Here is a 114,166-nt window from a genome sequence, read left to right on the forward strand (position 1 = left end):
TTCCCCGACCCCGGCTAATAGGTCCCTACCGTAACCGAACCGTGATCTCCGGGCAAACTCCGGTTTCGGCCCGAAGCATTGACAGCTAGTCCCAGGACCCGTAAACGGCGGTGGTGTTCGCTGCTATCGAGGAGCAGAAATCAGCCAGGTCCGCACCCCGGATTTCGGCCATGGCCCGCACCGTATAGGGAACCATGTAGCTTGCGTTGTTCCGTCCGCGGAAGGGGTGCGGGGTGAGGAACGGGGCGTCGGTTTCAACCAGTATCAAGGACGGATCCGCCACTGCCAGGGCGTCCCGGATCCCTTCTGCGTTGCGGAAGGTCACGGTTCCGGCAAAGGACATGTACCACCCGTGTTCGTTACAAATGCGGGCCAGGCCAGCGTCGCCGGAGAAGCAGTGGAAAACGACGGCCGGCGGAAGCTGTTCTTCCCCGAGGATGCGCACAACGTCCTCATGCGCGTCGCGGTCGTGGATCTGTACGGCAATCCCCGCCTGCCGCGCAATGCCGATGTGCCGGCGGAATGAATACTTCTGGGCATCCACGCCTTCGGGGCCGGTGCGGAAGTAGTCCAGCCCCGTCTCCCCCACCGCCCTAACCCGGGGACGGGCCGCGAGCGCTTCTATCTCTTCGAGGGCCGCGTCCAGAGTTCCGTCCCGGGCAAGCTCCGGCGCATCGTTGGGATGGATGGCAACGGCCGCCAGGAGCCGCGGGTCCTCTTCGGCAAGCCGGGCGGCTTCCCGGGACGATTCGAGGTCCGTTCCCACCTGGACGGCACCTTGCACGCCCGCGGCGGCTGCGGCGTCGAGCGCTGCGGAGGCCGTCCGGGCACCCGGAACGCCGAAATCCAGGTGTGTGTGGTTGTCCATGACCGGAACGGGCAGCGGCTCCGGCGCGGGGGCGAACGCCTTTTCGGCGCTGCGGCCTTCCTCTCGCTGGCTGTGTCCGCGGGCAAGGTAGGTCTGCGGTATTTCACCCGGAACGTATGCGCCGTCGATAGTCATGTCTTTAAGCCTAAGTGAGCTTGTACCCTGTACGTACTAAGTGCCCCGGCGGCTGCCGGGAACGGTGTTGGCGGTGCCGGTGCGGCCCCGCGCGCCGCAGGCCCGGCAGCCCATGGGGCACTCAACCGCCGGCCGGGACTGGGCTCTTCCCCGGCCCACGAGCCGAGCCCTGGAGGGTATCCATGGACACCCGCAACACATCTGCTGCCACCGCAGGATTCGATGCGCCGGGCGCCGTGGCGCCGTTCGCCGGGAGCGCGGCCGGGGAGGCGGATTCGTTCCTTTCCGTCAGCACGCGGATCCTCGATGCAATCAACACGGTGATTGACGGCAAGGACGAGGCAGCCCGCCTGGTGCTCACGGTCCTCCTGGCGGAGGGACATGTGCTGCTGGAGGACGTACCGGGTGTCGGGAAGACCATGCTGGCCAAGACCCTCGCGCGTGCTGTGGACTGTTCAGTAACGCGCATCCAGTTCACCCCGGACCTTCTCCCCTCGGATGTGACGGGGGTGTCGATCTACAACCAGGACGCCCACCGGTTCGAATTCAGGCAGGGCCCGGTCTTCGCCAACATCGTGATCGGCGACGAGATCAACCGCGCCTCGGCCAAGACGCAGTCCGCCCTCCTGGAGTGCATGGAGGAACGGCAGGTCACGGTCGACGGCGGCACTTACCGGCTCGCGGAGCCCTTTATGGTGGTCGCCACCCAGAATCCCCTGGAGATGGAAGGGACCTACGCACTTCCGGAGGCCCAGCGGGACCGGTTCATGGCACGTATTTCCCTGGGCTACCCGGACACCGCCTCAGAGATCGAAATGCTCGAAACCCACCAGTCCGTCTCTCCCCTGGAGTCGATAGTTCCGGTGGCTTCAGTGCGGGACATCGCTGCCATGACGGCTAAGGTGCGGGACGTCTACGTGTCCGCTGCGGTCAAGGAGTACACCGTAGCCATCGGAGCGGCGACGCGTGAGCACCCGTTCATCCGGCTCGGTGCCAGCCCCCGGGCGCTGCTGCAGCTGCTCCGCGCCTCCAAGGCCCGTGCCGCGCTGGAGGGCCGGGACTTCGTCCTGCCCGACGACGTCGCGCGCCTGGCCGGATCGGTGCTGCCGCACCGGCTGATCCTCGAGCGGCAGGCGCTGGGCGCCGGTGAAACCCCTGCCTCGCTGTTGGCGGCTGTTCTCTCCAAGGTGCCCGTTCCGCGGCCTCCGGGTGCCCGGGCCGGAATGACGCGGCCGTAGCCGGTGAGGAAACCCGGACAGCCCGTAGCCAGCAGGCCCATGCTCACCGGACGCGGCTGGGGACTGGTAGCAGCCGGAGTCGTGTCGCTGCTCGGCGCGCAGGTATTGGGCCGGCGTGACCTGCTGCTGCTGGGAGTGTTTCTGATCCTGACGCCGCTGGCCTCTGCACTGGCACTTCGGCTGCTGAAGCCGCAGTTCAGCGTGCAGCGGTCCTTTCGTCCGTCCACCGCAGAGACCGGGATACCGGTAAGCGTGGGACTAACGGTGCGGCCGGTGAAACCCTTCGGCGGAACGGCCCGCATGACGGAGGAACTGCCGGCCCGTTTCGGCACCAGCCCCGAGTTCCTGTTCCCTGCCGCGCGGGCGGACGGCCTGGCCAGCCGGTACGAGTACCGGCTGGTCTCCTCCCGGCGGGGCCTCTACCGCATTGGCCCGGTCAGCGCAGGTTTCCTGGATCCCTTCGGACTCGCACTGGCACGGCACACCATTGGCGGCACGGATGACCTCATTGTGAAGCCAGTGCCGGTGGAACTCCCTGCCGCGGTGCTGGACGGACTGCGCGGCGGCGACGGATCGGTTGCCACGAGGGTCCAGGGAGTCCCCAGCCAGGATGATGTGACAACCCGCGAATACCGGCACGGAGATCCGATGCGCAGGGTGCATTGGTCCGCCACGGCCCGCCACGGCGAGCTGATGGTCCGCCAGGAGGAAACGGTGGCAACGCCCCGCGCAACCCTCGTGCTGGACCAGCGGGAATCCAGTTATGATCAGGGATTTCTTTCACCCTTTTGGGCCGAAACCGCAGACGACGCCGCTCCTGCCAGCTCAGAATCGTTCGAATGGGCGGTCGCTGCCGTCATGTCCATCGGCGCTGATCTTTTGGAGCGCGGGTTCGCCGTGCGGCTCCTGGACGCCCAGGCCCGTCCCGGCCTGCAGCGTTCACCCTCCAGCGCCGATCCGCGGGCAGCGGTCTTCAGCGGAGCGGCCGCTGCCGGAGACCTCGGCGAGGGGCTGGCCGCCCTCGGGCTGGAAGAGGCAGCGGCAGCATCCGGGCCCCGCCCCCGGCACGGTTCCCGTACACGGCGAACCCTCCGCAGGCCCGGCAGGCCGGCTCCATCCGGCGCCAGCCCGCGCCCGGATCGGAGCACACACCCCGGACAGCACCAGCCCTTCGGCGACGCCCTGCTCGAAGCCCTGCTGGACGCCCGCCATCGGGGACCGCTTGTGGTCATCACCGGCGCGCTCAGCGAAGAAGATGCCCGCAGGCTCGCACCGGCCGCAGACGCGGTGCCGTCCGCCCTTGTCCTGCTGGTTACCGAACGGCCGGCAGCCGCCACAGCGCAGCTGGCGCTCCTCCGGTCAGCGGGCTGGACTGCCGAAGCCGCAGCGCCCTCCCAGCCGGTGGCCGCCGCGTGGTCCGGTGCAGCGGAACACGCGGCAGCACTCGCGCAGCAGGGGCTTAGGCCATGACGGCGACGCTCGCTCCGCCGGAGCCCCGGCAGTCGGAGCCACGCCCGCGCCGGCGCCGGACGGGAGATGCCCAGTGGGTGGGCGGAGCGGTTTGCGCTGCGGCCGTGCTGCTGTGCGCGCTGAGTATCCACGGGGTGCTCGACGGGTTCGCCTGGGTGTGGCCGCTTGGGACTGCGCTCGCCGCGGTCGCAGCAGGAACGGCGCTCGCCCGGTGGTTCAGGCTGCCCACTGCGCTGGTACCGGCAGCAGGGATGGCTGCACTGGCCCTCATCCTCACGGTGATGTTCTCAGCTGACGCCGCGTTCCTGGGGATCCTTCCCACGGGTGCCACGCTCGGCCGGGCACAGGCACTGCTCTCGGCCGCCCAAACCACGGTGATCACCCAGGTCATCCCCGTCAACCCGGACGCCGGCGTGGTGTTCGTTGCCTGTCTTGCGGTGGGACTGATCGCCGTCCTGGTGGATACGCTGGCAGTCACCCTTCGGATGCCCGCAGCCAGCGGATTTGGCCTGTTCACCGTCCTGCTGGTTCCCGCGATCATCAAGCCGCAGAGCGTGGGAGTGGCAGGCTTCACGGCGGCAGCGGCCGGATACCTCCTGATCCTGGCTGCCGGAACCTGGCAGGAGCGGCGAGAACGGTCTGCGGCGCATGCGGCACCGGACGTCCCGGCCCGCCCCAGCGGCGCCCAGGCCGCAGGTGCCGCAGGAATCGGTGCGGCGGCCGTGGTGGCAGCCCTGCTGGTTTCCCTCGCCATTCCGGGTTTCAATGCAGGCGCCTTTCCCCAGGGCGCACGGTTCAACTTCCTGAACGGTTCCACCGGACTGAACCCCGTGGTGTCCCTGGGCAATGACCTGCGCCAGCCAACCGCAACCGGACGGATCACCTACGCCACGGACTCAACCCGGCCGGTCTACCTCCGTTCAACCACCCTGGAAGACTTCTCCGGCACCCGCTGGGCTCCGGATACCCGGGAAAACGAGCGGAAGTCGCTGGCAGGAGAAATGGCCCCGGCAGGTTCCGCGGATCCCGCCATCCCCACGGAGACCGTGCGCACCCTGATCAGCTCTCCGAGTTACGCCAGCCCCTGGCTGCTGGCTCCCTACGCGCCATCCTCCGTGTCCGGGCTGGACGGCGCCTGGACCTGGGATCCCACCACCATGACCATCCTGTCCGGCAGCGGCAGTTCGGAACCGCGTTCCGGTTATGAAGTCGTCAGTGAGTCTCCCGTGGTGACCAGCGAGGCCCTCTCCGGGCTCCGGGCTGCTCCCGCGGATGCGGTGGAACCCAGGTTCACGGACCTCCCGGGCGACCTCCCGCAAATCATCCGGGACACGGCCCGGGAAGCAGTGGCGGGCGCCGACGGCCCCTATGCCCAGGCGCTGGCCCTTCAGTCCTACCTCCGTGGTCCGCAGTTCGACTACTCGCTCGAGGCCCCCGTCGAGGGCGGTTATGACGGCAACGGTATTGGCGTGCTGTCCAGGTTCCTCGAACAGAAGTCCGGCTACTGCATCCATTTCGCCTCCGCCATGGCCGTCATGGCCCGCGAGGTTGGCATCCCCAGCCGGATGGGCCTGGGCTACGCTCCCGGACGGGCGACGGGCAATACCCTCCCCGGTCCGGACGGCACGGAGCTGGATGAGTATGCGGTTGACGCGCGCGATGCGCATGCCTGGCCCGAACTCTACTTCGAAGGTGCCGGATGGGTGCGTTTCGAGCCCACGCCGTCCCGCGGCGTCGTGCCCTCCTACGCCGTCCAGCGGCAGCAGAACGCCGCGTCCGCCGCGCAGGCCGACGCCGATCCGCGGGATATGCGGAACCCGGCACCGCCGGTGCTTCCCTCGGCCGCTCCCGAGCCCGATGCCCAGTCCCAGCCCCTCGAGCCGGGGGAAACTGCCGCGGCTCCGTGGGCCGGCGTTGGAATAGGCCTGTTGGTGGCCGGGGCAGCGGTACTCACGCCGTGGGCCCTGCGCCGGAGAAGGACCGGGCTGCGCAGGAGCGAACATGCCGGGTCAGGCCGTGCGGCTCCGGCCTGGTCCGAGGCCACGGACCTGGCACAGGATTTCGGCTACCGTGCCCGGACCGCTGACAGTCCGCGGTCCTACGCGGAGCGCCTTAGCTCGCAGGCGGGGCTGCCGCAGCCGGCGGCGAACGCGCTGGCCCGGCTGCGCGCCGCTTACGAAGCCGAGGCCTACGCCGACCCGGCGGGGCCTGGCCCCGCCGGGAAGCCGCCCGCGGACTGGCAGGACGTGGAGACCCTTCGCACCGCGCTGCGCGCGTCCGTGACCGTTCCGGCGCGGCTCCGGGCTGCCTTCGTTCCGGCGTCGTTGTTTCCGGCCCAACGCACCGGGCCCACGCCGGCCGCGTCCCGGGAACCGGCGAAACCGTCTTCCCGGCGTTAACGCCGCAGGCCCCGCACCGGGGGTTCTCCGGTGCGGGGCCTGCGAACGCCGCTCAGCGGCCGGGAACTATGCCGTGGGGTCAGCGATTCCGATGTACTGCGTGTACAGGTATTCCTCAATGCCTTCGTCGCCGCCTTCGCGGCCCAGGCCGGACTGCTTGACGCCGCCGAAGGGGGCGGCGGCGTTGGACACGACGCCGGCGTTGAGGCCGAGCATGCCGGTCTCCAGCTTCTCGCCGATCCGCAGGCCGCGGTTCAGGTCCTCGGTGAAGACGTAGGCGATCAGGCCGTACTCGGAGGCGTTGGCCAGCTTCACGGCTTCGGCTTCGGTGGAGAAGGTGATCACCGGAGCCACCGGGCCGAAGATCTCCTCCTGCAGGATCCGGGCGCCGGCGGGAACGTTCTTCAGCACGGTTGGTGCGTAGAAGTAGCCCGGTCCGTCCACGGGCGCACCGCCGACTACCGCAGTGGCGCCGCCGTCGATCGCGTCTTCCACCAGGGAGTGGACCTTGTCGCGGGACTTTGCATCGATCAGCGGGCCAACCTTGGACTCGTCCTCGGTTCCGCGGGCGGTGGTCATGGCGCCGACCTTGGCCGCGAACTTCTCGGAGAACTCGTCGGCAATGTCCTCGTGCACAATGAACCGGTTGGCGGCGGTGCAGGCTTCGCCCATGTTCCGCAGCTTGGCCGCCATGGCGCCTTCAACTGCCTTGTCGATATCGGCATCCTCGAACACCACGAACGGCGCGTTGCCGCCCAGTTCCATGGAGGTGCGCAGCACCTTGTCCGCGGCATCGCGGATCAGGCCCTGGCCCACCGGGGTGGAGCCGGTGAAGGACACCTTGCGGAGCCGGTCATCCTTCATGATCGGACCGGTAACTTCCCCGGCCTTCGTGGTGGAGACCACGTTCAGGACGCCGGCGGGCAGGCCGGCTTCCATCATCACGGCGGCGAACAGCTGGGAGGTCAGCGGGGTGAGCTTGGCAGGCTTGAGCACCATGGTGCAGCCGGCAGCAACCGCAGGAGCGATCTTGCGGGTGGCCATCGCCAGCGGGAAGTTCCACGGCGTGATCAGCAGGCAGGGCCCAACCGGCTTCTTGGTGACCATGATGCGGGACTTGCCGTCCGGTGCGGTGCCGTAGCGGCCGGTGACGCGGACTGCCTCTTCGGAGAACCAGCGCAGGAACTCGGCGCCGTAGGCAACTTCACCGCGTGCTTCGGCCAGGGGCTTGCCCATTTCGAGCGTCATGAGCAGCGCGAAGTCCTCCGCGCGGGCAGTAACGAGTTCAAAGGCGCGGCGAAGGATTTCGCCGCGGACCCGGGGAGCGGTTGCGGCCCAGGATTCCTGCGCGGCTGCGGCTGCGTCCATGGCTGCGGCGCCGTCTTCGGTGCTCGCATCTGCGATGTTCAGCAGCACCTTTCCGGTTGCCGGGTCCTCGACTTCGAAGGTCTTTCCGCCGGTGGCTTCGCGCCACTCTCCGTCAATCAGCAGGCCGGTGGGAACCTGGGCCAGCAGTGCGGCCTCGCGTTCAGCGGTTACAGCCATGAGTGAGCCTCCAAAGTATGCGGGTTTTCCGGATCACAATCTGCCCGGTGCTGTTTTCACCGTAGAGCCCGCCGCCGACCAGTGTAAATGCACCCCTGCACAAGGAAATTCCAGCGACCCTGTGCAGTTGGCCAGAGGAGAGTTAGGAGCTGGTTCCCCGCGCCGCCAGCACCGCCGAGTAGAGTTCGCGCTTGCTGATCCGGGCGTCGGAGGCCACGGTGGCAACGGCGTCCTTCAACCGGGATCCCTGGGCGATCAGGTCATTCACGGCCCCCACGTGGTCTTCCGGTGCCTCCGGCTCGGCGTCGGGCGCTCCCCCGACGACGACGGCAATCTCGCCGCGGACTTCGCTGGACTCAGCCCACTCCAAAAGCTGACGCAGCGGACCGCGCAGTACCTGCTCATGCAGCTTCGTCAGTTCCCGGGCCACTGCGGCGGGACGTTCGGGACCGAATGCTGTGTCCAGTGCCCGCAGCATGGGCTCGAGGCGGTGCGGAGCTTCGAAAAAAACCATGGTGCGTTCCTCGCGGGCCAGCTCGGAGAGCCGGGCAGCACGCTCACCGGGCTTCCGCGGAAGGAAACCCTCGAAGCAGAACCTGTCGGTGGGCAGGCCGGAGAGCGCCAGTGCGGTCAGGACAGCAGACGGCCCGGGCGCCGCGGTAACGGCAATTCCTTCCGCCGCGGCGGCTTCCACGAGCCGGTACCCGGGGTCGGAGACCGAAGGCATGCCGGCGTCGGTCACCATCAGCAGGGTGGCTCCGCCGCGCACCAGTTCGAGCAGTTCGGGGGTTCGCGACTGCTCGTTGTGCTCGTGGTAGCTCATGATGCGGCCGCTGGTGCTGATATCCAGGGCGCTGACCAGGCGGTGCAGCCGGCGGGTATCCTCTGCCGCAATGACGTCAGCGTGCTGCAGCAGGTCGATCAGGCGGACCGTCGCGTCGCCCATATTTCCGATGGGCGTGGCTGCCAGCACGATCTGGCCGGCGCCTGCGGCCTCACGCTTCTCTGCGCGTTCAACGCTCTTGGGCTGCTGGGTCTCGCTGCTGCTGGAGTTCACCCTTCAACCCTACGCGACAGGCTATAGAGTTGAGCCCGTGACCCTGCCCCTGCCCACCGCCCCGGCCCGGGACACCGCACCCCTGGTGCAGCCGGCGGAGCGGGCCTTTACGGAGCAGTCGCTGCGCCAGAGGCTGCTGGGAGCCGCGCTTCCCTACCGCTCCTGGGCATGGGCGGCTGCCCTGGTTACCGCAGTTCTTGCCGGACTGCTTCGCTTCATCCGGCTGGATGAGCCCGGGTCCCTGGTCTTCGACGAAACGTATTACGTCAAGGACGCCTACTCCTATCTTGTCTCCGGCTACGAACGCGCCTGGCCGGAAGATGCCAACGATTCTTTCGCAGCCGGCCAGCCGGATGGCCTGCTGGAGGGCGCGGAGTATGTGGTCCACCCGCCGGTGGGCAAATGGATGATTGCCTCCGGCATGGCACTGTTCGGGCCCGGTTCAAGCTTCGGCTGGCGCTTCTCCGCCGCCGCAGCCGGCACACTGACCGTGCTGCTCCTGGCACTGATCGCGTGGCGCCTGTTCAGGTCTCCCCTCCTGGGCGGAGTTGCGGGCCTGCTGCTGGCCGTCGACGGACATCACCTGGTCCTGTCCCGGACCTCACTGCTGGATATCTTCCTCACCTTCTGGATTGTTGCGGCCTTTGGCGCGCTGCTGCTGGACCGCGACGACGGACGGCGGCGGCTGGCACGGAAGCTGCACCGGCCCGCGGGAAGCCTGCCGGATCCCGCTGCCCTACAGACCGGGCCATGGGTACTGTGGCGTCCGTGGCGGCTTGCGGCCGCCGTGTGCCTTGGCCTGGCCGTGGGCACCAAGTGGTCGGCACTGGCCTTCGTTGCCGTCTTCGGCATCATGACCGTCCTGTGGGATGTCAGCGCACGGCGGGTGGCAGGAATCCGCGCCTGGCCGGCGGGCCTGCTCAAGGACGGCATTCCGGCTTTCCTCACCATCATTCCGGCAGCGGCCGTTACATACCTGGCCACATGGACCGGCTGGTTCCTCTCCAACGGGGCGTACGGGCGCCAGTGGGCACAGACCAATCCCGCCCCTGCGGGACTCGAATGGGTTCCCGGTCCACTGCGGTCCCTCGCCGAATACCACCGAAGTGCCTACAGCTTCCATAACGGCCTGTCCTCTGAGCATTCCTATGAAGCCAGCGCCTGGACCTGGCTTTTCCTGGGCCGCCCCACCTCGTTCTTCTACGAGAGCCTGGATCCGCAGCAGGCAGCATGCGGGGCGGATTCATGCACCTCCGCCATCACATCCGTGGGCAACCCGCTGATCTGGTGGGCTGCACTGCTGAGCCTGGTCGCCGTCCTCGCCTTCTGGCTCGGACGCCGGGACTGGCGGGCCGGAGCAGTGCTCTCCGGCATCGCCGCCGGCTACCTGCCCTGGTTCGCTTTTCCGGACCGGACCATGTTCTACTTCTATGCCGTCTCCTTTGTGCCGTTCCTGGTGCTGGCCTTGACCTACGTACTGGGACTCGTCCTGGGGCGGGCAGCAGATCCGCCGTTGCGCAGACGCCGCGGAGCAACCGTCACAGCGTGCTTCCTGATCGCTGTTGTCCTGGTCTCCGCCTTCTTCTATCCGGTCTGGACGGCTGAAATCATTCCCTACTCTGATTGGCGGCTCCGCATCTGGATGCCGAGCTGGATCTAGGTCTCAACGCTATGAACTCGCACAGAAAGGGAGGTCCCGTGCGCGAATCCTCCACCGGATTGTTCGTGGAACTCCCGGAAGACTCCAACATCACCGATCTCCTGCTGGCTACCGCAGAACGGTCTCCTGAGAAGCCCCTGTACTCACGCCGGACTGGTACCGGCTGGACGGATGTGAGTGCCGCCGGGTTCCTTGCCGAGGTCCGGGCGGCAGCCAAGGGCCTGTTGGCGCAGGGGGTCCGTCCAGGCGATACGGTCGCTGTCATGTCCGGAACGCGGTACGAATGGACCGTCGTAGACCTTGCCATCTGGTTTGCCGGCGCGGTCACTGTTCCTATTTATGAGACCTCCTCCCCCAGCCAGGTCCAGTGGATCCTCACCGATTCCGGTGCGCGGCTCGTCTTCGCCGGTGACGACGCCAAGGCCAGGGTCATCGAAGCCGGGGCTGCTGCGGCCGAATCCCCGGTCCGGATCTGGAAACTGAGTGGCAGCGAGGGGCCGGACACGCTGGCCGCGCTCGCCGCCTCCGGAACGGAGGTGGCGGACGAGGAACTTGAGTCCGCCCGTTCCTCCGCGGCGCTCTCCGATGCGGCGTCCCTGGTGTACACCTCCGGAACCACGGGACGGCCCAAGGGATGCACTATCAGCCACGGCAATTTTGCCCTGTTCGCCGTGAACGTGATTGAGCTCCTCCCCGAGATGCTGAAGCGCCCGGGCGCCAGGACACTGATGTTCCTGCCACTGGCCCATGTCCTGGCCCGCGCTGTGCAGGTTGGCTGCCTGGCCGCCGGGGTCACGGTGGGCCATAGTTCCAGCGCCGCTGTCCTGGTTGAGGACCTGCGGACGTTCCGTCCCACCTTCCTCCTGGCCGTGCCCCGGATTTTCGAGAAGATCTACGCCGGTGCCGAGGAGAAGGCTGCTGCCGCCGGCAAAGGCAAGCTGTTCGACGCCGCTGCCTCCACCGCCGTCGCCTACTCTGAAGCGCGGGACAGCGAGGCTCGCGGCGGGTCCGGCCCGTCCCTGGCACTGCGGCTGCGCCATGCTGCCTTCGACCGGCTGCTGTATCCGAAGGTCCGGGCCGCGTTTGGCGGCGAGATGGACATTGCCATCTCCGGCGCGAGTCCGCTGAGCCCGCAGCTCGCACATTTCTTCCGGGGCGCCGGAATTGCGGTCCAGGAAGGCTACGGTCTCACGGAAACCACCGCTCCGGCGTCGGTGAACACCATTCCGCTCACCCGGGTGGGATCGGTCGGGCTGCCGATGCCGGGCAACTCCATCCGGATTGCCGAGGACGGCGAGGTGCTGGTGAGCGGTGTCGGTGTCTTCTCCGGCTACCACCGCAACCCCGAGGCAACGGCGGAAGCGTTCACCGGCGAATGGTTCCATACCGGCGATCTCGGAGCGCTGGATGAGGACGGTTTCCTGCGGATCACCGGCCGCAAGAAGGACCTGCTGGTCACCGCCGGCGGTAAGAACGTCGCCCCGGGTCCGCTGGAGGAAAAGGTCCGGGAACACCGCCTGGTCTCCCAGGTGGTGGTGGTCGGCGAAGGCCGCCCCTTCGTGGGTGCCCTGGTAACGCTCGACGACGAGGCATTGGCTGCGTGGGCCCGCGAGAACGGCATCGACGCGGGCAGTCAGACGCTTCCTGAGCATCCCCGGGTCCTCGCCCAGGTGCAGGAAGCAGTGGATGCTGCGAACGCCTCAGTGTCCCGGGCCGAGCAGATCCGCCGGTTCACGGTGCTCCCGAAGGACTTTTCCCTGGACGGCGGCCATGTGACGGCGACGCTGAAGCTCCGCCGCCAGGCCGTGATCGCGGACTTCACCGCTGAGGTGGAGAAGCTGTACGCGAACTAGTCCTGCCGCATCTGCCGGACAAGACACAAGCCGGGGCCCGATTCACGGGCCCCGGCTTGTGTCTTCTTCAGCCTGCTCGGCTAGAGCGCTTCGAGCGACTCGAGGTAGCGGCGGCGGCTCTCCTCGCGGGCGAGGCGGGAGCGTTCGCGGCGCTTCTTCGTTGGCCAGGTGAACACCATGACCAGCACGCAGACGATCAGGACGATGGCCGCAATGGCTCCGCCGGCGTCCATCCAGAACTGGGCGGGGAACAGGCGGATCAGGGTGTCGTCAAGGCGGAACGTCCAATTGCCCTGGGCGAAGAAGATGGTGTGCACCATGGTGAAGAACTCTTCCCAGGCCAGGACGGCGGCTACCAGCAGTCCGGCAATAAGTGCCAGGGTTGCTACGGCACCGGCAAACAGCGCGCGCCGGATCCCGCCCGGGCAGCGCCGGGCGAGGTAGATCCCGCCGGCGATGCTGAGCAGTGCCATGCCCAGCGCCGTTACGAATGCGAGGCTTAGGACCATCTTGACGTCGGCCATGTGCGACACCTCGGTGGCCAGGTACAGGGAATCGCCGTCCGGCGTCACCAGGTCTCCCAGATACCGCGGAGAAGCAAAGTTCAGCAGGTAGTCCACGGCGTAGGAACCGTAGGTCATGCGGTCATCTGTGCTGAAACCGAAGCTGTCCGCCGGGAAGCCGGGCCGGTTGTACTCGATCCACAGGAACAGCGGCGTTGCCACCGCGCGGATCGCGGCGGCCAGCAGCATGACGGGGAAGAACACCGCGATGGCAACCTGGATGACCCGGCCGAGGACGGGCTTGGCGCTGGCGGCGCGTTCCCGCTCCGCGTTCCGCCGCTCAGCTTCCTCTGCCGGGACGGCGGGATCGGCGGCCGGCATGGCTGCGGTTTCCGGCACGGCAGCGTTCGCGGCGCTGTCCTCGCCGGACACCTGCCGCTCTCCCGTGCCCGGCGGCCCGTACCACGGACCGCCTTCGGCGGTAGTGGGATGCGGTTCGGACACCGCTGGATCCTGCCCGGATGCCTGTTTGTCCGCAGTGCCGGTAACTGCTGAAGCAGTCTCGTCCGTGGCGGCCGTGCCCTTTGTTCCGGTGGAGTCTCCAGTTCCGGTGGAGTCTCCTGTTCCAGCGGAGACGTCATTTCCGGCGGAGTCGTCGGAGCCGTACCGGCTCAGGTCGGGCATCGTGCTGGCAGCGCGCATGGGCAGTGTGCTCCGCTGGGCCAGGGACGGGTGTCCTCCCGGCACTTCCTCACGGGTCCGCGCAGGTGCTGCCGCGCCGCCCGCATCGTCCGGAGCCGCAGCGCCGGAACGGGAGGTTTCGTTAACGTCAGCGGACGGCGCATCCGCCACAGGCGCGGGGGCGTCTCCGGTCTCGGAAGCCGTTCCAGCGGAAGCCTCCTTGCGCTCATGGGCGGTTCCGGCGTCGGGCCCCGTTCCGGCCAGCCCGGCGAACTCCGCATCCCAGGCATCGTGTTCAGCCGGAGCAGCGTTGTCCCGGGCCTTGCCCGTAGCGGCCGCGTGGGTTCCGCTGACTATGGTCTCGCTTGCGTCGGACGGGTTCTCGCCGTGCCCGTCCGGCGTCTTGCCTGAGGGGACGCCTTCCGTAGTGGGGTCTTGGTCCTGGCTTGCCACTGCTTCGTCTCTCATCCCAATCCTGTTTGAAGTCACCGGGGTGGTGGGGGGTCCGGTTTCGTCCTTCATAGACACTACCGGCCACAGGTCCCTGAACCGAAGGGGCTCACGGCGAGTCCGGACAGCGTTTCCGTCGGAGGTTCCGGGCCCTAGGCCGAGCGGACCACGGCCTCGCCCGCATCACGTGCCAGCAGGTCACCGCGGAATCCGGCCTCGTAGGCACGCTTGCCCAGGATTAGGGTGTACGCCCAGTAGGCGGCGAGCACGAGCGCACCGATGGTAATGCGCAGCCAGGCCGGAAGCCCGCTGGGGGTGACGAAACCTTCCACCAGCCCGGAGATGAACAGGACCACCACGAGCCCCAGCGCCACCGTCATCAGGGATCGACCTTCCTGAGCCAGCGCGGCTACCCTGGGACGCGGTCCGGGCGCAACGAGGGTCCAGAAGATCTGGAGTCCGGCCGCCGCCGCGATGAAGATTGCCGTGAGTTCCATGAGCCCGTGGGGAAGGATGTACGTGAAGAAGGTGTCAAGCTCGCCGAAGGACGCCATGGTGCCTGCCGCCGTGCCCACACCGATTGCGTTCTGGTACAGGATGTAGGGCACCCATATCCCGGTGACGCCGAAAGCCACTGCCTGCAGCGCGATCCAGGCGTTGTTCGTCCAGACCATGCCGGCGAAGGACGCCGCGGGATTCTCCGAATAGTAGGCAGCGAAATCCGACTCCACGTAGCGGCGGAGCTCGGCATCCGTTCCCATGGCTGCGAGGACACCTGGCGTGTTCACCACCCAGTAGGCGGTCAGCGCCGAGACCAGGACAAAGAGTGCTCCGATGACCACGGTCAGTATCCGGACCCGATAGAACGCCGCGGGCAGGGAGTACACGAAGAAACCGGCCAGGTCCTCGAAGAAATTCGACCGGGCGCCGGTAAACCGGGTTCTGGCGCGGGAGAGCCGCATTGACAGGGCTGCGGACAGCGCGCCTTCAGGCGCCACCGAACGGATCACGGAGAGGTGCGTGGAGGCGCGCTGGTACAGCTGCAGCAGTTCGTCCGCCTCAGCCCCGCTCAGGCGGCGGCGGGCGATCAGTTCATCAAGCCGCTTCCAGTCCGGGCTGTGTACGGCGGCGAAGGCATCCAGGTCCACGCCTCCACCCTAGCGGGCGCGGCCGCGTGGACCGCCCATCTCCACGGCACGGATGGGTAAAGTGGGAACCCTGACGTTGAAAGCTGAAGCAGGGGGCTGGCATGAGCACGGTGGTCACGGGTGAAGCCGTTGTCCTTGAACTGCGCCCGGCCTCTTTCGCGGCCCGGGGGCTCAGCGTCCTGATCGACGTCGTCTCGCAGCTGCTCCTGCTGCTCCTGCTGTTTTTCCTGATCGGCAATACTCTGGACGGGGCACTCGATCCGGCACTGACCCGGGCCCTGCTGCTGGCCTGTGTTGTCCTGGTGATCGTGGTGATTCCGGTGGCAGTCGAAACGCTGACCCGCGGCAAGTCGCTGGGACGGCTGGTCATGGGCCTGCGCATCGTGCGTGACGACGGCGGTGCGGTGCGTTTCCGCCAGGCGTTCACCCGCGGACTCCTGGCCGTCCTGGAGATCTACATGCTGGCCGGTTCGCTGGCTTTCGTCACCGCGGTCTTCAACGAGAAGTCCAAGCGCCTCGGGGACATGCTTGCCGGGACGTACTCGATGCGGGAGCGGGTCAAGGCTCCCCCGCCGGCCGCCGTGGCCATGCCTCAGGAACTCGCACCCTGGGCGGAGCTGGCGGACATTGGCCGGCTGCCGGACCCCCTTTCCCGGCGCGTGTCCCGGTTCCTGGCCCAGTCGGAGCGGATGGCGCCTCCGGCCCGCGCCTCCATGGCCGCTTCGCTGGCAACAGAGGTGTCCGCCTTCGTCTCTCCGCCGCCGCCCGCAGGCACCTATCCGGAGTCCTACCTCCGCGCCGTCGTTGCCCAGCGCCGGGAGCGTGATTTCGCCCGTTTGAGCGCACAACACGACCGGTCCGAACAGCTGGGCCGCCGGCTGCACCGCCTCCCGTTTACGGACCCCTAGACCGCGCACCAGCAATCCCGCAACAAAGCCGCGCCGCTCCGTTGGGAGCGGCGCGGCTTTGGATTCCGCCGTGAGGGCCTAGTACCGGTAGTGGTCCGGCTTGTAGGGACCGGCCACGTCCACGCCCAGGTATTCGGCCTGCGGCTTGGTCAGTTCGCTGAGCTCTACGCCAAGGGCGTCGAGGTGCAGCCGGGCGACCTTCTCATCGAGAATCTTGGGCAGCACGTACACCTGGTTGGCGTATTCGGGGGTGCCGTCTTCCTTGTCCTGTCCGTACTTGGTGAACAGTTCAATCTGGGCAATCGTCTGGTTCGCGAAGGAGTTGGACATGACGAAGGACGGGTGTCCGGTGGCGTTGCCCAGGTTCAGCAGGCGGCCTTCGGAGAGCACGATGATGCTGCGCTGGTCCTCGGTGCCTTCGTCGAAGATCCATTCGTGGACCTGCGGCTTGATCTCCACCTTGCGGATTCCGGGGACGCGGGCCAGTCCGGCCATGTCGATTTCGTTGTCGAAGTGGCCAACGTTGCCCACGATCGCCTGGTGCTTCATCTGGGCCATGTGGGAGGCCATGATGATGTCCTTGTTTCCGGTGGTGGTGATGAAAATGTCGCCCTGGCCCACCACGGATTCCAGGCGTGCCACCTGGTAGCCGTCCATGGCCGCCTGCAGCGCGCAGATCGGGTCAATTTCCGTAACAATCACCCGGGCGCCCTGGCCGCGCAGTGCTTCCGCGGCGCCCTTGCCGACGTCGCCGTAGCCGCAGACAACGGCGACCTTGCCGCCGATCAGGGTGTCCGTGGCACGGTTCAGGCCGTCCGGCAGCGAGTGGCGGATGCCGTACTTGTTGTCGAACTTGGACTTGGTGACCGAGTCGTTCACGTTGATCGCGGGGAACAGCAGCTGTCCGTCTGCTGCCAGCTGGTAGAGCCGGAGGACGCCGGTGGTGGTCTCTTCGGTGACGCCGCGGATGCCCTTGGCGACTTCGGTCCACTTAGCCGGTGCCTCGGCCAGCGAACGGCGCAGGGTGTCCAGGATGACCGTGTACTCGTAGGAGTAGTCCGGATCATCTTCGCCCGGGTTGGCCGGGACGGAGCCTGCGGCTTCGAACTCAACACCCTTGTGCAGCAGGAGCGTGGCGTCTCCGCCGTCGTCCAGGATCATGTTCGGGCCGCCGGAGCCCTCGGGCCAGGTGAGGATCTGCTCGGCCGTCCACCAGTATTCCTCGAGGGTTTCGTTCTTCCAGGCGAAGACCGGGACGCCCTGGGGATCCTCCGGTGTTCCGGTGCCCACCACCACTGCGGCGGCGGCTTCGTCCTGGGTGGAGAAGATGTTGCAGGAGGCCCACCGGACCTCGGCACCCAGTGCGGTCAGGGTTTCGATCAGCACGGCGGTCTGGACGGTCATGTGCAGCGACCCGGCAATCCGGGCGCCCGCCAGGGGCTGGCTTGGGCCGTACTCGCGCCGCAGTGCCATGAGGCCGGGCATTTCATGCTCGGCCAGGCGGATCTGGTGGCGGCCGGCTTCGGCCAGGGAGAGGTCAGCTACTTTGAAATCGATGCTCACAGGTTCAGGATCCTCAGTTCTCGGAGTCGTCGGCCGGCGCGGCGGATGCCGGGAGCAGCACCGGAATGCCTTCCGCGATGGCGTAGCGCAGCGGCTTGCCGTCCGGTCCGGGCGCGGTGGAAACGAGTTCGTCCCCCTCCTGCACCAGGCGTGAGTGGGTCTGCGGGCAACGCAGGACATCCAGGAGATCAGCGGTCAGGTTAGCCATGCTGCGGCACTTCCTTGCGAAACGGTTGACTGGTCACGGCCGCGGTTCATCCCCGGCTGATTCCCCCAGCCTATAGCGTGCGAAGCCCCACGGCTCAGCTCAGCTTGGTTCGCTGACTTCTTCGCGCAGCACACGCAGGTGCGAACGGCGGGTAGCGGGGAGATCCGCCGGCGGTTCCAGGGCATGCTTGCCGCTGCGGCGGACGGGCTCTTCCGCGGCGGGAGCTTCCTCCGGCTCACGCACAGCATCCACCAGGGCAGAAAGTTCATCCGGACCCGGTGTCCGCGGCAGTGCGCCGAGATCCAGGCGGAGAACCTGCCAGCCGCGGGGAGCGGTGAGGCGCTCGGCGTGGAGCTCGCACAGGTCATAGCAGTGCGGCTCGGCGTAGGTGGCCAGGGGACCAAGCACTGCGGTTGAATCTGCGTACACGTACGTCAAAGTTGCGACGGCGGCCTGCCGGCACGCTGAACGTGAACAAAGACGTAAGGATCCCACGGGTCATAACTGTACCCCCAGGCGCCTCTTGCCCTGGGCAGCCACGCCGGAGCCCGGGAGGCCCCGGACATGGTCTCCCCGGCGGGCAGTGTGCGGGCTAGAGTAGGTGCCATGGTTCCAGGATCTTCCCCCAGCACCAACGGCGGATCCGGCGGAGGTGAGCCGGGTCCCGCCGCACGCCCGTTCCGCCGCCGTCGCCGGAACAGGCACGGACGGGGCCTGCGCGGGGAGCTGCTCCCGGCACACCTGGCCGGGTCCAGGACCCGCGCCGAACGCTTCGATGACTGGGTGATGGAATCCGCCCAGCGGCTGGAGCGGCTCTGGGGCGAAGACATCCAGACCTACCAGTTCATCGTCCAGGAAATTCCGGACGGATTGGAGGAACTGGTACGCCGCGGAGGCGCCGTGCCACTGGCTTCCTCCAGCGCGGGGAGTGGCCCCCGGCCGCCGGTAATCACCATCTACCGCCGTCCCGTGGAGTCGACAGCCCGCGGACTGGTACCTGTCAACGAACTGATCCACGACGTCGTGGTGGAACAGCTGGCGTCCTTGAAGGGGATGGATCCGGAGTCGATCGATCCAACATACGGCCGCTTTCGGCCGCTCTAACGGCCCGCGGGTATCGGCCGTGAGTCAGTAGCCGATTCCCACCTGAATGGACTGGCTTCCCGAGGTTCCCTCCGGCAGCGGCAGCACCGATATCCCGGGGCCCTCCCCCGTCACGAGCTGCGCTCCGTAGACGGCGTCGCCGAGTGCGCTGACCAGGACGGCGGCCAGTTCGCCGCTTCCGAGATCTCCGGGTTTCAGTGACAGTGTCCTGCCGCCGGGAACCTGGATTACCTTCTCCTCCTGCAGGGTTCCGTCTGCTCCCACAGCCCGGACCCGTACCTCGGCGTCGCCGTCAGGCGCGGTGAGCACCAGGGTGGAACTGCCGCCCGGCGCTGCCACGGCGAGGTGTTCACTGCCCAGCCTCGTGTCCGCAGGGGCTATTGCCAGCTCCACCGGTTCTTCGGGCTTGGTACCGCGGCTGAACACAGCTGAAGCGGCCACGGCGACGTCCGAAGACAAATCCAGGGAGTAGGTCCCGGCTGGCAGTTCCGACAGCGGAATCTTTCCCACCGTGCCGGCAGGAACGCTGAAAACACCGCCGCCGGGAATCTCCACTTCGCCCCGCTCGCCGAAAACGCGGAGGTGGACGGATGCGTCCGTTGTCCCCGGAACGGCGACGTTAAGGACGGGCTGGACTGAATCGTAGCCTTCCTGCTCCATCAGTTCGCGGGTGTCCTGCGGGGACTGCAGCGCAACCCCCGTGACCACCTGGCGCGGCGCAGGAGCCGCAGTGGGCTCTATGATTTCAACCCCGCCTGCGGTGAGTCCGCGCAGGATGCTCTGTTCGATGAAGGCGCTGACCGGTCCCCCGGAACTGCGCACCCGCACCGCTGCCGATTCCTGCCCCGATGCCAGGCCGGCAAGGACGATTGAACGGGTCTGGCCCGGTGCCACCACGATCCCGCGGCTGCCTCCGGCCTCTACCCGCCCCTCCGAGCCGATGATCTCCAGGTCAACCGTGGCGGCCGTCGCGGAGGGGTTGTTCAGCTTGAGCACGGCCGTGGCCCCGACCGTCGTCCGGGCACCCAGGAGCCACATGTCATTCGAAGGCGTCTGGCAGTTCGCCGCGGCGAGTCCGGCAAGGTCTCCGTCCGTGGCGGTGTAGCCCATGACCGCATTGGCCGTAGCCGGCTGGTCCCCGCTGGGTTCAGCTTCGAAGGCGGTAACAGACGTGACCTGCTGTTTCGCCAGGACACCGGCCAGCCTGGTGCCGGCCAGGGGGACCTCCGGGTTGTCCTTGAGGGAGGCCACGGCGTCTCCGCTGTCCAGTGCTGAGAGCTGGGCCGGAGGCAGGGAAGCACCCGCTGCAGAGATAACGGCAGTGGTCACCGCGGTGGCCGCGGACTCGGAAACCGGGCTGAACTCCGCGTCGGTCGAGGCGGCGTTGCCGGCAAGCAGCCGGAGCGGCTCAGGGCACACACCCGTGAGTATTCCGGCGGGAACGCTGGTGGCCGGAGGCGGCACGTCCAGCTCGGAGCGCGGCGGCGCCGCGATGGCCGATGCCGTGATGAGCGCGCCTGCGGTCACTACCAGGACGGTCCCTGAGACTGCCGCGTACGCCGTCCTCCGGCCCGCAGCGCGGCGCTCCCGGGTTTGAGCACGCGATGCCCCCGCGTCGGTTGACCCGGTCAACTCGGCCATCAGTGCACTCCTTCAGACGAACTCTTGGCGGCCGGCGCTCCTGCGTCGGACGCACGCTGGCGGGCTGCGCCGCTTCCGCGGCTCCGGCCGGGCGCCTTCCCTCCGGCAGGCTTGCCCCGTCGGGCACGCCCGGCCTTGCGATCCCGGGCCAGCGCCGGTTCCTTGGCCGGCTCCCGGGGACCAGGCTCCCCACCCGCCGCGTCGGCGTCGGCCTCCTCCTTGGGAGCCGCGGCAGCGGAACGCACGGGCCCCTGCTTGCCGGGCAGCCGGATGGCACCGGAGCGGGAGGGTGTGGGCACCGCGAGCAGCACGGTCAAACCGAAGACGATGACCTGCACAATCGAGGTCCACGGTTCCCAGGGACTTGAATACCTGAGGCTGAAGTCGCCTCCCTCTTCCGGCAGGTCAAAGGCCTGGGCCCAGCCGTCCGTGGAGGGTTCGAGCGCTTCGCCGTTCAGCGTTGCCTGCCAGCCGGTGTCGGCTCGTTCAGCCAGGACCAGGCGGCGCCCTTCCGGACCCGCCGGGATTGCTGCATCTGCCGTGACCCTGCCGGATGGCACCAGGGAGAGGGTCTGGCCCTGGGCATCAATAATGCGGAGCCGTGCGGTCTGCCCTGCGAGCGTCTCAGTGCCCTGTTCATCCAGCGCTCCGGTTACGCGCCAGAGCCAGCCGGATCCGGTCTGGCCCACGGATGCCAGGCCTGGCACGGCGTCCAAACGGTCGGCCAGCAGTTCGGCGGCGGTATCGGATGCCTGCAGCACCACATAGCCCACTCCCAGCCGGCTGAGCTCCTCGCGCGGGTCCACGCCCGTTCCGGCCGTGATGACGGCGACAGTGCTGCGAAGGGCGGCGCTTGCGCCGTCGTCTTCACCGAGCGTTTCACTGCCCGGCATGCCTTCGACGGCGCGTGCGGCGTAGCCCGCACTGAGTCCGTCCAGGGTGCTTCCGCCCGAGCGCATCAGCGTGGCGGTGACGTCGTCGCCGGGTCCCAGGGACAGCACCAGGGACCGGGTCTGGTCGGCACTGTTCCCGCGGTCCGCCGCGGTTGCGGGCAGCACCCGCGTCCCGGTCTCCCGGAGGTCCAGCCGGGTGCCGGGCTGGACTCCACCGGCTCCGGCCGGGGTTGTCTCGCCGGCGGCCTGGGGCACGGTCCACGCAGCCAGGCTGGCGGCCGGACCGGCTCCCAGGAGGACGGTAAGGAGAACTACTGCGGCGGCAGCGGGACGGCGGGTTTGGCCGGTTTCCGTCCTGCGGGCGGCCAGCAGTCTGTCCAGTGCCGGCAGCGCGGCGCACAGCAGGGCAAACACCGCGGCGGATACCAGCGGACCGGGGTAGGGAGTCACCAGCGCTGCGGCCGCACTTCCGGTGACGAGATAGGCCGCGGCACCGGACAGCGCAAGGGCGAGGACCGCCATGACCCACCCGAGCCGGGCGGTCGCGGCGCGGCCGGGAAGGAAGAGCGCCGCGGCGGACAGTGCCACCAGCGGTCCGCCCACCATCAGGGCGAGCACCAGGGCCCAGGGACCCTCGGGCAGGAAGCCGAGTCCGGCCAGCGGATCAGAGATGCCGAACGCTTCCGGATAGCCGAGCAGCTGCTGCCACAGCGCGGCCGGTGCAAAGGCCAGCGGAACTCCCGGGTCTGCCGCGGCCGCCCGGAGATTATCCGAAAGGGAGAGGACTACGGGCAGCAGGAGCGCTGCCGGTGCAAGCAGGGACCACCAGAGGGTCCGTGCGCGGGAACGAAGCCGCAGTGAGAGCACCAGGACCAGCAGGACGCCGAGGACGAACAGCAGCGGGGCGCTGGCGGTCAGGATTGACAGCAGGAGACCTGCAGCGGCCGCGGCCGTCCAGCTGGGTACCCCATGGATGCCGGGCTTCCGGGGAGCCGCGGAATCGGCATCGGCGGCACCGCGCGTATCCGGGGCGGCGGTTCCGGCACCGACGGCGCGCGCCATCGCCAGGACGGTCAGCGGCAGAACAATGTGGGCCACGAGGGCACCAAGCCGGCCTTCGCTGAGTGATGCCTGCAGCGCAGGCAGCGAACCCCACACCATGGCGGCCCAGAAGCGTGCGCCGGGGCGCCGGGTAAGGGCCCCGGACGCGATCCAGGCCGCGAGCCCGGACAGGGGCATGGCCAGCAGGACAAGGACTACGACGGCGGCGCTGGCGTTCCCCAGCCCTGCCACCCCGAGCAGCCACAGCACGTAATCGAAGGGATCTCCGTGCCCCTGGTATCCCGCTCCCACTTCACTCCACCAGCCGCTGGCGTTGGCCCAGATGACGGCGAGGGAATCGGATACAGGCAGCAGGGCGCCGCCGGTCAGTGCAGGGGCACCAACCAGGCGGTGCAGGCCGGCCAGCGACGCGGCGGCCAGGAGCAGGACGGCGGCCAGCGCACCCGCCCCGGACCAGGCCCGCCCACGGGTGGCCAGGGCCGCAAAGTCGTCGTGTGAGTCGCCGCTGGGTTCATAGGCGTGCGGCGCAGGCGCTGCGCCGGTCTCCTCGGACCGGTAGGCGTTCGCGGCGGCCTCGGATTCGTGGACGGACCGCCGGTGCTCGCGCACTTCCCGCGGTGTCGTGACCAGGGCCCGCACGGCGCTCCGGGGGCGTCTGCGGGTAGCGGCTGCCTTGCGCCGGGACCGGTAGAGATCCACCGGCCGCAGCACGGCGGCGATGCTCGAGACCAGGGAGCCGGCGGCATAACCGGGGTCCTTGGCAAGCATGCCCAGGAAGAACCGGCCGAAACCGCCCAGGACGGCGCCCAGTGCCAGGAAGGGAACCTGCCAGCCGGGAGCGTGTTTCAGGCGGAGGAAGACCTCAGCCTTGCGGGCAGCCCTCGCGGACGCTGCCGGGTTTGGCCGGCTGCCGGCGTGCCGGACACGCGCGGAAGGAACCACCACCACGCGGTTGCCGGCGAGCCGGTTCCGCCAGCAGAGGTCAATGTCGTCACCGGTGCCCGGCAGTGCCGGGTCGAATCCGCCCAGGGCGTCCCAGGCGTCGCGGCGGATCAGCATTCCTGCGGAGTTCACCGCAAAGACGTCGCTGCGGGAGTCGTACTGCCCCTGGTCCAGTTCATCGACGTCGATCATGGTCAGGCGTTCAGCCCAGCGGCTGATCGAGACGCCGACGTCGAGGAGCTTGCGGGGGTTTTCCCATTCAACCTGCTTGGTGCCGGCAATGGTCACCGAGGGGGCCAGTTCAACGGCACGCAGCAGCTGGGCCAGCGCACCGGGATCGGGCGCCGAATCGTCGTGGAGAAGCCACAGCCATTCCTGGGTGGGGTCCCCTGCCTCGGTACGCCGGGGCAGCTGCTCGAGCCCGGCCTTGACGGCTGCGCCAAAACCGGACCGTGCGGGGGCGCCAATCACGGGGCTTCCTACCGGCAGTCCCAGCTGCAGCTGGGACGCGGAGGCATCAGTCGATCCGGCGTCAACGCCGATGCAGAAATCTGCCGGCCGGGTCTGGGCCGCCAGTGCGGAGAGTGTTTCGGGGAGGTACTCGGCACCGTTGTGGGCAACTACAACGGCACATACGCGGACGTGCGAAAGAATTAGACTGCCTGCTTTCGTAGCCGGCGGCGTTCCCGCTCGGAGAGACCGCCCCAAATGCCGAAGCGTTCATCGTTGGCCAGAGCGTACTCAAGGCACTGTGAGCGCACCGTGCAGGCAGCGCAGACCTTTTTCGCATCCCGTGTTGAGCCGCCCTTTTCCGGGAAGAATGCTTCGGGATCGGTCTGGGCACAGAGCGCGTCGGCCTGCCATCCCAGTTCACTCTCGTCGGCGTAGCCGTCGCCGATTCCGGGCAGCCCAATCCATACCGGGCGCTGCTCGGTCTCTGCCGGAGCGGAGAAGAGGGATACCGGCGGATCCAGAAGATCCTCCGCACCCTTCGTCTCGCCCCCGTCGAGGGCCTCATGCGCGGCCAGGAAGGCGGTGGCCGCATCTTCCAGGCTGGCGCCTGCTCCCTCGCGGTAGCGGTCGGCAGCTTCGGGATCAGCGGGATCGACGTACCAGTCGCCGGGCACGCCGCGTGAGCCGTAACTCGTGGAAGCCTGCGCCTCGATGTCCGGCCGGCCCTGAATCTTCTCTGCTTGCCCCATGGAGTCCTCCCGGTGTAAATGCTCCAGCAGCGGATATCTGGATTCACACAGGCGACAATCAGCCTGCTGTGAACGCATGTAGTTCATGGTTTGCTGGAACAAATCCGTTCCCTAATTACACGCGTGTAATACGGTCACGTCAAGCTGTTTCGGCATCCTATAGAGTCGGAACCCTCTGACGGCGGCGCGCCACGCCGAGAATTTGCCCGGCGGGGCTCCCGCAGCCCGGCGCCACTCGAAGCGAAAGCGAAAAGCATATGACAACCAACCCAGTCCCCCGCATCCTGAACACGCTCAGGTCAGAGCAGGCAACCTCCCCCGCCCTGGTCTGGTACGGACCGGATTCGGAACGGGTGGAGCTTTCCGGCAGGGTCCTGGACAACTGGGCCGCCAAGACCTCCAACTACCTCGCGGAAGAACTTGATGCCGAACCCGGATCGACCGTGGAGCTGGATCTGCCAGCCCACTGGAAAACCCTGGTCTGGGCCCTGGGAGCCTGGCAGGCCGGCTGCCAACTAGCCTTATCGGCAGACTCGGGTGCGCCGGTAAGGGCCACCGCGGATCATCCTGAGCCACGCAGCTCCGGAGAAATCGTCGCGGCGGTTGCCCTTCCCGCACTCGCCATGTCCTGGCCGGGAGCGCTTCCGGCCGGAACCAGCGACTACGCGGCCGAGGTCCGTTCCTTTGCCGACACCTGGGCGGGGCCTGAATACGGCGACGAGCCTGGGGCGGCGCTTGCCGGCGGTCCGGGCGCGGAGGCAACCCCTTTCACTGCCCTGCCCGGGCTCGAAGACCGGGAAGCAGCGGGGGCGGTGACCCTGCTGGCCCCCGCCGAAGCCGGACTGGCCAGGATCCTGGGCACGGCACTGGCCGTTTGGTCCGCAGGAGGAACACTCGTGCTCACCGGAGCCGGCGTCGAGGCCACCGAGCGGATGCTGGCGGCGGAGAAGGTTACTGCTCGGCTTGGGGCCTGAGCGGCTTGGCCGTCTCTGCCGCAGGCTCCTGCGGCACCGAGTGGGCCGGGTCCACGGTCAGTTCCATGGCCAGCTCGTCGGCCTCAGCATCGCTGGCTGAGCTGTTGAAAACCCAGTACCGGTAGGCGAAGAAGCGCACCACAGTGGCAACGCCGATTCCTATGACCCCTGCCATGAACAGGGTGCCGTTATCCGTGATGCCCATCGGGTAGCGGGCTATCCAGGTGAATCCGGTGGAAATGAAGATCCCGACGCCGTTGATGAGGATGAACTGACCGAATTCGCGGGCGACGTTGGACTGGCGGCGGTGGCGGAAGGTCCACCAGCGGTTGGCCACCCAGGAGAAGATGGTGGCGATGGTGGCACCGGCGAAGCGTGCCTTAGCCGGGCTGCCTTCCATCACCGAGTGCATGAAGATCCAGGTCAGCCCGTTGTCCACCACGAAGGCGACCGCGCCAACGGTCCCGAACTTTGCCACTTCGCGCCAAAAGGCAGACGCCAGTGACCTGAGCCAGGAAATAAATGATCGAATCATGACCCTCCGCGGCCAATCGTGTACGCACGGGGATCCCCGCCGGACGAAGGAACTGCCGCGCTATGGCACGGCAGTAAGAAACCCACTTTACCTTCAGTTCTTGGGAATTGGCCCTGAAGGAAGGCGTCCGGGCGATGACACACGGCAGGAAGTACCTGCAGCTTCGGTAACCTGTACACGTGAGATTTCCTATTATCGGCGTTGTCGGCGGCGGCCAGCTGGCCCGGATGATGGCCCCGGCGGCCACAGAACTCGGGTTTGAACTGCGCGTCCTGGCAGAAGGCCCAGATGTATCCGCTGTTCCCGCTGTGGCAAACGCCGTCGTCGGCGACTACACGGACTATGACACCCTGCTCTCCTTCGCCCGCGGCGTCGACGTCCTGACGTTCGACCACGAGCACGTTCCCGGAGACCATCTGCGTGCCCTGGCCGGGGAGGGCATCAACGTCCAGCCCGGGCCCGATGCCCTGGTACACGCCCAGGACAAGCTGGTGATGCGCGCAGCCGTGGACCGCCTCGGTCTGCCGAATCCCGCCTGGGCCGCTGTCTCCTCGGTTGCTGACCTCATTGATTTCGGCAAGGCCACGGGGTGGCCGGTAGTGCTGAAAACTCCCCGCGGAGGCTACGACGGCAAGGGCGTACGGATTATCGACGACGCCGCAGCGGCCGAGGCCGCGGCGGACTGGTTCACCGGAACCGCACTGCTGGCCGAGGAAAAGGTCCCCTTCACCCGCGAGCTCTCGGCGCTGGTGGCGAGGACGCCGGACGGCGAGTCCGTTGCCTGGCCCGTGGTCCACTCAATCCAGGTCAACGGTGTCTGTGATGAAGTCATCGCGCCGGCACAGGACCTCGCTCCGGAGACGGCTGCCGCCGCGTCCGAAGCTGCACTGCGAATCGCTGCCGAACTTGGTGTTACCGGAGTCATGGCCGCCGAGCTCTTCGAAACGCCCGGCCGCGGACCGGGCTTCCTGGTCAACGAATTGGCCATGCGGCCGCATAATTCCGGACACTGGACCATGGACGGGTCGGTCACAGGCCAGTTCGAGCAGCACCTGCGTGCCGTGCTGGGACTGCCGCTGGGCAGCACCGAACTGCTGGGCGGCGTGGCCGTAATGAAGAACTTCCTCGGTGCCGGGAACCCGGACCTGTACCTTGGTACCCGGCTGGCCCTCGCGGCCGAACCCGCTGCCAAGGTCCACAATTACGGCAAGGCCGTGCGTCCCGGGCGCAAGGTCGGCCACGTTAATGTAGTCGGAGCGTCCGCTGCGGACCTGCCGGCCGTCCGGCGCAGCGCCGAGAGGGCCGCCGCAATCATCCGCGACGGCCGCGAACCGAATGAGGAGAAGGCATGAGCACCGCCAACAAGCCGCTGGCCGGCCTGGTCATGGGGTCCGATTCGGACTGGCCCGTCATGGAGGCAGCCGCAGCAGCACTGGCCGAATTCGGGATTCCCTACGAAGCCGACGTCGTTTCCGCCCACCGTATGCCGGCAGAAATGATCGCTTACGGCCAGGAAGCACACCGCCGCGGGCTGCGCGTCATCATCGCCGGTGCCGGGGGCGCAGCCCACCTACCGGGAATGCTCGCCTCCGTGACGCCGCTGCCGGTCATTGGTGTCCCCGTTCCGCTGAAGTACCTGGACGGCATGGACTCCCTGCTGTCCATCGTCCAGATGCCTGCCGGCGTTCCCGTGGCAACGGTATCCATCGGCGGCGCCCGCAACGCCGGCCTCCTGGCAGTGCGCATGCTGGCTGCAGGAACTGACCCGCTCGCCGCCAGTCTGCAGGAGAAGCTGGTCGATTTCGCCGGGGAGCTGCGCCAGACCGCCATGGCCAAGGGCGCCCGGCTGCGCGCTTCCGTTTCGGAAAGCGCCTAGGCCAGGCGCATGGCCAGTACAGCGCCAGGTTCATCCGGAGCCGTCTACACTGACCCGGTCCGCTATCCCCAGTCGGCGTCGCCGCGCCTGCGCAGCAAACGGGCCTTCCTGCTCCTGTTCCTGACCCTTGTGCTGCCCGGTTCGGCGCAGATCGTCGCGGGAGACCGCAGGCTGGGCCGCATGGCCCTTCGCATCACGTTCCTTGCCTGGGCAGCCCTGATCGCGGTTGCCGTGGTAGCGCTCACCAACCGGGTCCTGCTGGTGAACATCTTCACCAACAGCTGGGCGTCTTTCCTCATCATGGCGCTGCTGGCCGCACTGGCCGTGGGCTGGGCACTGCTGTTCATCAACACTTTCCGCATCATCCGTCCGCCGCTGCTGAAGCGGAACGTACGCCCTGCCGTTGCCGGAGCCATGGTCCTGCTCATGGTCCTCACGAGCGGCTCGCTGGCTTACGGCGCCTGGCTGCTCAATGTCAGCCGGCAGACCTTCGACAACATCTTCGCCTCCGGGCCCGCTTTCGACCCGGTGGACGGACGCTACAACTTCCTGCTCCTGGGCGGAGACGCAGGGGCGGACCGCACGGGCCTGCGGCCGGACAGCATGTCCGTCTTCAGCGTGGATGCGGACACCGGCCAAATCGTCACCCTCAGCCTCCCCCGCAACTTCCAGAACGCCCAGTTCAGTGCGGACTCCCCGCTGTGGCAGGTCTTCCCCGAGGGCTACAGCTGCGGTGACGAGTGCATTCTGAACAGCCTGTACCCCGTTGTCACCGAGCAGTATCCCGAGCTCTACCCGGAGTCCGAAGACCCGGGGGCAGAGGCAATGATGGACGCTGCCAGCGGAATCCTGGGCCTGGAAATCCAGTCCTACGTCATCGTTGACATGGAGGGCTTCTCCAGCCTGATCGACGCCATGGGCGGCGTGAAGATCGACGTCGGAGGCTGGGTTCCCATCACCGCCGGAGAGATCCCCGGCACCAACCGCCACTACCCGCCGGACGGCTGGATCGCTCCCGGAGTCCAGACCATGGACGGTTATACCGCCCTCTGGTACGCCCGTTCACGCGAATTCGTGACCGACTTCCACCGCATTGCCCGCCAGCAGTGCGTCCAGCAGGCAATGGTGGCCCAGCTTGATCCGGCGACCCTGCTGACCCGCTTCCAGGCAATTGCCTCAGCCGGTGAAGAAGTGGTCCATACGGACATTCCGCAGGACCAGCTGGGCAGCTTCGTGGACCTCGCCCTGAAATCCAAGAACCACGAGGTCCAGCGGATGACCATCGGCCCGCCGGACTTCGGCACGGCAGCGGATAACTTCGCAACCTACCCGGACTTTGACCTCATCCATTCCCGAGTGCAGGAGAAGCTGGCCACATCCGCTGCTGCCGCGGCGGGGACCGCTGAAGAGCCCGCCCCGGAACCGGTGGAAGACGGCGCGATCGGCTCGTCGGATCCTGCCGAGCCCAAGTTGCCGGCGGCACCGGCGCCAGTGGAAGCCCCCGCTCCCGCCCAGCCTTCGGGACCGGAAATCACCGAAGCGTATCTCCAGGAACTGGCGCAGATCGGGGACACCGATACGCTGGCCATGCTGCTGGACAACAACGGGTCCTGCAGCGTCGGCTAATCCGCCGGCCAGGCTCCCCCGCCGTGTGCCCGTCCTTTCCGGTCCGCGGCCACCACTAACCGAAGAGAGAGACATGTATCTGCTTTCAGGCACCCTCCGCCCCTACGCCTGGGGCTCCCTGACGGCCATGGCTGAGCTCTTCGGCCGTGACCCGAGCGGGGACCCCGAAGCCGAACTGTGGTTCGGCGCCCATCCCGGAGCGCCTTCCCGCGTCCTGGGCGGGGAACCTGCCACGCTGGACGAACTCATTTCCCGGGACCCGGAACAGCTTCTGGGCCGGGAGACCGTTGCCGTGCACGGACCGGCCCTGCCGTTCCTTGCGAAGGTGCTTGCTGCCGGATCACCGCTTTCGCTGCAGGTCCATCCCACCCGGGAACAGGCGCAGGCGGGTTTCGCCGCCGAAGAAGCCGCCGGGGTTGACCGCGCAGCGGCTGACCGGAACTACAAGGACGCCAACCACAAGCCGGAGATGATCTTCGCGCTGACGGATTTTGAGGCCCTCTGCGGCTTCCGCCGGCCTCAAGACGCCGGCACGCTGTTCCGCTCGGTCTCCAGGCTGGTCGAGGCAACGGGCATCCCGGCACCGGAACTGCTGGTCCAGACCGCGTCGGACCTCGAGTCCGGACGGCCGGAAACCGAACGGCTCGAAAGCGTCTTCCGCCGCCTCATCACCGGCGGCGAAGAAGTCCGTGAGGCTGTTGCCGCCGCGGCTGGTGCCGTCCGGTCCCTGGACGACGCTGAACGGGCCGAACTTGATCCGGCCGTCGCTGAACTTGGGTCATTGGACGGCTACTACCCCGGAGATCCGGGCGTCCTGATATCCCTGCTCCTGAACCGGGTCTCGCTCTCCCCCGGCGAAGCAATCTATCTGCCGGCGGGTAACGTCCATGCGTACCTGCGCGGCCTTGGAGTGGAGGTGATGGCGTCCTCGGACAACGTTCTCCGCGGCGGCCTCACGCCCAAGCATGTGGACCTGCAGGAACTGCTGAAGACCATCGATTTCCAGGCACTGGGCATTCCCCGCGTCGAAGCGGAACACACCGGACTGGGCCAGGAACTCTACCGGCCCCCGTTCTCTGAATTCTCCCTGCAGCGGCTTGAACTGGCGCAGAGCGCGGGTGAGGGCAGCATGTCCGCGGCGGACGTTCCGCTGCTGCAGAACGGTCCCACGCTGGTCATCGCACTGCGCGGCTCCCTGGTCCTGGATTCGCCGAAGCAGGACCTCATCCTCAACCCGGGCGACTGCGCTTTTATCGGCGCCGATGAAGCACCGGTGATCGCGAAGCTTGCATCCCATTCAGCACAGCACGACGACGGCGCGCTGGCTTTCGCGGTGACCACCGGGTCCGCGGCACCTGCCGCAGACCCGGACGCCCCCACCCTGCGGATCTAACCCGGACCGCCGTCCCGTCCTACCGGCCCAGGCGGCTCCGGACCGCGCCAACCCCGCCGCGGAGCTTCCGCAGCGCCGTCTTGGCCAGCGGCAGGGCACCGGTGAAGACCGGGTAGAGCGGGGAAAGAGGCTTGTCCCAGGTTCCGGCCAGCATGTTTTCGTGCTTCGCCCAGCCCATCTTGAACTTGGAGACGCCGTCGTTCAGCAGCCCGTTGAAGTCGTAGCGGGTGATGCCGCGGGCTTTCATTTCCTGGATTGCAAGCCACTTCAGGGCGTAGTTGGCCCGCAGCCGTTCCCCTTCGTCGCTCATGCCGCCGTAGAGTTCGAAAGCGGTGTAACCGCTCGCTGACAGCCAGAGGAAAGCCACCACGTCGCCGCCCTTGAACGCGGCGTACACCGGCGAGTCGTCCCCGAGATTGTCGAAGATGTCGAAGTAGTAGGAGTCTTCGTGGATGCCGAAGCCCGCACGCTCGGCAGTCTGCTTGTACACGTCCAGGCACTGCTGGAGTTCGTCGCGCTTTACGGCACGGTAGTCCAGCTCTTCCCTGCCGGACTTGCGGATGTACTGCCGGTGCTTCTTGCCCATGGCGGCCAGCAGGTCCTCTTCGTCCTTCCTGAGGTCCAGGATCAGTGTGCGCGGAATCAGGATGGTGTTGGTGCTGGGGCGGAAACCGGCACCCGGCAGCGCCGCAGCCGCCGGCGAGTCCGCGTCCCAGTCAGGTTCGATGGTCAGCGCCACGGCGTGGTGCTTCTGCCTGGCATAACCGGCGACGGCGGCAAGCAGTTCCGTTTCCCGGCCGGGGACACCCTGCGGGCCACGGGGAATGTAGGCAAGGGCGCGGAAGGGAAACGGCAGCCTGCGCAGCAGCAGCTGGGCAGTGCCCACCACGCCGGTGCCGTCCGAAAGCAGGAGCCGTTCGGCCTGCCATCCGTGCTCTGCCTTGGTCTTCCCCCACCCCCACAATTGCTGCGGGTGTCCGTCGTACTGGTTGACGAGGCTGTTCCAGCGGGACGGATCGGTGCAGGGAGTAACGCTCAATGTCATGCCAACTAGCCTACTTCGCTGCCGGCACCGGCCTCGAACGCGCTGTTGTTATGGAGCTGAAACCGAGGGCGCTCCCAAAACTCCGGAAAATCATAAGCATGCTTTGTTAGGCTCGAATATGGCTACCTCGACCCCCAGAACATCCAGTCCATCCGAACCACCAGGTGCGGCAGGTATGGGATCGCAGGGCTACTCGGGCAGGGACCTGGCCCGGCAGCTCACGGTCACCGCATCCTTCATCATCTGTATCGCCGGGTCAGTCATCGGCGTGGGAGTCTTCGGCGGCACCCCCATCGCGGAAGCCGCGGGCGGGGCCCTGAGCGCAGACGCCACCTATCTTGCCCCGGCAAGCCCGGCCTTCTCCATCTGGTCCGTCATCTACACCGGCCTCGGCGCCTACACCATCTACCAGTGGCTGCCTTCGCAGCGCGCTTCCAGCCGTCAGCGCCGGCTCGGCTGGCTGGTGTCCGCCTCACTGGTTTTGAACGCCGCCTGGATCCTCAGCGTGCAGGCCGGTTCCGTACCGCTCTCCGCCGTCGTCATTGCCGCCCTGCTGGTGGTACTGGCACTGATCTTCGCCCGCTACGCCCGCAGCCGGCCGGACAGCCTGCTCGGCGCCGTCGTCGTGGACGGAACGCTTGGCCTGTATCTGGGCTGGGTCTGCGTGGCCATCTGCGCCAACATCGCCTCAGCCCTGACCGACGGCGGATTTGACGGCTTTGGGCTGGATCCCGTGGTGTGGGCGGGCATCGTGCTGGCCGCTGCTGCCGCCGTCGGCGTGGGTTTGGCGTTGTATGGCCGGGGCCGCCTGGCTCCCGCTGCTGCACTGGCCTGGGGGCTGTCCTGGATTGCGGTGTCACGGGTGAACGGAGAGCTGCTCTCGACGCCAACCGCGGTTATGGCTGCTGCTGCCGCCGCCGTGATCGTGGTTGCGACGGTTGGCGCCCGGGTGGCGGAGATCCGCCGGCATCAGCCCGCGTAGCAAAGACCACCCCATGGCAAAGGGGAGGGCCCGGACATTGTCCGAGCCCTCCCCTTTGCGGTTTCGCGGGCGCCTAGCGCAGGCGGGCGTAGGACTCCCACTTGTGGGACTGGTGCTCGCCGTCCACCACACGGATGGTCCCGGACTTTGAGCGCATCACGATTGACTGGGTGAGGACCCGGTCCTTCTTGTAGCGCACGCCGCGCACCAGGTCGCCGTCAGTGATGCCGGTCGCCGCGAAGTAGCAGTTGTCGCTGGTGACCAGGTCGTTGGTGGAGAGCACACGGTCCAGGTCGTGGCCGGCGTCGATGGCCTTCTGCTTTTCCTCGTCCGAGGTGGGCCACAGGCGGCCCTGGATGACCCCGCCGAGGGTCTTCACGGCACAGGCGGTGATGATGCCTTCCGGGGTGCCGCCAATACCCATCAGCGCATCTACGTCGGTCCCTTCACGGGCTGCCGCAATGCCGCCGGCGACGTCGCCGTCCATCAGCATGCGGGTGCGTGCACCGGCGTCGCGGATTTCCTGGACCAGCGGCTTGTGCCGGTCCCGCTCGAGGATCATCACGTTGAGCTGGTTGATCTTCTTGCCCTTGGCTTTGGCGATCAGGTGCAGGTTCTGCTTGACCGGCAGGCGCAGGTCCACCATGTCCGCAGCTTCGGGACCGGTGACCAGCTTCTCCATGTAGAACACGGCAGAGGGGTCGAACATGGTTCCGCGCTCGGCAACTGCCAGCACGGCCAGGGCGTTGTTGATGCCCAGGGCGGTCAGCCGGGTGCCGTCGATCGGATCCACGGCAACATCGCAGAGGGCCCCCGTGCCGTCGCCCACGTGCTCACCGTTGTAGAGCATGGGGGCTTCGTCCTTCTCGCCTTCACCGATGACCACGACGCCGTTGAAGTGGACGGTGGAGATCAGGGAGCGCATGGCATCGACGGCAGCGCCGTCGGCCGCGTTTTTGTCGCCGAACCCGACCCAGTGGCCGCCTGCGATGGCCGCGGCTTCCGTGACGCGGACCAGTTCGAGCGCGAGGTTCCTGTCCGGCTCGTCGTCGCCGACTGCCAGCGCGGGTGAAAGAGTTGAGTACTGGGCACCTTGGGACACGTCTAACCTCATCTTTGAAATTCGGGCCGCACTGTCCGGAATCAGTCCCCAACAGCGGGCCCGCCTGCTGTTCCTTGCTCCGATCATAGTCGCCAAGTGGTCCGTACCACCGCTGGCACCCGGCATTTGACGCCGCCGGAGCACCGGAAGCCACCCAGCGCGGCGGCGCAGGAATAGGACTTGCCGCCCCGGATAGGGGATCATGGAGGTGTGAGTGAGCAGCAGCAGCCCGAAGAGCCCGTAACCCCCACCCTGACCGCCAAGCAGGCCAAGCGTGCCAACGCAACGGTCATTGGAATGCTCATCGCTACCGGAATCACGCTGGCGATCGTGCTGGTTCCGGTGCTGCTGAATCCGTACCAGAAGGCCCAGCCGCGCAATGTGGACGTCCAGGCGATCGCTGCCGAAGCAGCGGACGACGCCGGGTACGATCCGCTCGCCCCGGACCTGCCCGAAGGCTGGACCGCAAACTACGCGCGCTGGGATTCGGGCGTCAACTCCGGTGTCCCGGCCTGGGAAGTGGGATATCTCACTCCGGATACCGAGTTCATCCGGCTCACCCAGACCAACGCGGGCAACCCCACCTGGGTTTCCCAGACCACCCGCGACTCCCTGGTTGCCGGTGAACGAAACGCAGGGGGCGCCACCTGGCAGCTGCGGGACAGCGCCAACGGTGAAGCGCACCTTGTCACCGAGGTGGATGGAATGACCGTAGTGCTCAGCTCCGAAGGCGATCTGTCCTCGGTAGACGTCCTGGCCGAAGCAGTGCTTGCGGACCTCGCAGCTTCCGACCAGTAGCACCTCAGCGCCCGCGCTGTCCGTAGCGCGCGACTTCCCGCGGTAACAGATCAGCGAAGCGGTCCCGAAGCGCCGTATTCTTGTACGGTGACCGAATTCAACAGCCCCCTTACTGCTCCCACCACTCCCGCCCAGGCCTGGCAGCGCCTGCGCGAAGGCAACGAGCGATTTGTTGCCGGCACCTCACGCCATCCCAACCAGGATGCGCCGCGGCGCAGCTCCCTGGTCAACGAGCAGAATCCGTTCGCGGTGATCTTCGGCTGCTCGGACTCCCGGCTCGCCGCCGAAATCATCTTCGACCTTGGCCTGGGCGACGTTTTCGTCGTCCGCACGGCCGGACAGGTCACCGACGACGCCGTTCTCGGCTCACTCGAGTACAGCGTGGGTGTACTGGGCGTCCCGCTGATCGTCGTCCTGGGCCATGACAGCTGCGGCGCCGTCACCGCTGCCAAGCACACTGTTGACACCGGCTCCATGCCCGCCGGCTACGTCCGGAACCTGGTCGAACGCATCACCCCCTCGGTGCTGGCCGCACGCCGGAATGGCCTGGAGGACGTCAATGACATGGTCGTCGAGCACACCCGGCAGACCGCTGAGCGGCTGGTTGAAAGCTCCCGCCTGATTTCCGACGCCGTTGCTTCCGGGGAAACCGCCGTCGTCGGCCTTTCCTACCGGCTGGCTGAAGGCCGCGCGGACCTGGTGTCCAGCATTGGCAGCCTTGAGCCTGAAACCACTGATCTAGCGGCCGGCTAGCGGGCAGAAATCCTGCCCCATTCCGACACGCGTTTCAGCGCCGGCGGGCGCGCCGACTAGGCTGGTAGCCATGACTTCCAACTCCGCTGAATACCGCATTGAACATGACACGATGGGTGAGGTCCGGGTCCCGGTAAACGCCCTCTACCGGGCCCAGACCCAGCGTGCCGTGGAGAACTTCCCCATTTCCGGGAAGCCGCTGGACGACGCCCACATTGAGGCACTTGCCCGCATCAAGAAGGCTGCCGCCACCGCCAACGCCGAACTGGGGGTGCTCGACGACGAGCGCGCCAACGCAATTGCCGCTGCGGCTGACGAAGTTGCTGCCGGCCAGCACTACGGGCAGTTCCCGATCGACGTGTTCCAGACCGGATCCGGCACGTCCTCGAACATGAACACCAACGAGGTCCTGGCCGAGATCGCCACCCGCGCCCTCAAGGCTGCCGGCAGCGAGACCACGGTCCACCCGAACGACCACGTCAACGCATCCCAGTCCTCGAACGACGTCTTCCCGACCTCCGTCCACGTTGCCGCCACTTCCGCCCTGATCAACAACCTGATCCCCGCGCTGGAACACCTGGCAGTTTCGCTGGAGCGCAAAGCCGAGGAGTTTAAGGACGTCGTCAAGTCCGGCCGCACGCACCTCATGGATGCCACCCCGGTGACCCTGGGCCAGGAATTCGGCGGCTACGCCGCACAGGTCCGCTACGGCATCGAGCGCGTCCAGGCTTCCCTGCCCCGCGTCGCCGAGGTTCCGCTGGGCGGCACCGCTGTTGGAACCGGCATCAACACCCCGGCCGGCTTCCCGCAGCGCGTGATCGAGCTGCTCGCCGCGGATACCGGCCTGCCGCTGACCGAAGCCCGGGACCACTTCGAGTCCCAGGCCAACCGCGACGCCCTCGTTGAGGTATCCGGCATGCTGCGCACCATCGCAGTATCCTTCTCGAAGATCGCCAACGACCTGCGCTGGATGGGTTCCGGCCCCAACACCGGTCTGGGCGAAATCGCCATCCCCGACCTGCAGCCGGGCTCCTCGATCATGCCGGGCAAGGTCAACCCGGTGATCTCCGAGGCCGTAATGCAGGTTGCCGCCCAGGTTGTGGGCAATGACGCCGCGATCGCGTGGGCAGGCACGTTCGGTTACTTCGAGCTGAACGTCGGCATCCCCGTCATCGCGTCGAACCTCCTGGAGTCCATCCGCCTGCTGGCCAACTCCTCCGTCATCATGGCGGACAAGATGATTGACGGCATCGAAGCCAACGTGGAGCGTGCACGCTACCTCGCCGAGGCCTCCCCCTCGATCGTCACGCCGCTGAACAAGTACATCGGCTATGAGAACGCCGCCAAGATCGCTAAGTTCGCGGTCAAGGAAGGCAAGACCATCCGCCAGGCCGTCACCGAGCTCGGCTTCGTCGAGCGCGGCGAAGTCACCGAAGAGCAGCTCGACGCCGCACTGGACGTTCTCTCCATGACCAAGCCGCCGCAGGCCTAGTCTTCCGCTGCATTCAGGGGGCTGCCCGGCGGGCGGCCCCCTTTTGCATGCCCGGGGCATCTCCGGTGTCAGGAGATCCGGTCTGGAAAGGCCCTTAACGTCCGGCTCAGAGGCCGAGGCCGCCGTTTCCGCCGTGGGTCCGTGGCCGCCGGCATGACCCCACCGGCAACACGAGCACCAGCCGTAGGTCCGTGGCCGCCGTTTCCCAGTCACTGTTACACGCGTGCACTCCTGGGGTCACACTAATTGCCAGCAGTATCGACAAGCGGGAATGCCGGATGCACCAAGGAACACCAGCAACAGGAGCACCAAGGCGTGGGAGCCCCGGTTCCAGCCAGACCCCACCAGCAACACGGGCATCAAAGCGTGGGAACGCCGGGTCCGGCCAGACTTCGCTGGCAACACGGGCGCCAGGTTGAGCGAACGCCGGTTCCAGCGGAGGCCCCAACGACAGGGATCGCCTACGCGTGCGAAAAGCCGGGCAACCCGCCGTTCCCAGTCCCTGTTACACGCGTGGACGTCTGGGGTCACACTAATTGCCAGCAGTATCGACGAGTGGGAATGCCGAATGTAAAGAGGCACACCAGCATCAGGAGCAACGATGGGTGGGAACGCGGGTTCCACCAGCACCCCACCAGCAACATGAGCGGCAAGACCTGGGAATACCGGGTCCGGCCAGACCCCGCCGGCAACACGGGCCCCAGATTGAGCGAACGTCGATACCAGCGGAGGCCCCAATGACAGGGGTCGCCTACGCGTGAGAAAGCCGGGCAACCCGCCGTTCCCAGTCCCTGTTACACGCGTGCACATCTGAGGTCCCACTAATTGCCAGCAGTAACGACGAGTGAGAATGCCGGATGCAAGGAGGAACACCAGCAACAGGAGCAACGATGAGCGGGAACGCCGGATGCAACAAGGAACACCAGTAACAGGAGCACCAAGGTGTGGGAGCCCCGGTTCCACCAGCACGCCACCAGCAACATGAGCACCAAGACCTGGGAACGCCCGCTCCCGCCGGACCATACCGGCAACAGGAGCACCAAGGCGTGGGAGGGCCCGTTCCGGCAGCACCCCACCAGCAACGGGTGAGCACACAAACAGGCGCTGAAACCCAACTGTTTGCACTTATGTGCTAATCGTGCAAAAGTTTACTTCGTGACAAATAGTGCAAGTTCAGACGGTGGCCTCCGTGAGCGCAAGCGGGCAGCAACGCACAGCGCCATCACCAGCGCGGCGCGGGCCCTCACCGCCGAACACGGCTTGGCAGGGTTCACGGTGGAGGAACTCTGTGAGCAGGTGGGCATTTCGCGGCGCACCTTCTTCAACTACTTCCCTGCCAAGGAAGACGCCGTCCTCGGCGCCCCCGCTGCCCTGCCGGAGGAGCTCACCGAACCGTTCATCGCGGCGGGCTCAGCCGGGCCGGGGCTTTCGCCAACACTGCTCAGGGACCTGGTGGACCTCGCCGTGGCCCACATGGAGTCGATGGCGGTTTCCCGCGCAGAGCTCGCCCAGTTCAAGGATGCCCTGAACACGGAACCCCGGCTGGTCTTCAAACTGATGCAGGGGAACCGGGAAGCGGACGAACGCCTATGCCGCCTCATCGCCCTGCGGGAACACCGTGACCCCACGGACCCGGAGGTAACGGCCGTTGCCACGGTCTTCTCGGCCCTGCTCCAGCGGGCCGTCCCCGAATTCTTCGATCCCGGCAACTCCCGCAGTTACCGCACAGTCCTCACCTCCGCCGTCGAACCGGCCCGGGCCGCTTTTTCTTCCTTTACTCCCCTCACTTCCAGCAAGGACCTGCCATGACCACCACTGCCGCGCGATCCTCCGGACCGCTGCTGCTGACCCAGAAACGGATCTGGATCATCTTCTCCGCCCTTATTGCGGGCATGCTCCTTTCCTCCCTGGACCAGACGATTGTCTCCACTGCCATGCCCACAATCGTGGGCGAGCTAGGCGGCGTGGAGCACCAGACCTGGATTACCACCGCCTACCTGCTGGCCACCACCATCGTGATGCCGATCTATGGCAAGTTCGGCGACGTCCTGGGCCGGCGCAACCTGTTCCTCTTTGCCATTGCCCTGTTCACCCTGGCATCCGTGGGCGCTGCCTTCGCCACGGACTTCTGGATGTTCGTCCTGTTCCGCGCCATCCAGGGCCTGGGCGGCGGCGGCCTGATGATCCTCTCCCAGGCGATCATTGCGGACATTGTTCCGGCCAACGAACGCGGCAAGTACATGGGTCCCCTGGGCGGCATCTTCGGCCTTTCCGCCGTTGCCGGCCCCCTGCTGGGCGGCTTCTTTGTTGACCACATGACCTGGCAGTGGGCGTTCTACATCAACATTCCCATTGGCATCGCCGCGTTCCTGATCGCGTTCTTCGCCCTCACCCTGCCCAGCAAGAAGGCCCAGAAACGCATCGACCTCCCCGGGGTAGTCCTGCTGTCCATCGCCACGGCCTGCCTGATCTTCTTCACCGACTTCGGCGGCGACGCAGACCGTGGCTGGACCGATCCGCTGACGCTCGCCTTCGGCGCCGGACTGCTGGCGGCAGCCTTCGCCTTTGTGATGGCCGAGCGCCGGGCCGAGGATCCGATCATTCCGCTGAGCCTGTTCAAGAACCCGATCTTCGTGAACAGCACCGCGATCGGTTTCACCCTGGGCATGGGCATGTTCGCGGCGCTGGCCTTCGTCCCGACCTTCCTGCAGATGTCCACCGGCACCTCCGCCGCGGCATCCGGCCTGCTCATGCTGCCCATGATGGTGGGCATGATGGGTACCTCCATCTGGTCCGGCCTGGCCATCACCAAGACCGGCCGGTACAAGAAGTACCCGATCTCCGGCGCCGTCCTGGTCCTGGCAGCCCTTCTGTGGATGACCATGCTGACCGCGCAGACGCCCGTCTGGGTGATCTGCACCCAGCTGTTCGTGTTCGGTGCCGGACTCGGCCTGATCATGCAGGTGGTGGTCCTGGTCGTGCAGAACTCCGTACCGGTGGACCAGATCGGCACCGCGACGTCCTCCAACAACTACTTCCGCGAGGTTGGCGCCTCCCTCGGCGTGGCCATCTTCGGTGCAATGTTCACCACCCGTCTCTCGGAAAACCTCATGGGTGTCTTCGAGGGCGCCGGGTTCGACGCCGCTGCCGCCGGCGAGGCGACGGCAACCCTCCAGCCGGCTGCAATGGCTGCCCTGCCCGAACCCATCCGGGACGGAATCGTCAACGCCTATGCTGAGTCCCTCGCCCCGGTCTTCTGGTACCTTGTGCCGTTCCTGGCACTGGCACTCATCCTCGCCTTCTTCCTGAAGGAGATTCCGCTCTCAGATGTCGCGGGCATGGTGGCGCGTGGTGAAGCCGTGGGCGGAGCCGAAGCGGACCGGCTCGAGGCTGAGCGGCTCGCCGCCGCGTCAGGTACGGGCGCGGAGTCAGGTGCGGGCACGGCATCAGGCGCGGCAGGCACGGGCGCGGCAGGCGCGGCAGGCGCGGGCGCGGCGTCAGGCACGGGCTCGTCCCCGGCCACTCCCCCTGCACCGGACACGGAACCGGCTGACAGTCCCTCGGAGCAGGCACCACACCAGCGCTAGCCCCAGCATCAGGGAAAGACCCCCGCATTTGGAAAAGATCCCAGCATCAGGGAAAGGCCCCGGGAATTATCCCGGGGCCTTTCCCTGTCGTGGCTGGGTTTGCGGGTTCCTAGACCTCGAAGACCGGCACCCCGGTGGAGCTTCGCGCCAAGTCAACAAGCATCCGGTGCCGGGGGTTGAGGTCCGGGAGCTCGTCGACGGCGAACCAGCCCACGTCGGTGGACTCGTCGTCGTTCACCCGGGCGCTTCCCGCAACCCAGGCGCACCGGAACACCAGGTTCAGGAACTGGCAGCGGTCCTGGTTGGGGAACATGATCGGGTCCGTGGTGCCAACGTGGATGAGGTGCTCGAGCCGGGCCTGCACGCCGGTCTCTTCTTCCACTTCCCGCAGGAGCCCGGGGCCGGGTTCTTCGCCGGGCTCCAGGATGCCAGTGATGAGGGTCCAGCGGCCGTTGTCCGTCCGGCGGCAAAGAAGCACTTCTCCTGCCGGATTGAAGACGACGGCGGCCACCCCGGGAAGCCACAGCAGGTCATGGCCCACTTTTTCGCGCAGGGAAAGGATGAAGTCCGGTGTGGGCATGGTTCTACTGTAGGCCAGGCACTGCGAGCGCCAGCAAAGCACCGGCGAGCATAAACGGGCCAAACGCAATCCGGGATTTGCCCGTACCGCGGCGGGAGAGCACCAGTCCCAGGCCCCACAGGCCGCCGAGCACGAACCCTGCCGCGGCTCCCGCGAGCAGCGCGCCCCACCCGGCAAACCCCAGGTACAGTCCCAGCACGCCCGCCAGCTTCACATCGCCCAGTCCCAGGCCGGACGGCGAAGCTATCCGCAGCAGGAAATACCCGCCCAGCAGCAGCACCCCGCCGAGTGCCATGCCCACCAGTCGCCCCGGATCTCCGGCGACCAACGCAGCCGCACCCAGGAACAGCGCGGAAACCGGATAGGCCGGCAACACCAGCCGGTCCGGCAGGCGGCGTGTCCGAAGGTCCGCGACCGTCAGCTTCCATGCCAGTGCCAGCAGATAGCCGAGCGCCACCGCCAGCAGCAGCCAGGACAGCCGCGGACCGCTCCAGTACTCCCCCAGGATCCCCCACATGCGCCCTACGGTACGCGACGGCGCCGGCCGGCGTACCGGAGGGCGGTGCACCTGTGGACAGGCTAGCCGATCGCTCCCTCTTCCAGCAGGTCCGTCACGAGGGCGGCGATTGGCGACCTTTCTGAGCGGGTGAGCGTCATGTGGCCAAAGAGCGGGTGGCCCTTGAGCGTTTCCACTACTGCGGCGACGCCGTCGTGGCGGCCCACCCGGAGGTTGTCCCGCTGCGCGACGTCGTGAGTCAGGACTACCTTCGAGTTCTGGCCAATACGCGACAGCACGGTCAGCAGCACGTTCTTCTCCAGCGACTGTGCCTCATCAACGATCACGAAGCTGTCATGCAGCGAGCGCCCGCGGATGTGGGTTAGCGGCAGGACTTCCAGCATGCCCCGATCCAGGATCTCTTCCACTACTTCCCGGGAGACCAGAGCTTCCAGGGTGTCGAAGACCGCCTGGCCCCAGGGGCCCATCTTGTCCGCTTCGCTTCCGGGCAGGTACCCGAGCTCCTGGCCCCCAACGGCGTACAGCGGCCGGAAGACCACCACTTTGCGGTGTTCCCGGCGTTCCAGGACGGCCTCCAGCCCGGCGCACAGTGCCAGCGCGGATTTACCGGTGCCGGCCCGTCCGCCCAGCGAAACGATGCCGACTTCCGGGTCCATGAGCATGTCGATGGCCAGCCGCTGTTCGGCTGACCGGCCGTGCAGGCCAAAGACGTCCCTGTCTCCGCGGACCAGCCTCACCTGCTTGTCCGCGCCCAGCCGGCCAAGCGCGGATGACCTGCCGGAAAGCAGCACCAGCCCGGTATTGACCGGCAGGTCCGCTGCTTCGGGGATGAACACGGACTGCTGGTCGTAGAGGGCGCTGACCTCAGAGTCGCCGGTTTCGATTTCTGCCATACCCGTCCAGCCGGTGTCCCGGACCAGTTCGTTGCGGTACTCGTCAGCTGTCAGCCCCACGGCAGCGGCTTTCACACGCAGCGGCAGGTCCTTTGAAACCACCGTGATGGTGCGGCCTTCGTCGGCGAGGTTCCGGGCCACGGCGAGGATCCGGTTGTCATTCTCCGATCCCCGGATGCCCAGGGGCAGTACTTCCAGGGAAACGTGGTTCAGTTCCACCCGCAGGGTTCCACCGGCGTCGCCGATCGGCACCGGCTTGTCCAGCCCGCCGTGCCGTACCCGCAGGTCATCAAGCAGGCGCAGGGCGGTCCGGGCAAAATAGCCGAGTTCGGGATCGTTGCGTTTACCCTCCAGTTCGCTGATGACCACCAGCGGCAGGATGACCTCGTGTTCGGCAAAGCGCAGGATTGCCTTCGGGTCTGACAGCAGGACAGATGTGTCAAGCACGAATCCCTGGGGACCGCCGGCAGCGGCTGCTTCGTGCAGGGATGTTCTGTTTACGGCCACGTAGAACTCCAGTCAGGGACCGCAGGCCCCGGATCGCTAGAAGTGTCTTCTCCGCAGGCCGGCACGGGACGCCGGGCTGCGGCCTCCTGTGCGAACACACAGCGTGTGAGCATCCGGCCTCCGGTTCCATCAGCATGGGGCTGATCGATACGTACAAGCTACGCCCGCACGCGTGCCACGCGGCACAGGGACACGAAGGAGTTCGAGTTGTTCACTGCCTGTTTACGGTCCTGACTCTTCTGCCGTCCGGGCTAGCCGTGGAGGTGCCCGGGATGTCCCCACGACGCCGCTGCTGCCGCAGTGAGGGCCACGATTGCCGGCCCGAGGGCGGTGAGTCCCAGCAGCAGGTATCCGGCACCTCCGCAGAGTGAACCAAGCGTCAGCGCGGACCAGAGCAGCAGGTAACGGTGCCAGCCGTTTCCGCGTTCCCCGAAGAGCACAGCCGTTACCTTTTGTCCCAGCTTGACCAGGGTGCCCGTCATGTAGGTAATGCCGATCGAGACTTCTCCGCCCCGCTCGAAAACCGCATTGAGCAGTCCCATTGAACCTGCCAGCGCCGGTGCCAGCATCCATTCCGCCCCCGGCACTACCGTGCTGGCCCACGCGGCTCCGAGGACAGCGGCGGACACGCTGCAGATGGCCGGACGGCGGTGCCGGTGCAGGATCCGGCGCAGGGAGGAAGCCGCTACTACGCCAAGAAAGAATGCGGCAATGAGGCCGAAGGCCTGCAGGAACCCGCTGAGCGACAGGTCAGCCACGGAAGCGCCTGCCCGCGTTGAATTGCCGGTCATGAAGGAGACGAAGTATCCGCCCAGATGGAGGAAGCCGACGGCGTCGACGTAACCGGCGGTCCAGGCCAGGCCGGAGGCCAGGGCAATTTCCGAGCGGGTGTGCGTCAGCATCGCGGGTTGTACCGGTTAGGACCCGAAACGTCGCTGGCGGCTGGCGTAGTCCCGCAGGGCGCGCAGGAAGTCGACCCGGCGGAAATCCGGCCAGAGGGCCTCGCAGAAGTAGAACTCGCTGTAGGCGCTCTGCCACATCAGGAAGCCGGAGAGGCGCTGTTCGCCGGAGGTGCGGATCACCAGTTCCGGATCCGGCTGGCCGCGGGTGTACAGGTATTCGGAGATCTGTGCGTCGCTCAGCTCGGCGGTGATTTCCTCGATCGGTTTGCCCCGGGCCTGTGCGTCCCGCAGCAGTTCCTTGACCGCGTCCACGATTTCCCGCCGGCCGCCGTAGCCGATCGCGACGTTTACGTGCAGACCGGATGCCGCCGCCGTCGACTCGCCGAGACGCTCGAGCTGGCATGTGAGTTCATGGGGAAGGATATCCAGGGCGCCCACGGGCTGGACGCGGAGGTCGCCCTTCTCCCCCAGCCGGTCCAGGGTGTTGGCGATAATCCCCAGCAGCGGCTCCAACTCATCCGGATCACGGTTAAGGTTGTCCGTGGAGAGCATGTACAGGGTCACGACCCGCACACCGAGTTCCTCGCACCAGCCCAGGAACTCCAGGATCTTGTCTGCCCCGGCCTGGTGGCCGTCCGACGTCGGAGCCCCGGCAAGCTTCGCCCAGCGGCGGTTGCCGTCAACCATGACGCCGATGTGTTCGGGGATGCGGTCCTTGACCAGGCTGCGGCGCAGGCGCCGCTCATAATAGGCGTAAACCACACCGGGAAAGCGCACGGGTGACTCACCTGCCTATCAGTCTGATCGGGGTTCCGCGGAGCGCGGGGGCCTCTGTGCTTAAGGCTACCGCGCACCGGCTCCCCTGCCGTGCAGGCAGCAGCCGAGCCGCGGCTACCGTCAGGTAACCTACCGGATCGTAAGTTAGGATTGGCGCATGAGTTCATTCCCGGAACGAGTACCCGTGCAGCAGGATCCGGAGTCCCGCCAAGCGCCGGGGCCGCTGGAATCGGCAGTGGAAACCGTGGCTGATGCCCTCGAGATCAAACCGCGCCTGCGAGGCTGGCTGCACGCCGGCGCAGCGCCCCTCGCCCTCTCCGCGGGCATAGTCCTGATTGCGCTTGCCCCGACCCCCGGTACGCGGATCGCCTCCGCGGTGTACGCCCTCACCGGCATCCTGCTCTTCGGCGTCTCGGCCGTCTACCACCGCGGCAACTGGAGCCCGAAGGTGAAGACGGTCCTGAAGCGGCTGGACCACACGAACATCATGCTGGTGATTGCCGGGTCCTACACGCCCCTGGCCTGGTCACTTCTGCCGCGGGACACAGCCGTGGTGCTGCTCATCGTCATCTGGAGCGGCGCCTTGGCGGGGATCGCGTTCCGGCTGCTGTGGCTGCATGCTCCGCGGTGGCTGTACACACCGGTCTACATTGCCCTGGGCTGCGCTGCCGTCTTCTACATTCCTGATTTCTGGGCCGTTAATACGCCTGCCGCCATCCTGGTAATCGCCGGCGGGGTTGCCTACATTGCCGGCGCCGTGATCTACGCGATGAAGCGCCCCAATCCATCCATCAACTGGTTCGGCTTCCACGAGATCTTCCATGCGTTCACTCTGGCCGGCTTCTCCTGCCATTTCATTGCCATTCTGATGGCCGTGACGTCCGTCCAGGGATAAGCAGCGTCAGTTCGCGGATCAGCGGCCTGCGGCCAGCTCTGCCTCGAGTTCCGGAACCGTGTCCACCGGGCGGCGGCACACCATCCCACGGCAGACGTAAGCCAGGGCCGGGGCCTGTGTTTCCCGTCCCTGCAGGAGCCCGACGCCGTCCGCTTTCCCGTGCGCGATAACCAGTCCCGGACCGCCCGCGCCGCGGCCTGCGGCAAGCAGCCGCCCAACGGCGTCGGGATCCGTGCCCGTGACCGCCAGTTCCTTCGGGCCATCCAGGATGAACCGCTGCACGGCCATGGACCATCCCACGGCCTGCGGAATGGCCGGACCTGCCCTCCGCACGTGGGCCGTTAGTCCTTCCGCAAGTTCACGGTGCCGCCCCGGCCCGCCGTAGGAGGAAGAGCTCAGCAGCACTCCGGCCAGCAGGGCGGTTCCGCTGGGAACCGCGTCGTCGAGCGGGTTGGCGGCGGTGTATCCGCCCTGTGCCTGCCGGATCTGCTCCGGCTCCTGCGCGGTGTCTGAGAGTCCTTCGGGTCCCAGGAAACGTTCGACGGCGGCGGCCGCCAGGTCCTGCGCAGCATTGTGCCAGCGGGTGTTGCCCGTCGCGGCATACAGCGCGAACAGGCCTTCCGCCGCCCCGGCATAGTCCTCCAGCAGGCCTTCAATGCCCTGCGCCTGCCCGTCGCTTGAAACCCGGCGCAGTGTCCTGCCGTCCCAGTGCACATCCAGGAGGTATCCGGCGGCGGCCTCGGCCGCCGGCAGCATCCAGTCTTCAGCCAGGCCGGCGTCGGCCAGTGCCAGTGCCGCGTCTGCCAGCCCGGCGATGGCCAGGCCGTTCCATCCCGCCACCACCTTTCCGTCGCGTTCGGGCTGCGGGCGCAGGGAGCGTACCTCCGCCAGCGCCGTCCGCGCGTCGTCCCAGATCCGGGCTTGGGCCTCATCGGGTACAGCCCTGAGCCTGAGTGTGCTGCCCGGAAGGCGGTGCGACGCGCCGTCGTCGGCGTCGAGCTCCAGCAGGTCCAGCGCTGCGGACCCGGCTCCCAGGACTGCCTCGAGCTGCGCCCGGGTGAAGACGTAGGTTGCGCCCTCCACCCGGTGTCCGTCCACCAGGGTGTCAGCGTCAAGGGAGGACGCGAAGGCTCCTCCGGCCACTCCCAGCTCTGCTGCCATCCAGCGGGCGGTCCCGCTGGTCACCCGCAGCGCCAGCGACTTCAGGTCAGCCTTAGCGGCCTGGCGGGAGTAGTGCGCGTAGATCCGGAGCAGCTGGGCGTTGTCGTAGAGCATCTTTTCGAAATGCGGAACCTGCCACCGGCGGTCGACTGCATACCGGGCAAACCCGCCGCCTACGTGGTCATAGATGCCGCCAAGCGCCATGGCCGTGAGGGTGCGTTCGGCAAGCGCTGCAGCGGTGCCGGCCGTTAGGGAGCCACTGGAGGCGTGGGCAAGCAGAAACCGGAGCAGCGGTGATGGCGGGAATTTTGGTGCTCCGCCGAATCCGCCGTACTCGGAGTCCTCCGCGGCCGCCAGTGCCTCGACGGCGGCGTCCAGTGCCTCGGCAGAGCCAGCACCCGCGTCCGCAGGCGGCACCGCGGCAGTGAGGTTTCCCAGCAGGTTACGGTTGGCTGCCTGGTTTGAGGCGAGATGAGCCGCTATCTGTTCCGCACTTCGTTCAACCTCACTGCGGCGGTCCTGCCAGGCCCCGGACACTGCCTCGAGCACCTGGCTGAATGAGGGCGTGCCCTGCAGCTGCTGGGGAGGGAAATAGGTCCCGGCATAATAGGTCCTCCCGTCCGGGAGGGTGAAAACACTCATCGGCCAGCCGCCCTGGCCGGTCAGTGCCTGCGTGGCCGCCATGTAGGCGGAGTCGACGTCTGGGCGTTCTTCCCGGTCCACCTTGATGCTGACGAAGTCCCGGTTCAGGATCCGCGCGATCCCAGGGTCCTCGAAGGATTCGTGCGCCATCACGTGGCACCAGTGGCAGGCAGCGTATCCGATGGAGATGAAGACCGGCACGTCCCTCCGGCGGGCCTCCTCGAAGGCTTCGTCGCCGAACGGCCACCAGTCAACCGGGTTTCCGGCATGCTGGCGCAGGTAGGCGGAGGCCTGGTTCTTCAGCCGCTCCGCCATGGGGATTATCCTGCCGGGTTGGAGCTCGGTCGCCGCGGCTCAGTTCCGTCGGCCGGAACCGTGTCCGGGGCCGTTTCGGGCGCACCGTCCACAGGACCGCCGTCGGCCGCCTCCTCGCCTTCACCGGTGACCTGGGCACGGTACCGGACCCGGCGGATCCGCTTGACCATGTCCCGGATCAGGAACACTACGCACAGGGCCAGGAACAGCGTCGCCAGGAAACCCAGCAGGCCGGGCGTGATGTCCCCCTCCTCAAGGCCGGGTTTCAGGTCTCCCTCGATCGGGGAGGTGACGGTGAGGGTGAGGCTGTACAGCAGGTTCACGGGGTTTCTCTCTCTTGGCAGAAGGCGGCGCACCGGGCGCCGGATCTACCCTCTATCGTATGCCAGCGAAGAGGTCGGTTTCAGGCACCTGTGACGGGACCCGGGATTCGATCAGCGAATAGTCTTCCCACGGCCACACCTGCCGCTGCAGGTCAGTGCTCACGGCGAAGAAGAATCCCTCCGGGTCAACCTGGGTACGGTGTGCCTTCAGCGCCTCGTCACGCACGGGGAAGTACTCTCCGCAGTCAATCTGCGTGGTGGTGGGATGCAGCGGTGCCGGAGGCTGGTGACCCTCGCTGTCGGCTTCGAGCCAGGCGGCAAGCCGTTCCGCGTAGGGAGATTCAAGGCCGGCCTTCGTCAGCGCATCATGGAGGGCACGGAAGCGTTCCGGATTGAAGCCGCGGTCGTAGTAAAGCTTCAGCGGTTCCCACGGGGCACCGGTGCCGGGGTACTTCGCGGCGTCGCCGGCAGCGTGAAAGGCTTCCACCGCAACCTTGTGCGCCATGATGTGGTCCGGATGGGGGTAACCCCCATTTTCGTCGTAGCTGATGATCACATGGGGGCGGAACTCACGGACCAGCTTCACCAGCGGAGCAGCCGCCGTTTCGAGCGGTCGCAGCGCGAAGCAGCCGGCGGGAAGCTCGGGCAGCGGGTCCCCTTCCGGGAGCCCCGAGTCCATGAAGCCCAGCCAGCGGTGTTCAATGCCCAGGGCAGCCTGGGATGCTGCCATTTCGGTGCGCCGCAGTCCGGCGAGGTCCCGCTTGGCAGCGGGGACGTCTGCGGCGGCAGGATTGAGCACGTCGCCGCGCTCCCCGCCCGTGCAGGTGGCAACCATGACGCGCGCACCCTGGGCCGCGTAGGACGCCATGGTGGCCGCGCCCTTGCTGGCCTCGTCATCGGGGTGGGCGTGAACCGCCAGCAGGCGCAGTTCTCCGGGCAGTGAATTGGTTTCGCTGGACAACGCGGTTACTCCTGACAGCCGGCGGATCGCGCCGACAAGAATGTTCGATAAAATGAAACAGTGAGCACTAAGGACAGCATTCCGGATCATACTGGGGATAGCACTGCCGGTGTACCGGCTTCCGAGCGCCCAGCGGACGGTCTGTCGTCCGAATCAAGATTAGCCAATCGGTATGGCGCACCCAAGCCGGGGCTGAGTGCCCGCACCAAGATTGTCCTGGGCTCGCTGGCAGGCGCTGCGGCCGTCGGTGCCGTGGTTTTCATGGCCATTCCTTCCGGAGCGGGAACCCTGACCTCCAAGGATGTCGGTTTCACCATCCCGGATGCGACGTCCGCCGTCGTCGACTTCAATGTCACCAAGCCCGCGGAGGCCACGGTGGACTGCGCTGTCCAGGTTCTGAGCGACAGCTATGCGGTGGTCGGATGGAAGACTGTGCGTATCCCGCCGTCGGAAGACCCCACGGTGTCCCTGAGCACCTCGGTCAGGACTGATTCCCTGGGCGTCACCGGCGGAGTCAACGCGTGCTGGATCGTGGAGCAGGATTCCTAGCCGTTTTCCGCAGCCGGTTACGCGCCAGGGAGAATGCCGGTCCGCATGTCTTGGGTTTATGCCTCCTGCTGACTAGTATGGAGGCTACGTTATGCCCCGCCCAGGTGATCGCCGGATGAAATCCGAGCAAACCGGTCACCGTCCGGCGGGGTCTTTGCTTGTAAGGCCATCCAGCCTTCGCGCAATTTCAGCCAAGCCGAACCCTCTTCCCGGGTTCGGATGTCATATAAGGAGAGACCCGTGTCTACCAACAGCGCATCTGTCGCCTGGCTCACCCAAGAGTCTTACGACCGCCTGAAGGCGGAGCTGGACCACCTTTCCGGCCCGGGCCGGACTGAGATCGTAGCCCGCATCGAGCAGGCGCGATCTGAAGGCGACCTGAAGGAGAACGGCGGCTACCATGCAGCCAAGGAGGAGCAGGGCAAGGCTGAAGCCCGCATCCGCCAGCTGACGCAGCTGCTCGAGAATGCGCACGTCGGCGAGGCTCCGGCAGACGACGGCGTGGTGGAACCCGGCATGCTGGTGGAAGCCAGGATCGCCGGAGACGTTGAGCGGTTCCTGCTTGGCAGCCGTGAAATCGCCGGTGACAGTGACATCGATGTCTACAGCGAGAAGTCACCCCTGGGCGCCGCCATCAACGGCCTGCGCGCCGGCGAATCAACGTCCTACACTGCACCCAACGGCAAGAGCATCTCCGTGGAGATCGTGTCCGCCACTCCGTACACCGGCTAAGCCAGACGACGGTTTCTCAGGAACGGGTCCGCCAGCCGGCGGGCCCGTTCCTGTTTTCCGGGCCGGTTTGCGGTCCCGTCCTTGGCCGCCGCAGAAGGATTGCGGCTACCACTCCCCCGGCCGCGCCGAAAAGGTGGGACTGCCAGGACACTCCGGCGGCCGTCGGCAGCACGCCCCACAGCAGCGAGCCGTAGATCAGGAAGAGCGCCCCGCCCAGCAGGATCTGCATGAGGTCCCGGTTGTAGAAGCCGCGGACCATCAGATAGGCGAACAGGCCGAACACGACGCCGGAGACGCCGATGGTCAGTCCCCCGCCAAAGAGCCACACCCCGATCCCGGACGCCAGCCAGCAGATCGCCAGCACCGCCCCGAAACGGCGCAGGCCTTCCAGCAGCACGAGGAAAGCGAACGCCAGCAGCGGCAGGGAATTGCTGATGAGGTGCCCGGTCCCGGCGTGCAGCAGCGGGGCAAACAGGATCCCGTCCAGCCCCTGGAGCTGCCGGGGCAGGATTCCCAGGCCGGGCAGCAGCGTGGACTGGAAGGGCAGGGTCAGGAAATAGATGATCCACAGGCCCGCGGTAAGGCAGGAGGCAAGGACCAGTGCGCTCTTCGCCCGCTGCTTCATGGCTATCCGTGGAGGACTACGGGGTGGAAGCCTTCGGCCCGCAGGTTCTGCAGAACCTTCTCACAGTGCTCATGGCCCTTGGTTTCCATGTTGATGGTGATTGCCACGTCGCCCATGCTGATCGATCCTCCAACCCTGGTGTGGTCCACTCCGGTGACGTTGGCGTCCGATTCCGCGATGATCCGTGAAATCGTGGCCAGCGAGCCCGGACGGTCATCCAGCAGCATCCGCACAACCAGGTAGCGGCCAGCGGCCGCGAGGCCGCGCTGGATCACTTTCAGCATAAGCATCGGATCGATGTTTCCGCCCGAGAGGATCACTGCAGTGTTGCCGGGGTTCTGGATTTTTCCGTCGAGCAGCGCTGCGACGCCAACCGCACCGGCGGGTTCGACCACCAGCTTGGCGCGTTCCAGCAGGAAGATCAGGGCACGTGCCAGCGAATCCTCGCTGACCGTAACGACGTCGTCGACCAGTTCCTTGATGATCGAGAAGGGGAGCTGTCCCGGCCGGCCCACGGCGATGCCGTCGGCGATGGTGGAGACCTTACTCAGCGGCACCAGGGCATCCGCCGCGAGGGAGGGCGGGTAGGCTGCGGCGTTCTCCGCCTGGACGCCGATGATCCGCACTTCGCGGCCCAGCTCCCTGGCACGTTCCTTGATGGCGACGGCGACGCCGGCCAGCAGGCCGCCGCCGCCGACACCCATCAGCACGGTGTCCAGGTTGGGGATCTGCTCCAGCAGTTCCAGGCCGAGGGTTCCCTGTCCCGCCACGATGTCCACGTTGTCGAAGGGGTGGACAAACACGGCACCGGTTTCGTCGGCGTAGCGCTGGGCCTCAGCGAGTGCTTCGTCCACGTTGTGGCCGTGCAGCACCACCTCGGCGCCGTGGCCCTGCGTGGCCGCGAGCTTGGGAAGGGCAACTCCCAGGGGCATGAATATCCGGGCCTTGATGCCCAGCCGTGCTGCGGCGACGGCGACGCCCTGGGCGTGGTTGCCTGCCGAAGCGGCCACGACCCCGCGCGCCTTCTGTTCCTCGCTGAGCTTTGCCATCCGTACGTAGGCACCGCGCACCTTGAAGGACCCGGCCCGCTGGAGGTTCTCGCACTTGAGGTAGACCTCGGACCCGGTGAGCCGTCCCAGCGCCCGGGACTGCTCAATGGGAGTGTGGGCAATAACCCCGTCCAGCAGCTTTGCGGCCGCGTGGATGTCGTCAAGGGTTACTGGCAGCTGGGGTGAATCGGTCAACGTGGGTTCTCTTCTGTGGTTGCGGTTGGTTCTTTGTCCTGGTCTGAGCCGGGACGGAGGAGGGCAAGGTCCTCCTCTTCCTCTTCTCCCCCGGGCTCCGGAGGTGCCGAGCCCGGCGGCCCGAACTCGGCGTCCCGCTGGAGCAGCGGGTCCTGTTCCCAGTGCCGGCCGGCGATGTAGCGCACGGTGGCGTTCAGGATAGCCATCAGGGGAACGGCGAAGAGTGCGCCGGGGATGCCTGCAACGAGGCTGCCGCCGGTAACGGCAAGGATAACTGCCAGGGGATGCAGGGAGACTGCCTTGCCCATGATCAGCGGCTGGAGGATGTGGGATTCGATCTGCTGGACCACCAGCACGATGATCAGCATTACGACGGCGTTGGGCCAGCCGTTGGCGACCAGCGCCAGGAGCACGGCAATACCGCCGGTGACGAATGCACCGATGAGCGGGATGAAGGAGCCCAGGAATACCAGGACCGCCAGGGGAAGCGCCAGCGGCACGCCGATCAGCGCCGCACCTCCGCCAATGCCGACGGCGTCGATGAACGCCACCACCAGCTGGACGCGGACGTAGTTGGTCATGGATTCCCAGCCGCGCATTCCTGCGCCGAACGCTGCAGGCCGGGCCCGCCGCGGCATCAGTCCTACGGTGAACCGCCAGATCTTGCGCCCGTCGAGCAGGAAGAAGACCAGTGCGAACAGTGTCAGGAGGATTCCGGCCGCAAAGTGCCCGGCACTGGCGCCAACGCTCACGGCCCCGGAGAGGATGCTGCCGGTGTTGTCCTGCAGGGCGGAAGTCGCCTCGTTGATCAGCTCGTCGATTTGGGTTGAGGTGACCCTGAGCGGGCCGTCTGCCAGCCAGCCCTGGACCTGGTCGAAACCTGCGCTCACCTCGTCCCAGAGATTACGGAAACCCAGGGCGAGCTGCCGGCCCACCAGGGTCAACGCCGCAACAATGAGGCCGAGGAAAGAGACGATCGTGACGGCAACGGCAAGGCCCGAGGGAACCTTGTTCCGGCGCAGCCATGAGCTGATCGGAGCAAGCAGCCCGGCAAGGAGGGCTGCGATCATCAGCGGGATAATCAGCAGGGAGAAGTGTCCGAGCAGCCACACCAGCCCGGCACTGACGATCAGTACTACACCAAGCCGCCAGGCCCAGGATGCACTGACGCGCAGTGCGTAGGGGACGTCGTCGCCTGCACGGTTGGCGCGCACCGCGGCGGCCTGAACGGCCTTGGGCGCGGCAACCCTGCGCGCATGTGGTCTCATGGGCTCATCTTTCCATAGTCAACTGGTCATTCCCTGACCTTTACGGCACCCCTGGATCAGAGGTCAGCCTGGATTCCCCACTCGGCACTGAACCCTGCCCCGGGTTCCAGCCAGCGCAGTCCTTCGCCGGAATTGAAACAGTTGGCCGGGGCCGTCATGGGTTCCAGGGCAACCGCGCAGTCCCGCCCCGGGAACTTGTCCGTGACGAAAACGTGGACATAGCCAAACTCCGGATCCGCCCAGAGCTGGACGCTGCGTCCGTCGGGAGCGCTGAGGCGGTGGCGGTAGAGCCCGTCGCGCAGCGTGAGGTCCGCGAACGCGGCATCCAGGTCAAGATCGCCTACCCGTTTGCCGGAGCGCAGGTCGTCGATGCCTTCCGCAGGCACCTGCCCGTTGGGAATCAGGGCGGCATCCGTGCTGAGCCGGGTACCGGCGTCGACCTTCAGCACGAGGTCCTCGCTGGGTACCTCGCCCAGCCGGAGGAAGGGATGGGCGCCAAGCCCGAACGGGGCGCTGCGCGTGCCCAGGTTCCGCAGCCCCTGGCGGACCCTCAGTCCGCCGTCGGCGTCGAGCCCGTAGCGGACCTCGTGGATGAGGTGGAAGGGATAGCCGTGCTGGGGGAAGATTTCGGCGCTGAGCAGCACCGAGTCCGCTGTGCTCTCCGTGAGGCTGTATCCGGTGTTCCGCAGGAGGCCGTGGATGGCGTTCTGCAGCTTGGGTTCCGTGATGTCCAGCTGCTGTTCTTCCCCGTCCAGCTGCCAGCGCGCTCCGGCGATGCGGTTCGCCCACGGTGCCAGGAGAATGCCTGCGGCCGACGGCGGAATGCTCCCGTCCGCGTAGGTTTCAACCAGCTGCGTCCCCGCTACGGTATAGCTGCGCAACCCCCCGCCCAGGGAAGCGACGACGGCGGCCGCGTCCCCGCGTTCAAGGCGGTACTGAGTTCCCGTAGCCGGCAATGCTGCATCCGTGGTCCCAAAAGTCATCTTCTAAGCCTAGACCCGGCACCGCCCGGCACCGCCAGCGTGCACCTCATTCCTCGAAGTGTGTCCGAACCCGGTCCGTCACGGCTGCCACCACCGATGCAGCGACGTTGCGGATCTTGATGTTGCGGGTGTTGGAGACGCTGCGCAGGATCTCCACGGCAGTTTCCTGGCTGCAGCTGTTCTGGGCCATGATGATGCCCACGGCTATATCCACGACTGTCCGGGACTCCAGAGCAGCCTGGAGGTTTCTTGCCCGGTTCAGGTGGCCGTCGATCCGCAGCGCGAGCCGCAGGCTCCGGGATGCCTCGGCGGCCGTGCGTTCCACCGCCCTCAGCGTTCGGGGCTGGAAGAGGTGAGGCCGGGGAGAAAACGCGCACAGGACACCGCGCGCACTGCCTTCGAGCGCCAGGGGAACCGCGGCGAGGCTGCGTACGCCTTCCTCCGCGCTGCTGCCGGGGAATCCGCGCCACCGGCGTTCGGTCCAGGCATCCGTCACCACAACAGGCATACCGGTGACGGCGGCCTCTGCCACCGGTCCTGGTTCGGCACAGGCCGGCACTGACATCCGGGCCGTGCGGTCGTCGCTGTGTCCTTCGGCCCGCGTCCGCCGCGGACGGTCGATCAGCAGTGAGCATCCCAGCACCTGGCTTCCGAGTATCGCCAGGGACAGTACCGCTGCCTCGGACATGTAGGCCTGCAGTTCCTCGGCCCCCAGCAGCAGCTCCTGGAAGGCGGCAGCCGGCACAGGATTCACCTCAGTCACGATTCCCCCTCGATCACTGACTCCAGATGGTACGTACCCAGCAGGGCCCGCAGAAGGGAAACGGGGGTTAAACAGCGGCGGGACCGCAGCTTGCGTGCTGCGGTCCCGCCAGTGTTCACGTTGCCGGTGGCGTTGCCCGGCCCGTCAGCGCGCTAGTCGTCGCCGCGCAGGATCGCCAGGATGCGGATGATTTCCACGTACAGCCAAACCAGGGTTACGGTCAGGCCGAAGGCGGCGGTCCAGGAGTAGCGCTGCGGCGCACCGGCCTTGACGCCCTGTTCAATGGAGGTGAAATCCATGATGAGGGAGAAAGCAGCCAGGCCCACGGCAAGCAGGCCAATGATGATGCCCAGCGGAATGCCCGCAATCTCCACGCCGCGGACGCCCCACGGATCATCGACGACGCCGAAGATCATCAGGCCGACGTTCACCAGTGAGAAGACTGCGTAGCCGATGATCGCAATCATGAAGAAGCGCACGGCCTTAGGGGTTGCCCGCACCTTGCCGCTCTTGAACAGGAACAGGGTCACGGCGAAGACTGCCAGGGTCCCGACGACTGCCTGCAGGCCGATTCCCGGGTACATTGCGTCCAGCACCGCGGTCAGGGCACCGAGGAACATGCCTTCGAGAAGCGCGTAGCCGAGGATCAGCGCGGGAACCGGCTCACGCTTGAAGGCGTTGACCAGGCCGAGGACGAAACCGCCCAGCGCACCGACGATCATCAGCAGGCCGGCAGCACCGGGCAGCACGAAGACCGGGATCGCAGCACCCAGCAGGACAACCGCCAGGCAGCCGAGGGTCTTCATGATGACGTCGTCGTACGTCATCCGCCCTGTCTCCCGCGGACCGGCCGCAGGTGCTGAGTAAAGGTTCTGCAGGTCCTGTGAGCTCATAGGATCCTGGCCCGCGAAGGGGCCGCCTGCAGGAACGGTGGGCGCTCCGCCGCGGGTTTGGGAACGGAAATTCTTTCCGTTGAAAACCGGGTTGCCGCCTAATGCCATGAAAGTGTCCTCCGTCTTGGGGGGCTTGGTTAACGTTCAGCCTACCAATGGGAACGAACGGGCGGGGAGGATGATTCCGGCCCCGGCCGGTGCGTTTGGTAACGGTTTGGTACGCGGCGGGTTCAAAACCTTCCCGGGACTTCCATAATGAATCACCCCCGGCGCAGTCGTTACCTGATCGCGACACAAGGTCGCCCAATCGGTCACCCGACCGAAACAATCGCCGGGTAGCATGATCACCACTCGTGACACACATCACAAGGTCACATATAAATTGCGCCGACAAACGGCGCATATATACCCCCGGCGGAGGTAATTCACTTTGGGAAGAATATCGGCACTCGCCCGGTATATGGGGATGCTAGCAGCGGTGGTCGGCGTATTTGCCGGCCTGCTGCTTGCCGCCCCAGCCGTGCATGCAACGACAGCTCCACCCCCGGCATCTGAATCAACGGCGCCGGAGAGCAGTACCGAAGCAACAGCGCAGGACTCCGAAGACTCCGGAGGGGACGAAACATCCAATGGCGCCGAGTACCAGGACCGCATCAGCGGCGTCCTGCGGAACGCCGGCGCACCGGTTGCCGGGGTGACCATCAAGGCGAGCGGCAACGGCTATGAAGCTGAAACCGAAACCGCGGAGAATGGCTCCTGGTCTATCGGAGTACCCGAGCAGGGTGCATATGAAGTGGAGCTCGATGAATCCACCCTCCCCGAGGGCGTAGCGCTGGCCGAGGGCCAGCAGAACCCGCGCACCGTCACTTTCGCCGGAACATCGAACATCACCACACTCTTCCTGCTGGGCGAAGGGATCGTCCTCCAGGGCGACACCTTCGGCACCAAGCTCATCGAGCGGGCGGTCGCCGGGCTCAGCTTCGGACTGCTGCTGGCGCTGAGCGCCGTCGGCTTGTCCCTCATCTTCGGCACCACCGGGCTCACGAACTTCGCCCACGGCGAGATGGTCACCTTTGGCGCAGTCCTGGCCTTCGGCTTCTCAGCACTCGGCCTGCCGCTCTGGCTGGCCCTGGTCCTGGCGGTGGTCGGCGGCGCCGGGCTGGGCTACGTGCAGGACGCCGGGCTGTGGAGGCCGCTGCGCAGGCGCGGCACCGGCCTCGTCCCCATGATGATCGTGAGCATCGGGCTGGCTCTGGCCCTGCGCTACACCATCCTCTTCTTCTTCGGCGGAGCAACCCAGCAGCTTCCGGACTCCCAGAGCCCGATGCTGGAACTGGGACCGGTCTCCATCTCACGGAACAACCTTGTCTCGCTCGTGGTCTCGCTGGTCGTGATCCTGATCGTTGCTGCCCTGCTGCTGCGCACCCGGATCGGCAAGGCCACCCGCGCCGTCGCCGATAACCCGCCGCTGGCCGCCGCCTCGGGCATCGACGTCGACCGCGTTATCCGCATTGTCTGGATGGCAGGCGGCGCACTGGCCGCACTCGGCGGCATCCTCTGGGCCTATTACCGCCCCGGTGTCTCCTTCAACATGGGCCAGCAGATCCTCCTGTTGATCTTCGCGTCCGTGACGCTCGGCGGCCTGGGCACCGTTTTCGGTGCCCTGATCGGCTCGATCATCGTGGGTCTCTTCGTGGAGATCTCCACCCTCTGGCTCGAGGCGGACCTGAAGTACGTCGGCGCGCTGCTCATCATGATTCTCGTCCTCCTGGTTCGGCCGCAGGGTATCCTCGGCCGCCGAGAGCGCATAGGTTAGGGGCCTCGACATGGACTTTGGAAACATCCTGCTGGGTGCAGTCAACGAATTCTTCACACCCACCACCGCGGCCTATGCGCTGGCAGCCCTCGGGCTGGCCGTGCACTTCGGCTACACCGGCCTGCTGAACTTCGGCCAGGCCGGCTTCATGGCAATCGGAGCCTACGGGTTCGCCATCCCCACCCTGAGCTTCAATGCTCCCCTCCCGGTGGCCCTGCTGATCGCGATGCTTGCCTCCGTCGCGTTCGCGGTGCTGCTCGGCCTGCCAACGCTGCGCCTCCGGGCGGACTACCTGGCAATTGTGACGATCGCCGCCGCGGAAATCATCCGCTATGTGGTGACCACCAACGGCCTCACGGAAGTTACCGGTTCTGCCAACGGACTGGCCGCTTTCGAGGGCGGCTTCTACTCGCTCAACCCCTTCGCCCCCGGGCAATACAACCTGGGTCCGTTCAGCCTGAACGAACGTGACCTTTGGATCCGCGTGGTTGCCTGGACCGTCGTCGCGCTGGCCTGCCTGGTGATCTGGCTGCTGGTGCGCAGCCCCTGGGGCCGTGTGGTCAAGGGCATCCGCGAGGATGAGAACGCCGTCCGCTCGCTGGGCAAGAACGTTTACGCCTACAAGATGCAGGCCCTGATCATCGGCGGCATGCTCGGTTCGCTCGCAGGCATCATCTTCACGCTTCCCCGCGGAGCCGTGCAGCCGGCGAACTACGGCACAGAGCTGACGTTCTTCCTGTACACGGCGCTGCTGCTCGGAGGCATGTCCACCGTGCTCGGTCCGGTGATCGGCGCCATGATTTTCTGGGCAGTGCTGTCCCTGACCCAAGGCCTGCTCTACGGGGCAATCGAGTCCGGGGCCATCACCTTCCTGAACACTACCCAGGCCGGCCAGCTGCGTTACATCCTTGTAGGTGTAGCCCTCATGCTGCTGATGATCTTCCGGCCGCAGGGCGTGCTGGGCAACAAGAAGGAGCTGTCATTCGCATGAGCCATCAAGCAGAAAGTCCGCAGCCGCCGCGCCGTTCGGGCGCCCACGCTGCCGAGCCCGCGGCGGAAACCGTCCCTGCCGGGGCAGCACCGGCAGAGGCAGCCCCGCTGGACACGGCGCCGGCTGAGCCTGACCAGCACCCCGGGTGGGCCGGCAACAAGTACATGAACGATGACCGTCCGATTGCGGCCGGTGAAGTAGGCCCGGGGTGCCGCAAGCGGGACCCCATTCTGGTGGCCTCCAACGTGACACGGACCTACGGCGGCATCAACGCCGTCGACGTTGAACACGTTGAGGTGCCGCGGAACAAGATCACCGCCCTGATTGGCCCGAACGGCGCCGGCAAGACCACCCTGTTCAACCTGCTCACCGGCTTCGACACCCCGCAGTCCGGGGAATGGAAGTTCGAAGACCGGGACCTGGCAGGCGTCTCCGCCTACAAGGTGGCCAGGCTGGGCATGGTCCGCACCTTCCAGCTGACCAAGGTCATGGGCAAGCTGACGGTGCTGGAGAACATGCGCCTGGGCGCGAGCGAACAGCCCGGCGAAGCCCTGCGGCGGGCATTGTTCCGTCCGCTGTGGAAGAAGCGGGAGAACGAAATCACGGAGCAGGCGGACGCCCTGCTGGCGAAGTTCAAGCTGGACACCAAGCGCAGCGACTATGCCGCTTCGCTTTCCGGCGGCCAGCGCAAGCTGCTCGAAATGGCACGCGCGCTCATGGTCAATCCCAAGCTGGTGATGCTGGATGAACCCATGGCAGGTGTGAACCCGGCACTGACGCAGTCGCTGCTGGACCATATCAAAAACCTGAAGGCCGAAGGCATGAGCGTTCTCTTCGTGGAACACGACATGCATATGGTCCGGCACATTGCGGACTGGGTGATCGTGATGGCCGAGGGCAAGGTAGTAGCCGAAGGGCCGCCGTCGGAGGTCATGAAGGACCAGGCTGTGATCGACGCCTACCTTGGTGCGCACCACGACGTGGACCTTGGCGACTCTGAAGGCTTCGAGAAGCTGGAAGCGGTCCTCGAGAAGGACCCCGGTTCAGACATACAGGGCGGTGAGGGACTGGCCCCCGTGACCATCCAGGAACGTAAGGACATGGCATGAGCGCTGAGAATTTCGAGGGCGACTCGGTCGTCAAGGTCACCGACCTGGTGGCCGGCTACCTTCCCGGAGTGAACATCCTCAACGGGTGCTCCATCGAAGCCCGCCGCGGCGAGCTGATCGGGATCATCGGGCCAAACGGCGCCGGCAAGTCCACTCTCCTCAAGGCCATGTTCGGCCTGGTGAAGGTCCATTCCGGCACCGTCATGGTGCGCGGCCAGGACCTGACCGGGCTGAAGGCCAACAAGCTGGTCAGCCGGGGAGTGGGGTTCGTTCCGCAGAACAACAATGTGTTCGCCTCACTCACCATCGAGGAGAACCTGCAGATGGGCCTGTACCAGCAGCCGAAGAACTTCAAGGAACGCTTCGAATTCGTGGCTGAGCTGTTCCCGGAGCTGAAGAAGCGGCGCAGCCAGCGGGCGGGTTCCCTCTCCGGCGGCGAGCGGCAGATGGTTGCCATGGGTCGGGCACTCATGATGGAACCGGCCGTGCTGCTGCTGGATGAGCCGTCGGCAGGCCTCTCCCCCGTCAAGCAGGATGAAACCTTCCTGCGGGTTCATGAGATCAACCGTGCCGGCGTCTCCGTGATCATGGTGGAGCAGAACGCCCGTCGCTGCCTGCAGATCTGCGACCGCGCCTACGTGCTGGACCAGGGCAGGGACGCGTACACCGGTACCGGCCGTGAGCTGATGAAGGATCCCAAGGTTATCCAGCTGTACCTGGGGACCCTCGCCGACACGGCGTAGTCAGGATCTGGAAAGGGCCCGTCCGGAGCTTCGGCTCCGGGCGGGTCCTTTCGTTTAAGCGTTCACTTCACGGGCGGTGGCGGCGGGCCGGCGTCCCGCAGGCGAACGGCAAAGGGCCCCTGCCGGAGCAGGGGCCCTTTGAGTGGTGCGGTAGTGATAGTGGTGTAGTCGCCCTGCCTAGAGCTTGCCAACCTCGGAGCGGCTCGGAACCGGCTTGTTGTCGGCGTCGAACTGGTAGATGCCGATGTACGCCTCGGTCGGGTCACCGTTCTCGTCGAAGCTGATGGGTCCGGAGTAGCCGTCGTAGTCGATATCTCCGCCGCCCCGCAGGATGGTGACGCAGCCTGCGAAGTCGAAGCACTTCTCACCTTCGGAGGAGACGCCCTGCAGTTCAGCGGCGATTGCCTGTCCGTCGGTGCTTCCGGCTGCTTCTGAGGCCAGGGCCAGGAGGGTCACGGCGTCGTAGCTTTCACCGGCGTATGCCCAGTCCTTCAGGGCAGGGTCGACTTCCAGCAGGGCGTCCTTGAAGTTGTCTGACGCGAACGGGCCCGGGATGGTGCCCTGGGCGCCTTCCAGCGTTCCTGCTTCGAGGTCCGCACTGTAGTCGGAGGTGTTGCCGTCAACGAAGAAGATCTGCGACGGGTCAACGCCCTTGCCCGTGAGCAGCGGTGCAATGCTCTTGGCCTGGTCGAAGCTGATGACCACGATTGCGTCCGGGTTCGCTGCGGTGACGGTGTCCACCTGGCTGCTGAACTGCGAGTCGCCTTCGTTGAACATCGACTCTGCAACCACCTGGCCGCCTGCGGCCTCGACCGAGCCCTTGATGTTGGACTGCAGGCCGGTGCCGTACGCGTCGTTCAGGACGATCATGCCCACGGTCTGGGCGCCGCACTCCATGATGTAGTTGCCCAGGGTGCGGCCCTGGAGAACGTCCGAGGGAGCGGTGCGCCAGTACAGGCCGTTGTCGTCCCAGTCAGTGAAGTCCGGGGAAGTGTTGGCCGGCGAGAACTGGATGACGCCGGCCCCGGTGATCTGGTTGATGACAGTCTTGGAAACACCGGAGGAAGCGGCACCGATGATGGCGCTGACATCCTGCCCCAGCAGGTCTGTCACGGACTGGGTGGCGATGTCCGTGGTGGTGTCGCCGGAATCGCGGTGGACTACCTCAACCGGCTTGCCCAGGACGCCGCCGGCGGCATTTATTTCTTTAACGGCGAGGTCCACGCCGGCGATTTCCGGCGGGCCGAGGAAGGCGAGGGCGCCTGTCGTGGGCAGCAGGGTCCCGAGTTTGAGCGGGGTATCCGTGGTTCCCGTGGAGGCGGGGACGGCTGAGGGGTCGCCCTTCTCTCCGGGATCCTCGCCGGTTCCCCCCTGGCTCTCCGGGCAGGAAAGGACCGAACTGTTTGCTGCTGACGAAGAATCCTCGGACGGTGAGGAGTCGGTTCCGGAGTCGCCGCCGCTGCCGCAGGCTGAAGCGAACAGGGCTACGCCCAAGCCCAGTGCTGCCATCTTTGCTGCGCGGCCGTACCCATCCCCGAGGCCAAGCGGCCCGGTCTTGCGAAGTGCAGTCATGTAGTTTTTCTCCCCGATCGAAAGGCGGGTGCCTTTGATGCTGTCATCAGGTGTTCCTGATAAGAGAAAAAGCTAATGGAATAATGTGACGAAGATAAGAGCTTCCGGTTACAGCCTTGTAACACTCATCACACTCGTGGCCGGCATGTTGCACGATGCTCAAACGCGTGGTTTAAGATAGTTCACTTTGTACCCCAGGTGGGACTCGAACCCACAACACAAGGATTTTAAGTCCTCTGCCTCTGCCATTGGGCTACTGGGGCGCCCGCACGCCAGGTTCCCGGCAGCGTGCCGGGCCCAGGCGCATAAACCAGCCTACTTTAGCCCCGCTGGAGCACAGAAACCGTCCCCTTCCAAGCGGTTGCACTCTGCTTAACCGCCAGCGGCGGCCGCCCGGATCGCTCCGGTCGGCCGCCGCTGTATGGCAGTTTCGCTGGTGTTACTTGGCGGCGGGCTTCTTGGCCGGCGTCGCCGCCTCCACGAATGCCTTGCGAGGGTTCTTCAGGTTCAGCAGCTGGGTGAAGTCGCGGCCCCAGACGAAGTTGGATACCCATCCGGAGACAACGCGGAACTTCCGCTCGAACATCGGCATGGCCATGCCGTGGTAGCCGCGGTGCGCCAGCCAGGCCGGGAGGCCCTTCATGCCGAAGCCCATGATGTTGGCGACGCCCTTGTACTGGCCCATGCCTGCGACTGCGCCGAGGTTCTTGTGGCGGTATTCAACAACCTGGCCCTCGCCGTAGCGGTCGGCAAGCAGGTTCTTGGCCAGGCGCTTCGCCTGGCGAACTGCATGCTGCGCGTTCGGAACGCAGAAGCCGCCTACACCGCCGCCGGTGAGGTCCGGAACAGCGGAAACGTCGCCGGCTGCCCAGGCGCCTTCCAGGGGTCCGTCGTCTCCGGTGATCCGCAGTTCGGCGTTGGCGCGGACGCGGCCGCGGTCATCGATCGGGAAATCGGTGGCGCGGACCATCGGGTTGGCCTGTACACCGGCCGTCCAAATGAGGGTGTCTGCTTCGAATTCACCGGCCGGGGACTTGTCCGCCATGTTGATGAGCTTCAGCAGGCCGCCTTCGGCACTGGCCAGCGAGGTGTTGAGCAGTACTTCGATGCCTCGCTCACGCATCGAGGAGACAACCCATTCGGCCTGGTCCGGCTTGACCTCGGGCATGACCCGGCCCATGGCCTCGATCATGACGAAGCGCAGGTCTTCACGCTTGAGGCGGTTGTTCTCGCGAACGGCTCCGCGTGCCATGTCTTCGATTTCGGTGATGGTCTCGATGCCTGCGAAGCCACCGCCGACGACGACGAAGGTCAGTGCGCGGGCGCGGGCCGCCTGGTCGGTCATTAGGGAAGCGGTTTCGATGCGTTCGAGCACCTTGTTCCGCATTTCGACGGCTTCTTCGATGGTCTTCATGCCGATGCCGGCCTCGGCGAGGCCCGGGATCGGGAAGGTGCGCGTCACGGAACCGGCAGCCATGACGACGTCGCGGTAGCTGAGTTCGAACGGCGCGCCGCCGTCGGCGGGCTCAACCGTTGCGGTGTGCGTGGCGTGGTTGATGGCCACGACCTTGCCGGAGATCAGCTCGGTGTCCTTGAGGTGCATGCGGTGGGAAACAACCGCGTTGCGCGCATTGATGGTGCCCGCAGCAACCTCGGGAAGGAAGGGCTGGTAGGTCATGTACGGCAGCGGATCCACTACCGTGACGATCCCGCCGTTGGCCTTGACCTTCTTTTGGAGGTTCTTGGCTACGTACAGACCGACGTAGCCACCGCCAACCACCAGAACGCGGGGACGATCAGAAAATTGTGTTTGCGATGCCATGGGCAACATCCTACCCGACTTGTGAAAGTCTTCACTAAGTCGCACGAATAGATTTCCTTACCTTTCAACGCAGCCGTTTACGGCCTTCACTGACGCGGCGCCGGGAGCGCCGCCGTGCCGCTAGCGCTGCGAAGCAGGGGTCGCCGGGTGGTCAAGGTCATCTTCCCGGACCTCGTTCTCCGCCGCGGGTTCAGCGTCCGGTGTCCCGGCGCGCCCGGAGCGTTTCACCCGGAGGACGGCGACCGCGCCACCGGCACCCACCAGAAGAATCAGGCCGCCGAAACCGAGGACCAGGCCTGCGGGCAGCGGGTCGTTCCCCGCACGGGGGTCCGCTGCCTCGGGGACCTTTGGTTCCGGAATATCCGGCAGGCTCTGGCCCGGCGCCGGCGCAGGGGCTTCCGCGGCCGGTGCTTCGCCGCGTCGGTGGATGCGGATCCACTCTTCGATCGTCCCCAGCGGGTTGCCCGCCACAGCCGGTACGTCCGCGTTGAGCGCGGCGGCTGCGTCTACGATTCCGTACCCGTACAGCGTGTCCCGGCCGGGAGCCCCGCTGTCCTTGGCGGTAGTAATGATGCGGTTGATTACCTGCGCGGCGGTGAGCTCCGGGTAGGCGGAGCGGATCAGGGCGGCAACACCGGATACCAGCGGTGCAGCGGCTGAGGTGCCGGACCACTCGGCATACCGTGAAGGCCCGCCGGGCAGTCCGCCCACAAGATTCTCCGCCGGTGCGGCTACGCCAATGCTGATGCCTTCGGAGGACGAATCCCAGCTGGCCCGTCCCTGCCGGTCAAGTCCGGCAACCGTGAGGACACCCGGGATGGTTGCGGGCGCGCCGACCTGGGTCATGCCGATGCCGCGGTTTCCGGCAGCCGCCACAATGACGACGTCGTTTTGCTCGGCGTAAAGGAAGGCCTCGTCCCAGCTCTCCGGCCATGAGGTCGACGACGACCCCAGGGACATGTTGATGACCTTCGCGCCGCTGTCCACGGCCCAGCGGACGGCGTTCGGCAGCTGATCGTCAATCGGAATGCCGCCGGGGTTGGAACCGCCAATCCAGGCGGACACGGAGAGGACTTCCGCTTTGGGAGCCACTCCCATGATGCCGTCCGGCCCATTTCCGGGACCTGAATATTCCTCGGCCTCTTTGTCCTTGTCCTTTTCCTTGTCTTCTTCCTTGTCGCCGCCTTTGTCGGCCTCCGCGGTGTGCCCGCGGCCGGCCAGGAGGGTGGCAACCAGGGTGCCGTGCTCGGGATTGACTCCCAGGCCCCGCGCGCCGGCAGGATCACCGGCACCGGAGACGTCCGCTCCCCCGGTGACCGCGCCGGCGAGGTCGGGATGGCTGGTGTCGATTCCGGTGTCGATGACCGCTACCTTGACGCCTTCGCCCTGCGACGTCTTCCAGGCTTCGGTGATTCCATAATCGGCGAGCCAATACTGCTTGTCCCGCCACTCGTCCGCATGTGCGGCCTGCGGAAGGGCGAGCTGGAAGAGGATCACCGCGGTAAGGGAGAAGGCCCCTGCAGCGGCAGCACGCTTGAATGCGGCGCCCGGAGTCCGGCGCCGTCCTGTTTTCCCGCTCACCGCAGCGCGCTCAGGGCTATGCCGTCAAGGATGTCGTGCTCCGAGGTGATCGCGGAGTCCACGCGGCCGTCAGTCAGTTCTTCCATCCGGTCCACGATCGTCTGCCAGATCAGCGCGCCGGCACCGATAACATCCACCCGCCCCGGGTGCATGTACGGCAGGGCTTCGCGTTCGGCACGGCTGAGGTGCAGCAGTGAGGAGGCTGCCTGGTCCACGGCCTGGCTGCTGAGCTCCGTGCCGTGGATTGCTTCCGGGGAATACTCCGGCAGCCTCAGGGCATGCGCGGTCACCGTGGTGACGGTTCCCGCTACGCCGATGAGCCGGTCTGCCGTGGCCAGGGGCACGGTTTGGAGGACCTGGGCGATCATGTCCAGGACGTCGCCGCGCGCCAGGGCGATCTCCGCTTCGGTGGGCGGGTCGGACACGAGGTGGCGTTCGGTGAACCGGACGCAGCCCATGTCCGTGCTCTTGGCGGCGAGCACCTTCCCGTTCACGCCCAGCACAAATTCGGTGGAGCCGCCGCCCAGATCGACGACGACGGTGCGGACTCCTGATTCTCCGGCCAGCACGCTTGCGGCTCCGGCGAAGGACAGGGCTGCTTCTTCGTCACCTGAGATGACTTCGGGTTCAACGCCCAGCCGGGCGCGGATGCCGTCGGTGAATTCAGTCCGGTTCTCGGCGTCGCGGGTGGCCGAAGTAGCTACGAAGCGGACTTTCTGCGCACCGTGCTCGCGGATCAGCGCGGCGTATTCGTCTGCGGCTGCGAAGGTGCGTTCAAGTGCGGCGTCGGAGAGGCGTCCGGTGGCGTCAACGCCTTCCCCGAGGCGGACAATGCGCATCAGGCGCACGACGTCGGTGAGCCGGGTAACACCGTTCTCTGTCCGTGCGTCGGCGATCAGGAGGCGGATCGAGTTGGTGCCGCAGTCCACGGCCGCTACCCGGGTGGCGCCGCTTGGCGAACCTGCTTCTTCCGGGTTTTCCATGCTGTCCTCCTGTTCACCCGCGGCTTCCCGTTCAGCCTGCAGGGCGGCACGCCGGGCTGCCCGCTTCCGGTCAAGTTCCTGGGCGGAGAGGCCCTGGGTCTTGGTGTGGCGGCTCAGGTCCCGCGACGGTGCAGGGCTGCTGGTGTCCCAGGCGCCAACGCAATAGCAGCGGTCCCGGGTCCACCATTCGGAGATGGCGTTGAGTGCCTCATCACCCAGCGGGTTGACTCCCGGCCCTGCGGCCAGCGAGTGTCCCACGAGAACGTGCAGGCACTTCACGCGTGTGGGCATGCCGCCGGCGGAGACGCCGTCGATCTCCGGGACCGGCCCCGTTCCGGTCCGTTCGCCGATCTCGCTGCGGACTTCCAGGTAAGCCTCGTGTGCCTGGCGGTACCGTTCGGCAAGTTCCGGGTCCTGTTCAAGCCGCTCGGTCATTTCCGTCATGAGGCCTGCGGCCTCGAGCCGGGAAACCGCCGCGGTGATGACCGGATGGGTCAGGTAGTACGTGGTGGGGAAGGGAATTCCGTTGCTCAGGCGCGGGGCGGTGGTAGCCACCAGCGGGTTCCCGCAGACGCAGCGGGCCCCGATTTCGACGACGTCACGGACCGGACGTCCAAGCTGACGGCTCAGGGTCTCCAGGTCTTCCCGGGTCGGTGTGAGCTGCTCTGGGGTCATGCCGGAAGGTCCTTCCTGGGGGTCCGCACCGGACCCAAAATGATGATGTTCCAATGCACCAGCCTACTGTGCCCGGCGGACGGGTCAGGGCGCGGTGGCGGAGCGGACCACCGAATCCCAGAGGGCGTCAACCCACTGAAGGTCCTGCGGAGCCTGCGCTGCCGCCTCTTCAACGTCCTCCACGCTGTGCTCGCCCTTGACGAGGTAGCGCGTCTCCCCTGGCATCACCAGGAAGATGCGTTCCCGGGCCTGTGCCTTAATGAAGGCGGGGTCTTCCCAGCGGGACAGCGCTTCCTGCAGTTCCTCTCCGGTCTCCTGCTCGCGGGCGATTTCAGCCTCCAGCGCCGCGATCTCCGAACGCTGCTGCAGGAAGGTACGGACCGACGGCGCCAGCAGCACGGTGATGACGACCATGACGATGCCCAGCGCCAGCAGCCGCCCGGAAAAGGACTTCGCGGGGACCGGCTTCAGGGTAGGTTCGTCCCGGGTCAACGCGGGTGTGGTGTCGGCGGCGGGCACGTCCCGGCGGATTTCCGCAGCCAGTTCCTGGCGTGCGGCAGCGCGGGCCTCCGATGGATTCGCGGGCTTGGTCTTTGCCGCTTTTGCCGGTTTGCCGGGCCGGGAGGGCTTGGGCTGGGAGGGCTTGGGCTGGGAAGGTTTGCGTCCGGAAGCGCCGGCGGCTTCGGCCCGGTTGCCGGCTGTGCCGGTCTTCAGCGGGCGTGCCGCGGAGGGTGCAGTTCCCTGGACCTCTTCTGTCCGGTTCTCCTTTGCCTGCGCGGGTTTCGGGGAACCGGCGGCGCGCTGGCCTCCCAAGGAACCGGAGCGCCGCGGAGCTGCGCCGGACTGGCCGGCGGGCCTGGGTACCTTCGGGCGTCGGGTGGACATGCTGCTCCTGTCGTGTGCGGGCTTTTCCGAATTCCTGCCTGCCGGCGGGGCCCTCAGTCCCGGTAAAGATCAGTCCCGGCAAGGGCCTGTCCCGGCAAGGACCAGTGCAGCGAAGGACCATACAGGCCCGAAAACAGCACCGGTGGGCACCCCCACTATCGAGGGTACCCACCGGAGGCGGTGTTGCTAGGCCGTGAAACGCGGGAACGCGCTGCGTCCTGCGTAGCGGGCGGCGTCGTCGAGCTCTTCTTCGATGCGCAGCAGCTGGTTGTACTTCGCTACGCGCTCGGAGCGGGCCGGGGCGCCCGTCTTGATCTGGCCTGCGTTGGTGGCAACGCAGATGTCCGCAATCGTGGTGTCTTCCGTCTCGCCGGAGCGGTGCGAGGTAATGGTGGTGTAACCGGCGCGCTGGGCCATGGTGATGGCGTCCAGGGTCTCGGACAGGGTGCCGATCTGGTTGACCTTCACCAGCAGCGAGTTGGCAGCGTTTTCCTTGATGCCGGTCTCCAGGCGGGCCGGGTTGGTGACGAACAGGTCGTCGCCAACCAGCTGCACCTTGTCCCCGATGCTGGCCGTGAGGGCCTTCCAGCCGTCCCAGTCGTTCTCATCCAGCGGGTCTTCGATGGAGACGAGCGGGTAGTCCCGGACCAGTTCCTCGTAGTACGCGGACATTTCGGCGGCGGTGCGGTTCTGGCCTTCGAAGACGTAGGATCCGTCCTTGAAGAATTCGGAGGAGGCAACGTCCAGGGCCAGGGCAATGTCACGGCCGGGCTCGTAGCCGGCGCGCTTGATGGCTTCCAGGATCAGGTCCAGGGCTGCGCGGTTGGACGGCAGGTTCGGCGCAAAGCCGCCCTCGTCGCCCAGGCCGGTGGAGAGGCCCTGCTCCTTCAGCACGGACTTGAGGTTGTGGTAGACCTCTACGCCCCAGCGGAGTCCCTCGGAGTAGGTGTCGGCGCCCAGCGGAACGATCATGAATTCCTGGATGTCGACGTCGGAATCCGCATGGGATCCGCCGTTGAGGATGTTCATCAGCGGCACGGGCAGGATGTGCGCGTTGGGGCCGCCCAGGTAGCGGTAGAGCGGCAGCGCAGCGGACTCGGCTGCTGCACGCGCGACGGCGAGGGAGACACCAAGGATGGCGTTGGCACCCAGGCCGGACTTGTTCTCGGTTCCGTCCAGGTCGATCATGGCCTGGTCGATGGCCCGCTGGTCTGCAGCGTCAAAGCCCAGCAGTGCCGGCTGGATCTGGTCGATCACGGCTTCGACGGCCTGGAGCACGCCCTTGCCCTGGTAGCGGTCCTTCTCCCCGTCACGGCGCTCGTTCGCTTCAAAGGCACCGGTGGAAGCACCGGAGGGCACTGCTGCGCGGCCGAAGGTGTCGTCGTCGAGCAGCACCTCGACCTCTACGGTCGGGTTTCCGCGGGAATCAAGGATCTCGCGTGCGTGAATGGCATCAATGATGGCCATGGGAATGCTCCTGTTCATTGGAACTTGGGTTGGTATTACAGCCAGGCCTATGACGGGGACCACGCTGTCTGGTCCAAGCCTAGTTGAATCCGGCTTGGGAGTAAGGGTTCGGGGGCTCAATCGGCGGTGCCGGGGCCTTGAGCCGTAAAACGGCGCACGGCCCGGCGCAGGGCGGCTTCGGGATCGAGGCCATGTTCGGCGGCGCGGCGGACAGTTTCGAACAGGATCTCACCCAGCTCTTCTTCGCCCTCGAAGTCCGGTACCCCGGAGGCTTTTTCCGGCACCCGGAGCCCCGCACGGCGTGCGCGTTCCTGGGTCTTGGCTGCCAGTGCCAGGGCAGGAAGGGCCGCAGGAATTCCTTCGAACGGGCTGCTCCGGTGCTTTTCGGTTTTCTTTACGGCGTCCCAGGCCCGCTCGATTTCCGCCGTGTCTTCCGTGGTGGAGTCCTGGAGGGATCCGTCGGCGCGGAAAACATGCGGGTTGCGGCGGATCATTTTGTCCGTCAGCCCGGTGACGACGTCGGAAATCGAGAAGTTGCCCGCCTCCTCCTGGAGGCGGGCGTGCAGCAGCACCTGGAAGAGGAGGTCCCCCAGTTCCCCGCTGAGTTCGTGCGCGTCCTCGGCCCGGGTATGCCCGGCCTCCACTGCTTCGATGACCTCGTAGCTCTCTTCGAGCAGGTACTCGAGGAGGGATTCGTGGGTCAGGGCACCGGTCCAGGGACAGCGTTCGCGCAGCTGGGACACAACCTGGGCCAGGCGGGAAAACTCCCGGCCCAGGTTGTTGCCGCCGGTCGGGGAATCAGTCACGTGCGTTGCTGAAGCCCTCGGTGATGTACTCGGCCAGCACCGCGCGCTCTTCCAGCGGGAGGAACGCGGCGTTGGCTGCGTTCAGGGTCAGCTCCAGCAGATCGTCCAGGTCGTAGCCGAAGGTGGTTGCCAGCAGTTCGAACTCGTCGGTCAGGCTGACTCCGCTCATGAGCCGGTTGTCCGTGTTGACGGTGACAACGAAGCCGGTCTGGAACAGCAGGTCGATCGGGTGGGATTCGATGTCCGGTCCGAAGGACTCGACGGCGCCGGTCTGCAGGTTGGAGGACGGGCAGATCTCCAGGGGGATCCCCCGGTCACGGACCCAGGCGGCCACGTCCCCCAGGGTGACCATGCCCACCGAAGTATCCTCGCCGGCGTCGGGCGCTTCCTCGTCTTCGAAGTCCACTTCGATGTCCTCAGCGATCCGCACGCCGTGGCCCAGGCGCAGCGCGCGTCCGTGGACCAGGGCGTCGGTGATGCTTTCGACGCCGGCGGCCTCGCCGGCGTGCACGGTGACCGGGAACATCTGCTCGGCCAGGTAGGTGAAGGCGTCCTTGAAACGGGAGGGCGGGAAGCCGTCTTCGGCCCCTGCAATGTCGAAGCCCACGGCTCCGCGGTCCCGGTGGCGGACGGCCAGTTCGGCGATCTCCATGCCGCGGTCGCCATGGCGCATGGCGGTGATCAGCTGGCCTACCTGGATCAGGCTGCCGGCGGCCTCCGCGGCTTCCACTCCGGCTTCGAGGCCTTCCTGCACGGCTTCAACGGCCTCATCCAGGCTCAGGCCGCCGGCAAGGTGCTGCTCCGGAGCCCAGCGGACTTCGGCGTACACCACGCCGTCTTCGACGAGGTCCTCAACGAACTCGCGGGCAACACGGGCCAGGCCTTCACGGGTCTGCATGACCGCGATGGTGTGGTCAAAGGTCTCGAGGTAGCGCACCAGCGAACCGGAGTTGGCGGATTCGCGGAACCACTCCCCCAGGGCAACGGGGTCTGTGGACGGCAGCGTGTGTCCAACGGCTTCGGCCAGCTCCACGATGGTGGCCGGGCGCAGCCCGCCGTCGAGGTGGTCGTGCAGCGAAACCTTGGGCAGGACACGGATGTCGAAGCTGGAAAGGGCAGCGGGATTCGTAATGGGCTCAGTCACATGCCAACTCTACGTGAGGGGCACCCGGAGCGCTTAAGGCTCGGAGTTGACGCCCTCTTCCAGCGGCTGGCTGGTACGGATGGGGGTTGGTCCGCGCAGCTTGGCGATGATCCGGTCGATGATGAGGCCAAGTACCAGGGCGACGGCAATGGCAACGACGACGGCGAGCAGGTGGTTTTCCTTGAACCAGGCCCCGGCGAGGGCGCCGATGGCTACGGAGTACGCCGCCCAGAGGACTGCGGACATTCCCGTCAGGGCCACGAACATGCGCCGGGGGTAGCGGGTGGCACCTGCGGTCAGGTTGACCACCACCCGGCCTACCGGGATGAACCGTGCGATCAGGATCAGGGAGACGGCACGCTTTTCCAGCTCGCGGCCGGCCCAGACAAACCCGCGCTGCATCCGTGGTCCCCGCATCCACCTGTATCTGTCAGTCCGGAGGGTGCGGCCCAGGGCGTAGGCGATGTTGTCACCGACGAAGGCACCTGCCGCGGCCGAGAGGGCGATCAGCCAGGCGTTGGGGCCGTCGGCCAGGAAAACCAGTGCGGACAGCCCCACGACGAGCGACTCACTCGGGATCGGGGGAAAGAAACCGTCCAGCAGGCAGCAGGCGAAAAGCACCAGGTAAACCCAGGGGGCGCCTGAGTACGTCAGGACGAAGTCGTTGATGGTGTCCATTACGGCGTTTAGCACGTCCAATGGGCGGCACTCCTTGAGTCGGTATCAGTATCTACAACGATGCCACTTCCGAATCAGTGCCCGTCACCGGGCATGTCCCCCAAAACACCCTGAGCATCCCTGCCTCAACCCTGAGTCCGGCGCTTGCCCCGGTGGGTATTCCCTTCCCATCGAGATGACAGAAACTGCCCGTATGAACGCTCATACGGGCAGTTTCTGTCATCTCGATGGAGGCGGGGTGAGGGTGCTAGCTGATCCGATCGATGATCAGGGGCTGGACGCCGGAAGCCTCCGGGGCAATCACTGCTGCTCCCTCAACGGCTTCCTTTGCCCGCTCGAACTTCTCCGGGGTATCCGTCAGCAGCGTCATGAGCGGCTGGCCGGCCCGGACCGTGTCTCCGGGCTTGGCGTGGAGGCGCACGCCTGCTCCGGCCTGCACAGCGTCTTCCTTCCGCGCGCGTCCGGCCCCGAGGCGCCAGGCCGCAACACCCACGGAGAGGGCGTCCAGCTCGGTGAGCACGCCGTCAGCTGAGGCCGTAATGGTTTCCGATTCCTTCGCGACGGGCAGTTCAGCGTCCGGATCCCCGCCCTGGGCCGAGATCATGCGGCGCCACACGTCCATGGCGCGGCCGTCCTTCAGCGCTGCTGCGGGATCGGCATCGGGCTGGCCTGCCGCTGCGAGCATCTCCTTCGCCAGTGCCACTGTCAGCTCCACGACGTCGGACGGGCCGCCGCCGGCGAGCACCTCCACGGACTCCTGGACCTCGATCGCGTTGCCCGCGGTCAGGCCGAGGGGCGTGGACATATTCGTGAGCAACGCCACAGTGTTTACTCCGGCGTCTTTACCCAGTGTGACCATGGTCTGGGCAAGCTCTCGGGCGTCGTCGGCATTCTTCATGAACGCACCCGATCCCACCTTGACGTCCAGGACCAGCGAACCGGTTCCCTCGGCGATCTTCTTGCTCATGATCGAGGAGGCAATCAGCGGAATGGCTTCCACCGTGGCCGTGACGTCGCGCAGGGCATAGAGCTTCTTGTCTGCAGGAGCCAGTCCTGCACCGGCAGCGCAGATGACAGCCCCTACGTCGGCGAGCTGGGCCATCATCTCGTCATTGCTGAGCGCTGCACGCCAGCCGGGAATGGCTTCAAGCTTGTCCAGCGTTCCGCCGGTGTGTCCCAGGCCCCGGCCGGAGAGCTGCGGCACGGCGACGCCGAAGACTGCCACCAGCGGGGCCAGCGGCAGGGTGATCTTGTCCCCCACGCCGCCTGTCGAGTGCTTGTCCGACGTCGGCTTTCCCAGCGAGGAGAAGTCCATCCGCTCGCCCGAGGCGATCATCGCTGCGGTCCAGCGGGAAATCTCCTCCCGGTTCATGCCGTTGAGGAGGATCGCCATGTTCAGGGCGGCCATCTGCTCGTCGGCGATCACGCCGCGGGTGTACGCGTCGATCGTCCAGTCGATCTGTTCCGGGCTCAGCGTGCCCCGGTCCCGCTTCACGCGGATGATGTCAACGGTGTCAAAACGCTCGCTCATTTGCCTGCCTGCCCTTCAAGGTGCTGCGGCCCGAAAGCATCGGGCAGCACTTCGTCCATGGTCCGGATGCCGCTGACGGTCAGCAGCTTCATGCCCGGTGCCCTGAATTCGTACAGCAGCTGGCGGCAGCGTCCGCACGGCATGAGGATTTCACCCTCGCCGTCTACGCAGGTGAAGGCAACCAGGCGTCCGCCGCCGGTCATGTTCAGCTGGCTGATCATGGAGCATTCGGCGCACAGGGTCAGGCCGTAGCTGGCGTTTTCGATATTGCAGCCGGAAACAATCCGGCCGTCATCCGTCAGCGCCGCTGCCCCCACTGGATAGCGGGAGTAGGGAACGTAAGCGTGGGACATGGCCTTGCGGGCCGCGTCCTGCAGGACGTCCCAGTCGATTTTAGGCGCAGGGGTAACTGCGTTCATCTATGTGTCCTCTTGTCCTTGTGGGGTGGGGATCAGCTCTTGATGTAGGGAATGCCGCTGGCTGCCGGCGCCCTGGACTTACCGACCACGCCGGCGACGGCGAAGATGGTCACCACGTAGGGCAGCATGGCCAGGAACTGGTTCGGCACTGGGGTGCCGAGCAGGCTGAGCACTGACTGCAGGTTGGAGGCGAACCCGAACAGCAGCGCGGCGAACAGCGCACCAATGGGGTTCCAGCGGCCGAGGATCAGCGCAGCGAGGGCAATGTAGCCCTGGCCGGAGGTCATGTCCCGGTTGAAGGAGGACACCGATACGAGGGTGAAGAAGGCACCGCCGACGCCGGCTACCGCACCTGCGAGCAGGACGTTCCAGAACCGCATGCGGTTGACGTTGATGCCCACGGTGTCCGCGGCCTTGGGGTGCTCGCCCACGGCACGGGTCCGCAGACCCCACTTGGTGTGGAAGAGGCCGAAGTAGATTGCCGCCACGGCAATGTACATCAGGTAGCCGATGACGGACTGGTCGAACAGGATCGGGCCCAGGATCGGAATATCCGAGAGCAGCGGGATCGCGATCTTGTCCAGGCGAGGGGGTGAGTTCCACTTGGCCGAGTCCGCGCTGAGCACGGTGGAGAAGAGGAACCCGGTCAGGCCGGAAACCAGAACGTTCAGCACGACGCCGACGATCACCTGGTTCACGATGTACTTGATGCTGAACACCGCGAGCACCAGGGAAACCAGGACGCCGGCGATGGCCGCCGCGAACAGGCCCACGAAGGCGTTGCCCGACAGCGAGCCCGCCACGGCAGCAGCAAAGGCGCCGAACAGCAGCTGGCCCTCGATGGCAATGTTCACCACGCCGGAACGTTCACACAGCACGCCGGAGAGCGAACCGAAAATCAGCGGGAACGCCAGGGTGAAGGAACCAGCAAGCAGGCCGTAGAGCGCCACGCTGGGGCTGCGGGCACTGCCCACGGCCCAGGTCAGGAATGCGGCAATGAAGAACACGGCGAACACCGCGATCAGCCAGCCGGGGATGTGCTGGTAGCGGCTGACCAGGACGAAGGCGTACGCGGCCGAGGCCAGGAGGACCACAGTGGCGATCCAGCCCAGGACGGGTGCTGACACGACGATGTCCGGCAGCTGGATGGCTGCGTTGGCGTCCGTCAGTCGGAACGTCACTTCGCTGGCCGGCGAGCCCAGCCCGAACATGATGAATCCGAGGATTGCCAGGACGCCCAGGATGACCGGGGTCTTCCAGCTGCGGATCGGTTTCACGTCTGCCGGCTGGCCCTTGGAGGCGAGAGTTGTTGCGGTGCTCATGCTGCTCCTTGCGCTGCATCGGCTTTTTTGGACATGCGCTTGCCGGAGGTCTTGAAGGCCCCGGGCGGCGGGATCCGGAACAGGGACCGGACCAGCGGAGGTGCTGCGATGAACAGGACAATGAGCGACTGCACCACCAGGACAATGTCGATGTTGGTTCCGGTGCTGGTCTGCATGGTGACGCCGCCTGCACGGAACGCGCCGAAGAGCAGGCCTGCTGCGAAGGTTCCCCAGGGCGAGGACCGGCCCAGCAGCGCAACGGTGATCGCGTCGAAGCCGAAGCTGGCTGCAACACCGGAGGTGAGCACCTTCTCGGTGCCCGATACCTGTGCCACACCGGCCAGGCCGGCCAGCGCACCGGCAATGAGCATCACGATGACGTAGCCCTTGGTGGTGTTGATGCCGGCGTTGCGGGCGGCTGCGGGGTTGGCGCCGACGGCGCGCAGTTCAAAGCCGACCGTCGAACGGTTCAGCAGCCACCAGATGAACACCGTGGCGGCAATCGCCATGATGAAGCCCCAGTGCAGGCGGAACCCGGAGCCGAACAGCGGCGGGAACATTGCGGTGGAGTCCAGCTGGGGGCTGATCGGGTTGGTGGAGCCGGGACGCTGGAATCCGGGAGTGGTGAGCAGGAAGAGCACCAGCTGGATCGCGATGTAGTTGAGCATGATCGTCACGATCACCTCGTGGGCTCCGGTCCGGGCCTTGAGCAGGCCGGCGATTCCGCCCCAGAGGGCGCCGCCGAGTGCACCGGCGAGGATCACGATCAGCAGGTGCAGGCCAACGGGCAGGTGCCAGCTGAAGCCCACCCACGCGGCGAGCGTGGCGCCGATCAGGATCTGCCCCTGGGCACCGATGTTGAACAGGCCGGCGCGGAAAGCAAGGGCGACGCCGAGGCCGGCACAGATCAGCGGGGTTGCCACTGTCAGTGTCTGGGTCAGCGGGTAGATCATGCGGGAGAAGGTGTCGGCCTCGAAATTGAAGACCGAGCCCTGGAAGAGCGCGATGTAGGCGCCCGAAGCCGCAGACCACGCTGCGCCCAGCATGTCGCCCGGACGGCTGAAAAAGTAGCCTGCCGATTCGGCAACCTCTTCGTCGGTGAGGGCGATGAGCAGCCCGCCGACAATCAGTGCCATGAGGACGGACAGCACCGAGACCAGCGCATTGCCGGTGACAATGCGGCGGAGAACCGATTCGCTGCCCGTTTCCGGATGGAGCTCGGTCTCGGGCACCGGTACGGCGGGCGGGGGCAGCGCCCCGCCTGCGGTTTCGGCAGCTTGCAGCAGCCGTGTTTCGTCAGCGGCAGCTTCCTCCTTGCGGGGTGCGGAATCGCCCTGCTGCCTGCTTGCTTCCTCCGGGCTCACTGCGCCCCTCCCTCGTTCTCGCTCTGGTGCGAAAGTGCGTCTTCCGCGCTCATGCCGGCCATCATCAGGCCCAGCACGTCGCGCGAGGTGTTACCCGGGACAATGCCCATCACCCTGCCGCTGTACAGCACAGCGATGCGGTCTGCCAGTTCCAGGACCTCGTCCAGTTCGGTGGACACGATCATCACCGGCGTTCCGCCGTCGCGCTCCGCGACGATCCGCTTGTGCAGGAATTCAATGGATCCGACGTCGACGCCGCGGGTGGGCTGCGAGGCAATGAACAGGGACAGGGGCCGGGACAGTTCCCGGGCCATGACCACCTTCTGCTGGTTGCCGCCGGACAGGGTGCCGGCTGCGGCCTCGGCAGACTGCGTGCGGATGTCGAACTCGTCGATCTTTTCCGCTGCGTTCTTCGCCACGGTTGCCGGACGCATGGACAGGCCCTTCGCGAACGGCGCCTTGTTGTAGCGGTTCAGGACCAGGTTCTCGGCAACCGTGAACGTTCCCACCAGGCCGTCCACGTTCCGGTCCTCGGGCACGAAGCCCACTCCGGCATCGATGATCTGGGACACGCGTTTGCCAACCAGCTCTTCGCCGTCGAGCGTGATGGAACCGGCGACGTGCTCCTGGAGGCCCATGATTGCCTCGGTCAGTTCCGTCTGGCCGTTGCCCTGGACACCGGCGACGGCGAGGATCTCGCCCTTGGCGATCTCGAAGCTGATGTGGTCGACCACGGCCTGGCCGGTGTCCGAAAGCACTACCAGGTCCCGGACCTGGAAGGTGGCGGCTCCGGGCTGAGCAGGTTCCTTCTGGAGGTTCAGGCTCACCGAACGGCCAACCATCATGGAGGCGAGCTCCGTGGTTGAAGCGCTCGGCGGGGCGTCGCCCACCACCTTGCCGCGGCGGATCACGGTGATGACGTCGGAGACGGCCTTTACCTCGCGCAGCTTGTGGGAGATGAAGACGACGGATTTGCCGTCGTCGCACAGCTGGCGCATGATCGCCAGCAGTTCGTCGGTCTCCCGCGGGGTGAGCACGGCCGTGGGTTCGTCAAGGATCAGGACTTCAGCGTCCCGGATCAGGGCCTTGATGATTTCCACGCGCTGCTGCACGCCAACCGGCAGATCCTCCACGACGGCGTCGGGATCAACGTCGAACCCGTACTGTTCGGAGATCTGGCGGATGCGTGCCCGGGTGGTTTCAAGGTTCAGCGAGCCGCCGGCGCGGGTCGTCTCGTTACCGAGTGCCACGTTCTCCGCCACGGTGAAGACGGGAACCAGCATGAAGTGCTGGTGCACCATGCCGATTCCTGCTGCCATGGCATCACCGGGACCTGAAAAGACAACGGGTTTGCCGTTGACCAGGATTTCGCCCTCTGTGGGTTCGTAGAGGCCGTAGAGGACGTTCATCAGCGTTGACTTGCCCGCCCCGTTCTCACCGAGCAGGCTGTGGACCTGCCCCGGCTCGATCACCAGGTCTATGTGGTCGTTGGCAACCAGGGTGCCGAAGCGCTTGGTGATGCCTTTGAGTTCGAGTTTCACAACCCCAACCAATCTGTTTGTGTCTGAGTGTTTGGGTACTCCCAAAGGAAGATTACCCGGAACAGAACGGACCGCTGTTCGTCCGGCTGGACGAACAGCGGTCCGTTTGGCGCGGCCTTGCCCCTACTTGGGGCTGGCTGCGGATTCTACGGTGATTTCACCGGAGATGATCTTGGCCTTGATCTCGTCCACGGCGCTCTTGACGTCTGCCGGAACAGCGTCTTCCTGGTCGTGGTACGGAGCCAGGGTGACGCCGCCGTTTTCAAGGGTGCCGATGTACGGGGAAGCGTCGAAGTTGCCCTCGACGTCCTGGGTGATGACCTCTTCAACGGCCTCGCCCATGAGCTTCATGACTGAGGTGAGGATGTATTCCTTGCCGGTGCCGGCGGTCTCGTAACCGTCGGAGTCCACCCAGACCACCTTGTTGGTGGCGCCGCCTGCGTTGGCTTCGACAACGGCGTCGAGCGTACCGGTGCCAACCGGGCCGGCCACCGGCATGATGATGTCCGCGCCTTCGTTGATGAAGTTCTCGGTGGTGGTCTTGCCTGCGCCGGTGTCGGTGAAGTTGCCGATGAAGGAGCCGGTCTGGTCTGCCTTGTTCCAGCCCAGGACCTCGACGTCGGTGCCGTTCTCTTCGTTGTAGTAGGCAACGCCGTCAGCGAAGCCGTCCATGAAGATGGTCACGGTGGGGATGTTGATGCCGCCGTAGGTGGCAACCTTGCCGGTCTCCGACGTGCCGGCAGCTACGTAGCCGGCCAGGAACGCTGCCTGGGCGGTGTCGTAGATGATGGGCTTGACGTTGTCCGCCTCGATGGAGTTGTCATCGATGATGGCGAAGTGGCTGTCCGGGTTTGCCTCGGCCACTTCCTTCGTTGCGTCAGCCAGGAGGAAGCCGACGGTGACGGTGATGTTGCAGCCGTTCTGGACCACCATTGAATCCAGGTTCGGGCCGAAGTCGGTCTCTGACTGCGACTCAGCAGTCTTGATCTCGATGCCCAGGTCCGTCTCGGCAGCCTTCAGGCCTTCGTAGCCGGACTGGTTGAACGAGCGGTCATCGAAACCGCCGGAGTCCGAAACCATGCAGGCCAGGAAGTCGCCGTTGGCGCTTGCCTCACCGCTGGATGCGGAGTCTTCTTCCGGGGCGGCACCGCAGCCGGCCAGCAGAAGCGCCGATGCGCCCAGCATGGCGGCGGATACACCGGCATTGCGCTTGAAGCCGCGCGGGAAATTCTTCAATGTTCCTCCAGAAAAGAAAAGTGTTCCACCGCCCTGCCTGCGGCCTGGACCAACGGACGGAAGGGCCTTCGCAGGGGGCGTGTGGTGCGCGCTCCTTCCCTCATGGAGCGCAGCAAGACCTAACCATAGTGCATGTGTTCCGCAGCACTAAGCGAAGCGGTGGTCTGGACAACATTGTTTACATGTTGTTATCAATCGGAGGCTTTGGCGACCGAATCAGTGCCGCAGGCCGCGGGCTGCGCGGACTGCCGCGGCAGCCATGACGGAGACGCCGCAGCTGATCGCCAGTTCGTCCGGGTTGTAGTCTCCGCGGTGCAGGTCGAAGGTTTCCCCGCCCGGAGTGCGGGTGCCCAGGCGCATCATGGCTCCTGGGATCGCCTGGGTCATCCAGGCGAAGTCCTCGCCGCCCATGGACTGCGGAGTCAGGACGACTGAGTCCTCTCCGAGCTCCGCCCGGGCCGAGGCCTCGATCAGGCCGGTTTCCGCCTCGGAGTTGATGACCGGCGGAACGCCGCGGGTGTGCTCCAGCGCCACTTCGACTCCGTAGGGCGCCGCAACTTCACGCACGACGTCGTCCAGCAGCTCTCCCGCGGCGTGCCACGCCTCGGCATCGAGGCAGCGCATGGTCCCGGCCATGAAGCCGTGGCCGGGAATCGCGTTCGGCGCCGAGCCCGCGTGGATCTGGCCCCACACCACGGAAACCCCGCTGCGGACATCGATCCGCCGTGAAAGGATGGCCGGCACGCTGACGGCTATCTGGCTCAGCGCGAAGACCAGGTCCTGGGTCAGGTGCGGCCGCGACGTGTGCCCGCCCTGTCCGGAAAGCTCGATGCGGATGGTGTCAGAGGCGGACGTGATGGCACCGATCCGAGTGCCGACCTGCCCGACGTCGACCCGGGGATCGCAGTGCAGCGCCAGGATCCGCGGCACGCCGGAAAGTACTCCCTGTTCGATGACGGACAGGGCACCACCGGGCATGACCTCCTCGGCCGGCTGGAAGATCACACGGATCCGCCCGCCGAGTGACCCCTCGGCGTCGAGCTTGGCCAGTACCCGGGCCGCGCCCATCATGACGGTGGTGTGGATGTCGTGGCCGCAGGCGTGCGCAATTCCGGTGTTCACCGAAGCATACGGCAGGGACGTCTCTTCCAGGACCGGCAGGGCGTCGATGTCCGCACGCAGCGCCAGGCCGATCGGCCCGTCGCCAATGTCCACGTAGGCTCCGGTGTTTTCAAGCCGCTTGGGCTGCAGTCCCGCCGCTTCCAGGGTCTCGACGATCCGGTCAGTGGTCCGGAACTCCTTGTGCGAGAGCTCGGGATGCGAATGCAGGTCCCGCCGGAAATCGATCAGCTCACCCAGGATCGGGGCAACACTGCCCCGGATAGACGGAACGGGTGAACTGCTAAGTGGGGTTGTCTGCACGTATTCAAGGTTAGCCAACCTGCGCTGGTCTGCGGGAACCGGATGACTTTAAGACTTCCCGCAGCGCCAGAACGTGGGAGCGCCGCCCAGCCTTTCCCCGCTTCCCCCTTATACAGGGATCCGCCTACAGGACGTCCGTATCTCCGCTGGCCTTGAGGTGCTCCACTGCCTTCTTGACTTCCTGCGCATGGTCCTTTGTGGTGACCAGCAGGGCATCCGGAGTGTCCACGATCACCACGTCCTCGATTCCAATCAGCGCAATAACGCGTTTGGTGTCGGACACGACAATCCCGGAGGCATCCTCCGAATAGACGCGCGCGCCGTCGCCCATCACGGTCAGTTCGCTGTTCTCTGCGGCCGGGTTCAGCCGCCCGATGGCGGCGAAATCCCCAACGTCGTCCCAGCTGAAGATTCCCGGAATCATGGCTACGTCCCCTGCCGCGGCGGCGGGCTCGGCCACGGCGTAGTCAATCGCCGTCTTGGGCAGGGTGGGCCAGACCCGCAGCACCACTTCACGGCGGTTCTCGGTGTCCCAGGCCTCGGCAATTTCCATCAGCCCGGCATGCAGCTCGGGTTCGTTTTCCAGCAGGTGCTTGAGCATCAGTGCCACCGGAGCCACGAACATTCCGGCGTTCCAGCTGTAGTTTCCGCTGCGCAGGTAGCTTCGGGCGGTGTCCTCGGAAGGCTTCTCGACGAACTCGACGACGGCGTGGGCGCTCGGTGCGCCCTCGATCTCCAGCGGTTCACCGGCCTTGATGTAGCCGAATCCCGTGGAGGGATGGGTGGGATGGATGCCAATGGTGACGATGTAACCCTGCGCGGCTGTGTAGATGGCCTCCCGGACCGTCTCCTGGAAGGCCTCCACCGGAGTGATGACCTGGTCCGCAGCGAAGGATCCCATGATGATCGACGGGTCCCGCTGGTACAGGATTGCCGCGGCTAGCCCGATCGCTGCCGCTGAGTCCTTGGGCTCGTTTTCCAGCACGAGGTTCTCCTGCTGGATCTCCGGCAGCTGCGCCAGCACGGCGGAGCGGTGGAGCAGCCCGGTGACCACCATCACCCGGTCATCGCTCAGGGGTGCCAGGCGGTCATAGGTCGCCCGGATCAGGGTGGAGCCGGAGCCGGTGAGGTCATGAAGGAACTTCGGTGCGGCAGCCCGGGAGAGCGGCCACAGCCGTGTTCCTACTCCCCCGGCCGGAATCACGCCGTAGAAGCGGTCGAAGACGTCGGCGCCGGCCGATTCCGGGTTCACATTTGTCATTTCAGTACTCATCAGTGCCAAGGTTAGCTGAGAGTCCCCATGGCCAGGTTCGCAGACACGAGCAGGCACTGAAGCCGGCACAGCGCGGAGTGTAAGCCAGGTCACACGGAAGGGGAACCTAAATTGATCCCGCTCCGAGTGGGACCTAGATTATGCTTGAGCTTATAAGTGCTCTCGCACCGGCGTCATCACTGCGCGGAAGACGCGCTAGCGCCGCTGCGATGCAGGGAGGAATATTCAGTGTCGAAGTTACCAGCAGGCACGCTTTACCGCGGCCGCGAAGGCCAGTGGTCATGGGTGGCCCATCGAATTACTGGCGTGGTGATCTTCTTCTTCCTTTTGGTCCATGTTCTGGATACCTCGCTGGTGCGCGTGTCGCCCGAGGCCTACAACGTGGTCATCGGAGCGTACAAGAACCCCATCATGGGCCTCGGTGAGCTCGGCCTCGTTGCCGCCATCGTTTTCCACGCCTTCAACGGCCTTCGGGTGATTCTTATCGACTTCTGGAAGAAGGGCCCCAAGTACCAGCGCCAGATGCTGTGGGGGGTCGTCGGTCTGTGGGCCGTGACCATGATCGGCTTCTCCATCCGCCACCTTCCCATCGTTTTCGGGGGTCACTAAGCCATGAGCACTCCTTCAATTGACGCTCCCCGGGCCGGCCGCATCTCCCCGCGGTACACCCGCAACGGGTCCGGCAAGGGCAACTTCGAGATGATCGCCTGGCTGTTCATGCGCATCTCCGGCGCACTGCTCGTCATCCTGATCTTCACCCACCTCTTCATCAACCTGATGGTCGGCGACGGCATCAAGGCCATCGACTTCGGTTTCGTAGCCGGTAAGTGGGCGTCTCCGCTCTGGCAGATCTGGGACCTGGTCATGCTGTGGCTCGCCATGCTGCACGGCACCAACGGCGTGCGCACCATCATCAATGACTACGCCGAGAAGAACTCCACCCGCATGTGGCTCAAGACGGTGCTGTACTCCGCGACCGTCGTCATCATCGTCCTTGGCACCCTCGTGATCTTCACCTTCGATCCGTGCCCCGCCAACGCGACCCTGGACCAGCTGCCGTCCTTCTGCCCCGCTCCCTAGCCCGGCAGGCACCGCAGCAACTCCCTTAGAGCTACACACAGTTTCAACAGAAAGAGCATCTGGTATGCAGGTCCACAAGTACGACGTCGTCATTGTCGGCGCCGGCGGCGCCGGTATGCGTGCCGCCATCGAATCCGGACAGCGCGCTCGGACGGCGGTACTGACCAAGCTGTACCCCACGCGTTCCCACACCGGAGCGGCGCAGGGCGGCATGTGCGCAGCACTGGCAAACGTAGAAGAAGACAACTGGGAATGGCACACCTTTGACACGGTCAAGGGCGGCGACTACCTGGTAGACCAGGACGCCGCCGAGGTCATGGCCAAGGAAGCCATCGACGCCGTGCTGGACCTGGAAAAGATGGGCCTGCCGTTCAACCGCACGCCTGAAGGCCGGATCGACCAGCGCCGTTTCGGCGGCCACACCCGTGACCACGGCAAGGCTCCCGTCCGCCGCGCCTGCTACGCAGCAGACCGCACCGGACACATGATCCTGCAGACCCTGTACCAAAACTGCGTCAAGCACAACGTTGAGTTCTACAACGAGTACTACGTCCTTGACCTGCTGACCGTGGAGGACAGCTTCGGCCAGAAGCGCGTTGCCGGCGTCGTCTCCTATGACCTCGCCACCGGCGAACTGCACGTCTTCCAGGCCAAGTCCGTGGTCTTCGCCTCCGGCGGCGCGGGCAAGGTCTTCAAGACCACCTCCAACGCCCACACCCTGACCGGTGACGGCATGGGCATCGCGTTCCGCAAGGGCATCCCGCTGGAAGACATGGAGTTCATCCAGTTCCACCCGACCGGCCTGGCCGGCCTGGGCATCCTGCTCTCCGAAGCAGCCCGCGGCGAAGGCGCCATCCTGCGCAACTCCGAGGGTGAGCGCTTCATGGAGCGCTACGCCCCCACCATCAAGGACCTTGCCCCGCGTGACATCGTTGCGCGTTCAATGGCCAACGAAGTCCGTGAAGGCCGCGGCTGCGGCCCGAACAAGGACTACGTCCTCCTGGACCTGACGCACCTGGAGCCGGCGCATATCGACGCCAAGCTCCCGGACATCACAGAGTTCGCACGCACCTACCTGGGCGTGGAGCCGTACACCGAGCCGGTTCCCGTGTTCCCGACGGCGCACTACGTCATGGGCGGCATCCCCACCAACATCAAGGCCGAGGTCCTCCAGGACAACGACACCGTGATTCCGGGCCTCTACGCAGCCGGCGAGGTTGCCTGCGTATCCGTCCACGGGTCAAACCGCCTGGGCACCAACTCCCTGCTGGACATCAACGTCTTCGGTAAGCGCGCCGGCATCTACGCTGCCGAGTACGCACTGCAGGCCGACTTCGTTGACCTGCCGGAAGACCCGGAAGCAGACACGATCGCCCTGCTGGATGTTGTGCGCAACTCCGAAGGCACCGAGCGTGTTTCCGAGATCCGCCGCGACCTGCAGAACACCATGGATGCCAACATGCAGGTGTTCCGTACGGCCGAGACGATCAACAAGACGCTCTCCGACATCGCAGACCTCGAAGAACGCTACAAGAAGATCAACGTCCAGGACAAGGGCAAGCGCTTCAACCTTGACCTGCTGGAAGCCGTGGAGCTCGGGTTCCTCCTGGAACTGGCCAAGGTCATGTCCGTGGCAGCCCTGCACCGCGAAGAATCGCGCGGCGGCCACTTCCGTGAGGACTTCCCGGACCGCGATGACGAGAAGTTCATGCTGCACTCCATGGCCTACAAGGTTGACGAAGCAGACAACGCCGAGCACACGGCCGGCATCCGGCTCGATACCAAGCCGGTTATCTTTACGCGCTACGAGCCGATGGTGAGGAAGTACTAATGACAACGGAAGTCGCTGAGCCGGCCTCGAAGATTGACCTTGCCGAATCCTCGGCCAGTGAAATCCCCTCCTTCGACATCACGCTGAAGGTGCGCCGCTACAACCCGGAAATCTCTGACGAGGCCCACTGGGACGAGTGGACCCTGACCATGTATGGCACGGACCGTGTGCTGGATGCCCTGCACAAGGTCAAGTGGGAGCACGACGGCACGGTTTCGTTCCGCCGGTCCTGCGCCCACGGCGTCTGCGGTTCCGATGCAATGCGCATCAACGGCCGCAACCGCCTGGCGTGCAAGACCCTGCTGAAGGACCTGGACACGTCCAAGCCGATCCTCGTGGAGCCCATCAAGGGCCTGCCGGTGGAGAAGGACCTGATCGTGGACATGGAACCGTTCTTCCAGTCCTACCGCGAGATCATGCCGTTCCTGGTGTCCAAGGGCCACGAGCCCACCAAGGAACGCCTGCAGTCTGCCGAAGACCGCGAGCGTTTCGACGACACCACCAAGTGCATCCTCTGCGCCGCCTGCACGTCCTCCTGCCCCGTCTTCTGGACCGACGGACAGTACTTCGGCCCGGCAGCCATCGTCAACGCACACCGTTTCATCTTCGATTCGCGTGACGACGCCGGAGACATGCGCCTGGAGATCCTGAACGACAAGGAAGGCGTGTGGCGCTGCCGCACCACCTTCAACTGCTCGGAAGCATGCCCCCGCGGCATCCAGGTCACCAAGGCCATCTCCGAGGTCAAGCAGGCCATCCTGAACCGCTCCATCTAGTTCAGGCCCGCTGCTTTCAAAGGCGGAGGAACCGGATCCCTATCCGGCTCCTCCGCCTTTTGCGTACCCGGCCGCCCCGCTGCTGCCGGATAGGGTGGGGAGTATGCCAGAGTTTGAATCTGTTTCCTTTCCCGGCGTCAACGGCACCACCCTGGCCGGGGCGCTGGATGTTCCGGACGGTGATCCGCTCGGCTGGGCGGTCTTCTGCCATGGCTTCGCCCTCGGGAAGAACAGCGCCGCCGCCTCACGCATCTCCAAGGCGCTGGCGGAGCAGGGCATCGGAGTGCTCCGCTACGACGCCGCCGGGCTGGGCCGTTCCAGCGGGTCCTGGGAGGACGGGTCATTCACGACGAAGGTCGCGGACCTGCACAACGCAATGGACTTCCTGCGTTCCTCCGGGCGCCCGCCCACCCTGCTGATCGGCCACTCCCTCGGCGGAGCGGCCGCGCTGGCGGCTGCAGGGAGCGAAACTTCACTGGCGGCCCTGGTAACCATCGGCGCGCCGTTCCGGCCCTCCCACGTGGCCCACCTGTTCGCTGATGAGCTGGAGACCATAGCCGCGCAGGGACAGGCCGACGTCGAGCTCGGCGGACGCACGCTGACCATCCGCCAGGAACTGGTCGAGGACCTGCACAGCCACGACCTGCGGGACTGCATCGAATCGCTGAACCTGCCGCTGCTCATCATGCACTCCCCCACTGATGAGACCGTGGGGATCGAGAATGCCTCTGAAATCTTCAATGCGGCGCGGCATCCGCGCAGCTTCGTGTCCCTCGAGGGGTCCGGCCACCTGATGCCGGAGAAGGACCAGACCACGCGAGCGGCCGCCATCATTGCTGCCTGGGCAGGGATCTATCTGCAGCAGGCCCGGGCAGAGGGTTCCTAACCCCGCAGGCGCATTTCCTCGCGCAGGACCCACAGACCGTGCGGATCATGTTCGAAGACGCCGATCCGGTCCACGGTGAAGCTCGCGCTGTAGTCGCTCAGCGTCTCGACGGCGTTATCCATGCTGGCCTCGGATACATCGTGCGCCACGGTGACATGCGGGTGGTACGGGTACGTGTTTTCATGGTCCAGCGGGCCGGACTGCAGCTCCTTGTGCAGCTGCGAGCATTCGGAGAAGCCGTCTTCCACCTGTACGTAGACCACCGGGGTGACCGGGCGGAAGGAGGCCGCACCGCGCAGGGTCACTGTGAAGGGCGCCCGGGCGGCTGTCACGGCACGCACATGCTCGAGGGCCGAATCCCAGTCCGGTGCCGGCGTCGTAGTCACCAGGGTGATGTGAGCCGGGATGACCGATGCCATCGGGTCCCCGAAGGAGGCCCGCGCACGCCGGAGTTCGGTGGCCATGGGCTCGGGCACGGGGATCACGATCCCCACCCAGCACGGGCTTTCGGGCATCCGGCCGCTGCCGCCGCGTGCTGCGCCGGATGAGGTCTGGACGGTGGAATTCGTGTAGCCCATGAGCGCTTAGCGGGCGGTTGAACCCAGTGGGAGGAAACCGATCTTCTCGTACACATCGGCAAGTGTAGCCGACGCCGTTTCCCTGGCTTTCATTGCGCCCTTGGCCAGCAGCCGGTCCAGTTCGGCGGGATCGTCCAGGAGTGCCAGTGCACGCTCCCGGATCGGCCGGATGTGTTCCGTGACTGTTTCCGCCAGGTCCACTTTCAGGTGTCCGTACATCTTTCCCTCGTATTCCTTGACCAGGGTGTCGACGCTGCGGCCGGTGATCAGGGAGTAGATGGAGAGCAGGTTGGAGATGCCTGGCTTGGTTTCCCGGTCGAAGCGGATCTCCGTGCCGTCATCCGTCACGGCTGATTTGATCCGCTTGGCAATGACTTTGTCCGGGTCTAGGAGGTTGATCAGGCCGGCCGGTGATTCTGCTGACTTCGACATCTTGGCGGCCGGGTTCTGGAGGTCATAGATCTTCGCGGATTCCTTCTGGATGAAGGCTTCAGGAACCGTGAACGTCTCGCCGTAGCGGCTGTTGAAGCGCTTCGCGAGGTCCCGGCTCAGTTCAACGTGCTGGCGCTGGTCCTCGCCCACGGGGACGCCGTGGGGGTGGTACAGCAGGATGTCCGCCACCTGCAGGATCGGGTAGGTGAACAGGCCGACGCTGGCGGCGTCCGCGCCGAAACGCTGCTGCTTATCCTTGAACTGGGTCATCCGGGACGCTTCGCCGAAACCGGTCAGGCAGTTCAGCACCCAGGCCAGCTGCGCGTGTTCGGGAACCTGTGACTGGACGAACAGTGTGGCGTTGTCCACGTCCACGCCGCCGGCAATGTACTGCGCGGCCGTGACACGGGTGCGCTGCCGGAGGTCCGCGGGGTCCTGCGGGACAGTGATCGCGTGCAGGTCAGGGATGAAGAAATACGCGTCGTACTGCTCCTGCAGCCGTACCCAGTTCACCAGGGCACCCAGGTAGTTGCCCAGGTGGAGTGAATCCGCGGAGGGCTGCATTCCGGAGAGGATGCGCTGGCGGGCGGGGGTCTGCGTCATGTCTTTGCCTCAGAACTTATAGTCGACAACCACGGGCGCGTGGTCGGAGAATCGGGCGTCGTAGGTAGCTGCACGGTCGACGACGGCGCTGACGGCGCGGTCGGCGAGGGCGGGAGTGGCCATGTGGTAATCGATGCGCCAGCCGGCGTCGTTGTCGAAGGCCTGGCCGCGCCAGGACCACCAGGTGTACGGACCCGGCACGTCCCCGGCAAGCTTGCGGGCAACATCCACGTAGCCGATCTCGTCGCTGAAGAAGCGGTCGAAGTAAGCGCGTTCTTCAGGCAGGAACCCTGCCCGCTTCACGTTGCCCTTCCAGTTCTTGATGTCCAGGGTGGTGTGGCCTACGTTCAGGTCACCTACGATCAGGGCGTAGTCGCTGGTGGCGGCGAGCACCGGCAGCCTGGCCGCCATGACGTCCAGGAAACGGTACTTGTCATCCTGTTTGGGGGTGCCTGCTTCACCGGAGTGCACGTAGGCGCTGACCACAGTGAGCAGCTTTTCTTCTCCATCCACCGGGACCTTGAAGTCTGCTTCAACCCAGCGGCCGGAAAGCGCGAAGTAGTCTTCGCCAATGTGTTCGCGCACGGCTACCGGCTCCATGCGGGACACGATCGCCACACCGGCACGGCCCTTGGCTTCCGCCTCGGCGTGCAGGATGTGCCAGTCGCTGCCCAGCAGGTCACGGACGATGGCGTCGGGAGCACGCACTTCCTGGAGGCACAGGATGTCGACGCCGCGCTCGGCGAGCCAGTCTGCCATGCCCCGCTTGTACGCAGCGCGGATGCCGTTCACATTGACGGTTGCGATCCTCAGTGCCGGGGATCCGTTTTCAGGGCTGGAGTCCCCAGTCGATTCCATGCTCACGCCAAATACCTTACCCCTCAGTAGCTTTCGTTTCCGGCGGTGCCGACGGGCGCGTAACGTTGCGCGCCGTCTTCCCTGCTGCCTAGTCGACTACGGTGCCTTCTACCGGTCCGCCGTCGTCCTTCTTCATCATTCCGCGGGCATTGTGCGCCGTGATCTCAATCGTTTCGATGGCGCGGGCAACCTGGTCGGCGTCGGTGCCGAGGTTGTCGCGAATCACCTTTGACTGGACCTGGATGATCTTGAAGCTGTGGTCCAGCTTCTGGTCGCGGATGAGCGTTGCCTCATCCATGACTTCCACGGAAGGCGCCGCACCTGAGGCACGGTTCAGTGAATCCTGGGCCTGGGCGAGTTTTGCCCCGGCCTTCCGGGCTGCCCCGCGGATGCTGAAGACCACGAAGGCGAAGAGCAGCAGCCAGCCCAGGGAGATGATCACCACCAGCCAGCCAACGACGTCGTTCTCATTGGCGGCGAAGAGCACGGCAACGATGAACACGAAGACCATGACGGCGGTGCCGATCGTGGCCATCTGGCGGCTGATACCCCGGCCGGGATTGCTTGCGGACGGCGTCTTGCCGTTACGGATGGACTGCATATCCTTATTCTCTCAAATTTTCGGGGTGGCTCCTTCCGACTTCCCCCTCGGCGAAACGAGATGGCAGATACGGCTCTTTTGAGGCGCCAAACGAGCCTTATCTGCCATCTCGATGACGGGAGTTGGGTTTGGGACGGGGTTTGGGTTGCCGGTCTGCTGCCGCGGCTGGAAGGCTGGGCCCATGGAGATTGAGCTGGTGCAGGGAGACATCACAACGCGCGACGTCGATGCGGTGGTCAATGCCGCGAACTCGTCTTTGCTGGGCGGCGGCGGAGTGGACGGCGCCATTCACCGGGCTGCCGGCCGAGAGCTGCTGGAGGCGTGCCGGGCCCTGCGGCAGGGCGAATACCGGGACGGGCTGCCGGTAGGCGAAGCAGTTGCGACTGGGGCGTTCAATCTTCCGGCGCAGTGGGTGATCCACACCGTGGGTCCCAACGCGGCGGCCGGGCAGACGGATCCTGAGCTGCTGCGCCGTGCTTTTGCCAACAGCCTGGCGGTGGCGGAGGAACTCGGAGCCGCGACGGTAGCATTCCCCGCGATCAGCGCCGGAGTCTATGGCTGGGACGCCGGGGACGTGGCCCGTACCGCTGTGCAGGCCGTCCGCGACCACCGGGGCACCGGAATCGAACGGGTGGAATTCGTGCTCTTCAGCGAACGGGTGCTCCAAGCTTTCCGGGCGGCGCTGGCCGAGTCCGGCGACTAAGCACCACCCCCATGCCCCCGGCCGGGCGAGTGTCCGTCAGCCCCCAAACGGGTTCCATGAGGCGTCCGGGAACAGCCCGGCCAGTCCGGCGCGGAGCATGAGGAACCCGACAATTCCTACGACCCAGAGGACGGCCTCGCCGGATACCTTGGTGAGCCAGGCCCGCAGCCGCTCAAGCGGCCCGTCCAGATGACGGCCGAGCACACAACGGAGGAGCACCAGCAGCAGGGCAGGCAGCAGCATGACAAGGCAGTAAAGCGCCAGCATCCCGGCGGACACACTCCACCCTGCTCCCGCCGAGGTCAGCACGCCGACGGCAGCCAGATAAGGCAGCATGGTGGGGAGCTCAAGCACGCCCGCGAGCAGCGCAAGCCCCAGGAGTCCGCCACGGCTGTCCAGCGCCTTGCCGATGCGGCGCTGCCAGCGGTGCTCGGTGGCCCGGGACCGCTGCAGGACTGCGGCGGACCTTCCTCCGCCTCCGCTTCCCGTGCCGCCCGTGCCGTTGGCCGGCGTGCCTTCCGCTGCCGCCCCGACTCCGTTTTCTCCCCCACCGTTTGGTGTGCCCTTGAGGGAGGTGTCCTTGAAGGACCAGATCAGCATGCCGGCGCCGGCGGCAACCATCAGTACCTGCACCGGTGCCAGTTCGAAGAACGAGCCCAGGCCTCCTCCCAGGACCCGGCCCAGGCCGGCTGCACCGGAAAGGAGCAGCAGCCCCACCAGAAAATAGAAGACACCGACAGCACCGAGGTAGGCGGCAACCTTTCCCGTAGTCCTTCCAGCGTCCCGCCGCATCAGCAGCCAGACAGGAATCACGAGGGTGCCTATGCTGGTGCTGTCGATCAGGGCGAGCACGCCCAGCTGCACGAAAGTCTCCAAAGTCATGGCACCAGCCTTCCGCCGTTCCGGCCTGCACGAATCCGGCCTTGGAAGGAGCACGCATCATCCTTTAGTGCGACGCCGGCCAAACCTGCTTGGCGGGAAGCAACGCCCCACGTCAGGATGGAACCATGAACTCCTTTGGGGACCAGGCTCCTTCTACCCGCCGGATCCGCCGTGAAGACGCGCTGCTGGCGCTCGGGTACGCCGCCCTGGCCTGGCTCATGCATGCCCTGGAGCTGACTGCCACGGGCAGTGCCGCGTTCCCTGCGCTGGCCCCCTGGTGGCCGTTGTTCACGCTGGTTGGCTGTGGCGCCGTCGTGCTGCGCCGCAGGCATACCCCGGTGATGGTCTCCCTCTCGTTCGCCGCCGCTGTGCTCCTGGTGCTGGGAAACAGCACGGTTGGACTCTTCCTCGCCTTCGAAGCAGTCTTTTCCCTGGTCCTCTTTGGCCCGGCCCGTGCTGCCCGCGTGGCGGAAGCCAGTGTCCTGGGTTTGTGCGCCGCGTCGGGGCTGGCGGTGTGGTCCCTGACGGGAGACCTGCGAGACGGGGTCACGGTCATCCTGCTGACGGGCATGGTGCTGCTGCTCCCGGCCGAGTGGGCATCCAACCTGCGCAAGGCGGGCCAGCTCGCGGAGAGCGAGTCCGCACGGGCAGCCGCCATCCGCGCCGCTGCCCGTGACCAGGAACGTCTGGCCGCGCGCGAGCACGAACTGGCCCTGGCAGCCGAGCGGCAGGACATGGCCAGGGAACTGCATGACGTCCTGTCTTCCCGGCTTTCCGCCATTGCCCTCCAGTCAGGTGCAGCGCTGCGCAGCCCACAGGGCAGCAGCCTTCCGGCCGAGGTACTGGCCCACGTGCGCCAGGAGTCCGTCAAGGGACTGGAGGAACTGAACGGGATGATCCGCACCCTCAGCACTGGTGTGCCGCGTCCCCTTGCCGGCAGTATCCAGGACCTCGATGCGGTGGTAGCCGGACACCGGGCGGCCGGAATGCGCATTGACTGGACGAACCTGGCGGGCAGCGGCATCCCGTCACCGGTGCAGGCAGCCGTCTACCGGATTGCCGTGGAGGCGCTGGTGAACGCTGCCCGGCACTCAAACGGCGCGCGGGTTCGCATGCTGCTGGACCAGACGGCTTCAGGGCTCCGGCTGCTGGTGGAGGACGACGGCGGCTTGCCGGCCGCAGCAGCCTCCTCCCAGTCCGGCACGGGCACCGGCATACCCAGCATGCTGGCACGCGCCGAGCAGCTGGGCGGCAGGGCGTGGGCCGGTCCGGACCCTGCGGGCAGCGGCTGGAAAGTCGAGGCCGAACTGCCCTTCAGCACTACACCGCGTCCGGACGCAGCAACGATCAACGCAGGAGGAACCGCAGGATGAGCACGAACATACGGGTGCTGCTGGCGGACGACCACGCAGCCATCCGCCTGGGCATGCGCATGGTTCTGGAGACCGAGCCGGGGTTCGAGGTAGTCGGCGAAGCTGCCGACGGCGCCACCGCGGTGCGCATGGCCCGTGCCTTGGGTCCGGATGTTGTGCTGATGGACCTGCGGATGCCCGTGGTGGACGGCGTTCAGGCCACGGAGCAGATTGCTGCGGCCGGTCTGGCGAAGGTCGTCGCACTGACCACTTTCGACCACGACTCCTACCTTTTTGGGGTGCTCTCCGCCGGTGCGTCCGGGTTCCTGCTCAAGACGGCCGAACCCTCGGAAATTACCGCGGCGCTGCGCCGGGTTCACGACGGCGGCACCGTCATTGCGCCGGAAGTCACCGGACGCCTAGTGGACGCTTTCGTCTCCGGGCGCGCCGCCTCCAGCGCGGATACGCCGTCAGGCACGGACGGGAACCGGGCATCCGCGCAGCCGGCTCCCGAGACGGAGCTGACGGCCCGTGAGGAGGAAGTCCTGGACTGCCTCGCCGAGGGCCTGAGCAATGTCCGCATCGCGCGCAGACTGGGCATCTCCGAAACCACGGTCAAAACCCACGTTTCAAGGGTGCTGGCCAAGCTCGGCGTCGAATCCCGTCTGCAGGCAGCCCTGGCCGCCCGGGTCCGGACACCCTAAACCAGCCGCATCCGCAGCCGAGGGGTGGGCGGCGCGGGCGTGATCCGAGGGGCGGGCGGGATCCGAGGGGCGGGCGGCGCGGGCGGGATCCGAGGGATTCACGCGCGGGCAGCGGGATGCACCCGCGGGTGCCCGGCCCGGTTCCGCTGCCGCTACTTCTGGAACAGTGCTTCGAGCCGGCGGGTAGTGACCATCAGGCCGATCGCGATCATCACTACGAAATAGAGCAGGTGGCCGGCCGTTGCCAGGCTGAACGCTCCGGCGCTGATCTGGCGCAGCATCTCCACGCCGTGCCACAGGGGCAGTGCCTGGATCAGCCACTGCACGGCCTGCGGGTAGACACTCAGCGGATAGAAGGTGGCTGAGAACAGGAACATCGGAAGCATCACGAAGCTCACCCAGTCCAGCTGCTGGAAGGTCTTCATGTAGCTGGTGATCGCCATCCCGAAGGACGCGAATCCAAAAGCCACGACTACCGCCGCCGGAATCATCAGCAGCGCGGTTGGTGAGGTCACCAGGCCCATCGCTGCCATGACGGCGGTGAACCCGGTGGCATACATGGCTCCGCGGAGCAGCGCCAGCAGGATCTCCCCCAGTGCAACGTCCAGCGGACCCAGCGACGTGGCCAGCATGCCCTCATAGAGCCGGGCGTAGTTCAGCTTGAAGAACACGTTCATGGTGGAGTCGTACACCGCGCCGTTCATGGCGGATACGGCCAGCAGCGCCGGGGCGATGTACGCCGCGTAGCTGATCTGTTCCCCGCCCGGACCCGTGACCGTGCCAATGAGCGCGCCCAGTCCGATTCCCATGGCGAGCAGGTACAGCACGGGTTCGACGAAGCCGCTGATCATGATGGACCAGTTGGTTCCCCAGGTGGCCTTGAGCCCGCGGGCAAAGACTGCGCGGATATTCCGGGCGTACAGGGAACCCAGGAAGCGGTTCCCTGCCACTCCCGGTGACGTGGGCGCAAGGAACTCCGCTGCGCCGGTCTGGGGTCCAGTACTCATTTGCCAAGCCTCCGGGTGAAAGTGCGCCGTGCCAGGACCCAGCCGCCTGTTGCAAGTGCCAAGAGGTAGGCAACGTGTACAACTGTCAGCAGGGGTGGCTCGGCCAGGCCGTAGCTGAACAGCCGGCCCAGTTCGGTGGCGTGCCACAGCGGGGAGATCCAGCCAATCCAGCGGATCACCAGGGGCAGGGTATCCAGCGGGAAGAAGGTGCCGGAGAACAGGAACAGCGGCATGACGATGAACCGCTGCACCATGGCGAACTGTCCGCGGTCCTCGGTGATCGACGCGCTGTACGCCATCAGCGGCAGCCCGAAGGCGAGCCCGCCCAGGATGGCCGAGAAAATCATCAGCCAGGCTGTGGTTGGCTGGCCGGCCGCGCCGAACAACAGGAGGAACCCGAAGTAGGCGCCACAGGTGATCAGCAGCCGCACGCCGAGCCCCAGCACGTGCCCGTCCACCAGCTGACCGCTGGACAGCGGCGATGCGTTCGGCCCGTAGTAGGTCCGCCGCCATTTGAAGCCGGACATCACCGTGTAGGTGTTTTCCTCGCTGGAGACCATGATCGCCGCCGTCGCCAGCAGGGCCGGCGCCACGAACATCAGGTAGGAGACCGAGCTGCCGTTTCCCGCTTCGAATGCCGCGTTGGTCCCGGTGTCCACCAGCGAGGCGAGTCCGATTCCCATGCCGAAGAGGTAGACGAGCGGAGTTCCGACGGCCGTGACCAGCACGGTAATTCCGTAGCCGCGCATCCGGCGCAGCCAGTGCTCCGCATAGTAGAAGGCACCGAAGCGCCTGGCCCTGCGGGCGGTTTCCTCGGGAGTAAGCGGGGACCGGAGTCCCAGGACGGCGTGGGTGCGCTGCTCAGTCAACGAGGCTCCTGCCGGTGAGGCGGAGGAAGACGTCCTCCAGCGAGGAACGCCGGACCAGCGAGGTGATGGGCCGCAGGCCGCGGGCACTGACCGCCTCCAGCGCCGCCTCGCCGTCGTTCGCGTAAATCAGCACTCTGTCCGGCAGCGTCTCGATCCGTTCCCCGATTCCGTCCAGTTCCGCGGCAACCGTGGTGTTGCGTTCGGATCCGAAGCGCAGCTCCACCACTTCTCGGGAGGAGTGGGTGCGGATCAGGGCTGCGGGAGATCCTTCAGCCATGATGGTGCCCTTATCCACCACGATCAGCCGATCGCAGAGCTGCTCGGCTTCGTCCATGTAGTGGGTGGTGAGGATCAGCGTGACGCCGGCTTCCTTGAGCCGGAAGAGCCGGTCCCAGAGGATGTGGCGGGCCTGCGGATCCAGCCCGGTGGTGGGCTCGTCCAGCAGCAGGATCCTGGGATCGTTGATGAGTGAGCGGGCGATGGTCAGCCGGCGCTTCATGCCGCCGGAGAGGTCATCCACCCGCGCCTTGGCCTTGTCCGTGAGCTGGGCGAACTCCAGCAGTTCGTCCGCTTTGGGCTGCAGGTAGCTTTTGGGCAGTCCGAAGTAGCGGCCGTAGGCAAGCAGGTTGTCCCGGACGCGCAGTTCCTCATCCAGGTTGTCCTGCTGCGGAACCACGCCGAGGTGGGCCCGGACCTCCGGTCCGTTCGTGTTGGGATCAAGGCCCATGATCGCCAGCTCACCGGAGGTGCTGCGGGAGACTCCGCCAATCATCTTCATGGTGGTGGATTTGCCGGCGCCGTTCGGGCCAAGGAGCCCGAAGGCCTCCCCTGCCGGAACCTCGAAGCTGATTCCGTCTACGGCAGTGAAGTCCCCGTAGGACTTGGTGAGGTTCGACGCGGCGATAACCGGGCCCTGGAAGCCGCTGACAGCGGAAGTCTTGGAAGTTGTGATCTGCGGCACCCGGCAATCATAGTGCAGGGCGCGGGGGAAACACGCAGGCCCGCCCTCCTGCGTGGAGGACGGGCCTGCGTGTTGTACCGGTGGCCTAAGCGCCGGGGAGGATTCCCACGCTGCGCTCCGCGGCTTCAACCACGTTGGCCAGCAGCATGGCCCGGGTCATTGGGCCCACACCGCCGGGGTTCGGCGACATCCAGGACGCGACGGACGCCGCGTCCTTTTCGACGTCGCCGCTCAGGGTGGTCTTACCGGTCTCCGGGTCGGTAACCCGGGTGACGCCCACGTCCAGGACGATGGCGCCCGGCTTGAGCTCGGCGGCCTTGATCATGCCGGGGAAGCCTGCGGCCGCAACAACGACGTCGGCCTCAGCCAGCAGTTCGGGCAGGTTGACCGTGCCGGTGTGCGCCAGGGTCACCGTGGCGTTGATCTGCCGGCGGGTCAGGAGCAGTCCCAGCGGCCGGCCCACGGTGACTCCGCGGCCGATCACCAGGACGTTCTTGCCGGTCAGGACCAGCCCGTTGCGCACCAGCAGCTGCACAATGCCGTGCGGGGTGCACGGCAGCGGCGAGGTCATCGGATCCGAGACGTTGAGCACCAGGCGGCCCAGGTTGACCGGATGCAGGCCGTCGGCGTCCTTCTCCGGGGCAATCCGCTCCAGAACCGCGTTGGTGTCCAGGTGCTTGGGCAGCGGGAGCTGGACGATGTAGCCGGTGACAGCCGGGTCCTCGTTCAGCTCGTCGATGACCTTCTCCAGCTCTTCCTGGCTGATGTCGGCAGGAAGGTCGCGGCGGATGGAGTTAATGCCAACCTGGGCGCAGTCCTTGTGCTTGCCGCCCACGTAGGAGTGGCTTGCCGGGTCATCGCCTACCAGTACGGTGGCCAGGCCCGGAGTGATGCCGTGCTCGTCCTTGAGGACCTGGATGCGCTCGGCGAGCTCTGCCTTGATGTCCTTGGCCGCCTGGATGCCGTCAAGCAGCTGGGCGGTGGCGGGGGCGGTTTCCTCTGCGGTTTCCACGGAGCCTTCCATGTTCGTGCCTTTTTCCACGTTTACCATTCCTCCTGGCCCGGGTAGAGCGGGAAGTCCTCGGCGAGTGCGGTGACCCGGCGGCGCAGTGCCTCCGTGTCCGGGGCGGGCTTCAGCGCTGCGGCAATGATCTCAGCCACCTCGGTGAATTCCTTCGCACCGAAGCCGCGCGTGGCCAGGGCCGGGGTGCCGATACGCAATCCGGAGGTGACCATCGGCGGGCGCGGATCGAACGGAATCGAATTGCGGTTCACGGTGATGCCCACCGAGTGCAGCAGGTCTTCGGCCTGCTTGCCGTCCAGTTCGGAGTTGCGCAGGTCCACCAGGATCAGGTGCACGTCCGTGCCGCCGGTCAGTACCGAAACGCCGTGTTCCGCCACGTCAGCCGCGGTTAGCCGGTCAGCGATGATGCGGGCGCCTTCCAGGACGCGTTCCTGCCGCTCGCGGAATTCTTCCGAACCGGCCACCTTGAAGGCCACGGCCTTGGCTGCGATGACGTGCATCAGCGGGCCGCCCTGCTGGCCGGGGAAAACGCTGGAGTTGATCTTCTTGCCGAATTCTTCCCTGGCCAGGATCATGCCGGAGCGGGGACCGGCGAGGGTCTTGTGGACCGTGGAGGTCACGACGTCGGAGTACGGCACCGGGCTCGGGTGCAGCCCCGCCGCCACCAGTCCCGCGAAGTGCGCCATGTCGGTCCAGAGGTAGGCACCAACTTCGTCAGCAATGGAACGGAACGCCTCGAAGTCCAGCTGGCGCGGGTAGGCGGACCAGCCGGCAATGATGACCTGCGGCTTCTCGGCGAGCGCCTGTTCCCGGACCTTGTCCATGTCCACGCGGCAGGTTTTCTCGTCCACGCCGTAGGCGGCAACTTCGTAGAGCTTGCCGGAGAAGTTCAGCTTCATGCCGTGGGTCAGGTGCCCGCCGTGGGCCAGGTTCAGGCCCATGATCTTGTCTCCGGGCTTGATCAGTGCTGCCAGGGCAGCGGCATTGGCCTGCGCGCCGGAGTGCGGCTGCACGTTGGCGAACTCGGCGCCGAAGAGGGCCTTGACCCGCTCGATGGCGAGGTTCTCGGCTACGTCCACCTGCTCGCAGCCGCCGTAGTAGCGGCGTCCGGGGTAGCCCTCGGCATATTTGTTGGTCAGGACGGAACCCTGGGCTTCCAGGACCGCACGCGGTGCGAAGTTTTCGGAAGCGATCATTTCCAGCGTGTTGCGCTGGCGGGCCAGTTCCCCGTCCAGGACTGCGGCGATCTCCGGGTCAACCTCGGAGAGAGGGGCGTTGGTGACGGGCTGGGTGGATAGTCTCACGTGGATCTCCTGGGGAAGGGTGTTCTATAGGTCAGGCTACCTGCCGGGCACCCCCGGGGTCCGGGCATGACAAACAGATGACAACTTGACCGAAGGCCCAGGCGTGCGATCCGCGGTATCTTCCTGCTGTGCCGCTTCCTGGTGGTTACCCACCCAACGCCAGTCGCGACGGTTTCATCCTACCGTGCGTCCAGATCCTCCCACTCAAAACCGGTAACGGTTCCGGCTTCCCAGTCAGACCGCAGCCGGCCGTAGGCAACTTCCGCCACCCGCTGCCCGTCCGGCAGCGGCCACTCCTGGCGCAGGTGGCCTTCCTTCACAAAACCGGAGCGCAGCAGCGTCTTGCGCATGGCAATGTTGTCTTCCCGCATCCTGCCCGCGAAACGGCGCAGGTGCGGGTGGTCCGTGAATACCTTGTCCGTCAGGGCCTTCAGCACGGGGACACCCTTGCCCCCGCCCCGGTGCTCCTCCACCAGCCGCAGATCAAAATACGCAGTGTCCTCGTTGAGGTTTTCGAGGATGACCAGGCCCATCCGGTGGTTGTCGCCGAAGACCCAGAAGGTGCACACGCCGTCGGACTCAAACCTGCCCTCCAGCAGCAGCCGGCGCACCAGTTCCTCGGAGGGCGCGGTAATGCGGTGGAACGGAAAACTGTTGGTGGTCAGGAACCTGACCAGCTCCTCTTCGTCCTTATCCATGAGCGGGGCGAAAGTAACGTCCATTCACCCAGCCTAGGCCGTGGCGCCCCGGGCGGTAACCTTGGGAAGGTGAGAGAAGATGCCACTGCCGGGCTGCCGGCTTCCCCCGTTTCCCCGTCCTTCGACGACGGCGCCGCTGCAGGCTCCGGTGCCTACACCCTGACGCTATCCTGTGCCGACCGGCCCGGAATCGTCCACGCCGTCTCCGGCGCCCTGGCCGGGGCAGGCGGAAACATCACGGAGTCTCAGCAGTACGGCAGCCCGGACTCCGGCACCTTCTTCATGCGCGTTGACTTCACAGCTCCGGGAACCTACGACGGCGTCCGCTCCCTTCTTGCCCCGGTGGCAGGCCAGTTCGGCATGGACTGGGAACTGCACCGCGCAGGCGTACCGGTGCGCACGCTGATCATGGCGTCCAAGGACGGGCACTGCCTCAATGACCTGCTCTTCCAGCAGCGGGCCGGCAACCTGCCCATCGAGATCCCCGCAATCGTCTCCAACCACCGTGACCTCGCCGGCCTCGCCGAGTTCTACGGCATTCCCTTCCACCACATCCCGGTCACCGCGGACACCAAGCAGGAAGCGGAGGACCAGCTCCGTACACTCATGGCGGAGCTGGACATCGAGCTGGTAGTGCTGGCCCGGTACATGCAGATCCTCAGCAACGAACTCTGCCAGGAACTCTCCCGCCGGGCGATCAACATCCACCACTCCTTCCTCCCCTCCTTCAAGGGTGCCCGCCCGTACCACCAGGCGCATGCCCGCGGCGTGAAGCTGATCGGAGCCACGGCCCACTACGTCACGTCGGACCTGGACGAGGGACCGATCATCGAGCAGGAGGTCATCCGGGTGGACCATTCCCGGACCGCCCAGCGCCTCGCGGCCCTGGGCGCCGGAGTGGAGGGACGCACCCTCTCGAAGGCCGTGCAGTGGCACGCCGAACACCGCGTTCTGCTTGACGGCCGCCGGACCATCGTCTTCAACTAGGCCCGTGCCTTCGCCGTCTGGCGGCGGCAGGGGTATCCCATCCCCCGTGCCGCCGCCCGCTAGAGTTGTCACATGGCCCACATCGTTACCCTCCGCGGCAAGACTCCCGTCATCGACCCGTCCGTTTTCCTGGCACCCACGGCGTCCGTGATCGGCGACGTCGAACTGGGTCCGGGTGCCAGCGCCTTCTACGGTGTCTGCGTGCGCGGAGACTCCAGCTCGATCCGGGTGGGCACGGGAACAAACCTGCAGGACAACGTGGTGCTGCACGCGGATCCCGGGTTTCCCACCACGGTAGGCGACCGGGTCAGCGTGGGCCACAGCGCCGTCGTCCACGGATGCACGGTTGAGGACGACTGCCTGGTGGGCATGAGTGCAACCATCATGAACGGAGCGGTGATTGGTGCCGGCTCGCTCGTCGCTGCAGGAGCCCTGGTACTCGAGGGCACCCAGGTTCCGCCGCGATCGCTGGTTGCCGGCGTTCCGGCCAAGGTCCGGCGCACACTGAGCGATGAGGAATTCGAGGCGGTCCAGCGCAACGCGGCGCATTACCTGGAGATGGCGGCGGAGCACCGCGAGGCGCTGGCTGGAAGCTAGGCCCGCTCCGGTCCCCGCCCGGCCCGCTCCGGTCCCTGCCTTTCCGCTCCCCTGCCCTCCGCCGGTTTCCCGGCTCCCGGCCGGACAAGTAACTTCCCACCGTGCAAAACACGTTGCGTTCAATTCTTGACGACAAGCCCCCTGTATAGGACGCTGAACTCTATGTCTGCCGAATCACCCTCGACGATGAGGGCACTTCCTGCCGCCGGCCGGCGAACAAAACCTGGTTCCCAGACCGCACTGCGGGCCCGCAATCAGCAGCGCATCCAGGATGCGCTGCTTGCAGCCGGGCCCCAGACCCAGGCCGAGCTCTCCCGGGCCACGGGCCTTTCCAGCGCCACCGTGTCAAACATTGTGCGGCACATGTCGGACTCGGGCCTGGTCAAGACGGAGCCCACCACCAGTTCAGGCCGCCGTGCCCTGTCGGTGCGGCTGAATGACACCGGCGCGGTGGCAGCCGGCATCGACATCGGCCGGCGCCACGTCCGGGTAGTGCTGGCCACGCTTGGCTACCGGATCATCGGAGAAGACTCGATCTCCCTTCCCGCCGGCCACAGCGCCGATGAAGGCATGGACGCCGCCGCGGAACTGTTCGACTCCGTCCTTGCCGCTGCGGACGTCGGCCGGGACCGCGTGCTGGGCGCCGGCGTCGGCATCCCCGGCCCCATCGACCGGCGCAGCGGCACCGTGGTGCGCGGGGCCATCCTGCCCGAATGGGTCGGGATCAACATGCGCGAAGACCTTGCCGTTCGCCTCCGGGTCCCGGTCCACATCGACAACGATGCGAACCTGGGTGCCCTGGCCCAGGTCACCTGGGGCCCGCACGGCGGCTGCGAGAACCTCATCTTCGTCAAGGTGGCCACGGGCATCGGTGCCGGGCTGGTGATCAACGGGTCCCTGTTCTACGGGCATGTGGGAATCACCGGCGAAATAGGGCACGCCACCATTTCCGACCAGGGGCTCATCTGCCGGTGCGGCAACCGCGGCTGCCTCGAAACGGTGGCTTCAACGGCCACGATGATCGACCTGCTCAGCCGGGCAGCAGCCGAACCGGTGACCACAACGGACATCATCCGCCAGGCAGCGGCCGGGGACCCGGCAACCCTGCGGGTGGTGGACGACGCCGGTATGGCCGTGGGACGGGCCGTGGCAGGCATTGCCAACGCACTGAATCCGGAGGTGATCGTCGTCGGCGGTTCCCTGACCGAGCTGGGCGACGCATTCCTGAATCCGATCGAGCGCGGGCTGCTGCGCCACGCGGTGCCGCTGATCGGGGAAACCACCACCGTTACGATGTCATCCCTGGGCGACCGCGCCGAAGCGCTCGGTGCGGCCGCGCTGGTTCTGGCCATGGCCGACGCAGTGCTCTGACCTGAGGCGTTTCTTCGGAACATCCATTTATTTAGAATCTATGTTTTTTCATCTTGTTTCCGCCTTGTGTTCAAGACTTGACGACAAGCAAGGAATAAGAGTTTACTTCTCTATCGACCCACTGTTACGGGTCAGTAGCTAGACAAAGAAGTCACAACGGGAGGCACGTATGCGAGCAGCAGTTGCAGCTCGGGCAACTGGAGCGCTCAGCGTCCAGTGCCCCTACAGCGGGGAACATGCAGATGCCGCATAACCACACCATTCTGGAAATGCGTTCCATCACCAAGGAATTTCCCGGCGTCAAGGCACTTTCTGACGTCTCCATCAGCGTAAAAGCCGGTGAGATCCACGCCATTTGCGGCGAAAACGGAGCCGGAAAGTCCACCCTCATGAAGGTTCTCTCCGGGGTTTACCCGTACGGGACCTACACGGGCGAAATCGTCTTCCAGGGAGAGGTTGTCCAGTTCAAGGACATCCGTTCCTCCGAAGCGGCCGGAATCGTCATCATCCACCAGGAACTCGCCCTGATCCCGGAACTCTCCATCGCGGAGAACATCTTCCTGGGCAACGAGCCGCGCCGCTTCGGTTTCATCGACTGGGACCGCGCGAACCTCGAAGCCTCCGAGCTGATGGCCCGGGTGGGACTCGAAGAGGATCCCACCACGCCCATCAAGGACATCGGCGTCGGCAAGCAGCAGCTGGTGGAAATCGCCAAGGCGCTGAGCAAGCGGGTGAAGCTTCTGATCCTGGACGAACCCACCGCGGCCCTGAACGAAACCGATTCCCAGCACCTGCTGGACCTGATGGCCGGACTGCGTTCCAAGGGCATCAGCTGCATCATGATCTCCCACAAGCTCAATGAGATCGAGCAGATCGCCGATTCAATCACCATCATCCGTGACGGCAAGTCCATCGAAACCATCGACGTCGCAGTCGACGGCGCGAACGAAGACCGCATCATCAAAGGCATGGTGGGCCGATCGCTCGAGTCACGCTTCCCGGACCACACCCCGAACATCGGCGAAGTGTTCTTTGAAGTCCGGGACTGGACCGTTGGCCACCCCACCGTGCCGGACCGCATGGTCTGCAAGGGATCGAACTTCCACGTCCGCCGCGGCGAGATTGTCGGCTTCGCCGGCCTGATGGGCGCCGGACGCACTGAATTGGCCCGGTCCATCTTCGGACGCTCCTACGGCAACTACATCAGCGGCACGATCATCAAGGACGGCCGGGAAGTCAGCTTCCGGAACGTTCCGCAGGCCATCAGCCATGGCCTCGCCTACGTCACCGAGGACCGCAAGACCCTCGGCCTGAACCTGCTTGATGACATCAAGGCCACCACCGTGGCCTCGAACCTGAAGAAGATCACCAAGGGCCTGGTCGTCGACAAAGACGAGGAATACCGCTACGCGGAGGACTACCGCAAAAGCCTGCGGACCAAGGCACCCACCGTGGATGAAGGTGTCTCCAAGCTGTCCGGCGGCAACCAGCAGAAGGTTGTCCTGGCCAAGTGGATGTTCACCGACCCGGACCTGCTGATCCTCGATGAGCCAACCCGCGGCATCGACGTCGGTGCCAAGTACGAGATCTACGGGATCATCCAGCAGCTGGCCAACCAGGGCAAGGGCGTGATCGTGATCTCCTCGGAGCTTCCCGAGCTCCTTGGTCTCTCCGACCGCATCTACACCATCTTCGAAGGCGCTATCACCGGTGAGGTTTCCAAGGCTGATGCCAGCCAGGAAAACCTCATGAGGCTCATGACCTCCGCCGGCAAGCACACCCCCGACCTCGCCACCCAAGGACCCCTTTCATGAAAGCCATCAAACAGCTGCTGAGCGGCAACGGCCGCCAGTTCGGCATGATCTTTGCCCTTGTCGTCCTGATCGGCCTCTTCCAGTGGCTGACCGGAGGCAAGACCCTCACGCCCACGAACATGATCAACCTGTTCAACGGCAACTCCTACATCCTGATCCTGGCCGTCGGCATGGTCTTTGTGATCATTGCCGGGCACATTGACCTCTCGGTTGGCTCCGTCGCCGCCGTCACGGGAATCATCGTGGCTATGGCCATGCGGGACTGGGGCATTCCGTGGTGGGCAGGCATCCTGCTCGGCCTGCTGATCGGTGCCGCCATCGGCGCCTGGCAGGGGCTCTGGGTGGCGTACGTCGGCATCCCGGCGTTCATTGTCACGCTCGCCGGCATGCTGATCTTCCGCGGTGCCAACCAGTACATCGGCAAGTCCAACACCGTTCCAGTACCGCAGGAATTCCAGTTCATCGGCGCAGGCTACCTGCCGGAGATCGGCCCGGACACCGGCTACAACAACCTCACCCTGCTCCTGGGCCTGGTTCTCGCCGCCGTCGTGATCATCGGTGAAATGCGCCGCCGTGCGAAGACCGTCAAGATCGGTTCCGTCAATCCCCCGGCCTGGGTTTCCGCCACGAAGACCGGCCTGCTGGTAGCTGCCATCCTGTACGCCACGTACCTCTTCTCCACGGGCCGTCCGGGCACCTCCTTCCCGGTATCCGGCATTATCCTGGCTGCCCTGGTGGTCCTGTACGTGTTCATCTCCACCAAGACCGTGGTCGGCCGCCACGTCTACGCCGTGGGCGGCAATCTCCACGCTGCCGAGCTCTCCGGCGTTCGGAGCAAGAAGGTCAACTTCCTGGTCATGATGAACATGTCCATCCTGGCGTCCCTCGCCGGCATGATCTTCGTTGCCCGCTCCACTGCCTCCGGCCCGTTCGACGGCACCGGCTGGGAGCTGGATGCCATTGCGGCAGTCTTCATTGGCGGCGCGGCCGTTTCCGGCGGTGTCGGCACCGTGGTCGGCTCGATCGTCGGCGGCCTGGTCATGGCCGTGCTGAACAACGGCCTGCAGCTGCTGGGCATCGGCGCGGACCTGACCTCCATCATCAAGGGCCTGGTCCTGCTGATCGCCGTTGCACTGGATGTCTACAACAAGACCCAGGGCAGGCCCTCCATCATCGGCCTGATGATGAAGAACTTCGGGTCCAAGGACAAGCTCACTGTCCCCGCCCCGGTGAATCCGAAGCCTGAAATGCCCACCGGCACCAAGTCCACCATCGGAACGGATGCCTAGGCCCCACCGGGCCCCTCGATCCGCACGACAAAAAACCACCGCACCACCCATCAAGAAAAGGAACACCATGCGCAAGTTCGCAAAGTCATTTGCCGTAGTCGCCACGGTGGCAGCGCTGTCGCTGTCCGCCTGCGGCCGTGCCGACGAAGCTTCCACCGGCGATGCTGCCGGCTTCGAAGAGGGATCGGCAATCGGCGTAGCCCTGCCCCAGAAGACCTCGGAAAACTGGGTCCTGGCAGAAGGCCTGTTCAACGACGGCCTGAAGGAAGCCGGCTACGAGCCGCAGGTCCAGTTCGCCAACGGCGGCGTCTCCGAGCAGCAGAACCAGATCAGCTCCATGATCACCAACGGTGTCAAGGTCCTGGTTGTCGGTGCCATCGACGGCGCCCAGCTCGGCTCGCAGCTGCAGGAAGCCAAGGATGCCGGCATCACCGTCATCGCCTACGACCGCCTCCTGACCAACACCGAGAACGTCGACTACTACGTCGCCTATGACAACTTCCAGGTCGGCCAGCTCCAGGGCCAGGCCCTGCTGGACGGAATGAAGGCCAACAAGCCCGAAGGCCCGTGGAACATCGAACTGTTCGCCGGCTCCCCCGATGATGCCAACGCACAGGTCTTCTTCGACGGCGCCATGGACGTCCTGAAGCCGGAAATCGAAGCCGGCAACCTGAACGTTGTTTCCGGCCAGACCGAGTTCAACCAGGCTGTCACCCAGGGCTGGAAGGCCGAGAACGCCCAGAAGCGCATGGATACCCTGCTCTCGGGTTCCTACGGTTCGGAGGAACTGGACGGCGTCCTGTCCCCCAACGACACCCTGGCCCGCGCCATCCTGACCTCCGTCTCCGCTGCCGGCAAGCCGGTTCCGGTCGTGACCGGCCAGGATTCCGAAGTTGAGTCCGTGAAATCCATCATGGAAGGCGTCCAGTACTCCACCATCAACAAGGACACCCGTGCCCTGGTTAACCACACCATTGACATGGTCAAGGGCCTCGGCGCCGGCGAAGAGCTGGAAATCAACGACGACGAGTCCTACGACAACGGCGTGAAGGTTGTTCCGGCTTACCTGCTGGAACCGCAGATCGTCACCAAGGACAACGCTGCAGAGGCTTACGCCAACGATCCGACGCTGGCCGAACTGGTCAAGTAGTCCACAGCGCTGACACATGCGGCCCGGGCTGCCTTCCTCGCGGGAGGCAGCCCGGGCTTTTTCAGTACCGGTCCCGGCCTGCGGCTGCCCCGTCCCGGCGTCGGGACTGGGCAGCCGCAGGCCGGGGACCATAGGGTAGTCCTCATACCGAGACACCAGCCAGCCACGCCACAGATTGAGAGCCGAGGAATATGAACGCCCCGCAGTTTATCCGCACACCGCCGTGCGTCCTCCAGGGGGCGCCCAGCCCGGTGCAGGCCACCGGCCGCACCCTTCGATGGGGCGTAGTTGCCACCGGCAGGATCGCCGGCCGGGTCACCGAAGACATCGCCAGGCTCGAGGACGCCGTCCTGCAGGCAGTGAGTTCACGTTCCGAGGCCACCGCCGTCGACTTCGCTGACCGCTTCGGTTTTGCATCGAGCTATTACGACGACGAGGCGCGCGGCAAGGGCTACCGCCAGCTGTTCGCAGACCCGGAAGTCGACGTCGTCTATATCGCTTCCCCGCACGCCCAGCACTATGAGCTGGCCCGCGAGGCACTCGAGGCCGGCAAGCACGTACTATGCGAAAAATCGATCACCATCAACGCCGCGGAGCTGGCAGACCTGATCGAGATCGCCGGCCGCCGGGGCGTCTTCCTGATGGAAGCTGTGTGGACCCGGTTCCTTCCCTGCATCAACCGGCTGTGGGAAATCATCTCCAGCGGTGAGCTGGGTGAGATCCAGTGGGTCCAGGCGGACCTTGGCTTCCCTGCCCCGTACGACCCGGCCAGCCGGCTCTGGGATCCTGCCGCCGGCGGCGGGGCGCTGCTGGACCTCACGGTCTATCCGCTGACCCTCGCGGTAGGTGCGCTTGGCTTCCCCCAGCGGGTCCAGGCCTCAGGCACGCTGAACGCCGACGGCGTGGACACCCAGAACGCGCTGAACCTGGGCTACGACTCCGGTGCGCAGGCTCAGCTAACTTCCTCGCTGCTCGCATCCGGTCCCCGCACCGCAACGATCTGCGGCAGCGAAGGGTGGGTCCGCACCGGGGCTCCCCTGCACAACCCGGTGGAACTGCACATCCACCAGCACATGGGTCCGTCCCGCACGGAGCGTTTCCAGCAGGTTGGCAACGGCTACACCTATGAACTGCGGGAGGTCACGCGCTGCATCCAGGAAGGGCTAGCCGAGAGCCCGACCATGCCGCTGTCCGACTCGCTGCAGACAATGCAGTTCTTTGATGAGGTACGCGCACAGATCGGCGTCCGGTACCCGAACGACGAGCGGCCGGCCGCGTCCCTGCAGGGAGCCGGCAAACTGCACGACTCCGCTTAGTCCAGTCACAGGTTAGGCCTGCGCGCCGCACAGCATCACCACCGATGCTGGGAACGCGCAGGTTTAACGCTGTGACTGAACAACGGAGGAAAGATGAATATTCTGGCCCGGAGCATGGGCAACGCGTTCCGCAACAAAGTGCGGAGCGGCGCCGTCATCATCATCCTGGCTGTGGCTATAGGCCTTGCCCTGTCAATGCTGGTGGCCCACCAGGCAGTCGGCGCCAAGGTGGCGGAGCTGAAAAGCCAGATTGGGACGCAGCTGACGGTCAACCCTGCCGGATCCCGCGGCTTCGAAGGCGGCGGCGAGCCCCTGACCAATTCGGACCTCGACACCGTCCGGTCCGTGGAGCACGTGTCCGCCGCGGAGGGAAGCCTCTCCCTGCGGCTCAGCACGTCTGACGCGGCGTCTGCTGAGGATCCAGGGTCGGGGTCTGAGGATTCGGCCGCGCAGGAGGGCTCCGGCGGTGGCGACTCCGGCGCTGCCCAGTCCGACACCGCCCAGCCCGAGCCCGCGCAGTCCGAGCCCGCGCAGGCAGGCTCCCGCGGGCCCGGCGGCATGGCAACGGCCGGATCCACCAGCCTGCGGTCCGCCGTCGACGCCGGGACGCTCGGTGCCCGTAACAGCGGCACCTCGGACGGCGCCTCCGGCAACACTGCAACCCAGGCGCCGCCGGCGATGCCCCTCACCGCGACCGGCATCAGCACGGCCGCAGCCGCTGATGGCAGCGAGCTGACGCTGACAGACGGAACGGCCATCACCGATTACTCGGCGAACTCGACCGAAGCGCTTTTGGGTGCCTCTCTCGCCGAGGAAAACGGTCTGGCCGCCGGCTCAACATTCGAGGCCCTTGGCCGCACCTTCACCGTCGCCGGAGTGTTCGACGCAGGAACTGTCTTCGACAACAATGCCCTGTACCTGCCGCTCGCCGCAGCCCAGGAACTCAGCGGCCAGACCGGGGAACTTTCCTCGATCCTGGTGACCGTTGACAGCATGGAGAACGTTGATTCAACCCAGACTGCGCTAACCGACGCTCTCGGATCCGACAGGGCTGATGTTTCTGCCGAGACGGCAGGGCTCAGTGAGGCCATCAACTCGCTGGCGGGCGTGCAGTCCATTTCCCTCGTCGGCTTCATCGCTGCGCTGGCAGCGGCGGCACTCATCGTGCTGCTGATCATGATCATGGTGATTCGTGAGCGGCGCCGGGAGATCGGTGTTCTCAAAGCCGTCGGTGCCTCGAACCGCACCATCGGCCTGCAGTTCGTGCTTGAGGCAGTGGTTCTGGTGGCGATCGGCGCTGTCCTGGGGTCTGTTATTGCTGTTGGCGCGAGTGGTCCGATAGCCAGTGCCCTGGTGGACAGCAGCACCGGAAGCAGCAGCATCGAGGCTGGTTCCATGGGTCCGGGTGCCATGGGCGGCGAAGCCCTCCAGGCGCCTCCGGGCACCGACGGCCAACCGTCCGACGGGCCGTCTGACGGCCAATCCACTGATGGCCAGGCTCAGGGCACGGCGCCGGACGGCGCTCCGGCCGGTGGCCCCGGCAGCGGGCCCTTTGGTTCCGGCGGACCCTTTGGTTCCTTTGACCAGACCGCGGAACTGATCGGCACGGTCACAACATCCGTGGGTCCCGGAACCATTGCCCTGGGCGCCGGCGGCGTGCTGTTCATCGCGGCCTTCGGTGCGCTGGTACCGGCCCTGATGACCGCGCGCGTCCGTCCGATCGAAGTCCTCCGAGGAGAGTAACAATGCTTGAAGTCCGCAACGTAGTGAAGGAATTCCCGTCCGGCGACGGCGTGATCCGGCCAGTCAACGGGGTGACGTTTTCCCTGCCGCAGGGCACATTCGCGGCCATTCTGGGCCGAAGCGGCAGCGGCAAGTCCACGCTTCTCTCCATTCTGGGGGCGCTGGATACCGCCACCAGCGGGGATGTGGTCATGGATGGAACGAACATTTCCCAGCTGCCGCCGGGACGGCTCACCGAATACCGCCGCAGGGACATCGGCTTCGTCTTCCAGCAGTACAACCTGATTCCGAACCTCAGTGCGCTGGAGAACGTCATGCTTCCCATGGAGTTCGCCGGCGTCGGCAAAGCAGAGCGAATGGCACGTGCCGCTGCGCTGCTCAATGAGGTGGAACTGACGGAGGAACTGCACCAACGCCCCGCCAACCGGCTCTCCGGGGGCCAGCAGCAGCGGGTCTCCATTGCCCGTGCGCTGGCCAACAGGCCAAGGCTCGTCCTCGCCGATGAGCCAACGGGCAACCTGGATGAGGAAACGGGCGAGCTCATTATTGAGCTGCTTCGGAACCTCGCGCAGCAGGAGAACACCACCATCCTCGTCGTGACCCATGACCAGGCGCTGGCGGCTAAGACAGACCGCAGGCTGCGCCTCGCCAGAGGTACGTTGACGGAAGAGTAAAGCCCGCCGCATGCCGTCCTTCCGGAAACCGTAAGTTCCGGGAGGACGGCTCTTCCGCGTCCGCTGCCGGAGACGGCAAAACGAGGCCCTGTGCAACGCTATACATCGCTTCGCCGGCGTGGTTATGTTCATCCATGGGAACAGAGGTCAACGCCAGGTCTTTCAGCCGCGAAGAGCGGACCCGCTACCGACGCCGGCTGCTGGAGAACCTGGACCGGTTTGCCGGCTTCCTCGGGACAGCGCAGTTCGCGGATACCGCGAGCATCGGCGTCGAACTTGAACTGAACCTGACCAATGACGACTTCACTCCCGCGCTGCGGAACTCGTCCGTGCTGGAGGAGATCGCTGATCCGGCGTTCCAGACGGAGATGGGCGCTTTCAACATTGAGATGAACCATCCCGCGCTGTCCATCAAGGGACAGGGTCTGAAGGAACTGGAGGACAGCCTGCGCGGCCAGTTGAACCGTGCTGACGAGCTTGCGGCCAAGGCTGACGCGAACATCCTGATGGTGGGAATCCTCCCCACACTCACCAATGACGTGCTCGACGGCGATGCCTGGATCAGTTCCGGAGCACGCTACGAAGCGCTCAACACATCAGTGCTCCAGGCGCGCGGCGAGGACGTGTACCTCTCACTGACCGGTTCGGAGTCCCTCACCCGGTACGCGAAGAACATTGCACCGGAGGCAGCCTGCACCTCGCTGCAGCTTCATCTCGAGGTCAGCCCCGCCGACTTCGCTCCGGCATGGAACGCGGCCCAGCTGATTGCCGGACCGCAGGTTGCCCTGGCGGCGAACTCGCCGATCTTCCTGGAACATGTGCTGTGGCAGGAAACCCGGATAGAACTCTTCAAGCAGGCGATCGACACCCGGCCGCCGGAAATGCGCAACCAGGGTGTGCGGCCCCGGGTATGGTTCGGCGAACGCTGGATCACCTCCATCTTTGACCTCTTTGAAGAAAACGTGCGGTATTTTCCCGCTCTGCTTCCCGAGCTCTCGTCCACCAGCTCCGGTTCCACGGATGCCGGCGCTCCCCTGCTGCCGGAGCTGCGGCTGCACAACGGCACCGTGTACCGGTGGAACAGGCCCATCTATGATCCGGGTACCCACACGCCCAATCTGCGGCTTGAAAACCGTGTGCTGCCTGCCGGACCCACCGTCCTGGACGTGAGCGCCAACGCGGCCTTCTTCTACGGCCTCGTCCAGACCCTGCGTACCGCGGACCGTCCCCTGTGGACCCGTACCGCGTTCAAGACGGCGGCGGATAATTTCCTGGCCTGCTCACGGCTGGGACTGGACGCCACGGTCTACTGGCCCGGCATTGGGGACATACCGGTCACCGAGCTGGTGGTCCGGCACCTGATTCCCATGGCTGCGGACGGGCTGCGCGAGCTGGGGGTAGATGACGAGCTGGTCGAACGCTACCTGACGGTGATCCGGGAACGTGCGCGGACGGAGCAGAACGGTGCGTCCTGGCAGGTTTCGGTTCTGTCGAACCTGGAGTCGGAGGGCTACGACCGGACGTCGGCTCTGGCGGAAATGACCCGCCGCTACTGGCACCACATGCACAGCAACGAACCCGTGCATCTCTGGCCGCTGAATTGACTCCTCCGGTACTGATTTCTTCACGGACCCCTAGCACTCGATATTGGTGAGTGCTAATCTAATTCCATTCTTGAGTGGACCTGACTCAACCTGATTCAGCCGCTCAAGTAGTCGACCCTTCGTTATTCCTGTCAGTGAAGAACACATCCACCCGTCTGATCGGGACGGGTGAAAAGGAGTTGATGAGAATGGCCATGAAATTCGATCCTTTCCGCGAACTGGACCGCATGGCAGGTGCCCTTTTGGATCCCCGGCAGCGGCTGCGGCTGATGCCAATTGATCTGTACCGAGAGGGCGACCATTACATCTTGAACGCAGACCTGCCCGGTATAGATCCGGGGTCGGTCGATGTGGATGTTGATGGCCAGCTGCTGACCATCCGGGCTGAACGAACCATCCACGTGCCTGAGGGCGCCACCTGGCTGAACCGTGAACGCGAATCCGGCACGTTCCTGCGTCAGCTGAACCTCGGCCAGGGCATCAATATCGAGGGCATCTCAGCCAAGTATGAGAACGGTGTGCTGAGCGTCTTCATTCCGGTGAGCGAACGTGCCAAGCCGCGCAAGATCGAGGTTTCCTCCTCGTACAGCGGCAGCAGCGGCGACGTGATCAGCGGTGAGTCCAGTTCCGAACCCCTGATCTCATCCGTCTCCGGTTCGAGCGGATCCAGCGGCTCGTCTGGTTCCAGCTCCTCCGGTTCCAGCTCCTCCGGTTCCTCCGCCGGCGCCTCCTCGGGCGGCATGGGCTCCGGATCCAGCGGATCCGGGAGCGGCGGCAGCAGCTCAGGCGGATTCGGTTCCGGGTCTGGCTCGGGTTCCGCCGGCTCATAAGCCCTCAAGTTGCTCAACGGCTCTTCGGGGCACCGGGCACCGGGTAAACGGCTCTTCGGGGCACCGAGTCTTCGTGGCACCGAGTCTTCGTGGCACCGGGTCTCGGGGCACCGGGTACCGGGTCACCGGGGCACCGGGTAAACGGCTCTTCGGGGCACAAACTCTTCGTGGCACCGGGTCACCGGGGCTCCGGGTCACCGCGCACATGCGTTCTCGCAGCGGCCCTCTCCGACGCCCGCCACGAGTCCGCAAGGTGCCAGGCCAGCCCGCCGGACGGGCCGGGTTAGGCGGCTTTAATACTCCAAAGCGAGCTCTGCGAGCGACGGAGTTTCGTTGCCGCCGTTCCGGCCCGCCCGGCGGGCGAACCGGACCACCGGGCGAACCGGTCGAACGGACCACCGGGCTAAACGGTCGAACCGGACAGCCCGAAAACAAACAGCCAGCCCCAGTCCTTCCGGACCGGGGCTGGCTGTTTTGCGCTGTGAAGCTTGGGTCTTAGCCCAGGCGCACCTTGAGGTTCTCGTCCAGTGCGGCGAGGAACTCTTCGGTGGTCAGGTACGGCTGGTCGGGTCCGACCAGCAGTGCCAGGTCCTTGGTCATCTTGCCGGATTCGACCGTCTTGACGACTACGTCTTCAAGGGTCTCGGCGAAGTTGATGACCTCGGGGGTGTTGTCCAGCTTGCCGCGGTGCATCAGGCCACGGGTCCACGCGAAGATCGAAGCGATCGGGTTGGTGGAGGTGGGCTTGCCCTGCTGGTGCTGGCGGTAGTGACGGGTCACGGTGCCGTGTGCAGCTTCAGCCTCAACGGTCTTTCCGTCCGGGGTCATGAGCACGGAGGTCATGAGGCCCAGCGAGCCGAAGCCCTGGGCAACCGTGTCCGACTGGACGTCGCCGTCGTAGTTCTTGCAGGCCCAGACGTAGCCGCCTTCCCACTTCATAGCGGAGGCAACCATGTCATCGATCAGGCGGTGCTCGTAGGTGAGGCCGGCTGCTTCGAACTGGTCCTTGAACTCGGCGTCGAAGACTTCCTGGAACAGG

At 66.0% G+C, this 114,166-nt stretch carries 100 protein-coding genes, 1 tRNA gene, 2 pseudogenes and 1 riboswitch (1 of these 104 running past the window's edge); of the genes and pseudogenes, 44 read left to right on the forward strand and 59 right to left on the reverse strand.

Going from position 1 to position 114,166, the window contains the following annotated elements:
• Positions 1-85: 85 nt before the first annotated feature.
• Positions 86-1,003, reverse strand: a complete 918-nt coding sequence (locus ACSLGO_RS14655; protein WP_325787587.1) for a TatD family hydrolase — start codon at positions 1,001-1,003, stop codon at positions 86-88.
• Between the two features lie 182 nt (positions 1,004-1,185).
• Between ACSLGO_RS14655 and ACSLGO_RS14660 the strand changes: the two genes are divergently transcribed.
• Genes ACSLGO_RS14660 through ACSLGO_RS14670 form a run of 3 tightly spaced genes read left to right on the forward strand, consistent with a single transcriptional unit; the run spans position 1,186 to position 6,110 of the window.
• Entirely contained in the window at positions 1,186-2,241 is a 1,056-nt protein-coding gene (locus tag ACSLGO_RS14660; RefSeq protein WP_263128584.1) for an AAA family ATPase, read from the forward strand.
• A 39-nt stretch (positions 2,242-2,280) separates the two neighbouring features.
• Positions 2,281-3,711 (forward strand): DUF58 domain-containing protein, encoded by a 1,431-nt coding sequence (locus ACSLGO_RS14665; protein ID WP_436401379.1) that lies wholly within the window; start codon positions 2,281-2,283, stop codon positions 3,709-3,711.
• A complete protein-coding gene (locus tag ACSLGO_RS14670) occupies positions 3,708-6,110 on the forward strand; it encodes a transglutaminaseTgpA domain-containing protein (RefSeq protein ID WP_436401380.1) in 2,403 nt (800 codons plus the stop codon). Before ACSLGO_RS14665 ends, ACSLGO_RS14670 begins: the two co-directional genes overlap by 4 nt.
• A gap of 66 nt (positions 6,111-6,176) precedes the next feature.
• Here the strand turns inward: ACSLGO_RS14670 and ACSLGO_RS14675 are convergent, their stop codons facing one another.
• Positions 6,177-7,655, reverse strand: a complete 1,479-nt coding sequence (locus tag ACSLGO_RS14675; protein WP_091606695.1) for an NAD-dependent succinate-semialdehyde dehydrogenase — start codon at positions 7,653-7,655, stop codon at positions 6,177-6,179.
• A 142-nt stretch (positions 7,656-7,797) separates the two neighbouring features.
• On the reverse strand, positions 7,798-8,631 hold the full coding sequence (gene rsmI / locus ACSLGO_RS14680; protein WP_436401406.1) for a 16S rRNA (cytidine(1402)-2'-O)-methyltransferase: 834 nt from the start codon (positions 8,629-8,631) through the stop codon (positions 7,798-7,800).
• Between the two features lie 118 nt (positions 8,632-8,749).
• On the opposite strand from rsmI, the gene ACSLGO_RS14685 reads away from it, so the two are divergent.
• Positions 8,750-10,372 carry a dolichyl-phosphate-mannose--protein mannosyltransferase gene (locus ACSLGO_RS14685; RefSeq protein WP_436401381.1) on the forward strand — a complete coding sequence of 541 codons (1,623 nt, stop codon included), beginning with the start codon at positions 8,750-8,752 and terminating at the stop codon, positions 10,370-10,372.
• 38 nt (positions 10,373-10,410) lie between these two features.
• A complete protein-coding gene (locus ACSLGO_RS14690) occupies positions 10,411-12,225 on the forward strand; it encodes an AMP-dependent synthetase/ligase (protein WP_436401382.1) in 1,815 nt (604 codons plus the stop codon).
• A gap of 80 nt (positions 12,226-12,305) precedes the next feature.
• Here the strand turns inward: ACSLGO_RS14690 and ACSLGO_RS14695 are convergent, their stop codons facing one another.
• Positions 12,306-13,877: a lipoprotein intramolecular transacylase Lit gene (locus tag ACSLGO_RS14695; protein ID WP_436401383.1), complete on the reverse strand. Its 1,572-nt coding sequence runs from the start codon at positions 13,875-13,877 to the stop codon at positions 12,306-12,308.
• A 134-nt stretch (positions 13,878-14,011) separates the two neighbouring features.
• Positions 14,012-15,007, reverse strand: coding sequence for a stage II sporulation protein M (locus ACSLGO_RS14700; RefSeq protein WP_436401384.1), 996 nt, complete (start codon positions 15,005-15,007; stop codon positions 14,012-14,014).
• 101 nt (positions 15,008-15,108) lie between these two features.
• Between ACSLGO_RS14700 and ACSLGO_RS14705 the strand changes: the two genes are divergently transcribed.
• Positions 15,109-15,915, forward strand: a complete 807-nt coding sequence (locus tag ACSLGO_RS14705) for an RDD family protein (protein ID WP_091606703.1) — start codon at positions 15,109-15,111, stop codon at positions 15,913-15,915.
• Between the two features lie 78 nt (positions 15,916-15,993).
• Here the strand turns inward: ACSLGO_RS14705 and ahcY are convergent, their stop codons facing one another.
• From ahcY to ACSLGO_RS14720, 3 genes are all read right to left on the reverse strand, one after another.
• Complete coding sequence (ahcY, locus tag ACSLGO_RS14710) at positions 15,994-17,478, reverse strand: adenosylhomocysteinase (RefSeq protein WP_436401385.1); 1,485 nt, start codon at positions 17,476-17,478, stop codon at positions 15,994-15,996.
• A gap of 13 nt (positions 17,479-17,491) precedes the next feature.
• Complete coding sequence (locus ACSLGO_RS14715) at positions 17,492-17,686, reverse strand: Trm112 family protein (RefSeq protein ID WP_091606708.1); 195 nt, start codon at positions 17,684-17,686, stop codon at positions 17,492-17,494.
• 99 nt (positions 17,687-17,785) lie between these two features.
• Positions 17,786-18,181: a DUF3499 domain-containing protein gene (locus ACSLGO_RS14720; RefSeq protein ID WP_091606710.1), complete on the reverse strand. Its 396-nt coding sequence runs from the start codon at positions 18,179-18,181 to the stop codon at positions 17,786-17,788.
• A 111-nt stretch (positions 18,182-18,292) separates the two neighbouring features.
• Here ACSLGO_RS14720 and ACSLGO_RS14725 point away from each other — a divergent pair, with 111 nt between their 5' ends.
• On the forward strand, positions 18,293-18,790 hold the full coding sequence (locus tag ACSLGO_RS14725; RefSeq protein WP_091606713.1) for a metallopeptidase family protein: 498 nt from the start codon (positions 18,293-18,295) through the stop codon (positions 18,788-18,790).
• A gap of 24 nt (positions 18,791-18,814) precedes the next feature.
• On the opposite strand, the gene ACSLGO_RS14730 is transcribed toward ACSLGO_RS14725, so the two are convergent.
• From ACSLGO_RS14730 to ACSLGO_RS14740, 3 genes are read right to left on the reverse strand one after another with little or no spacing between them, the layout of a single operon-like run.
• Complete coding sequence (locus tag ACSLGO_RS14730; protein ID WP_419243371.1) at positions 18,815-20,431, reverse strand: DUF5719 family protein; 1,617 nt, start codon at positions 20,429-20,431, stop codon at positions 18,815-18,817.
• On the reverse strand, positions 20,431-24,036 hold the full coding sequence (locus ACSLGO_RS14735; protein WP_436401386.1) for a glycosyltransferase: 3,606 nt from the start codon (positions 24,034-24,036) through the stop codon (positions 20,431-20,433). The genes ACSLGO_RS14730 and ACSLGO_RS14735 overlap by 1 nt, the downstream gene beginning before the upstream one ends.
• Positions 23,982-24,530, reverse strand: coding sequence for a WhiB family transcriptional regulator (locus tag ACSLGO_RS14740; protein WP_091606721.1), 549 nt, complete (start codon positions 24,528-24,530; stop codon positions 23,982-23,984). The genes ACSLGO_RS14735 and ACSLGO_RS14740 overlap by 55 nt, the downstream gene beginning before the upstream one ends.
• 257 nt (positions 24,531-24,787) lie before the next feature.
• Here ACSLGO_RS14740 and ACSLGO_RS14745 point away from each other — a divergent pair, with 257 nt between their 5' ends.
• Entirely contained in the window at positions 24,788-25,504 is a 717-nt protein-coding gene (locus tag ACSLGO_RS14745; RefSeq protein WP_436401387.1) for a TIGR03089 family protein, read from the forward strand.
• Here ACSLGO_RS14745 and ACSLGO_RS14750 read toward each other — a convergent pair.
• A complete protein-coding gene (locus tag ACSLGO_RS14750) occupies positions 25,482-26,039 on the reverse strand; it encodes a GtrA family protein (RefSeq protein WP_091606726.1) in 558 nt (185 codons plus the stop codon). The genes ACSLGO_RS14745 and ACSLGO_RS14750 overlap by 23 nt on opposite strands.
• Before the next feature lie 179 nt (positions 26,040-26,218).
• On the opposite strand from ACSLGO_RS14750, the gene ACSLGO_RS14755 reads away from it, so the two are divergent.
• The 4 genes from ACSLGO_RS14755 to manA all read left to right on the forward strand — a co-directional run bounded on the left by ACSLGO_RS14755 (position 26,219) and on the right by manA (position 30,934).
• Positions 26,219-27,391: a 5-(carboxyamino)imidazole ribonucleotide synthase gene (locus ACSLGO_RS14755; protein WP_325787719.1), complete on the forward strand. Its 1,173-nt coding sequence runs from the start codon at positions 26,219-26,221 to the stop codon at positions 27,389-27,391.
• Complete coding sequence (gene purE, locus ACSLGO_RS14760) at positions 27,388-27,915, forward strand: 5-(carboxyamino)imidazole ribonucleotide mutase (RefSeq protein WP_436401388.1); 528 nt, start codon at positions 27,388-27,390, stop codon at positions 27,913-27,915. Before ACSLGO_RS14755 ends, purE begins: the two co-directional genes overlap by 4 nt.
• A gap of 9 nt (positions 27,916-27,924) precedes the next feature.
• Positions 27,925-29,541, forward strand: a complete 1,617-nt coding sequence (locus ACSLGO_RS14765) for an LCP family protein (RefSeq protein ID WP_436401389.1) — start codon at positions 27,925-27,927, stop codon at positions 29,539-29,541.
• 73 nt (positions 29,542-29,614) lie between these two features.
• Positions 29,615-30,934 (forward strand): mannose-6-phosphate isomerase, class I, encoded by a 1,320-nt coding sequence (manA, locus tag ACSLGO_RS14770; protein ID WP_436401390.1) that lies wholly within the window; start codon positions 29,615-29,617, stop codon positions 30,932-30,934.
• Positions 30,935-30,953: 19 nt separating this feature from the next.
• On the opposite strand, the gene ACSLGO_RS14775 is transcribed toward manA, so the two are convergent.
• Positions 30,954-31,979, reverse strand: a complete 1,026-nt coding sequence (locus ACSLGO_RS14775) for a lipid II:glycine glycyltransferase FemX (RefSeq protein WP_091606741.1) — start codon at positions 31,977-31,979, stop codon at positions 30,954-30,956.
• A gap of 175 nt (positions 31,980-32,154) precedes the next feature.
• Between ACSLGO_RS14775 and ACSLGO_RS14780 the strand changes: the two genes are divergently transcribed.
• Positions 32,155-32,961, forward strand: a complete 807-nt coding sequence (locus ACSLGO_RS14780; protein WP_325787722.1) for a TspO/MBR family protein — start codon at positions 32,155-32,157, stop codon at positions 32,959-32,961.
• A 73-nt stretch (positions 32,962-33,034) separates the two neighbouring features.
• Here the strand turns inward: ACSLGO_RS14780 and glpX are convergent, their stop codons facing one another.
• Positions 33,035-34,075 carry a class II fructose-bisphosphatase gene (glpX, locus tag ACSLGO_RS14785; RefSeq protein WP_091606747.1) on the reverse strand — a complete coding sequence of 347 codons (1,041 nt, stop codon included), beginning with the start codon at positions 34,073-34,075 and terminating at the stop codon, positions 33,035-33,037.
• Between the two features lie 198 nt (positions 34,076-34,273).
• Here glpX and ACSLGO_RS14790 point away from each other — a divergent pair, with 198 nt between their 5' ends.
• From ACSLGO_RS14790 to ACSLGO_RS14810, 5 genes are all read left to right on the forward strand, one after another.
• Positions 34,274-34,861, forward strand: coding sequence for a DUF4245 domain-containing protein (locus ACSLGO_RS14790; RefSeq protein WP_325787723.1), 588 nt, complete (start codon positions 34,274-34,276; stop codon positions 34,859-34,861).
• 87 nt (positions 34,862-34,948) lie between these two features.
• Positions 34,949-35,614: a carbonic anhydrase gene (locus ACSLGO_RS14795; RefSeq protein WP_091606750.1), complete on the forward strand. Its 666-nt coding sequence runs from the start codon at positions 34,949-34,951 to the stop codon at positions 35,612-35,614.
• A gap of 70 nt (positions 35,615-35,684) precedes the next feature.
• Complete coding sequence (locus ACSLGO_RS14800) at positions 35,685-37,106, forward strand: class II fumarate hydratase (RefSeq protein WP_386886505.1); 1,422 nt, start codon at positions 35,685-35,687, stop codon at positions 37,104-37,106.
• Between the two features lie 1,155 nt (positions 37,107-38,261).
• Positions 38,262-38,915: a TetR/AcrR family transcriptional regulator gene (locus ACSLGO_RS14805; RefSeq protein ID WP_386917439.1), complete on the forward strand. Its 654-nt coding sequence runs from the start codon at positions 38,262-38,264 to the stop codon at positions 38,913-38,915.
• Entirely contained in the window at positions 38,912-40,693 is a 1,782-nt protein-coding gene (locus ACSLGO_RS14810) for an MDR family MFS transporter (RefSeq protein WP_436401391.1), read from the forward strand. The genes ACSLGO_RS14805 and ACSLGO_RS14810 overlap by 4 nt, the downstream gene beginning before the upstream one ends.
• Positions 40,694-40,802: 109 nt before the next feature.
• Here the strand turns inward: ACSLGO_RS14810 and ACSLGO_RS14815 are convergent, their stop codons facing one another.
• The 5 genes from ACSLGO_RS14815 to ACSLGO_RS14835 form a co-directional block, all read right to left on the reverse strand.
• Positions 40,803-41,273 carry an NUDIX hydrolase gene (locus ACSLGO_RS14815; RefSeq protein ID WP_152274769.1) on the reverse strand — a complete coding sequence of 157 codons (471 nt, stop codon included), beginning with the start codon at positions 41,271-41,273 and terminating at the stop codon, positions 40,803-40,805.
• A gap of 4 nt (positions 41,274-41,277) precedes the next feature.
• Positions 41,278-41,790, reverse strand: a complete 513-nt coding sequence (locus ACSLGO_RS14820; protein ID WP_325787726.1) for a prepilin peptidase — start codon at positions 41,788-41,790, stop codon at positions 41,278-41,280.
• A gap of 62 nt (positions 41,791-41,852) precedes the next feature.
• Positions 41,853-43,190, reverse strand: coding sequence for a PhoH family protein (locus ACSLGO_RS14825; RefSeq protein WP_387005296.1), 1,338 nt, complete (start codon positions 43,188-43,190; stop codon positions 41,853-41,855).
• Between the two features lie 251 nt (positions 43,191-43,441).
• The gene (locus ACSLGO_RS14830; RefSeq protein WP_387005299.1) at positions 43,442-44,092 is read right to left on the reverse strand and encodes a YoaK family protein; all 651 of its coding nucleotides are present in this window, start codon (positions 44,090-44,092) and stop codon (positions 43,442-43,444) included.
• Between the two features lie 15 nt (positions 44,093-44,107).
• The gene (locus tag ACSLGO_RS14835; protein ID WP_436401392.1) at positions 44,108-44,869 is read right to left on the reverse strand and encodes an isoprenyl transferase; all 762 of its coding nucleotides are present in this window, start codon (positions 44,867-44,869) and stop codon (positions 44,108-44,110) included.
• 244 nt (positions 44,870-45,113) lie between these two features.
• On the opposite strand from ACSLGO_RS14835, the gene trhA reads away from it, so the two are divergent.
• Positions 45,114-45,764 carry a PAQR family membrane homeostasis protein TrhA gene (gene trhA / locus ACSLGO_RS14840; protein ID WP_436401407.1) on the forward strand — a complete coding sequence of 217 codons (651 nt, stop codon included), beginning with the start codon at positions 45,114-45,116 and terminating at the stop codon, positions 45,762-45,764.
• 18 nt (positions 45,765-45,782) lie between these two features.
• Here trhA and ACSLGO_RS14845 read toward each other — a convergent pair whose 3' ends face one another.
• The 3 genes from ACSLGO_RS14845 to mca are packed head-to-tail and all read right to left on the reverse strand — an operon-like array spanning position 45,783 to position 49,166.
• On the reverse strand, positions 45,783-47,882 hold the full coding sequence (locus ACSLGO_RS14845) for a thioredoxin domain-containing protein (RefSeq protein ID WP_436401393.1): 2,100 nt from the start codon (positions 47,880-47,882) through the stop codon (positions 45,783-45,785).
• Positions 47,883-47,887: 5 nt separating this feature from the next.
• The gene (locus ACSLGO_RS14850; protein WP_091606778.1) at positions 47,888-48,205 is read right to left on the reverse strand and encodes a hypothetical protein; all 318 of its coding nucleotides are present in this window, start codon (positions 48,203-48,205) and stop codon (positions 47,888-47,890) included.
• A gap of 52 nt (positions 48,206-48,257) precedes the next feature.
• A complete protein-coding gene (gene mca / locus ACSLGO_RS14855) occupies positions 48,258-49,166 on the reverse strand; it encodes a mycothiol conjugate amidase Mca (RefSeq protein ID WP_226802495.1) in 909 nt (302 codons plus the stop codon).
• Between the two features lie 60 nt (positions 49,167-49,226).
• Here mca and ACSLGO_RS14860 point away from each other — a divergent pair, with 60 nt between their 5' ends.
• Both ACSLGO_RS14860 and greA read left to right on the forward strand, forming a co-directional pair.
• Complete coding sequence (locus tag ACSLGO_RS14860) at positions 49,227-49,715, forward strand: DUF4307 domain-containing protein (RefSeq protein WP_325787731.1); 489 nt, start codon at positions 49,227-49,229, stop codon at positions 49,713-49,715.
• Positions 49,716-49,934: 219 nt separating this feature from the next.
• On the forward strand, positions 49,935-50,447 hold the full coding sequence (greA, locus tag ACSLGO_RS14865) for a transcription elongation factor GreA (RefSeq protein ID WP_091606784.1): 513 nt from the start codon (positions 49,935-49,937) through the stop codon (positions 50,445-50,447).
• A gap of 16 nt (positions 50,448-50,463) precedes the next feature.
• Here greA and ACSLGO_RS14870 read toward each other — a convergent pair whose 3' ends face one another.
• The 6 genes from ACSLGO_RS14870 to ACSLGO_RS14895 form a co-directional block, all read right to left on the reverse strand.
• On the reverse strand, positions 50,464-51,072 hold the full coding sequence (locus tag ACSLGO_RS14870; RefSeq protein ID WP_436401394.1) for a rhomboid family intramembrane serine protease: 609 nt from the start codon (positions 51,070-51,072) through the stop codon (positions 50,464-50,466).
• Positions 51,073-51,074: 2 nt separating this feature from the next.
• Positions 51,075-52,316, reverse strand: a complete 1,242-nt coding sequence (ilvA, locus tag ACSLGO_RS14875; RefSeq protein WP_091606790.1) for a threonine ammonia-lyase — start codon at positions 52,314-52,316, stop codon at positions 51,075-51,077.
• On the reverse strand, positions 52,313-53,584 hold the full coding sequence (locus ACSLGO_RS14880) for an AI-2E family transporter (protein ID WP_091606791.1): 1,272 nt from the start codon (positions 53,582-53,584) through the stop codon (positions 52,313-52,315). The genes ilvA and ACSLGO_RS14880 overlap by 4 nt, the downstream gene beginning before the upstream one ends.
• 56 nt (positions 53,585-53,640) lie before the next feature.
• Positions 53,641-54,567: an aldose 1-epimerase family protein gene (locus tag ACSLGO_RS14885; RefSeq protein WP_436401395.1), complete on the reverse strand. Its 927-nt coding sequence runs from the start codon at positions 54,565-54,567 to the stop codon at positions 53,641-53,643.
• 46 nt (positions 54,568-54,613) lie between these two features.
• Positions 54,614-55,330 carry a GAF and ANTAR domain-containing protein gene (locus ACSLGO_RS14890; RefSeq protein ID WP_091606798.1) on the reverse strand — a complete coding sequence of 239 codons (717 nt, stop codon included), beginning with the start codon at positions 55,328-55,330 and terminating at the stop codon, positions 54,614-54,616.
• 152 nt (positions 55,331-55,482) lie between these two features.
• A complete protein-coding gene (locus ACSLGO_RS14895) occupies positions 55,483-56,331 on the reverse strand; it encodes a Bax inhibitor-1/YccA family protein (RefSeq protein WP_091606800.1) in 849 nt (282 codons plus the stop codon).
• A gap of 352 nt (positions 56,332-56,683) precedes the next feature.
• Between ACSLGO_RS14895 and ACSLGO_RS14900 the strand changes: the two genes are divergently transcribed.
• The 4 genes from ACSLGO_RS14900 to ACSLGO_RS14915 all read left to right on the forward strand — a co-directional run bounded on the left by ACSLGO_RS14900 (position 56,684) and on the right by ACSLGO_RS14915 (position 60,882).
• Complete coding sequence (locus tag ACSLGO_RS14900; protein ID WP_152274778.1) at positions 56,684-58,039, forward strand: branched-chain amino acid ABC transporter permease; 1,356 nt, start codon at positions 56,684-56,686, stop codon at positions 58,037-58,039.
• A 10-nt stretch (positions 58,040-58,049) separates the two neighbouring features.
• Positions 58,050-59,030 carry a branched-chain amino acid ABC transporter permease gene (locus ACSLGO_RS14905; RefSeq protein ID WP_091606804.1) on the forward strand — a complete coding sequence of 327 codons (981 nt, stop codon included), beginning with the start codon at positions 58,050-58,052 and terminating at the stop codon, positions 59,028-59,030.
• Between the two features lie 164 nt (positions 59,031-59,194).
• Positions 59,195-60,139, forward strand: coding sequence for an ABC transporter ATP-binding protein (locus ACSLGO_RS14910; RefSeq protein ID WP_091606971.1), 945 nt, complete (start codon positions 59,195-59,197; stop codon positions 60,137-60,139).
• The gene (locus ACSLGO_RS14915; RefSeq protein ID WP_091606807.1) at positions 60,136-60,882 is read left to right on the forward strand and encodes an ABC transporter ATP-binding protein; all 747 of its coding nucleotides are present in this window, start codon (positions 60,136-60,138) and stop codon (positions 60,880-60,882) included. The genes ACSLGO_RS14910 and ACSLGO_RS14915 overlap by 4 nt, the downstream gene beginning before the upstream one ends.
• 177 nt (positions 60,883-61,059) lie before the next feature.
• On the opposite strand, the gene ACSLGO_RS14920 is transcribed toward ACSLGO_RS14915, so the two are convergent.
• The 19 genes and pseudogenes from ACSLGO_RS14920 to ACSLGO_RS15010 all read right to left on the reverse strand — a co-directional run bounded on the left by ACSLGO_RS14920 (position 61,060) and on the right by ACSLGO_RS15010 (position 82,603).
• Positions 61,060-62,454: an ABC transporter substrate-binding protein gene (locus tag ACSLGO_RS14920; protein ID WP_325787735.1), complete on the reverse strand. Its 1,395-nt coding sequence runs from the start codon at positions 62,452-62,454 to the stop codon at positions 61,060-61,062.
• A gap of 190 nt (positions 62,455-62,644) precedes the next feature.
• Positions 62,645-62,717, reverse strand: a tRNA-Leu gene (locus ACSLGO_RS14925).
• A gap of 176 nt (positions 62,718-62,893) precedes the next feature.
• Positions 62,894-64,276 carry an NAD(P)/FAD-dependent oxidoreductase gene (locus ACSLGO_RS14930; protein WP_091606812.1) on the reverse strand — a complete coding sequence of 461 codons (1,383 nt, stop codon included), beginning with the start codon at positions 64,274-64,276 and terminating at the stop codon, positions 62,894-62,896.
• A gap of 120 nt (positions 64,277-64,396) precedes the next feature.
• Positions 64,397-65,857, reverse strand: a complete 1,461-nt coding sequence (locus ACSLGO_RS14935; protein WP_436401396.1) for a S8 family serine peptidase — start codon at positions 65,855-65,857, stop codon at positions 64,397-64,399.
• Positions 65,854-66,840 (reverse strand): Ppx/GppA phosphatase family protein, encoded by a 987-nt coding sequence (locus ACSLGO_RS14940; protein WP_386886919.1) that lies wholly within the window; start codon positions 66,838-66,840, stop codon positions 65,854-65,856. The genes ACSLGO_RS14935 and ACSLGO_RS14940 overlap by 4 nt, the downstream gene beginning before the upstream one ends.
• Positions 66,838-67,515 (reverse strand): annotated as a pseudogene (locus ACSLGO_RS14945) (DUF501 domain-containing protein); the annotation flags it as partial. The gene ACSLGO_RS14940 and the pseudogene ACSLGO_RS14945, both read right to left, overlap by 3 nt.
• An 84-nt stretch (positions 67,516-67,599) precedes the next feature.
• The gene (locus ACSLGO_RS14950) at positions 67,600-68,400 is read right to left on the reverse strand and encodes an FtsB family cell division protein (RefSeq protein ID WP_226802497.1); all 801 of its coding nucleotides are present in this window, start codon (positions 68,398-68,400) and stop codon (positions 67,600-67,602) included.
• 186 nt (positions 68,401-68,586) lie between these two features.
• Positions 68,587-69,867 carry a phosphopyruvate hydratase gene (gene eno, locus ACSLGO_RS14955; RefSeq protein WP_091606817.1) on the reverse strand — a complete coding sequence of 427 codons (1,281 nt, stop codon included), beginning with the start codon at positions 69,865-69,867 and terminating at the stop codon, positions 68,587-68,589.
• Positions 69,868-69,983: 116 nt separating this feature from the next.
• Positions 69,984-70,673, reverse strand: coding sequence for a MazG nucleotide pyrophosphohydrolase domain-containing protein (locus ACSLGO_RS14960; RefSeq protein ID WP_325787738.1), 690 nt, complete (start codon positions 70,671-70,673; stop codon positions 69,984-69,986).
• Entirely contained in the window at positions 70,666-71,817 is a 1,152-nt protein-coding gene (locus tag ACSLGO_RS14965; RefSeq protein ID WP_325787739.1) for an adenosine deaminase, read from the reverse strand. Before ACSLGO_RS14965 ends, ACSLGO_RS14960 begins: the two co-directional genes overlap by 8 nt.
• Positions 71,818-71,850: 33 nt before the next feature.
• The gene (locus tag ACSLGO_RS14970) at positions 71,851-72,495 is read right to left on the reverse strand and encodes a DedA family protein (RefSeq protein WP_091606822.1); all 645 of its coding nucleotides are present in this window, start codon (positions 72,493-72,495) and stop codon (positions 71,851-71,853) included.
• 247 nt (positions 72,496-72,742) lie between these two features.
• Positions 72,743-74,026 carry a thymidine phosphorylase gene (locus ACSLGO_RS14975; protein ID WP_091606825.1) on the reverse strand — a complete coding sequence of 428 codons (1,284 nt, stop codon included), beginning with the start codon at positions 74,024-74,026 and terminating at the stop codon, positions 72,743-72,745.
• The gene (locus tag ACSLGO_RS14980) at positions 74,023-74,445 is read right to left on the reverse strand and encodes a cytidine deaminase (protein WP_436401397.1); all 423 of its coding nucleotides are present in this window, start codon (positions 74,443-74,445) and stop codon (positions 74,023-74,025) included. The genes ACSLGO_RS14975 and ACSLGO_RS14980 overlap by 4 nt, the downstream gene beginning before the upstream one ends.
• A 32-nt stretch (positions 74,446-74,477) precedes the next feature.
• Positions 74,478-75,767, reverse strand: coding sequence for an ABC transporter permease (locus ACSLGO_RS14985; protein ID WP_091606830.1), 1,290 nt, complete (start codon positions 75,765-75,767; stop codon positions 74,478-74,480).
• On the reverse strand, positions 75,764-77,131 hold the full coding sequence (locus ACSLGO_RS14990; RefSeq protein WP_152274785.1) for an ABC transporter permease: 1,368 nt from the start codon (positions 77,129-77,131) through the stop codon (positions 75,764-75,766). Before ACSLGO_RS14990 ends, ACSLGO_RS14985 begins: the two co-directional genes overlap by 4 nt.
• Positions 77,128-78,672, reverse strand: a complete 1,545-nt coding sequence (locus ACSLGO_RS14995) for an ABC transporter ATP-binding protein (RefSeq protein WP_091606835.1) — start codon at positions 78,670-78,672, stop codon at positions 77,128-77,130. The genes ACSLGO_RS14990 and ACSLGO_RS14995 overlap by 4 nt, the downstream gene beginning before the upstream one ends.
• Before the next feature lie 123 nt (positions 78,673-78,795).
• Positions 78,796-79,908, reverse strand: a complete 1,113-nt coding sequence (locus tag ACSLGO_RS15000; RefSeq protein WP_377955945.1) for a BMP family lipoprotein — start codon at positions 79,906-79,908, stop codon at positions 78,796-78,798.
• A 216-nt stretch (positions 79,909-80,124) separates the two neighbouring features.
• Entirely contained in the window at positions 80,125-81,330 is a 1,206-nt protein-coding gene (locus tag ACSLGO_RS15005) for an amidohydrolase (protein ID WP_091606838.1), read from the reverse strand.
• A 124-nt stretch (positions 81,331-81,454) separates the two neighbouring features.
• On the reverse strand, positions 81,455-82,603 hold the full coding sequence (locus tag ACSLGO_RS15010; protein ID WP_436401398.1) for a mannose-1-phosphate guanylyltransferase: 1,149 nt from the start codon (positions 82,601-82,603) through the stop codon (positions 81,455-81,457).
• A gap of 228 nt (positions 82,604-82,831) precedes the next feature.
• On the opposite strand from ACSLGO_RS15010, the gene sdhC reads away from it, so the two are divergent.
• The 5 genes from sdhC (at position 82,832) to ACSLGO_RS15035 (ending at position 87,176) form a co-directional block, all read left to right on the forward strand.
• Positions 82,832-83,212, forward strand: coding sequence for a succinate dehydrogenase, cytochrome b556 subunit (gene sdhC / locus ACSLGO_RS15015; protein ID WP_091606843.1), 381 nt, complete (start codon positions 82,832-82,834; stop codon positions 83,210-83,212).
• A gap of 3 nt (positions 83,213-83,215) precedes the next feature.
• Entirely contained in the window at positions 83,216-83,683 is a 468-nt protein-coding gene (locus ACSLGO_RS15020) for a succinate dehydrogenase hydrophobic membrane anchor subunit (protein WP_091606846.1), read from the forward strand.
• A 64-nt stretch (positions 83,684-83,747) separates the two neighbouring features.
• Positions 83,748-85,514 carry a succinate dehydrogenase flavoprotein subunit gene (gene sdhA / locus ACSLGO_RS15025; protein ID WP_091606849.1) on the forward strand — a complete coding sequence of 589 codons (1,767 nt, stop codon included), beginning with the start codon at positions 83,748-83,750 and terminating at the stop codon, positions 85,512-85,514.
• The gene (locus ACSLGO_RS15030; protein WP_091606851.1) at positions 85,514-86,290 is read left to right on the forward strand and encodes a succinate dehydrogenase iron-sulfur subunit; all 777 of its coding nucleotides are present in this window, start codon (positions 85,514-85,516) and stop codon (positions 86,288-86,290) included. The genes sdhA and ACSLGO_RS15030 overlap by 1 nt, the downstream gene beginning before the upstream one ends.
• A gap of 103 nt (positions 86,291-86,393) precedes the next feature.
• Positions 86,394-87,176: an alpha/beta hydrolase gene (locus ACSLGO_RS15035; protein ID WP_386917458.1), complete on the forward strand. Its 783-nt coding sequence runs from the start codon at positions 86,394-86,396 to the stop codon at positions 87,174-87,176.
• On the opposite strand, the gene ACSLGO_RS15040 is transcribed toward ACSLGO_RS15035, so the two are convergent.
• From ACSLGO_RS15040 to ACSLGO_RS15055, 4 genes are all read right to left on the reverse strand, one after another.
• Positions 87,173-87,754: a 2'-5' RNA ligase family protein gene (locus ACSLGO_RS15040; RefSeq protein WP_433123164.1), complete on the reverse strand. Its 582-nt coding sequence runs from the start codon at positions 87,752-87,754 to the stop codon at positions 87,173-87,175. The two genes, ACSLGO_RS15035 and ACSLGO_RS15040, sit on opposite strands and share 4 nt — an antisense overlap.
• Before the next feature lie 6 nt (positions 87,755-87,760).
• The gene (trpS, locus tag ACSLGO_RS15045; RefSeq protein ID WP_091606861.1) at positions 87,761-88,789 is read right to left on the reverse strand and encodes a tryptophan--tRNA ligase; all 1,029 of its coding nucleotides are present in this window, start codon (positions 88,787-88,789) and stop codon (positions 87,761-87,763) included.
• 9 nt (positions 88,790-88,798) lie between these two features.
• Positions 88,799-89,647 (reverse strand): exodeoxyribonuclease III, encoded by an 849-nt coding sequence (locus tag ACSLGO_RS15050; protein WP_091606983.1) that lies wholly within the window; start codon positions 89,645-89,647, stop codon positions 88,799-88,801.
• A gap of 88 nt (positions 89,648-89,735) precedes the next feature.
• The gene (locus ACSLGO_RS15055) at positions 89,736-90,248 is read right to left on the reverse strand and encodes a hypothetical protein (protein ID WP_091606864.1); all 513 of its coding nucleotides are present in this window, start codon (positions 90,246-90,248) and stop codon (positions 89,736-89,738) included.
• A gap of 181 nt (positions 90,249-90,429) precedes the next feature.
• Here ACSLGO_RS15055 and ACSLGO_RS15060 point away from each other — a divergent pair, with 181 nt between their 5' ends.
• Positions 90,430-90,951 carry an O-acetyl-ADP-ribose deacetylase gene (locus tag ACSLGO_RS15060; protein ID WP_091606866.1) on the forward strand — a complete coding sequence of 174 codons (522 nt, stop codon included), beginning with the start codon at positions 90,430-90,432 and terminating at the stop codon, positions 90,949-90,951.
• A 36-nt stretch (positions 90,952-90,987) separates the two neighbouring features.
• On the opposite strand, the gene ACSLGO_RS15065 is transcribed toward ACSLGO_RS15060, so the two are convergent.
• On the reverse strand, positions 90,988-91,833 hold the full coding sequence (locus ACSLGO_RS15065; RefSeq protein WP_419243352.1) for a GAP family protein: 846 nt from the start codon (positions 91,831-91,833) through the stop codon (positions 90,988-90,990).
• Between the two features lie 125 nt (positions 91,834-91,958).
• Between ACSLGO_RS15065 and ACSLGO_RS15070 the strand changes: the two genes are divergently transcribed.
• Both ACSLGO_RS15070 and ACSLGO_RS15075 read left to right on the forward strand, forming a co-directional pair.
• Positions 91,959-93,206, forward strand: coding sequence for a sensor histidine kinase (locus tag ACSLGO_RS15070; protein WP_436401399.1), 1,248 nt, complete (start codon positions 91,959-91,961; stop codon positions 93,204-93,206).
• On the forward strand, positions 93,203-93,889 hold the full coding sequence (locus ACSLGO_RS15075) for a response regulator (RefSeq protein WP_436401400.1): 687 nt from the start codon (positions 93,203-93,205) through the stop codon (positions 93,887-93,889). Before ACSLGO_RS15070 ends, ACSLGO_RS15075 begins: the two co-directional genes overlap by 4 nt.
• Positions 93,890-94,041: 152 nt before the next feature.
• Here ACSLGO_RS15075 and ACSLGO_RS15080 read toward each other — a convergent pair whose 3' ends face one another.
• From ACSLGO_RS15080 to ACSLGO_RS15105, 6 genes are all read right to left on the reverse strand, one after another.
• Positions 94,042-94,896, reverse strand: a complete 855-nt coding sequence (locus ACSLGO_RS15080) for an ABC transporter permease (RefSeq protein ID WP_091606874.1) — start codon at positions 94,894-94,896, stop codon at positions 94,042-94,044.
• A complete protein-coding gene (locus tag ACSLGO_RS15085; protein ID WP_325787835.1) occupies positions 94,893-95,765 on the reverse strand; it encodes an ABC transporter permease in 873 nt (290 codons plus the stop codon). The genes ACSLGO_RS15080 and ACSLGO_RS15085 overlap by 4 nt, the downstream gene beginning before the upstream one ends.
• A complete protein-coding gene (locus ACSLGO_RS15090; protein ID WP_436401408.1) occupies positions 95,758-96,717 on the reverse strand; it encodes an ABC transporter ATP-binding protein in 960 nt (319 codons plus the stop codon). The genes ACSLGO_RS15085 and ACSLGO_RS15090 overlap by 8 nt, the downstream gene beginning before the upstream one ends.
• 94 nt (positions 96,718-96,811) lie before the next feature.
• Positions 96,812-97,750, reverse strand: coding sequence for a bifunctional methylenetetrahydrofolate dehydrogenase/methenyltetrahydrofolate cyclohydrolase (locus tag ACSLGO_RS15095; RefSeq protein WP_091606990.1), 939 nt, complete (start codon positions 97,748-97,750; stop codon positions 96,812-96,814).
• A gap of 20 nt (positions 97,751-97,770) precedes the next feature.
• On the reverse strand, positions 97,771-99,054 hold the full coding sequence (glyA, locus tag ACSLGO_RS15100; protein ID WP_377955953.1) for a serine hydroxymethyltransferase: 1,284 nt from the start codon (positions 99,052-99,054) through the stop codon (positions 97,771-97,773).
• Between the two features lie 88 nt (positions 99,055-99,142).
• Positions 99,143-99,231: riboswitch (ZMP/ZTP riboswitch) on the reverse strand.
• A gap of 2 nt (positions 99,232-99,233) precedes the next feature.
• Positions 99,234-99,776 carry a GNAT family N-acetyltransferase gene (locus ACSLGO_RS15105; protein ID WP_091606882.1) on the reverse strand — a complete coding sequence of 181 codons (543 nt, stop codon included), beginning with the start codon at positions 99,774-99,776 and terminating at the stop codon, positions 99,234-99,236.
• Positions 99,777-99,845: 69 nt separating this feature from the next.
• Between ACSLGO_RS15105 and purU the strand changes: the two genes are divergently transcribed.
• From purU to ACSLGO_RS15160, 11 genes and pseudogenes are all read left to right on the forward strand, one after another.
• On the forward strand, positions 99,846-100,739 hold the full coding sequence (gene purU, locus ACSLGO_RS15110) for a formyltetrahydrofolate deformylase (protein ID WP_436401409.1): 894 nt from the start codon (positions 99,846-99,848) through the stop codon (positions 100,737-100,739).
• Between the two features lie 72 nt (positions 100,740-100,811).
• Positions 100,812-101,336: a gamma carbonic anhydrase family protein gene (locus ACSLGO_RS15115; RefSeq protein WP_152274794.1), complete on the forward strand. Its 525-nt coding sequence runs from the start codon at positions 100,812-100,814 to the stop codon at positions 101,334-101,336.
• 162 nt (positions 101,337-101,498) lie between these two features.
• Positions 101,499-102,707 (forward strand): ROK family transcriptional regulator, encoded by a 1,209-nt coding sequence (locus ACSLGO_RS15120; protein WP_263128523.1) that lies wholly within the window; start codon positions 101,499-101,501, stop codon positions 102,705-102,707.
• A 236-nt stretch (positions 102,708-102,943) separates the two neighbouring features.
• Positions 102,944-104,521, forward strand: a complete 1,578-nt coding sequence (mmsA, locus tag ACSLGO_RS15125) for a multiple monosaccharide ABC transporter ATP-binding protein (protein WP_386886551.1) — start codon at positions 102,944-102,946, stop codon at positions 104,519-104,521.
• A complete protein-coding gene (mmsB, locus tag ACSLGO_RS15130) occupies positions 104,518-105,810 on the forward strand; it encodes a multiple monosaccharide ABC transporter permease (protein ID WP_152274796.1) in 1,293 nt (430 codons plus the stop codon). The genes mmsA and mmsB overlap by 4 nt, the downstream gene beginning before the upstream one ends.
• Positions 105,811-105,877: 67 nt before the next feature.
• Positions 105,878-106,960: a substrate-binding domain-containing protein gene (locus tag ACSLGO_RS15135; RefSeq protein WP_091606893.1), complete on the forward strand. Its 1,083-nt coding sequence runs from the start codon at positions 105,878-105,880 to the stop codon at positions 106,958-106,960.
• A gap of 191 nt (positions 106,961-107,151) precedes the next feature.
• The gene (locus ACSLGO_RS15140) at positions 107,152-108,276 is read left to right on the forward strand and encodes a Gfo/Idh/MocA family protein (RefSeq protein ID WP_263128522.1); all 1,125 of its coding nucleotides are present in this window, start codon (positions 107,152-107,154) and stop codon (positions 108,274-108,276) included.
• Positions 108,277-108,369: 93 nt separating this feature from the next.
• Entirely contained in the window at positions 108,370-110,019 is a 1,650-nt protein-coding gene (locus ACSLGO_RS15145; RefSeq protein WP_436401401.1) for an ABC transporter permease, read from the forward strand.
• A 2-nt stretch (positions 110,020-110,021) separates the two neighbouring features.
• Positions 110,022-110,693, forward strand: coding sequence for an ABC transporter ATP-binding protein (locus ACSLGO_RS15150; protein WP_377955959.1), 672 nt, complete (start codon positions 110,022-110,024; stop codon positions 110,691-110,693).
• Positions 110,694-110,827: 134 nt separating this feature from the next.
• A complete protein-coding gene (locus ACSLGO_RS15155; RefSeq protein ID WP_436401402.1) occupies positions 110,828-112,297 on the forward strand; it encodes a glutamate--cysteine ligase in 1,470 nt (489 codons plus the stop codon).
• Between the two features lie 188 nt (positions 112,298-112,485).
• Positions 112,486-112,929, forward strand: a pseudogene (locus ACSLGO_RS15160) (Hsp20/alpha crystallin family protein); the annotation flags it as partial.
• Positions 112,930-113,622: 693 nt separating this feature from the next.
• Here the strand turns inward: ACSLGO_RS15160 and ACSLGO_RS15165 are convergent.
• Positions 113,623-114,166, reverse strand: the final stretch of a protein-coding gene (locus ACSLGO_RS15165) for an NADP-dependent isocitrate dehydrogenase (RefSeq protein WP_091607004.1). 677 nt of this gene lie beyond the right edge of the window; only the last 544 of its 1,221 coding nucleotides appear in the window; its start codon lies off the right edge, out of view; it ends in the stop codon at positions 113,623-113,625.

It is taken from the genome of Arthrobacter sp. IK3 (assembly GCF_051337705.1).
GTDB classification, from domain to species: Bacteria; Actinomycetota; Actinomycetes; order Actinomycetales; family Micrococcaceae; genus Arthrobacter_B; species Arthrobacter_B koreensis.

Excerpts from the sequence above, each read along its gene's own strand:
- ACSLGO_RS14655 (WP_325787587.1), bottom strand. The coding sequence starts at position 1,003 with ATGACTATCGACGGCGCATACGTTCCGGGTGAAATACCGCAGACCTAC.
- ACSLGO_RS14660 (WP_263128584.1), top strand. The coding sequence starts at position 1,186 with ATGGACACCCGCAACACATCTGCTGCCACCGCAGGATTCGATGCGCCG.
- ACSLGO_RS14665 (WP_436401379.1), top strand. The coding sequence starts at position 2,281 with ATGCTCACCGGACGCGGCTGGGGACTGGTAGCAGCCGGAGTCGTGTCG.
- ACSLGO_RS14670 (WP_436401380.1), top strand. The coding sequence starts at position 3,708 with ATGACGGCGACGCTCGCTCCGCCGGAGCCCCGGCAGTCGGAGCCACGC.
- ACSLGO_RS14675 (WP_091606695.1), bottom strand. The coding sequence starts at position 7,655 with ATGGCTGTAACCGCTGAACGCGAGGCCGCACTGCTGGCCCAGGTTCCC.
- ACSLGO_RS14695 (WP_436401383.1), bottom strand. The coding sequence starts at position 13,877 with ATGAGAGACGAAGCAGTGGCAAGCCAGGACCAAGACCCCACTACGGAA.
- ACSLGO_RS14705 (WP_091606703.1), top strand. The coding sequence starts at position 15,109 with ATGAGCACGGTGGTCACGGGTGAAGCCGTTGTCCTTGAACTGCGCCCG.
- ACSLGO_RS14715 (WP_091606708.1), bottom strand. The coding sequence starts at position 17,686 with ATGGCTAACCTGACCGCTGATCTCCTGGATGTCCTGCGTTGCCCGCAG.
- ACSLGO_RS14725 (WP_091606713.1), top strand. The coding sequence starts at position 18,293 with ATGGTTCCAGGATCTTCCCCCAGCACCAACGGCGGATCCGGCGGAGGT.
- ACSLGO_RS14730 (WP_419243371.1), bottom strand. The coding sequence starts at position 20,431 with ATGGCCGAGTTGACCGGGTCAACCGACGCGGGGGCATCGCGTGCTCAA.
- ACSLGO_RS14740 (WP_091606721.1), bottom strand. The coding sequence starts at position 24,530 with ATGGGGCAAGCAGAGAAGATTCAGGGCCGGCCGGACATCGAGGCGCAG.
- ACSLGO_RS14745 (WP_436401387.1), top strand. The coding sequence starts at position 24,788 with ATGACAACCAACCCAGTCCCCCGCATCCTGAACACGCTCAGGTCAGAG.
- ACSLGO_RS14750 (WP_091606726.1), bottom strand. The coding sequence starts at position 26,039 with ATGATTCGATCATTTATTTCCTGGCTCAGGTCACTGGCGTCTGCCTTT.
- purE (WP_436401388.1), top strand. The coding sequence starts at position 27,388 with ATGAGCACCGCCAACAAGCCGCTGGCCGGCCTGGTCATGGGGTCCGAT.
- ACSLGO_RS14765 (WP_436401389.1), top strand. The coding sequence starts at position 27,925 with ATGGCCAGTACAGCGCCAGGTTCATCCGGAGCCGTCTACACTGACCCG.
- manA (WP_436401390.1), top strand. The coding sequence starts at position 29,615 with ATGTATCTGCTTTCAGGCACCCTCCGCCCCTACGCCTGGGGCTCCCTG.
- ACSLGO_RS14775 (WP_091606741.1), bottom strand. The coding sequence starts at position 31,979 with ATGACATTGAGCGTTACTCCCTGCACCGATCCGTCCCGCTGGAACAGC.
- ACSLGO_RS14780 (WP_325787722.1), top strand. The coding sequence starts at position 32,155 with ATGGGATCGCAGGGCTACTCGGGCAGGGACCTGGCCCGGCAGCTCACG.
- glpX (WP_091606747.1), bottom strand. The coding sequence starts at position 34,075 with ATGAGGTTAGACGTGTCCCAAGGTGCCCAGTACTCAACTCTTTCACCC.
- ACSLGO_RS14800 (WP_386886505.1), top strand. The coding sequence starts at position 35,685 with ATGACTTCCAACTCCGCTGAATACCGCATTGAACATGACACGATGGGT.
- ACSLGO_RS14810 (WP_436401391.1), top strand. The coding sequence starts at position 38,912 with ATGACCACCACTGCCGCGCGATCCTCCGGACCGCTGCTGCTGACCCAG.
- ACSLGO_RS14815 (WP_152274769.1), bottom strand. The coding sequence starts at position 41,273 with ATGCCCACACCGGACTTCATCCTTTCCCTGCGCGAAAAAGTGGGCCAT.
- ACSLGO_RS14820 (WP_325787726.1), bottom strand. The coding sequence starts at position 41,790 with ATGTGGGGGATCCTGGGGGAGTACTGGAGCGGTCCGCGGCTGTCCTGG.
- ACSLGO_RS14830 (WP_387005299.1), bottom strand. The coding sequence starts at position 44,092 with ATGCTGACGCACACCCGCTCGGAAATTGCCCTGGCCTCCGGCCTGGCC.
- ACSLGO_RS14845 (WP_436401393.1), bottom strand. The coding sequence starts at position 47,882 with ATGGCGGAGCGGCTGAAGAACCAGGCCTCCGCCTACCTGCGCCAGCAT.
- greA (WP_091606784.1), top strand. The coding sequence starts at position 49,935 with ATGTCATATAAGGAGAGACCCGTGTCTACCAACAGCGCATCTGTCGCC.
- ACSLGO_RS14870 (WP_436401394.1), bottom strand. The coding sequence starts at position 51,072 with ATGAAGCAGCGGGCGAAGAGCGCACTGGTCCTTGCCTCCTGCCTTACC.
- ACSLGO_RS14880 (WP_091606791.1), bottom strand. The coding sequence starts at position 53,584 with ATGAGACCACATGCGCGCAGGGTTGCCGCGCCCAAGGCCGTTCAGGCC.
- ACSLGO_RS14885 (WP_436401395.1), bottom strand. The coding sequence starts at position 54,567 with ATGACTTTTGGGACCACGGATGCAGCATTGCCGGCTACGGGAACTCAG.
- ACSLGO_RS14895 (WP_091606800.1), bottom strand. The coding sequence starts at position 56,331 with ATGGCATTAGGCGGCAACCCGGTTTTCAACGGAAAGAATTTCCGTTCC.
- ACSLGO_RS14900 (WP_152274778.1), top strand. The coding sequence starts at position 56,684 with ATGGGGATGCTAGCAGCGGTGGTCGGCGTATTTGCCGGCCTGCTGCTT.
- ACSLGO_RS14905 (WP_091606804.1), top strand. The coding sequence starts at position 58,050 with ATGGACTTTGGAAACATCCTGCTGGGTGCAGTCAACGAATTCTTCACA.
- ACSLGO_RS14910 (WP_091606971.1), top strand. The coding sequence starts at position 59,195 with ATGAACGATGACCGTCCGATTGCGGCCGGTGAAGTAGGCCCGGGGTGC.
- ACSLGO_RS14915 (WP_091606807.1), top strand. The coding sequence starts at position 60,136 with ATGAGCGCTGAGAATTTCGAGGGCGACTCGGTCGTCAAGGTCACCGAC.
- ACSLGO_RS14920 (WP_325787735.1), bottom strand. The coding sequence starts at position 62,454 with ATGACTGCACTTCGCAAGACCGGGCCGCTTGGCCTCGGGGATGGGTAC.
- ACSLGO_RS14930 (WP_091606812.1), bottom strand. The coding sequence starts at position 64,276 with ATGGCATCGCAAACACAATTTTCTGATCGTCCCCGCGTTCTGGTGGTT.
- ACSLGO_RS14940 (WP_386886919.1), bottom strand. The coding sequence starts at position 66,840 with ATGGAAAACCCGGAAGAAGCAGGTTCGCCAAGCGGCGCCACCCGGGTA.
- ACSLGO_RS14950 (WP_226802497.1), bottom strand. The coding sequence starts at position 68,400 with ATGTCCACCCGACGCCCGAAGGTACCCAGGCCCGCCGGCCAGTCCGGC.
- eno (WP_091606817.1), bottom strand. The coding sequence starts at position 69,867 with ATGGCCATCATTGATGCCATTCACGCACGCGAGATCCTTGATTCCCGC.
- ACSLGO_RS14970 (WP_091606822.1), bottom strand. The coding sequence starts at position 72,495 with ATGGACACCATCAACGACTTCGTCCTGACGTACTCAGGCGCCCCCTGG.
- ACSLGO_RS14975 (WP_091606825.1), bottom strand. The coding sequence starts at position 74,026 with ATGAGCGAGCGTTTTGACACCGTTGACATCATCCGCGTGAAGCGGGAC.
- ACSLGO_RS14980 (WP_436401397.1), bottom strand. The coding sequence starts at position 74,445 with ATGAACGCAGTTACCCCTGCGCCTAAAATCGACTGGGACGTCCTGCAG.
- ACSLGO_RS14985 (WP_091606830.1), bottom strand. The coding sequence starts at position 75,767 with ATGAGCACCGCAACAACTCTCGCCTCCAAGGGCCAGCCGGCAGACGTG.
- ACSLGO_RS15010 (WP_436401398.1), bottom strand. The coding sequence starts at position 82,603 with ATGAGTACTGAAATGACAAATGTGAACCCGGAATCGGCCGGCGCCGAC.
- ACSLGO_RS15020 (WP_091606846.1), top strand. The coding sequence starts at position 83,216 with ATGAGCACTCCTTCAATTGACGCTCCCCGGGCCGGCCGCATCTCCCCG.
- sdhA (WP_091606849.1), top strand. The coding sequence starts at position 83,748 with ATGCAGGTCCACAAGTACGACGTCGTCATTGTCGGCGCCGGCGGCGCC.
- ACSLGO_RS15030 (WP_091606851.1), top strand. The coding sequence starts at position 85,514 with ATGACAACGGAAGTCGCTGAGCCGGCCTCGAAGATTGACCTTGCCGAA.
- ACSLGO_RS15035 (WP_386917458.1), top strand. The coding sequence starts at position 86,394 with ATGCCAGAGTTTGAATCTGTTTCCTTTCCCGGCGTCAACGGCACCACC.
- ACSLGO_RS15040 (WP_433123164.1), bottom strand. The coding sequence starts at position 87,754 with ATGGGCTACACGAATTCCACCGTCCAGACCTCATCCGGCGCAGCACGC.
- trpS (WP_091606861.1), bottom strand. The coding sequence starts at position 88,789 with ATGACGCAGACCCCCGCCCGCCAGCGCATCCTCTCCGGAATGCAGCCC.
- ACSLGO_RS15050 (WP_091606983.1), bottom strand. The coding sequence starts at position 89,647 with ATGGAATCGACTGGGGACTCCAGCCCTGAAAACGGATCCCCGGCACTG.
- ACSLGO_RS15055 (WP_091606864.1), bottom strand. The coding sequence starts at position 90,248 with ATGCAGTCCATCCGTAACGGCAAGACGCCGTCCGCAAGCAATCCCGGC.
- ACSLGO_RS15060 (WP_091606866.1), top strand. The coding sequence starts at position 90,430 with ATGGAGATTGAGCTGGTGCAGGGAGACATCACAACGCGCGACGTCGAT.
- ACSLGO_RS15065 (WP_419243352.1), bottom strand. The coding sequence starts at position 91,833 with ATGACTTTGGAGACTTTCGTGCAGCTGGGCGTGCTCGCCCTGATCGAC.
- ACSLGO_RS15070 (WP_436401399.1), top strand. The coding sequence starts at position 91,959 with ATGAACTCCTTTGGGGACCAGGCTCCTTCTACCCGCCGGATCCGCCGT.
- ACSLGO_RS15075 (WP_436401400.1), top strand. The coding sequence starts at position 93,203 with ATGAGCACGAACATACGGGTGCTGCTGGCGGACGACCACGCAGCCATC.
- ACSLGO_RS15080 (WP_091606874.1), bottom strand. The coding sequence starts at position 94,896 with ATGAGTACTGGACCCCAGACCGGCGCAGCGGAGTTCCTTGCGCCCACG.
- ACSLGO_RS15095 (WP_091606990.1), bottom strand. The coding sequence starts at position 97,750 with ATGGAAGGCTCCGTGGAAACCGCAGAGGAAACCGCCCCCGCCACCGCC.
- ACSLGO_RS15105 (WP_091606882.1), bottom strand. The coding sequence starts at position 99,776 with ATGGACGTTACTTTCGCCCCGCTCATGGATAAGGACGAAGAGGAGCTG.
- ACSLGO_RS15115 (WP_152274794.1), top strand. The coding sequence starts at position 100,812 with ATGGCCCACATCGTTACCCTCCGCGGCAAGACTCCCGTCATCGACCCG.
- ACSLGO_RS15120 (WP_263128523.1), top strand. The coding sequence starts at position 101,499 with ATGTCTGCCGAATCACCCTCGACGATGAGGGCACTTCCTGCCGCCGGC.
- mmsA (WP_386886551.1), top strand. The coding sequence starts at position 102,944 with ATGCAGATGCCGCATAACCACACCATTCTGGAAATGCGTTCCATCACC.
- mmsB (WP_152274796.1), top strand. The coding sequence starts at position 104,518 with ATGAAAGCCATCAAACAGCTGCTGAGCGGCAACGGCCGCCAGTTCGGC.
- ACSLGO_RS15135 (WP_091606893.1), top strand. The coding sequence starts at position 105,878 with ATGCGCAAGTTCGCAAAGTCATTTGCCGTAGTCGCCACGGTGGCAGCG.
- ACSLGO_RS15140 (WP_263128522.1), top strand. The coding sequence starts at position 107,152 with ATGAACGCCCCGCAGTTTATCCGCACACCGCCGTGCGTCCTCCAGGGG.
- ACSLGO_RS15145 (WP_436401401.1), top strand. The coding sequence starts at position 108,370 with ATGAATATTCTGGCCCGGAGCATGGGCAACGCGTTCCGCAACAAAGTG.
- ACSLGO_RS15150 (WP_377955959.1), top strand. The coding sequence starts at position 110,022 with ATGCTTGAAGTCCGCAACGTAGTGAAGGAATTCCCGTCCGGCGACGGC.
- ACSLGO_RS15155 (WP_436401402.1), top strand. The coding sequence starts at position 110,828 with ATGGGAACAGAGGTCAACGCCAGGTCTTTCAGCCGCGAAGAGCGGACC.